109 protein-coding genes, 1 pseudogene and 1 riboswitch (1 of these 111 running past the window's edge) are annotated in these 111,131 nt (G+C 66.1%); of the genes and pseudogenes, 48 read left to right on the top strand and 62 right to left on the bottom strand.

Annotated features, from left to right (window positions below):
* From cbiE to ACFDS3_RS00500, 11 genes are all read left to right on the top strand, one after another.
* A protein-coding gene (cbiE, locus tag ACFDS3_RS00550; protein ID WP_375260374.1) for a precorrin-6y C5,15-methyltransferase (decarboxylating) subunit CbiE crosses the window boundary here: on the top strand, positions 1-974 show its 3' portion. Its footprint begins 202 nt before the window's first position; only the last 974 of its 1,176 coding nucleotides appear in the window; its start codon lies beyond the left edge, outside the window; its stop codon occupies positions 972-974.
* A complete protein-coding gene (locus tag ACFDS3_RS00545) occupies positions 971-1,333 on the top strand; it encodes a cobalamin biosynthesis protein (protein ID WP_375260373.1) in 363 nt (120 codons plus the stop codon). Before cbiE ends, ACFDS3_RS00545 begins: the two co-directional genes overlap by 4 nt.
* The gene (gene cobM, locus ACFDS3_RS00540) at positions 1,330-2,124 is read left to right on the top strand and encodes a precorrin-4 C(11)-methyltransferase (protein ID WP_375260372.1); all 795 of its coding nucleotides are present in this window, start codon (positions 1,330-1,332) and stop codon (positions 2,122-2,124) included. The genes ACFDS3_RS00545 and cobM overlap by 4 nt, the downstream gene beginning before the upstream one ends.
* A 25-nt stretch (positions 2,125-2,149) precedes the next feature.
* The gene (locus tag ACFDS3_RS00535) at positions 2,150-3,457 is read left to right on the top strand and encodes a cobyrinate a,c-diamide synthase (RefSeq protein ID WP_375260371.1); all 1,308 of its coding nucleotides are present in this window, start codon (positions 2,150-2,152) and stop codon (positions 3,455-3,457) included.
* A gap of 255 nt (positions 3,458-3,712) precedes the next feature.
* Positions 3,713-4,432: a uroporphyrinogen-III C-methyltransferase gene (gene cobA, locus ACFDS3_RS00530; RefSeq protein WP_375260370.1), complete on the top strand. Its 720-nt coding sequence runs from the start codon at positions 3,713-3,715 to the stop codon at positions 4,430-4,432.
* A complete protein-coding gene (cobF, locus tag ACFDS3_RS00525) occupies positions 4,425-5,144 on the top strand; it encodes a precorrin-6A synthase (deacetylating) (RefSeq protein WP_375260369.1) in 720 nt (239 codons plus the stop codon). Before cobA ends, cobF begins: the two co-directional genes overlap by 8 nt.
* Entirely contained in the window at positions 5,141-5,452 is a 312-nt protein-coding gene (locus ACFDS3_RS00520; protein ID WP_375260368.1) for a DUF1636 family protein, read from the top strand. The genes cobF and ACFDS3_RS00520 overlap by 4 nt, the downstream gene beginning before the upstream one ends.
* Positions 5,453-5,525: 73 nt before the next feature.
* A complete protein-coding gene (locus ACFDS3_RS00515) occupies positions 5,526-6,935 on the top strand; it encodes a dihydrolipoyl dehydrogenase (RefSeq protein ID WP_375260367.1) in 1,410 nt (469 codons plus the stop codon).
* A gap of 73 nt (positions 6,936-7,008) precedes the next feature.
* The gene (locus tag ACFDS3_RS00510) at positions 7,009-8,226 is read left to right on the top strand and encodes an NAD-dependent epimerase/dehydratase family protein (RefSeq protein WP_375260366.1); all 1,218 of its coding nucleotides are present in this window, start codon (positions 7,009-7,011) and stop codon (positions 8,224-8,226) included.
* Positions 8,223-9,020, top strand: a complete 798-nt coding sequence (locus tag ACFDS3_RS00505; RefSeq protein WP_375260365.1) for a glycosyltransferase — start codon at positions 8,223-8,225, stop codon at positions 9,018-9,020. The genes ACFDS3_RS00510 and ACFDS3_RS00505 overlap by 4 nt, the downstream gene beginning before the upstream one ends.
* Positions 9,017-9,853, top strand: coding sequence for an NAD-dependent epimerase/dehydratase family protein (locus ACFDS3_RS00500; RefSeq protein WP_375260364.1), 837 nt, complete (start codon positions 9,017-9,019; stop codon positions 9,851-9,853). Before ACFDS3_RS00505 ends, ACFDS3_RS00500 begins: the two co-directional genes overlap by 4 nt.
* Here the strand turns inward: ACFDS3_RS00500 and ACFDS3_RS00495 are convergent.
* Positions 9,850-10,782 carry a calcium-binding protein gene (locus tag ACFDS3_RS00495; RefSeq protein ID WP_375260363.1) on the bottom strand — a complete coding sequence of 311 codons (933 nt, stop codon included), beginning with the start codon at positions 10,780-10,782 and terminating at the stop codon, positions 9,850-9,852. The two genes, ACFDS3_RS00500 and ACFDS3_RS00495, sit on opposite strands and share 4 nt — an antisense overlap.
* Before the next feature lie 232 nt (positions 10,783-11,014).
* On the opposite strand from ACFDS3_RS00495, the gene ACFDS3_RS00490 reads away from it, so the two are divergent.
* On the top strand, positions 11,015-13,000 hold the full coding sequence (locus tag ACFDS3_RS00490) for a calcium-binding protein (protein ID WP_375260362.1): 1,986 nt from the start codon (positions 11,015-11,017) through the stop codon (positions 12,998-13,000).
* A 46-nt stretch (positions 13,001-13,046) separates the two neighbouring features.
* Here the strand turns inward: ACFDS3_RS00490 and kdsA are convergent, their stop codons facing one another.
* From kdsA to ACFDS3_RS00440, 10 genes are all read right to left on the bottom strand, one after another.
* Positions 13,047-13,865 (bottom strand): 3-deoxy-8-phosphooctulonate synthase, encoded by an 819-nt coding sequence (gene kdsA, locus ACFDS3_RS00485; protein ID WP_375260361.1) that lies wholly within the window; start codon positions 13,863-13,865, stop codon positions 13,047-13,049.
* A 16-nt stretch (positions 13,866-13,881) separates the two neighbouring features.
* The gene (locus tag ACFDS3_RS00480; protein ID WP_375260360.1) at positions 13,882-14,661 is read right to left on the bottom strand and encodes a 3-deoxy-manno-octulosonate cytidylyltransferase; all 780 of its coding nucleotides are present in this window, start codon (positions 14,659-14,661) and stop codon (positions 13,882-13,884) included.
* 1 nt (position 14,662) lies between these two features.
* On the bottom strand, positions 14,663-15,652 hold the full coding sequence (locus ACFDS3_RS00475) for an SIS domain-containing protein (protein WP_375260359.1): 990 nt from the start codon (positions 15,650-15,652) through the stop codon (positions 14,663-14,665).
* A 68-nt stretch (positions 15,653-15,720) separates the two neighbouring features.
* On the bottom strand, positions 15,721-16,692 hold the full coding sequence (locus tag ACFDS3_RS00470; RefSeq protein ID WP_375260358.1) for a glycosyltransferase: 972 nt from the start codon (positions 16,690-16,692) through the stop codon (positions 15,721-15,723).
* Complete coding sequence (locus tag ACFDS3_RS00465; protein ID WP_375260357.1) at positions 16,689-19,040, bottom strand: alginate lyase family protein; 2,352 nt, start codon at positions 19,038-19,040, stop codon at positions 16,689-16,691. The genes ACFDS3_RS00470 and ACFDS3_RS00465 overlap by 4 nt, the downstream gene beginning before the upstream one ends.
* Entirely contained in the window at positions 19,024-20,826 is a 1,803-nt protein-coding gene (locus tag ACFDS3_RS00460; RefSeq protein WP_375260356.1) for an ABC transporter ATP-binding protein, read from the bottom strand. Before ACFDS3_RS00460 ends, ACFDS3_RS00465 begins: the two co-directional genes overlap by 17 nt.
* Before the next feature lie 154 nt (positions 20,827-20,980).
* Entirely contained in the window at positions 20,981-21,115 is a 135-nt protein-coding gene (locus tag ACFDS3_RS00455) for a hypothetical protein (protein ID WP_375260355.1), read from the bottom strand.
* 101 nt (positions 21,116-21,216) lie between these two features.
* Positions 21,217-21,420, bottom strand: coding sequence for a hypothetical protein (locus tag ACFDS3_RS00450; protein ID WP_375260354.1), 204 nt, complete (start codon positions 21,418-21,420; stop codon positions 21,217-21,219).
* 45 nt (positions 21,421-21,465) lie between these two features.
* The gene (locus tag ACFDS3_RS00445; RefSeq protein WP_375260353.1) at positions 21,466-22,170 is read right to left on the bottom strand and encodes a CbtA family protein; all 705 of its coding nucleotides are present in this window, start codon (positions 22,168-22,170) and stop codon (positions 21,466-21,468) included.
* A gap of 3 nt (positions 22,171-22,173) precedes the next feature.
* Positions 22,174-22,344 (bottom strand): CbtB domain-containing protein, encoded by a 171-nt coding sequence (locus tag ACFDS3_RS00440; RefSeq protein ID WP_375260352.1) that lies wholly within the window; start codon positions 22,342-22,344, stop codon positions 22,174-22,176.
* 31 nt (positions 22,345-22,375) lie between these two features.
* A riboswitch (cobalamin riboswitch) is annotated at positions 22,376-22,569 on the bottom strand.
* A 218-nt stretch (positions 22,570-22,787) separates the two neighbouring features.
* Between ACFDS3_RS00440 and ACFDS3_RS00435 the strand changes: the two genes are divergently transcribed.
* Entirely contained in the window at positions 22,788-23,918 is a 1,131-nt protein-coding gene (locus ACFDS3_RS00435; protein ID WP_375260432.1) for a chromate transporter, read from the top strand.
* Here the strand turns inward: ACFDS3_RS00435 and ACFDS3_RS00430 are convergent.
* From ACFDS3_RS00430 to ACFDS3_RS00415, 4 genes are read right to left on the bottom strand one after another with little or no spacing between them, the layout of a single operon-like run.
* Complete coding sequence (locus tag ACFDS3_RS00430; protein WP_375260351.1) at positions 23,890-24,336, bottom strand: periplasmic heavy metal sensor; 447 nt, start codon at positions 24,334-24,336, stop codon at positions 23,890-23,892. The two genes, ACFDS3_RS00435 and ACFDS3_RS00430, sit on opposite strands and share 29 nt — an antisense overlap.
* Positions 24,333-24,692 carry a hypothetical protein gene (locus tag ACFDS3_RS00425; RefSeq protein WP_375260350.1) on the bottom strand — a complete coding sequence of 120 codons (360 nt, stop codon included), beginning with the start codon at positions 24,690-24,692 and terminating at the stop codon, positions 24,333-24,335. The genes ACFDS3_RS00430 and ACFDS3_RS00425 overlap by 4 nt, the downstream gene beginning before the upstream one ends.
* Positions 24,679-25,293 carry an RNA polymerase sigma factor gene (locus tag ACFDS3_RS00420; protein WP_375260431.1) on the bottom strand — a complete coding sequence of 205 codons (615 nt, stop codon included), beginning with the start codon at positions 25,291-25,293 and terminating at the stop codon, positions 24,679-24,681. The genes ACFDS3_RS00425 and ACFDS3_RS00420 overlap by 14 nt, the downstream gene beginning before the upstream one ends.
* Positions 25,294-25,297: 4 nt before the next feature.
* On the bottom strand, positions 25,298-25,828 hold the full coding sequence (locus tag ACFDS3_RS00415) for an EF-hand domain-containing protein (protein ID WP_375260349.1): 531 nt from the start codon (positions 25,826-25,828) through the stop codon (positions 25,298-25,300).
* A gap of 653 nt (positions 25,829-26,481) precedes the next feature.
* Between ACFDS3_RS00415 and ACFDS3_RS00410 the strand changes: the two genes are divergently transcribed.
* Complete coding sequence (locus tag ACFDS3_RS00410) at positions 26,482-27,042, top strand: L,D-transpeptidase (protein WP_375260348.1); 561 nt, start codon at positions 26,482-26,484, stop codon at positions 27,040-27,042.
* 3 nt (positions 27,043-27,045) lie between these two features.
* Here ACFDS3_RS00410 and ACFDS3_RS00405 read toward each other — a convergent pair whose 3' ends face one another.
* From ACFDS3_RS00405 to pip, 11 genes are all read right to left on the bottom strand, one after another.
* Positions 27,046-27,348, bottom strand: a complete 303-nt coding sequence (locus tag ACFDS3_RS00405; RefSeq protein WP_375260347.1) for a glycine zipper 2TM domain-containing protein — start codon at positions 27,346-27,348, stop codon at positions 27,046-27,048.
* A gap of 265 nt (positions 27,349-27,613) precedes the next feature.
* Positions 27,614-28,711, bottom strand: coding sequence for a flagellar basal body P-ring protein FlgI (locus ACFDS3_RS00400; RefSeq protein WP_375260346.1), 1,098 nt, complete (start codon positions 28,709-28,711; stop codon positions 27,614-27,616).
* Entirely contained in the window at positions 28,708-29,712 is a 1,005-nt protein-coding gene (locus tag ACFDS3_RS00395; protein ID WP_375260345.1) for a hypothetical protein, read from the bottom strand. The genes ACFDS3_RS00400 and ACFDS3_RS00395 overlap by 4 nt, the downstream gene beginning before the upstream one ends.
* Position 29,713: 1 nt before the next feature.
* A complete protein-coding gene (gene flgK, locus ACFDS3_RS00390; RefSeq protein ID WP_375260344.1) occupies positions 29,714-31,159 on the bottom strand; it encodes a flagellar hook-associated protein FlgK in 1,446 nt (481 codons plus the stop codon).
* Positions 31,160-31,167: 8 nt separating this feature from the next.
* Positions 31,168-32,460 (bottom strand): flagellar hook protein FlgE, encoded by a 1,293-nt coding sequence (locus tag ACFDS3_RS00385; RefSeq protein WP_375260343.1) that lies wholly within the window; start codon positions 32,458-32,460, stop codon positions 31,168-31,170.
* 66 nt (positions 32,461-32,526) lie between these two features.
* Entirely contained in the window at positions 32,527-33,294 is a 768-nt protein-coding gene (locus ACFDS3_RS00380; RefSeq protein WP_375260342.1) for a flagellar motor protein MotB, read from the bottom strand.
* 186 nt (positions 33,295-33,480) lie between these two features.
* Positions 33,481-35,976: a translation initiation factor IF-2 gene (infB, locus tag ACFDS3_RS00375; protein WP_375260341.1), complete on the bottom strand. Its 2,496-nt coding sequence runs from the start codon at positions 35,974-35,976 to the stop codon at positions 33,481-33,483.
* Positions 35,969-36,607: an RNA-binding protein gene (locus ACFDS3_RS00370; RefSeq protein WP_375260340.1), complete on the bottom strand. Its 639-nt coding sequence runs from the start codon at positions 36,605-36,607 to the stop codon at positions 35,969-35,971. The genes infB and ACFDS3_RS00370 overlap by 8 nt, the downstream gene beginning before the upstream one ends.
* The gene (gene nusA, locus ACFDS3_RS00365; protein ID WP_375260339.1) at positions 36,608-38,233 is read right to left on the bottom strand and encodes a transcription termination factor NusA; all 1,626 of its coding nucleotides are present in this window, start codon (positions 38,231-38,233) and stop codon (positions 36,608-36,610) included.
* A gap of 6 nt (positions 38,234-38,239) precedes the next feature.
* The gene (gene rimP / locus ACFDS3_RS00360; protein WP_375260338.1) at positions 38,240-38,848 is read right to left on the bottom strand and encodes a ribosome maturation factor RimP; all 609 of its coding nucleotides are present in this window, start codon (positions 38,846-38,848) and stop codon (positions 38,240-38,242) included.
* A gap of 177 nt (positions 38,849-39,025) precedes the next feature.
* Complete coding sequence (pip, locus tag ACFDS3_RS00355; RefSeq protein ID WP_375260337.1) at positions 39,026-39,997, bottom strand: prolyl aminopeptidase; 972 nt, start codon at positions 39,995-39,997, stop codon at positions 39,026-39,028.
* A 68-nt stretch (positions 39,998-40,065) separates the two neighbouring features.
* On the opposite strand from pip, the gene ubiG reads away from it, so the two are divergent.
* On the top strand, positions 40,066-40,797 hold the full coding sequence (gene ubiG, locus ACFDS3_RS00350; RefSeq protein ID WP_375260336.1) for a bifunctional 2-polyprenyl-6-hydroxyphenol methylase/3-demethylubiquinol 3-O-methyltransferase UbiG: 732 nt from the start codon (positions 40,066-40,068) through the stop codon (positions 40,795-40,797).
* Here ubiG and ACFDS3_RS00345 read toward each other — a convergent pair.
* Genes ACFDS3_RS00345 through ACFDS3_RS00335 form a run of 3 tightly spaced genes read right to left on the bottom strand, consistent with a single transcriptional unit; the run spans position 40,787 to position 42,616 of the window.
* Positions 40,787-41,608, bottom strand: a complete 822-nt coding sequence (locus ACFDS3_RS00345) for a carbon-nitrogen hydrolase family protein (RefSeq protein WP_375260335.1) — start codon at positions 41,606-41,608, stop codon at positions 40,787-40,789. The genes ubiG and ACFDS3_RS00345 overlap by 11 nt on opposite strands.
* Complete coding sequence (grxC, locus tag ACFDS3_RS00340) at positions 41,605-41,859, bottom strand: glutaredoxin 3 (protein ID WP_375260334.1); 255 nt, start codon at positions 41,857-41,859, stop codon at positions 41,605-41,607. The genes ACFDS3_RS00345 and grxC overlap by 4 nt, the downstream gene beginning before the upstream one ends.
* A 31-nt stretch (positions 41,860-41,890) precedes the next feature.
* A complete protein-coding gene (locus tag ACFDS3_RS00335; protein ID WP_375260333.1) occupies positions 41,891-42,616 on the bottom strand; it encodes a double zinc ribbon domain-containing protein in 726 nt (241 codons plus the stop codon).
* Between the two features lie 21 nt (positions 42,617-42,637).
* Between ACFDS3_RS00335 and ACFDS3_RS00330 the strand changes: the two genes are divergently transcribed.
* Positions 42,638-43,486: a methyltransferase domain-containing protein gene (locus tag ACFDS3_RS00330; RefSeq protein ID WP_375260332.1), complete on the top strand. Its 849-nt coding sequence runs from the start codon at positions 42,638-42,640 to the stop codon at positions 43,484-43,486.
* 55 nt (positions 43,487-43,541) lie between these two features.
* A complete protein-coding gene (gene hemH, locus ACFDS3_RS00325; protein ID WP_375260331.1) occupies positions 43,542-44,624 on the top strand; it encodes a ferrochelatase in 1,083 nt (360 codons plus the stop codon).
* Positions 44,625-44,699: 75 nt separating this feature from the next.
* Here the strand turns inward: hemH and ACFDS3_RS00320 are convergent, their stop codons facing one another.
* On the bottom strand, positions 44,700-44,888 hold the full coding sequence (locus ACFDS3_RS00320) for a hypothetical protein (RefSeq protein WP_375260330.1): 189 nt from the start codon (positions 44,886-44,888) through the stop codon (positions 44,700-44,702).
* 149 nt (positions 44,889-45,037) lie between these two features.
* Positions 45,038-45,634: a L,D-transpeptidase gene (locus ACFDS3_RS00315; RefSeq protein ID WP_375260329.1), complete on the bottom strand. Its 597-nt coding sequence runs from the start codon at positions 45,632-45,634 to the stop codon at positions 45,038-45,040.
* A gap of 166 nt (positions 45,635-45,800) precedes the next feature.
* Between ACFDS3_RS00315 and ACFDS3_RS00310 the strand changes: the two genes are divergently transcribed.
* On the top strand, positions 45,801-46,376 hold the full coding sequence (locus ACFDS3_RS00310; RefSeq protein ID WP_375260328.1) for a CAP domain-containing protein: 576 nt from the start codon (positions 45,801-45,803) through the stop codon (positions 46,374-46,376).
* Here ACFDS3_RS00310 and ACFDS3_RS00305 read toward each other — a convergent pair.
* From ACFDS3_RS00305 to ACFDS3_RS00275, 7 genes are all read right to left on the bottom strand, one after another.
* The gene (locus tag ACFDS3_RS00305; protein WP_375260327.1) at positions 46,373-47,077 is read right to left on the bottom strand and encodes a murein L,D-transpeptidase family protein; all 705 of its coding nucleotides are present in this window, start codon (positions 47,075-47,077) and stop codon (positions 46,373-46,375) included. The two genes, ACFDS3_RS00310 and ACFDS3_RS00305, sit on opposite strands and share 4 nt — an antisense overlap.
* A 103-nt stretch (positions 47,078-47,180) precedes the next feature.
* Positions 47,181-48,383, bottom strand: a complete 1,203-nt coding sequence (locus ACFDS3_RS00300) for a class I SAM-dependent RNA methyltransferase (RefSeq protein ID WP_375260326.1) — start codon at positions 48,381-48,383, stop codon at positions 47,181-47,183.
* A complete protein-coding gene (locus ACFDS3_RS00295; protein WP_375260325.1) occupies positions 48,384-50,222 on the bottom strand; it encodes an ABC transporter ATP-binding protein in 1,839 nt (612 codons plus the stop codon). It abuts the gene before it with no gap.
* On the bottom strand, positions 50,219-52,060 hold the full coding sequence (locus tag ACFDS3_RS00290) for an ABC transporter ATP-binding protein (protein WP_375260324.1): 1,842 nt from the start codon (positions 52,058-52,060) through the stop codon (positions 50,219-50,221). Before ACFDS3_RS00290 ends, ACFDS3_RS00295 begins: the two co-directional genes overlap by 4 nt.
* 63 nt (positions 52,061-52,123) lie before the next feature.
* A complete protein-coding gene (locus ACFDS3_RS00285) occupies positions 52,124-53,272 on the bottom strand; it encodes a CCA tRNA nucleotidyltransferase (protein WP_375260323.1) in 1,149 nt (382 codons plus the stop codon).
* Entirely contained in the window at positions 53,269-53,817 is a 549-nt protein-coding gene (locus tag ACFDS3_RS00280) for a CoA pyrophosphatase (protein ID WP_375260322.1), read from the bottom strand. Before ACFDS3_RS00280 ends, ACFDS3_RS00285 begins: the two co-directional genes overlap by 4 nt.
* Before the next feature lie 25 nt (positions 53,818-53,842).
* Positions 53,843-54,844, bottom strand: a complete 1,002-nt coding sequence (locus ACFDS3_RS00275; protein WP_375260321.1) for an Hsp33 family molecular chaperone HslO — start codon at positions 54,842-54,844, stop codon at positions 53,843-53,845.
* An 82-nt stretch (positions 54,845-54,926) separates the two neighbouring features.
* Between ACFDS3_RS00275 and ACFDS3_RS00270 the strand changes: the two genes are divergently transcribed.
* Positions 54,927-55,361, top strand: coding sequence for an NUDIX domain-containing protein (locus tag ACFDS3_RS00270; RefSeq protein WP_375260320.1), 435 nt, complete (start codon positions 54,927-54,929; stop codon positions 55,359-55,361).
* On the opposite strand, the gene ACFDS3_RS00265 is transcribed toward ACFDS3_RS00270, so the two are convergent.
* Complete coding sequence (locus ACFDS3_RS00265; RefSeq protein ID WP_375260319.1) at positions 55,358-56,608, bottom strand: PP2C family protein-serine/threonine phosphatase; 1,251 nt, start codon at positions 56,606-56,608, stop codon at positions 55,358-55,360. The two genes, ACFDS3_RS00270 and ACFDS3_RS00265, sit on opposite strands and share 4 nt — an antisense overlap.
* A 153-nt stretch (positions 56,609-56,761) precedes the next feature.
* Between ACFDS3_RS00265 and ACFDS3_RS00260 the strand changes: the two genes are divergently transcribed.
* Positions 56,762-57,091 (top strand): hypothetical protein, encoded by a 330-nt coding sequence (locus tag ACFDS3_RS00260; protein WP_375260318.1) that lies wholly within the window; start codon positions 56,762-56,764, stop codon positions 57,089-57,091.
* Here the strand turns inward: ACFDS3_RS00260 and ilvA are convergent.
* Together ilvA and ACFDS3_RS00250 are read right to left on the bottom strand one after the other, a co-directional pair.
* Positions 57,043-58,290, bottom strand: a complete 1,248-nt coding sequence (gene ilvA, locus ACFDS3_RS00255) for a threonine ammonia-lyase IlvA (RefSeq protein WP_375260317.1) — start codon at positions 58,288-58,290, stop codon at positions 57,043-57,045. The genes ACFDS3_RS00260 and ilvA overlap by 49 nt on opposite strands.
* A 26-nt stretch (positions 58,291-58,316) precedes the next feature.
* Complete coding sequence (locus tag ACFDS3_RS00250; protein ID WP_375260316.1) at positions 58,317-59,042, bottom strand: hypothetical protein; 726 nt, start codon at positions 59,040-59,042, stop codon at positions 58,317-58,319.
* 118 nt (positions 59,043-59,160) lie between these two features.
* On the opposite strand from ACFDS3_RS00250, the gene ACFDS3_RS00245 reads away from it, so the two are divergent.
* Both ACFDS3_RS00245 and ACFDS3_RS00240 read left to right on the top strand, forming a co-directional pair.
* Positions 59,161-60,381 carry an argininosuccinate synthase gene (locus ACFDS3_RS00245; protein ID WP_375260315.1) on the top strand — a complete coding sequence of 407 codons (1,221 nt, stop codon included), beginning with the start codon at positions 59,161-59,163 and terminating at the stop codon, positions 60,379-60,381.
* 57 nt (positions 60,382-60,438) lie between these two features.
* Complete coding sequence (locus ACFDS3_RS00240) at positions 60,439-60,723, top strand: SCP2 sterol-binding domain-containing protein (protein WP_375260314.1); 285 nt, start codon at positions 60,439-60,441, stop codon at positions 60,721-60,723.
* On the opposite strand, the gene htpX is transcribed toward ACFDS3_RS00240, so the two are convergent.
* The 3 genes from htpX to ACFDS3_RS00225 form a co-directional block, all read right to left on the bottom strand.
* Positions 60,724-61,626, bottom strand: a complete 903-nt coding sequence (htpX, locus tag ACFDS3_RS00235) for a zinc metalloprotease HtpX (protein ID WP_375260313.1) — start codon at positions 61,624-61,626, stop codon at positions 60,724-60,726.
* Positions 61,627-61,696: 70 nt separating this feature from the next.
* Entirely contained in the window at positions 61,697-62,398 is a 702-nt protein-coding gene (locus ACFDS3_RS00230; protein WP_375260312.1) for an HAD family hydrolase, read from the bottom strand.
* A 75-nt stretch (positions 62,399-62,473) separates the two neighbouring features.
* On the bottom strand, positions 62,474-63,367 hold the full coding sequence (locus ACFDS3_RS00225) for a D-amino acid aminotransferase (RefSeq protein WP_375260311.1): 894 nt from the start codon (positions 63,365-63,367) through the stop codon (positions 62,474-62,476).
* Between the two features lie 126 nt (positions 63,368-63,493).
* Between ACFDS3_RS00225 and msrA the strand changes: the two genes are divergently transcribed.
* From msrA to ACFDS3_RS00160, 13 genes are all read left to right on the top strand, one after another.
* A complete protein-coding gene (msrA, locus tag ACFDS3_RS00220) occupies positions 63,494-64,117 on the top strand; it encodes a peptide-methionine (S)-S-oxide reductase MsrA (RefSeq protein WP_375260310.1) in 624 nt (207 codons plus the stop codon).
* Between the two features lie 31 nt (positions 64,118-64,148).
* Positions 64,149-65,330 carry an amidohydrolase gene (locus tag ACFDS3_RS00215; protein ID WP_375260309.1) on the top strand — a complete coding sequence of 394 codons (1,182 nt, stop codon included), beginning with the start codon at positions 64,149-64,151 and terminating at the stop codon, positions 65,328-65,330.
* 61 nt (positions 65,331-65,391) lie between these two features.
* The gene (gene mutS, locus ACFDS3_RS00210) at positions 65,392-68,007 is read left to right on the top strand and encodes a DNA mismatch repair protein MutS (protein ID WP_375260430.1); all 2,616 of its coding nucleotides are present in this window, start codon (positions 65,392-65,394) and stop codon (positions 68,005-68,007) included.
* A gap of 122 nt (positions 68,008-68,129) precedes the next feature.
* The gene (locus tag ACFDS3_RS00205) at positions 68,130-70,217 is read left to right on the top strand and encodes a GumC family protein (protein WP_375260308.1); all 2,088 of its coding nucleotides are present in this window, start codon (positions 68,130-68,132) and stop codon (positions 70,215-70,217) included.
* A 3-nt stretch (positions 70,218-70,220) separates the two neighbouring features.
* Positions 70,221-72,107, top strand: a complete 1,887-nt coding sequence (locus ACFDS3_RS00200; protein ID WP_375260307.1) for a polysaccharide biosynthesis protein — start codon at positions 70,221-70,223, stop codon at positions 72,105-72,107.
* Positions 72,104-73,210, top strand: a complete 1,107-nt coding sequence (locus ACFDS3_RS00195) for an SDR family NAD(P)-dependent oxidoreductase (protein WP_375260306.1) — start codon at positions 72,104-72,106, stop codon at positions 73,208-73,210. Before ACFDS3_RS00200 ends, ACFDS3_RS00195 begins: the two co-directional genes overlap by 4 nt.
* Positions 73,211-73,239: 29 nt before the next feature.
* A complete protein-coding gene (locus ACFDS3_RS00190) occupies positions 73,240-73,986 on the top strand; it encodes an FkbM family methyltransferase (RefSeq protein ID WP_375260305.1) in 747 nt (248 codons plus the stop codon).
* Positions 73,986-75,101, top strand: a complete 1,116-nt coding sequence (locus ACFDS3_RS00185; protein ID WP_375260304.1) for an NAD-dependent epimerase/dehydratase family protein — start codon at positions 73,986-73,988, stop codon at positions 75,099-75,101. The genes ACFDS3_RS00190 and ACFDS3_RS00185 overlap by 1 nt, the downstream gene beginning before the upstream one ends.
* Positions 75,098-76,243 (top strand): non-hydrolyzing UDP-N-acetylglucosamine 2-epimerase, encoded by a 1,146-nt coding sequence (wecB, locus tag ACFDS3_RS00180; protein ID WP_375260303.1) that lies wholly within the window; start codon positions 75,098-75,100, stop codon positions 76,241-76,243. Before ACFDS3_RS00185 ends, wecB begins: the two co-directional genes overlap by 4 nt.
* Positions 76,236-77,078 carry a sulfotransferase gene (locus ACFDS3_RS00175; protein ID WP_375260302.1) on the top strand — a complete coding sequence of 281 codons (843 nt, stop codon included), beginning with the start codon at positions 76,236-76,238 and terminating at the stop codon, positions 77,076-77,078. The genes wecB and ACFDS3_RS00175 overlap by 8 nt, the downstream gene beginning before the upstream one ends.
* Positions 77,075-78,223 carry a DegT/DnrJ/EryC1/StrS family aminotransferase gene (locus tag ACFDS3_RS00170; protein ID WP_375260301.1) on the top strand — a complete coding sequence of 383 codons (1,149 nt, stop codon included), beginning with the start codon at positions 77,075-77,077 and terminating at the stop codon, positions 78,221-78,223. The genes ACFDS3_RS00175 and ACFDS3_RS00170 overlap by 4 nt, the downstream gene beginning before the upstream one ends.
* Positions 78,220-78,900, top strand: a complete 681-nt coding sequence (locus ACFDS3_RS00165; protein WP_375260300.1) for a sugar transferase — start codon at positions 78,220-78,222, stop codon at positions 78,898-78,900. Before ACFDS3_RS00170 ends, ACFDS3_RS00165 begins: the two co-directional genes overlap by 4 nt.
* A complete protein-coding gene (locus ACFDS3_RS00160) occupies positions 78,858-80,075 on the top strand; it encodes a glycosyltransferase family 4 protein (RefSeq protein ID WP_375260299.1) in 1,218 nt (405 codons plus the stop codon). Before ACFDS3_RS00165 ends, ACFDS3_RS00160 begins: the two co-directional genes overlap by 43 nt.
* Here ACFDS3_RS00160 and ACFDS3_RS00155 read toward each other — a convergent pair.
* Both ACFDS3_RS00155 and ACFDS3_RS00150 read right to left on the bottom strand, forming a co-directional pair.
* Complete coding sequence (locus tag ACFDS3_RS00155; protein WP_375260298.1) at positions 80,052-81,353, bottom strand: lipid II flippase MurJ; 1,302 nt, start codon at positions 81,351-81,353, stop codon at positions 80,052-80,054. The genes ACFDS3_RS00160 and ACFDS3_RS00155 overlap by 24 nt on opposite strands.
* A complete protein-coding gene (locus ACFDS3_RS00150) occupies positions 81,350-82,633 on the bottom strand; it encodes a hypothetical protein (protein ID WP_375260297.1) in 1,284 nt (427 codons plus the stop codon). Before ACFDS3_RS00150 ends, ACFDS3_RS00155 begins: the two co-directional genes overlap by 4 nt.
* A gap of 172 nt (positions 82,634-82,805) precedes the next feature.
* On the opposite strand from ACFDS3_RS00150, the gene ACFDS3_RS00145 reads away from it, so the two are divergent.
* Positions 82,806-84,038 carry a calcium-binding protein gene (locus ACFDS3_RS00145; protein ID WP_375260296.1) on the top strand — a complete coding sequence of 411 codons (1,233 nt, stop codon included), beginning with the start codon at positions 82,806-82,808 and terminating at the stop codon, positions 84,036-84,038.
* Between the two features lie 51 nt (positions 84,039-84,089).
* On the opposite strand, the gene ACFDS3_RS00140 is transcribed toward ACFDS3_RS00145, so the two are convergent.
* The 3 genes from ACFDS3_RS00140 to hrcA all read right to left on the bottom strand — a co-directional run bounded on the left by ACFDS3_RS00140 (position 84,090) and on the right by hrcA (position 87,039).
* Positions 84,090-85,253: a pyridoxal phosphate-dependent aminotransferase gene (locus tag ACFDS3_RS00140; RefSeq protein WP_375260295.1), complete on the bottom strand. Its 1,164-nt coding sequence runs from the start codon at positions 85,251-85,253 to the stop codon at positions 84,090-84,092.
* Positions 85,254-85,278: 25 nt separating this feature from the next.
* Positions 85,279-85,806, bottom strand: coding sequence for a nucleotide exchange factor GrpE (locus ACFDS3_RS00135; protein WP_375260429.1), 528 nt, complete (start codon positions 85,804-85,806; stop codon positions 85,279-85,281).
* 156 nt (positions 85,807-85,962) lie between these two features.
* A complete protein-coding gene (hrcA, locus tag ACFDS3_RS00130) occupies positions 85,963-87,039 on the bottom strand; it encodes a heat-inducible transcriptional repressor HrcA (protein ID WP_375260294.1) in 1,077 nt (358 codons plus the stop codon).
* Positions 87,040-87,106: 67 nt separating this feature from the next.
* Here hrcA and rph point away from each other — a divergent pair, with 67 nt between their 5' ends.
* Genes rph through hemW form a run of 3 tightly spaced genes read left to right on the top strand, consistent with a single transcriptional unit; the run spans position 87,107 to position 89,536 of the window.
* Complete coding sequence (gene rph / locus ACFDS3_RS00125; protein WP_375260293.1) at positions 87,107-87,817, top strand: ribonuclease PH; 711 nt, start codon at positions 87,107-87,109, stop codon at positions 87,815-87,817.
* Positions 87,814-88,425 carry an RdgB/HAM1 family non-canonical purine NTP pyrophosphatase gene (gene rdgB / locus ACFDS3_RS00120; protein WP_375260292.1) on the top strand — a complete coding sequence of 204 codons (612 nt, stop codon included), beginning with the start codon at positions 87,814-87,816 and terminating at the stop codon, positions 88,423-88,425. The genes rph and rdgB overlap by 4 nt, the downstream gene beginning before the upstream one ends.
* The gene (gene hemW / locus ACFDS3_RS00115) at positions 88,406-89,536 is read left to right on the top strand and encodes a radical SAM family heme chaperone HemW (protein ID WP_375260291.1); all 1,131 of its coding nucleotides are present in this window, start codon (positions 88,406-88,408) and stop codon (positions 89,534-89,536) included. Before rdgB ends, hemW begins: the two co-directional genes overlap by 20 nt.
* Here hemW and ACFDS3_RS00110 read toward each other — a convergent pair whose 3' ends face one another.
* The 7 genes from ACFDS3_RS00110 to ACFDS3_RS00080 all read right to left on the bottom strand — a co-directional run bounded on the left by ACFDS3_RS00110 (position 89,537) and on the right by ACFDS3_RS00080 (position 96,905).
* The gene (locus tag ACFDS3_RS00110) at positions 89,537-90,460 is read right to left on the bottom strand and encodes a ParB/RepB/Spo0J family partition protein (protein WP_375260290.1); all 924 of its coding nucleotides are present in this window, start codon (positions 90,458-90,460) and stop codon (positions 89,537-89,539) included.
* 10 nt (positions 90,461-90,470) lie between these two features.
* Positions 90,471-91,271, bottom strand: coding sequence for a ParA family protein (locus ACFDS3_RS00105; RefSeq protein WP_375260428.1), 801 nt, complete (start codon positions 91,269-91,271; stop codon positions 90,471-90,473).
* Positions 91,255-91,833 carry a 16S rRNA (guanine(527)-N(7))-methyltransferase RsmG gene (gene rsmG / locus ACFDS3_RS00100; protein ID WP_375260289.1) on the bottom strand — a complete coding sequence of 193 codons (579 nt, stop codon included), beginning with the start codon at positions 91,831-91,833 and terminating at the stop codon, positions 91,255-91,257. Before rsmG ends, ACFDS3_RS00105 begins: the two co-directional genes overlap by 17 nt.
* Positions 91,830-93,698 (bottom strand): tRNA uridine-5-carboxymethylaminomethyl(34) synthesis enzyme MnmG, encoded by a 1,869-nt coding sequence (gene mnmG / locus ACFDS3_RS00095; protein ID WP_375260288.1) that lies wholly within the window; start codon positions 93,696-93,698, stop codon positions 91,830-91,832. The genes rsmG and mnmG overlap by 4 nt, the downstream gene beginning before the upstream one ends.
* Before the next feature lie 12 nt (positions 93,699-93,710).
* On the bottom strand, positions 93,711-94,976 hold the full coding sequence (gene mnmE / locus ACFDS3_RS00090; RefSeq protein ID WP_375260287.1) for a tRNA uridine-5-carboxymethylaminomethyl(34) synthesis GTPase MnmE: 1,266 nt from the start codon (positions 94,974-94,976) through the stop codon (positions 93,711-93,713).
* Positions 94,977-94,982: 6 nt separating this feature from the next.
* Complete coding sequence (gene rho, locus ACFDS3_RS00085; protein ID WP_375260286.1) at positions 94,983-96,254, bottom strand: transcription termination factor Rho; 1,272 nt, start codon at positions 96,252-96,254, stop codon at positions 94,983-94,985.
* Positions 96,255-96,455: 201 nt separating this feature from the next.
* Positions 96,456-96,905 carry a CopD family protein gene (locus tag ACFDS3_RS00080; RefSeq protein ID WP_375260285.1) on the bottom strand — a complete coding sequence of 150 codons (450 nt, stop codon included), beginning with the start codon at positions 96,903-96,905 and terminating at the stop codon, positions 96,456-96,458.
* Positions 96,906-97,274: 369 nt separating this feature from the next.
* Here ACFDS3_RS00080 and ACFDS3_RS00075 point away from each other — a divergent pair, with 369 nt between their 5' ends.
* From ACFDS3_RS00075 to dnaQ, 4 genes are read left to right on the top strand one after another with little or no spacing between them, the layout of a single operon-like run.
* Complete coding sequence (locus ACFDS3_RS00075; protein WP_375260284.1) at positions 97,275-97,868, top strand: Maf family protein; 594 nt, start codon at positions 97,275-97,277, stop codon at positions 97,866-97,868.
* Complete coding sequence (locus ACFDS3_RS00070; RefSeq protein ID WP_375260283.1) at positions 97,865-98,695, top strand: shikimate dehydrogenase; 831 nt, start codon at positions 97,865-97,867, stop codon at positions 98,693-98,695. Before ACFDS3_RS00075 ends, ACFDS3_RS00070 begins: the two co-directional genes overlap by 4 nt.
* The gene (gene coaE / locus ACFDS3_RS00065; RefSeq protein ID WP_375260282.1) at positions 98,692-99,279 is read left to right on the top strand and encodes a dephospho-CoA kinase; all 588 of its coding nucleotides are present in this window, start codon (positions 98,692-98,694) and stop codon (positions 99,277-99,279) included. Before ACFDS3_RS00070 ends, coaE begins: the two co-directional genes overlap by 4 nt.
* Positions 99,272-99,958: a DNA polymerase III subunit epsilon gene (gene dnaQ, locus ACFDS3_RS00060; RefSeq protein ID WP_375260281.1), complete on the top strand. Its 687-nt coding sequence runs from the start codon at positions 99,272-99,274 to the stop codon at positions 99,956-99,958. Before coaE ends, dnaQ begins: the two co-directional genes overlap by 8 nt.
* Positions 99,959-99,962: 4 nt before the next feature.
* Here dnaQ and secB read toward each other — a convergent pair whose 3' ends face one another.
* Together secB and ACFDS3_RS00050 are read right to left on the bottom strand one after the other, a co-directional pair.
* Entirely contained in the window at positions 99,963-100,493 is a 531-nt protein-coding gene (gene secB / locus ACFDS3_RS00055; protein WP_375260280.1) for a protein-export chaperone SecB, read from the bottom strand.
* 26 nt (positions 100,494-100,519) lie between these two features.
* Positions 100,520-101,035: an FxsA family protein gene (locus ACFDS3_RS00050; protein WP_375260279.1), complete on the bottom strand. Its 516-nt coding sequence runs from the start codon at positions 101,033-101,035 to the stop codon at positions 100,520-100,522.
* A 104-nt stretch (positions 101,036-101,139) separates the two neighbouring features.
* Here ACFDS3_RS00050 and ACFDS3_RS00045 point away from each other — a divergent pair, with 104 nt between their 5' ends.
* Genes ACFDS3_RS00045 through ACFDS3_RS00035 form a run of 3 tightly spaced genes read left to right on the top strand, consistent with a single transcriptional unit; the run spans position 101,140 to position 103,417 of the window.
* Complete coding sequence (locus ACFDS3_RS00045) at positions 101,140-101,802, top strand: Tim44/TimA family putative adaptor protein (RefSeq protein ID WP_375260278.1); 663 nt, start codon at positions 101,140-101,142, stop codon at positions 101,800-101,802.
* Entirely contained in the window at positions 101,799-102,821 is a 1,023-nt protein-coding gene (locus ACFDS3_RS00040; protein ID WP_375260427.1) for a murein transglycosylase A, read from the top strand. Before ACFDS3_RS00045 ends, ACFDS3_RS00040 begins: the two co-directional genes overlap by 4 nt.
* Positions 102,821-103,417 (top strand): Smr/MutS family protein, encoded by a 597-nt coding sequence (locus tag ACFDS3_RS00035; protein ID WP_375260277.1) that lies wholly within the window; start codon positions 102,821-102,823, stop codon positions 103,415-103,417. The genes ACFDS3_RS00040 and ACFDS3_RS00035 overlap by 1 nt, the downstream gene beginning before the upstream one ends.
* On the opposite strand, the gene ACFDS3_RS00030 is transcribed toward ACFDS3_RS00035, so the two are convergent.
* The 3 genes from ACFDS3_RS00030 to hslV form a co-directional block, all read right to left on the bottom strand.
* The gene (locus ACFDS3_RS00030; RefSeq protein ID WP_375260276.1) at positions 103,382-104,620 is read right to left on the bottom strand and encodes an MFS transporter; all 1,239 of its coding nucleotides are present in this window, start codon (positions 104,618-104,620) and stop codon (positions 103,382-103,384) included. The genes ACFDS3_RS00035 and ACFDS3_RS00030 overlap by 36 nt on opposite strands.
* Positions 104,621-104,689: 69 nt before the next feature.
* The gene (gene hslU / locus ACFDS3_RS00025; protein WP_375260275.1) at positions 104,690-105,997 is read right to left on the bottom strand and encodes an ATP-dependent protease ATPase subunit HslU; all 1,308 of its coding nucleotides are present in this window, start codon (positions 105,995-105,997) and stop codon (positions 104,690-104,692) included.
* Positions 105,998-106,000: 3 nt separating this feature from the next.
* Positions 106,001-106,555, bottom strand: coding sequence for an ATP-dependent protease subunit HslV (hslV, locus tag ACFDS3_RS00020; protein WP_375260426.1), 555 nt, complete (start codon positions 106,553-106,555; stop codon positions 106,001-106,003).
* Positions 106,556-107,253: 698 nt separating this feature from the next.
* On the opposite strand from hslV, the gene ACFDS3_RS00015 reads away from it, so the two are divergent.
* Together ACFDS3_RS00015 and ACFDS3_RS00010 are read left to right on the top strand one after the other, a co-directional pair.
* A complete protein-coding gene (locus tag ACFDS3_RS00015; protein ID WP_375260274.1) occupies positions 107,254-107,427 on the top strand; it encodes a hypothetical protein in 174 nt (57 codons plus the stop codon).
* A gap of 1,602 nt (positions 107,428-109,029) precedes the next feature.
* Positions 109,030-109,215 (top strand): annotated as a pseudogene (locus tag ACFDS3_RS00010) (IS21 family transposase); the annotation flags it as partial.
* A 206-nt stretch (positions 109,216-109,421) separates the two neighbouring features.
* On the opposite strand, the gene ACFDS3_RS00005 reads toward ACFDS3_RS00010, so the two are convergent.
* Entirely contained in the window at positions 109,422-110,423 is a 1,002-nt protein-coding gene (locus ACFDS3_RS00005; protein WP_375260273.1) for an SDR family oxidoreductase, read from the bottom strand.
* Positions 110,424-111,131: the final 708 nt, after the last annotated feature.

Here is a 111,131-nt window from a genome sequence, read left to right as displayed (position 1 = left end):
GGCGCCCTGTGGCGGTGCTGGTCTCGGGCGATCCCTTCTTGTTCGGCGCGGGATCGGTGCTGGTGCGCGATCTGGAAAGGTCAGAGTGGCGGGCCTTCCCGGGCGCCTCGGTGTTCTCGTTGGCCGCCGCCCGGCTCGGCTGGCCGTTGGAGCGGACGATCTGCCTAGGGCTCCACGCCGTGCCCCTGCAGCGCATGCGCCCGCATCTGGCGCCCGGCGCCCGGATCGTGGCCACCCTGCGCGACGGTGCCGCGGTGGCCGAACTGGGCGCGTGGCTGACCCAGATCGGGTTCGGCGGCGCGCGGATCACGGTGCTCGAGGCGCTCGGCGGCCCGCGCGAGCGCATGTCCACCCAGCAGGCCGACGCGCTGACGGCAGATCATACCCATCCCGTCGCAGTCGCCATCGAGCCCACCGGCCCGGCCCTGTCACTGTCGTCCGGGCGCCCCGACACGCTGTTCGACCATGACGGCCAGATCACCAAGCGCCCGATCCGCGCGCTGACCCTGTCGGCCCTCGCCCCCCGCGCGGGCGAGCACCTGTGGGACATCGGCAGCGGCAGCGGTTCCATCGCGATCGAGTGGCTCATGGCACACCCCGCCTGCACCGCAACGGCGGTCGAGCGCCATCCGGACCGGGCCGCCCGCATCCGCGGCAACGCGCTCGCGCTGGGGCAGGATCGGCTGACAGTGGTCGAAGGCACGGCCCCCGACGCGCTTGCCGGCCTCGCCCCTCCCGATGCGATCTTCGTCGGCGGCGGGCTGAGCGAGGCGCTGCTGGACCGGCTGACCGGCCTCGGCGCCCGCCTCGTGATCAATGCCGTAACGCTCGAAACCGAGGCGCTGATCCTCTCCGCCGAGGCCCGCCTGGGCGGCGAGCTGCTGCGCGTCCAGACTGCGCGCCCGAAACCAATCGGCGACTATCGCGGCTGGGACACCGCTTTCCCGCTGCTGCAATGGAGCTGGACCCCATGATCGTCGCAGGCTTCGGCTTCCGGCGCGCGGCGACCCTCGACAGCCTCGCCGACGCGCTCGCCGCTACGGGCGGTGCGCCAGACGCTTTGGCCACCGCCGCCGACAAGGCATCCGCGCTCGCGCCGCTGGGGGCGCGGCTGGGCCTGCCGGTCCATGCCGTTCCGCCCGACGCCCTGTCCGCCTCGGCGACGCAAACCGACAGCACCGCCTCGAAAACCCACCGCGGCACCGGCAGCGTGGCCGAAGCCGCCGCCCTCGCCGCCGCCGGGCGGGGTGCCCGGCTGTTGACCCCCCGCGTCATCTCGGCCGACCGCATGGCCACCTGCGCCCTCGCCGCCAGTTCCGGAGAGATCCCATGACCGTTCACTTCATCGGCGCCGGCCCCGGCGCGCCCGACCTTCTGACGCTGCGCGGCCGCGACCTGATCGCCGCCTGCCCCGTCTGCCTTTACGCGGGCTCGCTGGTCCCCGAGGCGGTGCTGGATCATTGCCCTGAAGGCGCCCATATCGTGAACACCGCGCCGATGGACCTTGACGCCATCATGGCCGAGATCACCGCCGCCAGCGAGCGCGGGCAGGACATCGCGCGCCTGCACTCCGGCGATCTGTCGGTCTGGTCGGCCATGGGCGAGCAGATCCGCCGCCTGGATGCCGCCGGCATCCCCTACACGGTGACCCCCGGCGTCCCGTCCTTCGCCGCCGCAGCCGCCGCGCTCGGCTCGGAACTGACCCTGCCCGGCGTCGCGCAGTCGGTCGTCCTGACCCGCACGCCGGGCCGCGCCTCGTCCATGCCCGAGGGCGAGACGCTGACCAACTTCGCCGCCACCGGCGCAACCCTGGCGATCCACCTGTCGGTCCAGAACCTTGCCACGGTGGTCCAAGACCTCACCCCCGCTTATGGCGCCGACTGCCCCGTGGCGATCGTGTTCCGCGCCAGCTGGCCGGACGAGCAGATCCACCGCGCCACCCTCTCTACCGTCGAGGCGACCTTGCCCGAGGGCATCACCCGCACCGCCCTGATCCTCGTCGGCCAAGCCCTTGGCGCCACCGAATTCACCGAAAGCCGCCTTTACGCCGCCGGCTATGACCGCCGCTACCGCCCCCAATCCGCCGACAGTCCGTGGAGCGGCTGGCAACCCGGCGACGACTGATCCGCATATCTTGAAAGGGTCCGCCATGACGCTTCCCCCCGGCCTCCTCGTCTCGGCCCCGGCCTCGGGCACCGGCAAGACGACCGTCATGCTGGGCCTCCTTCGGGCGCTGGCCGATCGGGGTCTGACCGTGCAGCCCTTCAAGTCCGGCCCCGACTACATCGACCCCGCCTTCCACTTCGCCGCCAGCGGCAGGCCGTCCTTCAACCTTGACAGCTGGGCAATGGACGAGGGGCTGCTCGGTGCGCTGGCCACCCGCGCGGCCGGCGTCGATATCTGCGTGGCCGAAGGCTCCATGGGCCTTTACGACGGGGTCGCCACGAAAGGCCGGGCCGGGTTCGGCACCTCGGCCGAGACGGCGAAGCGCATGGGTTGGCCGGTAATCCTGGTCCTCGACGTCGGCGGGCAGGCACAGTCCGCGGCGGCGACCGCGCTCGGCTTTGCGACCTACACGCCCGACCTGCCCTTTGCCGGCGTCATCCTTAATCGCGTCGCCTCGCCCCGGCACGAGCGGCTGACCCGCATGGGGATGGAGCGTGCCGGCCTGCCTGTCCTCGGCGCCCTGCCCCGGCGCGGAGACCTCGCCCTGCCCGAACGCCATCTTGGCCTGATCCAGGCGGTCGAGCATCCCTACCTCGACGCGGCCATCGCGGGCTACGCGGCCTTCCTGGCCGAGAATATCGATCTCGACACGGTCATCGCCGCCGCCCGCGCCGGTATCGCGCCGACCGCCGGCCCCTTACCGAAACCGCCCGCCCAGCGCATCGCGCTTGCGCAGGACGCGGCGTTCTCGTTCACCTATCCGCACCTTCTGGAAGGCTGGCGGCAGGCGGGGGCTCAGATCTTGCCCTTCTCGCCCCTCGCCAACGATCCCGTCCCCGACGCCGACCTCGTCTGGCTGCCCGGAGGCTACCCCGAGCTTCACGCCGGCCGCCTCGCCGCAGCTTCGACCTTCCGGCGGAGCCTGCAGGACCACGCCCACAGCAAGCCGGTCCACGGCGAATGCGGCGGCTACATGGCCCTCGGCACTGCGCTGATCGACAAGGAGGGGGAGCGGCACGAGATGGCCGGCCTTCTGGGCCTCGTCACCTCGTACGAGCGGCGCAAGTTCCACCTGGGCTATCGCCGCGCCACGCTGGAAAGGCCAATGCCCGGCCACGCGCCCGGCGCGGTGCTGCGCGGGCACGAGTTCCACTATTCCACCGTGCTGGACCAGCCTGACGCGCCGCTGGCCGCCGTCGCGGATGCGGACGGCAACCCGGTGCCCGAAACCGGTGCTCAGCGCGGCAACGTGACGGGCACCTTCTTCCACATGATCTCAGCGGAAGACTGAGAAGCCGGGGATCCGCAGGTTCGGGTAGGACCGGCGGATGATCCACGCTCCGGCCCCGAGGCTTGCGACGATGATGATGGCGGTGACGATGTCGACGAACATGGAAACGGCTCCTTGACCAGTTGGCCGAGGCATACGTCCGAGGCATCTAGGCACCGGTCGGTCACCGGCAATTCGCGGGCGGTTTGCGACTGGACCAACGATTTTGCGCACGAAATTCTTTCCCTCTGCGTCTCACGCGCCTAAAGCGGCAAAATGACCGGTTTCGTCAGCTTCGTCGGCTCGGGCCCCGGTGACCCGGAGCTTCTGACCCTCAAGGCCGTGGATCGCCTGAAGCGGGCGGATGCGGTGCTGTTCGACGACCTGTCGTCGGGGCCGATCCTGTCGCACGCGAGGACCGGCGCCGACCTTGTCGCCGTGGGAAAGCGCGCCGGGCGCCCCTCGCCCCGGCAGGACCATGTCAGCCGCCTGCTGGTGGACTACGCCACCGGGGGCGGCCGGATCGTGCGCCTGAAATCGGGCGATTCCGGCGTGTTCGGGCGGCTTGAGGAAGAACTGACGGCTCTCAAGGCCGCAGGCATCCCCTACGAGATCGTGCCGGGCATCCCATCGGCCATCGCGGCGGCCGCCGCGGCGGGCATCCCCCTGACGCGGCGCCTGACCGCCCGCCGGGTGCAGTTCGTCACCGGCCACGACATAAGCGGCGCGCTGCCCACGGACCTCGACCTTGATGCGCTGGCCGATCCCACAGCCTCGACGGTCGTGTTCATGGGCAAGCGCACCTTCCCCGCGCTGGCCGAGGCGCTGATCGCGCGCGGCCTGCCCCGCCAGCAGCCGGCGATCCTGGCCGAGGCCGTCTCGACGCCCGACCAGATCATCACGCGCAGCACCGTCGCCGAACTGGCCGAGCGCCTCGCCGCCGAGCGGTCCGAGCATGCTGCGCTGATCCTCTACGGACCGCTGGCCGATGGTTGAGATCACGCTGGTCGGCATCGGCACCGGCAACACGGACCACGTCACGCTCGAGGGCCGCCGCGCCATCGCCGAGGCTGCGCTGATCCTGATCCCCCGCAAGGCCGCAAAGGATGACCTCGCCCATCTGCGCGAACGGATCGTGGCAGAGGCCGATAGCCGCGCCCGGATCGTCCATTTCGACTACCCCACCCGCGACGAGCGCCTGCCCTACCAGGAACGCGTCCGCGTCTGGCACGACGAGATTGCCCACCGCTGGCAGGCGGCCATCGGCGACGAGCCCGCCGCCACGCTGCTCGTCTGGGGCGATCCGGGGCTCTACGATTCGACCCTGCGGATCGCTGCGCGCCTGCCGGATGCGCGCACCCGCGTCATCCCCGGCATCACCGCTCTGCAGGCGCTGACTGCCGCGCATGCGATCCCCTTCAATACGGTGAACGGGCCTGTCTCGGTCACAACGGGGCGCCGCCTGCGGGAGCATGGCTGGCCGGACGCAGCCGAGACGGTCGTGGTGATGCTGGACGGCGGATGCAGCTTTTGCACGCTCCCCAGCGATCTGCATATCTGGTGGGGCGCCTACCTGGGAATGCCCGAGCAGATCCTGGACCACGGCCCCCTGTCGGAGGCAACGCCTCGAATCATCGCCGCCCGCGCTGCCGCGCGCGAGCGCCACGGCTGGATCATGGACACCTACCTGCTGCGGCGGCCGGAGTGACCGCGATCCTCCACCTCTGCACGACATGCCGCGCGGGGGTCGACACAGCCGCCTTACGCGAGGCGCTGCCCGAAGGCGCAGAGTTGCGCCTTCATGAATGCCTGAACGCCTGCGGCAAGCCGGTGGCCCTGTCGATGCAGGGACGGGGCACGGGCTACCTTTTCAATGGCGTCGACCCCGTGACCGATGCGCACGATATTGCCGCGACCGCACGGATCTACATGGCAGCGCCGGGCGGCGTGATCGAGGACGCACGCCCCTGCGGGCGCCTGCGCTTCTGTCTGCTCGGGCGACTGCCGGCGGTTTGATGGCGCACGTGCCATAGGCCTTTGGCTTCATCGCCCTAGGTCGCCGCTGCAACAGCGGATGAAGGAGCCCAGCATGACCACGCACACCTGCGACGTCGCGGTGATCGGCGCCGGAACCACCGGACTATCGGCCGTGCAGGCCGCCCGCGACGCTGGCGGAAAGGTCCTGCTGATCGACCCCGATTTCGTCGGAACCATGTGTGCGAACTACGGCTGCATGCCGTCGAAACTGCTACTGGCCTCGGCGAACGCCGCCCATGCGGCGCGCGGCCTCGGCACATTCGGCATCCGCACCGGCTCTGTCGAGGTCGACGGCCCGGCGGTGTTCCAGCGGGTCCGGAAGCTGCGCGACGACTTCGCGGCATCGGCCCGGGAGACGTTCGACAAGCTGCCCACGGGCACCTGCATCGAGGCCCGCGCCCGCTTCACCGGTCCGACGACGCTGTCCCTCGACACCGGCGACACGGTCGAGGCCGGCGCGGTCGTGATCGCCACCGGATCGTCGCCGATGATCCCCCCACCCCTGCAGGGCCTGGGTGAGCTTGCCCTGACAAACCGCACGGTCTTCGACCTCGAGGATCTGCCGCGACGGCTTGCAGTGCTTGGCGGCGGTGCCATCGGGCTGGAGCTGGCGCAGGGCTTCGCGCGGCTGGGGGTCGAGGTGACGCTGCTCGACAAGGCCAATACCCTGGGCGGAGCCAGAGACCCCGACGTCCAGAAAGCCGTGCACGAGGCGATGGCCGAAGAGATGACCCTGAGGCTTGGCGTCTCGGTCGAGGGCGAGCGGCGGGGGGATGAGGTGCACCTTTCATGGGACGGCGAGAGTTCCGGTACGGGCAGTTTCGACCGGGTGCTCGTGGCGACGGGGCGCCCCCCGAACCTCGACGGGCTGGGGCTCGACGCCACCGGCATCGCCTGCGACGACAAGGGCGTCCCGGAGTTCAACCCGCGCACCCTGCAATGCGGCGACGCCCCGATTTTCATCGCGGGAGACGCGAACGCCGACCGGCCGGTCCTGCACGAGGCATCCGAAGAGGGCGCGCTGGCGGGCCGGAACGCGGTGGCCTTTCCCGCCGTCACGGCGGTCAAGCGCGTGCCGCCCTTCACGGTCACCTTCACCGATCCCCCGCTCGTCCAGATCGGCGAGGGGCCGAGCGAGGACGGCTCGTCCGGCACCTCGCGGTTCGAGGATCAGGGCCGCGCCAAGATCGAAAATCGGAATCGCGGCGTGGTTCGCCTGTTCGGAACGCTCGGCGACGGTCGCCTCGTGGGCGCCGAGCTGTTCGCGCCGGGGGCCGAGCACATGTCTCATTTCCTGCTGCTGGCGATCATGAACGGGATGACCGCCTCGTCCGTGGCCGAGGTTCCCTTCTACCACCCCACGCTGGAAGAGGGTCTGTCCGCCGCGCTCAGCCAGATCTGCAGCAACACGCCGATGACGACACCAGGGCGCTGGCAAAACACGCCTCCACCGGGCGCATGATCGCCATGGGGTGTTGAGAAACGGTTACAATCCGTTGATACCGGCGTCACGAATGTGACCTGGAGTGACCCTCATGAAGATCGCGATCCTCGGCGGAGACGGTTTCGTCGGCTGGCCCACCACGCTGCACCTCTCGGACCTTGGCCACGAGGTGCACATCGTCGACAACCTGTCGCGCCGCTGGATCGATACCGAGCTTGGCGTCCAGTCGCTCACGCCGATGGACTCGATCCAGGAGCGCTGCCGCATCTGGCACGAGATCAGCGGCCGCCGCATCCAGTTCCACCTGATCGACCTTGCCAAGGAATACGAGCGGCTGAAGGTCTGGCTGTCCGAGATGAAGCCCGACGCGATCATCCACTTCGCCGAACAGCGCGCCGCGCCCTATTCGATGAAGACCGACCGCCACAAGGTCTACACGGTCAACAACAACGTCAGCGCGACGCATAACCTTTTGGCCGCAATGGTGGAAGCCGGGATCGACGCGCATCTGGTCCATCTGGGGACCATGGGCGTCTACGGCTATTCGTCGGTCGGCGCGCCCATCCCCGAGGGCTATCTGGACATCGAGATCGACACGCCGAACGGCAAGAAGGAGCAGGAGATCCTGTATCCGACCAAGCCCGGCTCGGTCTATCACATGACCAAGTCTCTGGATCAGATCCTGTTTCAGTTCTATGCGCAGAACGATGGCCTGCGGATCACCGACCTGCATCAGGGCATCGTCTGGGGCACACATACCGATCAGACTCGCAAGCACGAGCAGCTGGTGAACCGCTTCGACTATGACGGCGATTACGGCACGGTGCTGAACCGTTTCCTGATCCAGGCGGCGATCGGCTACCCGCTGACCGTCCACGGCACCGGCGGCCAGACCCGCGCCTTCATCCATATCCGCGACTCCGTCCGCTGCATCGAGCTTGCCCTCGGCGACGCGCCGAAGCAGGGCGAGCGGGTGCGCATCTTCAATCAGATGACCGAGACCCACCGCGTCCGCGATCTGGCCGAGATGGTGGCCCGCATGACCGGCGCCAAGATCGCCAACCTGCCGAACCCCCGCAAGGAAGCGCCCGAAAACGACCTGATCGTGAAGAACGACCAGTTCCTGGCGCTCGGCCTCGACCCCACGACGCTCGAGGAAGGGCTGCTGGACGAGGTGGTCGAGGTCGCCCGGAAATACGCCTACCGCATCGACCGCAGCCGCGTGCCGGCCGTGTCGGGCTGGACCAAGGATTTGGGCGCCAAGGTCGAGCGTGACCCCGAGGGCAAGGCGTTGAAGTCGGTTTCGTGAGGCGCGCTTACGTCACCCTCGTCACCAACGCGGATTTCGCGATGGGGGCGGGGGCGCTGCTGAACTCGCTGGCGCTGACAGGCACCACGGCGGACCGGGTGGTGATGCATACGGGCGGCGTTCCGGCGGACGCGCTCGGGCCCCTGACGGCCGCGGGAGCGCGGCTTGTGCCGGTCGAGTTGCTGCCCACCTCGGACGCCTTCAACGCCGCCCACCAGCGCGAGGCGTTGCACGGCGCCGCGCCCTTCACCAAGGGCGAAAAACCGGCGTTTCACACGCCGCTCGACAACTTCGCCAAGCTGCGTTTGTGGCAGCTGGACTATGACCGCGTGGTGTTCCTCGACGCGGACACGCTGGTCCTGCGCGACATCGACAAGCTGTTCGACTACCCCGAGTTCTGCGCCGCACCGAACGTCTACGAGAGCGTCTCCGATTTTCACCGCATGAACTCGGGCGTCTTCACCGCGCACCCCGATCCAGCGACTTATCAGGGGATGCTTGAGCGGCTTGATCAACCCGGCGCGTTCTGGCGGCGCACCGACCAGACCTTCCTGCAGGAGCGGTTCCCCGACTGGCACGGCCTGCCGGTGACCTGCAACATGCTTCAATACGTCTGGTTCAACCTTCCCGGCCTCTGGAATTGGGACGCAATCCGGGTCCTGCATTTCCAATACGAAAAACCCTGGCAGAGGGATCATCCCAAGGCGGCTGCGCTGCGCCCGCTGATCGACCTGTGGCATCGATACGCAGAGGGCGAGGCGCCGGACCTCTCCGTATTGCCAGCGCCCGAATGAGGATCGCGATCACCGGGGCGAGCGGCCTCGTCGGCTGGCCGATCGCGCGGTGGCTCGCCGCAAGGGGGCACGAGGTGACAACCCTCGGGCGCTGCCCCGTGCCCGGCTTTGCGCACCAGCCTTGGCATCTTGGCGAGGCACCGGACCTGTCTGGGCACGACGCCTTGGTCCACGCGGCCTTCGCCCATGTGCCTGGGCGCTACAGGGGCGGCGAGGGCGACGATCCGGACGGTTTCATCCGCGCCAACCTCAAAGGCACGCTCACGCTTTTCGATGCTGCCGCGCGCGCGGCCCTTCGCGTCGTCTTCTTGTCGAGCCGTGCCGTCTATGGCGCCTATCCGCCGGGCACCAGACTGGCCGAGGACCTGCCCCCCCGCCCCGATACGCTCTATGGTGAAGTGAAGCTGAAGGCCGAGCGCGCGTTGTCCGGGCGCGGGACGAGCCTGCGCGCGACCGGGGTCTATGGCCCTCCGGTGCCGGGCCGTGCGCACAAATGGGTGGACCTTTTCACCCGCTTCGCTGCCGGAGAGCGCCCCGTGCCCCGGATCGGCACCGAGGTTCACGCCGAGGATCTTGCCGACGCGGTCGAACGGGTGCTCGCGCTGGAAACGCCGCCCGCGGTGCTGAACGTGTCGGACATCGTGCTGGACCGGCACGACCTGCTCGCCCGCTATGCCCGGATTGCCGGGGTCCCGGGGCACCTGCCCGACCGCACGGATTCAGCCGTGGTAAGCGAGATGGATACCGTCCGCCTGCGCGGCCTGGGCTGGCATCCGCAAGGGGACGCGGGTCTTGATCCGGTGCTGCACGCCATCGCGGCGTTCGAACGCTAGAGCGGCGCCGAGCCGGACAGGACGATCACGAAGGCATCTGCGGGAATATCCGCGTCGGCACCCTCGAACACGAGCGTCTGACCGCTTTTGAGGGTGATCGTGGTGCCGTCTTCCGTGGTCTCTTGCGAAGAGACGTAATCCTCGAAATCAATCGAATCGCCCTCGTCGCCCGGGACGTGCAGCTCGATCACGTCATCCTCGGCCGAGAAGTCCTCGAACACGATGCTCGCAGAGCCACTTCCTGCCTCGCCCGCGTTCAGCGATACCGTATCGCTCCCGCTGCCCAGACGGATGACGTCGCCGGCGCCAGCGAAAACCAGATCGTTACCCGCGCCCGCGTCGATGTCGTCGCCTTCATCATCATCGTCGGCCACGAAGCCGCCCATGTCGTGGATCGTGGCATCCTCGCCGCTGATGATCGTGTCGTCGCCGTCGCCGCCGTCGATCTGGTCCGCGCCCGTACCGCCGACGAGGAAGTCGTCGCCCGCAGAACCCAGAAGAGTGTCCGCACCGGCTTCGCCGCGCCCCTCAAGCACCGGGTCATCCGTTCCACTCTGCGAGAAATCGAGCAGATCGTCCCCATCACCACCTCGCGCGGCCAGGACGCCCTCGGTCCCGTGGATGACGTCATCCCCCTCCTGGCCGTGGATGATGTCGCTGCCGCCAGCTTCGATGGTGTCGCCGCCCGCGCCCGCGGCGACCTGATCCTGCCCGCCAGTGTCTTCGATCACGGTTCCCTCGGGCGCCTCGGTTTCGCCCTCGTCTACGGTGTCGCCCCCCGCGTCGTACAGATCGGTCGCGTCCGTGTCGCCCGACATGTCATCGGCGGGCGACGTCTCTGCGTCTTCGGTGTCAGAATGGTCATCGCTCCCGAAAGGGAGCGCCGACAGGGACACCATGCCTCCAAGCAGTACCAGGAATCCGAGCATCCGCCGCCCTTCCACTAAGTCATCGCACGACTCTCGGGCCACATTCGTGCGCTTCAACGCCGCAAACGTGGCAGCCCCGAGCCGCATGCCGAGCATCCGCTGCGATTTAGCGCGGAATTCACCGAAAATTCGGCGTCCATTCTAGACGCTTGCCACCATACGGCCACCAAGCTTGTCCGGGAAAGGCCGGTTGTGTCGCGAGGCTGCTTTCGTCGCAGCAGGAGATCGCGAGATGGCCGGCGTCGAGACCGAATATTTCTTCAAGCCCGTGTCGGACAAGATGTTCGGCGCGAACGTCCTTTTTCACCGGGATGGCATAGTGGACGGCACCTTCGACGAAGTGGCCGAGAAGGCGAACGTCACGGCCGTACGATATCCCGGCGGAACGGTGTCGGAAAAGTACTTCGACCTGCGCAACCCGGACAAGGCGACGACCATCGATCCGGCCACCGGCAAGACGGTCGAGCTTCTCCCCCTCAGCGAGTTCATGAACTGGGCCGGGGGGGCCGGGCTTGGCGTCAACATCGTCATCCCCACCAGCTTTCTGGCCGTGGGGCAGGTGGGCAGCCAGCGTCCGCATTCGGACACGTACAGCATCGTCTATGACTTCGTGACGCAGCTTCTGGATGGGAAATGGGGCACGGCGCGGATCGACGGGCTGGAAATCGGAAACGAGTACTGGCTCGGGGCCGAGCAGAACCACACGGAATACGCCCGGATCGCCGACATCGTCGCCCGCGCGGCGCAGGACGCCATCGACGTGCACGCCGCGACGGCCGGCCCCGGTTGGGCAGAGCCGGATATCGGCATCCAGGTCGGACAAACCGGCAGGTTCGCCCCCGATCCCGGCTGGCAGCAGAACGACTACATCATGGACAGCCTGTCCGACGCGGCCGCGCGCGCCATCGATTCGGTGATCGTCCACTACTACACGCGCGGCACTTTCGAGGATCTGCCGAGCTTCGAATACTATTTCGACCGGCTCAACACCTGGACGAAGGATCCCCGCTACGCCGGGATCGAGTACCACGTGACCGAGTGGAACACCGATCACCTCCTCTCGAAGGAGACCGGGCTGAAGCAGGCCTCCACCATCGTCTGGATGATGTCCGAGATGATCTCCGAAGACGTGACGAGCGCCTTTGTCTGGCCGCTACAGCAAAACACCCCCAACGACCTAGCCGGCGTGGCAGGATCCGAAGACCTGACCATCGCCGGCGAGACGTTTCGCCTGATGTCGGACCTGCTCGACGGGTCGACCCTCGTGTCGCGCACGACCTATGACGACGGGATGACCTATGTCTATGCGACCGACGACGGCTTCGTCGTCGCTGCCTCGGCGCTGGGTCTCGGGGCTCTGACACTCGACCTGAGCCAGTGGGGATCGGTCCAAAGTGCCATCGTATACGAGATCGACGCAACGGGGGATCGCCTGGGTCCCGGCGCGATCTCGGATATCGGGACCTATGATCTGCTGAGCAGCACACTACGTCTGGCCGATTATCAGACCGTCTTCGTCGAGGTGCGTGGCGCGCTCAATTTCCACCGGCCGGTGGCTGCATCGACGCGCCTTCTGAGCGACGCCGCCGACCACCACGTGGTCAGCAGCTCGAGCGAGACCGACTTCATCCTCGGCGGGTCAGGCAGTGATACGCTCGTGGGCGGTGCCGGGGCAGACCGCTTCGACGGCGGGGCCGGCGCGGACGCGATCACGGGCAATGACGGCAATGACTGGCTTCTTGGCGGACGCGACGACGACCGCCTGTACGGCAACGCGGGTGCCGACATCCTGTCCGGGGATGATGGCAAGGACCTCCTCGACGGTGGCATCGGCAATGACACGATGTCCGGCGGCGCCTGGGATGACACGCTTCTTGGCTGGGCCGGCAGGGATGTCCTGTACGGCGATGGTGGCCGCGACCTGCTGAAGGGCCAGGAGGATGACGACAGGATGTTCGGCGGCGACTGGCACGACACCCTGATCGGCGGGTCGGGGGACGACCTCCTGCACGGCGGACGCGGCGACGACTCGCTGCTTGGGGAGTGGGGTGATGACCTGATCTACGCCGATGAGGGCGCCGATACGATCGACGGGGGCAGCGGTGCGGACACGATCTACGGCTCTCTGCAGGCGAACGTGATTGCGGGCGGCACAGGGCACGATCTGATCTTCGCCGACGAGACCGGGTCCGCCTATCTAGACTACCTCGTCTGGTAGTTCTTTGCCCGGCGAAAACCGCCGTCCAGCACCCGAGCTTCGCGCGCTACCGCCCCTTCATCAGGTCGTCGATCGCGCGCAGCGTCCCGATCAGGTCCTCCATCCGGTCGACGGGGATCATGTTCGGCCCGTCCGACGGCGCGTTGTCGGGATCCTCGTGCGTCTCGATGAACAGCGCCGAAACGCCGACGGCGCAGGCTGCGCGCGCGAGGACGGGGGCGAACTCGCGCTGGCCGCCGCTGGTGGTGCCCTGCCCGCCCGGCTGCTGGACCGAGTGCGTCGCATCGAACACCACCGGGTAGCCCGTCTGCGCCATGATCGGCAGGCCGCGGAAGTCGCTGACCAGCGTGTTGTAGCCAAACGACGTGCCCCGGTCGCAGAGCAGGATGCGCTCGTTCCCGGTCGAAGCGATCTTGGCGGCTACGTTGCCCATGTCCCACGGCGCAAGGAACTGGCCCTTCTTGACGTTGATCGCGGCACCCGTCTCGCCCGCGGCCAACAACAGGTCGGTCTGGCGGCAGAGGAACGCTGGGATCTGGATCACGTCGCAGGCCTCGGCCGCCGGGGCGCAGTGGTCAGGCAGATGAACGTCAGTCAGGGTCGGGCAGCCGAACTCGTCACGGATCTTGGACAGGATCGACAGCCCTTCCTCCATCCCCAGGCCGCGCGCCGTCGACAGCGACGAGCGGTTCGCCTTGTCGTAGCTGGCCTTGAAGATGAAGCGCGTACCGGTGGGTGCACAGGCCTGCGCAATGCGCTCGGCCATCATGCGGGCATGGTCCAGCGACTCCAACTGGCACGGGCCGGAGATCAGGGCGACGGGGGCGTCGCCGCCGATCTCGATGTCGCGGATGGTCACGGTCATGGGGCTGGCCTTCGTGTCAGAGAACGGATTCGATGCGGGCGACGTCGCCGGGGTTGTTCAGCTCCCAGAACACGCGGCCACGGGCGTCCACCTCGACGCAGGTGACGGGCCACCCGTTTTCCAGGAAGCGTAGCTGTTCCAGGCCCTCGAGGCGCTCCAGCGCCCCCTCGGGGAGGGTGCCGTAGGCCGCGAGCGCGTCGCGCGTGTAGGCATAGACGCCGACATGGTGAAAGACCGGGATCGCCGCGGGATCGATCTTGGCCGGGTCGAGCCACGGGATCACTTCCTTCGAGAAGTAGAGCGCGCTGCGGTCGGTCCCGAAGACGGCCGTGGTCCCACCGACGCGGCCCGCCTTCCGGTCCTCGACAAAATGACCGTAGGTCACGGCATCGCAGCGCAGGACCGGCGTCGCGACACGGGCCTTGCCGGCCGACATCTCGGCGATCAGCGCCTCGATGAACCAGGGCGGGGTCAGCGGCGCGTCACCCTGCAGGTTCACGATCACGTCGGCGTCCAGTCCCGCGGCCTCGACCGCCGCCGCGCAACGCTCGGTTCCGTTGCGGCAGCTTTCCGGAGTCATGATGACCTCGGCCCCGAACACCTCGGCCGCCGCGCGGATGCGGTCGTCATCGGTCGCCACGAGAACGCGGTGGTTGCCCTCGACCGCCTGCGCAGCCTCCCACGTCAGGCGGATCAGGCTCTTGCGGGTGCCATCGGGCAGCGTCAGCTCGGCCAGCGGCTTGCCCGGGTAGCGAGCCGAGGCATAGCGGGCGGGGATCAGGATGGCGGTCTTCATCTCAGGCAACTCCGGCGCGCAGAAGGTCATGGATATGCAGCACGCCCACGGGGCGGGCATCTTCGCCGACGACCATGAGGACCGAGATCTTGCGCGCCTGCAGGATCGCCATCGCCTCGGCGGCGAGCATGTCGGGCGCGATGGTCACGGGCTCGGGGTTGGCGACGTCGCCGGCGGTACGTTGCATCAGGTCGGTCATGTTGCGGCGCAGGTCGCCGTCGGTGACGACGCCCACAAGACGCCCCTCGGGGCCCACGACGGCGGCGACTCCATAGCCTTTTGACGTCATTTCGATCAGCGTGTCGCCCATGGGCGTGTCAGCGGCGACGCGGGGCAGCTTGGCGCCCGTGTGCATCAGACTTTCCACGCGGGCGAGCTGCGCACCGAGCTTGCCGCCGGGGTGGAACACGCCGAACCGCTCGGCAGTGAAGCCACGAAGCTCCATCAGCGCAATCGCGATCGCGTCGCCCAGCGCCAGCGTCGCCGTGGTCGAGGTCGTGGGGGCAAGGCCCATCGGGCAGGCCTCGGGCGCGTCGGGCAGAAGGAGCGCATGGGTCGCAGCCAGCATCAGCGTCGACCCCGACCGGCCCGAGATCGCGACGATCGGAATGCCGAACCTCCGGCAATAGGCCGTGAGGTCACCCAGTTCGACCGTCTCGCCCGAATTCGAGATCATCACGCACAGGTCGCCCGTGCCGATCATGCCCAGATCGCCGTGGCTCGCCTCGGTCGGGTGGATGAACAGCGACGGGGTGCCGGTTGAGGATAGCGTCGCCGCGATCTTGCGGCCCACATGCCCCGACTTGCCGACGCCGGCCACGATCACCCGGCCCCTCGCCGCATGGATCGCCCGCACGGCCTCGGCGAAGCCGTCGGGCAGGCGGTCGGCCATCGCCGCAAGCGCCTCGGCCTCGGTCGCAAGCACGCGCTGCGCCGCGTCGAGAAGCTGCGCGTCGGTCACCTGCGGGGCAACGGTGAGGGGTTCGGTCATTATCGCACCATGTCTTTTCCCGCGGATACGCGACTTGGCCTGGCGCGTGAAGGGCGGCTTCGTCGCCCTCAATGCCCCGTGGTTCGCGCGTAAAGCGCCGAGCGGCTGCCAAACAGCGCGCCGATCCGCCCCGCCATCCAGCCGGTCGTGCGCGCAAGGTCAAGCATCGTCCGCCCGTTCGTGGGGATCAGCAGCACCGCCAGCACGATCGCGCTCAGCGCCTTCAGCGGGACCGAGACAAGGACCGTCCACCGCGCCGCGCCGGAGTTGTCGATCTTGCGCCGGAAATTCGTGTTCGATTGGTCGCGGCCACGGGCGAACTGGTAGGCGAAGGTCAGCCGCTCGGACGGGACGATCTCGTAGACATAGGCGTTGGCCACCCAAGCCGTCGGCAGCCCCGCCTTCTTGACCTCGGCCGACAGCTTGGCATCCGTCCCGCCGGTAAAGCGCATCGCTTCGTCGAACCAGATGCCGCGGTCGCGGAAGATACCCGTCTCGGCCAGCCAATTGTTTGTCACGATCGTCACACCGGGCGTGCCCGAAAGGCCGGCACGACGCGCTGCACGCGACTCTTTGCGGGCATAGCGGCGGCGGATGCAGTCGTGCATCCGCTTCTGCGTCCAACTGAGCCCGTCCTGCGGTGGGTAGATGCCCAGCGGCGCACCGATCAGCGCGGCACCGCTTTGCCTGTAGCCCGCGATCAGGTGCACCAGCCAATCCTCGGCCACCACCTCGTCGTCGTCCACGAAGGCCAGCAGATCGTGCCCCGAAGCCAGCGCCTCCTTGGCGGCGCGATTGCGGCCAAAGGGGATGCCCGGCTCGGTTTCGAGCACGTAGTCGAGCGTACCGCCCGGCAGCCGCCCCTGCCGCGCCTCGACGACGTGCCGGCTGTTCGGCGCATCGTCATTCTCGACCACCAGGAACCGCACTTTGCAATCGGGTGGGATCTGCAAGCTGGCAAAGCTGTCGATCAGGCTCGCGAGCATCAGCGGCCTCTGTCGGGTCAGCACGGCGACCGTGATCGTCAGCGGTTCGCTCATTCTGCTGTCCTTTCGGCTCGGACAGTGCCGAGCATCAGCGGCCAGAAGGGCGGGATGCCGTCATGCGGATGAAACCGCGGCCGCGCCTCTGCCAGTGCCAGGTCGTCCTGATCCGGTGCGGGGGCGATGCCAAGATCGGCCGCCGCAAGAGCGATCGGCGCGAAGCGGTCGGTGTCGAACGGCTCGATCTGCTCATAGGGCCACTCCGCCCCCCGCTGATTCAGCAGCCAACCGACGCCAGTCCCGATGCGAGCGATCTCGGGCTGAGCGTCCACGGGAATGCCGCAGCCCCGGTACAGCGTGAGGAGCGTCAGCCAGCCCTGCAGGTTGAACGCGCAATAATGCTGGGTCAGCGTTCGCGTCAGTTCGTGCGGTTGCGCCCCCTGCTCATCGAATTGGCCGCCGATGCGCGACACGCTGTGCATCCAGCTATCCAGCAGAGCATCGATATCGCCGAGGAACGCCGCGACGGCCGCGAATTGCAGGTCGAAGAAGGTGCCGTGATTGTTGCGCGCGCGCCGCTCGGCCACGCCCTGCGGCGAGGTCGCAAGCCAGTCCGCGTAGGGCCGCAACCAGCCGCGCAGGTCCTCGGACAAGGCCGGGTCGTCCAGTAGCCGGACCGCATCGAGGACGAAAGCCAGGTCCTTGAGCTCGATGATCCCGGTCGCGCTGCCCTCGTCGCCATTATGGCCGCGCCGCACCTGGGCAAAGCGCATGTGCGGCGTCATCGCGGTCTCGTCGTCCAGAAACCAGGTCCGCACGAGGTGCCGCGCATGGTCGCGCGCCGCGGCGTCCTTGTCGATCGCCCAATCGAGAGCGCACACCGTGGTGTCGTCGGCCATCATCTGCCAGCGGGTGCGATCGAATTTCTCGCTGCCCTCGCCGTACATCTCGGTGCCCGGCAGGCGATCTCCGTCGCGCTTCACGTAAGGCAGCCCGGTCGAAGTGTTCGGGTTCGGCCACCAGTGGGGCGCCGGGTGGTAGTAGTCGTGCGGGTCGCCGGAAGGCGGAAGCTCGGTCTTCTGCGTGACCGAGTAGGTCCCGCGGCTGCGTGCTTCGGACGCGACCGCAGCGACGGCACGGCCAAGGGGGCGGCCTGCATGCCAGGGAAGGCGGTCGCGATCAAACAGGACGGGCCGGTCGGGGCTATGGCCTCGCGCGGCCAGCACGGCCGCATCCGCACGGCGAAGCGTCGCCACGATGGCGCCGGACCGGGCCAGCCCGCGCTGGTGCAGCACGTTCCGGCTCTGCGCCTCGAGGTCGGCGCGCCCCGACGCGAGGCGCCGCACCATGCCGGCGCGCCCGACGCGGTGCGCGTCGGGACCGACCGGTCCGGCGGGGATGTCCCACGGGTCCATCCGCCACTGGTTCCAAAGCCCCGGCACGCCGAGGCGGGCCAGAAGCTCGACCTTGGGACGCCGTCCGTAGGGATGCGCCTCGTCAAACCGTGCGGGCGCGTCGCGGCGAAACAGGATCTGCGGCTCTTCCTGCGCGTCCTCGGGCGGCATGTCGTCGAAGGCGCGGTCGTTCGAACCGAGCCGCGCCATCGGCACGACGAAATACTGCCTCTCGGGCGCGGCAGTGACATCGGCGCGGATTCGGTCCCAGTCGGCTTCGGTCAGGAAACAGTTGCCGTCGAAGGGCAGCACCCATTTCGCCCGCGCCTGCCCCAGGACCAAAGCCCGGTTTCGGGCGCCGTTATTGTGCATCACGTAAACGTTCTTCAGCCGATAGATCTGCGCCACGACGCGAATCTGCGTCGGTTCGTCGAGCGCGGCGAAGGCGTCGGACTGCAGGACCTGCGGCTCTTGGAAATGCGAGAAATCCAGCGGCACGTCGGCATATTCATCGGCGTCGAAGGGGATCACCTCGTAGGTGGCGCCAGCCTCTTCCAGCCTTGCGATGATGCGGGCCTCTTCGGCCTTGTCCACGATGCGATTGACGATCCACAGCTTTTCGCACGCGTCGAACGGCGACTCGTTCCTGAGCACGAAGTCTAGGTTTTCCCGCGACTGCCCGATCTTGTGGCGCGGCGGAAGGTCATTGCCGATCACGCGGACCAGCGCAAAGAGATTGGGCAGCGCCGCAAGCTGCGCCTCGACCGACGGGTCCGGTGCCACTGCCGGCGGAGGCGTCGACGACATCACGAAACGCGGGCTCGCTAAACGTGGGCTCGCGCCCAGGCCGCGGCGTTTCACCGCCCGCCGGCGCATCCAGAATCCCAGGAATACCGGCACCACCAGGGGCGATGTCACGGCGACTCCCGTCATCCATGCCGCGCGTTCGACGCGGCCAGCCCCCCGGAACCGGGTCTTGGCCCGCCGGAACAGGTCACTCGGCTGCGGCATCGCGGAACCCTTCGAATTGCTGCTCATAGAGCGTCCGGAACGGCCCTTGGCGGGCCAGAAGCTCGTGCACCGAACCGGTTTCGACCACGTGCCCGTCGTCGATCACGTGAACCTGGTCTGCCTGGAGGATCGTCGAAAGCCGGTGCGCGATCACAATTGTCGTCGTATTCTCGGTCAAGCGGGTAAGCGCCTCCTTGACCAGCGCCTCCGAACTGGCGTCGAGAGCGCTCGTCGCCTCGTCCAGCAGCAGGATCTCGGACTGGCGCAGGATCGCGCGGGCGATCGCGATGCGCTGGCGCTGCCCGCCCGAGAGGAAGTTGCCGTTCTCGCCAACCTCGGTGTCGTAGCCGTCGTCCAGCGCCATGATGAAGTCGTGCGCGTTGGCATCGCGGGCGGCGGCCTCGACCTCTTCGTCGGTCGCGCTGGGGCGGCTGTAGCGGATGTTCTCGCGCACCGAGGCCGAGAACAGGAACGTATCCTGCCCCACGAATGAGATCCGATCCCGCAGCGATGCGAAGGTCGACCCGCGGATGTCCTGCCCGTCGATCAGGACCCGCCCCGAGGACGGATCGTAGAGCCGCATCAAAAGGTTCAGGATCGTGGACTTGCCGCCGCCCGAAGGACCGACCAGCGCCGTCGTTTTTCGTGCCGGGAAGTCCAGCGTCAGGCTCTTCAGGACCGTCTTTTTCTGACCGTAGGTGAAGGTCACATCGTCGAGGCGCACATCGCCCGGCCCCGGCTCGAGCGGCACAGCATCGGGCGCTTCGACAAGCTGCTCCTCATAGTCCAGAAGCTCGAACATCATCCGCACGCGGACCATCGCCGTCTCGAGCTTGATACGCACGCGGCTGAGCCTCTTGGCAGGCTCGTAGGCCATCATGAAGGCGGTGATGAACGACATCAGCTCGCCCGCCGTCGTCGGCTCCCCGCCAAAGAGAGAGAACGCGCTGACCGCCACGATCCCAGCGATGGCAAAGCCGGCCAATGTCTCCATCAGGGGGCTTGTCACGGCGCCGATCCGGGCGATGGCATTGCGGCGACGTTCGACGTTGCGCACGGCCGAGCCCATGCGGCCCTGCATCTGATCCTCGAGCGAGAAGACCTTAACGACGTGGATTCCTTTTGAAGTCTCCTGCACGACCTTCATGATTTCGGCGGTCGAGGCTTGCTCGCTGCGCATGATTTCGCGGATCTGGCGTAGCAGTCCACGCAGACCGAATATCGCGGTCGGTCCGACCAGCAGCGCGAAGATCGACAGGAACGGGGCTTGATAGATCATGACGCCCAGAAGCCCCACCAGCATCAGCGCGTCGCGGCTGATCGACGCGACGATCAGCTCGATCACCTGCTGCGCCGCCGCCGCACCCGAGGTCAGGCGCATGAGCAGGTTCGACGATTCCTGCTGATTGAAGAAGGACACGCCGTTCTTCAGCAGCTTGCGGTAAAGCTCTTCCTGCTGGTTTGCGATGATCCGGTTGCCGGCCCGCGACATCGCCACGGACTGCACGTAGTTCGCCGCGCCCTTCAGCGTGAATGTCGCCGCAACCGCCCCCGCGACCAGCAGGACGACGCTCTTGTTGTCGTAGGCCGTCAGCGCCTCGACGATGTATTCCATCAGCAGCGCGGTCGCCGCTGTCGTGCTCGCGACCACGATCATCGCGAGGACCGCCAGCACGTACCATTTGCGTTGCGCGGCCGCCTGTTCGGTCAGCAGCCGGCGCAGAATGTCACTCCGTTCGTCGTCGCCGGCAAAAAGCGCGACGAGCGTGCGCCTCAGGATTTTCATTGCAAAGCCTCGCGGTCTCCGGCGCACAGGCCGTTAATGTAGGACATCGCGTGTCGAAATACGACCGTCGGCCCCCGGCGCCTCGTAATGAGCGGGACCCCGCGACGCCCGTTGCCTAGCGAATGGCCTCTTGCCCCGCAAGCCGGGCCCGGCGCTACTCCAGCCGCAGGCGCGCCTCGACCGGCAGGCCGCCCGAGGTCAACGCCCTGTGATCGTTGGCGTTCAGCGTGATCCGCACGTCGCCACCGCCGGGAATATGCGCCCAATCGCCATAGAGCCGGCCAAGCATGCCCCATCGACATAGACATGCGCGTGCCCCTCGCCCGGCACATGCGCGTGCCCCGCCGCGGCCGGGGCGAAGGCGAACCCCTCGGCGATAAGGTGCAGGTTCTAGCCGCCGACCGGGTCCGGCGTGGCCTCGACCGCCAGCGCGGCGCCGGGAACATCCACCATTTCGGCATGCATCGCGGCGTGAGCCGCGTCGCCGTGATCGTGGCTGGCGTGGTCGTGCCCGTCCAGCGTCAGCCCCTGCCCCGCGGCAAGGACGACGCCAAGGCCGGACTCGAAGAACAGCATCAGAATGGGGCGACCCACGGTGGCCTCCGTCGCAATAGGGCGGCGGGCGAACCCACCGCCGACTCATGCGGGTTGCGAAATCCCCGCCTCACGCATCTCGCGGCTCCACAAGTGGCCCGCCAGCGCGCCGAGGCAGACCCAGACCGCCAGGCCGACGCCAAGCGCCCGCGCGGCGAACTCGCCCGCGAGCTCGGGCGGCGTCGGACCGGTATACACCTCGGGCTGCGGCGCGCCGATCACGTGGGGCAGCAGGAACAGCACGATCGCCGCGCCCCATGCCATCCACGACCGTCCAAACCCAAGAAGCGCACAGGCGGTCCCGGTCGAGACGACCGTGCCGGCCCACCACGCCCGGCGCGCGGCCAGGTCGGCGGCGGCCACGCCCGGAAGCTCGGGCGGCAGGCCGATGGCGGGGCCGAACTGCACGGCGACCCAGCCGGCGATCCCCCACAGGATACCGGTGCGTCCGGTGATTCGCGCCACGCCCCGCTCGGCCGCGACGGCCATCGCGGCGGTCACGATCAGCGCATAGCCGACATAGACGAGGGCCGAGAACAACACGCTCAGCCCGTCGCGCATCAGGTTGAAGCCGCCCAGGTCCTGCTCGACCGGGACGACCGAGTCGCTGCCGAAATGGAGCAGCTCACCGGCCTCGTAGAGTTCCGCGTGAAGCAGGACCGGCTGCACGAAGACAAGCTGAAGGGTCGCCGCGACGAGCCCCGCGGCGAATCCAGCGATCACCGCGCTGGTCAGGATACGTGCAAGCATGGCTCAGTGGCAGGGAAAGCCGGTGGCGTGGCGCACGTCGTGCGCGGCGTCGTGCAGCGCGTCGGCCTGCACGTGGCCCGCCAGGACGATCAGTCCCAGGCCGATGATCGACGCGAAAAGCGCCGGCAGGGCAACGCTTGCGGACGCGGCGCGGGATGCGGTGGTGGTATTCATGTCTCGTCTCCTTGCCCGTCTCCCCGACGGTCTGGTTTCCATCATGCCCGGCAGGTCTCCTGGCTTGCGGGTCCTCGCGCGACGCTCGCCTTCCCCGGACCGACATCCGAGTGGCTTTTTCGAACGCGCGCTCGCCGCTTACAGTCGCGGGGGCGGCTCCGGCATGTCACCGGATTCCCTCTGGGCTCCGCCATTGGGCGGAACACCGGGCACCTCCTGCGTAGCCGACGTGCCCTTCTGTGGAAAGAGCGGATGTGCCCCGTTAACCGGATCGCCCGCCCGCGACACCAAGGCGCCGCAGCCGGGAGAGAGCCGCCATGACCGACAGACCGGGCACCGGCCCTTTCCTGCGGGCCTTCGGCCGTATCGGCGTGCTCAGCTTCGGCGGACCCGCGGCGCAGGTCGCCGTCATGCACCGCATCCTCGTGGACTAGACGAAGTGGCTGTCCGAGCGCACGTTCCTGCGGGCCCTGTCCTTCTGCATGCTGCTGCCCGGCCCCGAGGCGATGCAGCTCGCCACCTATGCCGGCTGGCGTCTGCGCGGGCTCGCGGGTGGGCTCGTGGCCGGCGCGCTGTTAGTGCTGCCCGGCGCGCTGGTGATGCTGGGCCTCGCTCTTGCCTATGCCGCCTACGGCCAGACCCCCGCCGTCGAGCGACTGTTCCTCGGCATCAAGGCCCCGGTCCTCGTCGTCGTCCTTGGCGCGCTGAGAAAGGTCGCCGGCCGCGCGCTTGCCCGCCCGGCGCATTGGGCGCTGGCGGTCGCGGCCTTCGTCGCGCTGTTCTTCCTCGCGCTGCCCTTCCCGCTGGTGATCCTCGCCGCCGCCGGGATCGGTGCGCTTCTGGGCGGCAACGATCAGGCCGAAGCGCCGACCGGCCCCGTGCCATGGCGCACATCTCTCGCCGCGCTGGGGACCGGGGCCGTGATCTGGATGGGACCGCTCGTCCTGCTCGACGGGATCCTGCGCGAGATCGGGATGTTCTTTGCCGGGCTTGCCGTCGTCACCTTCGGCGGCGCCTACGCCGTCCTCGCCTGGATGGCCCAGGACGCGGTGACGACCCTGGGCTGGCTGACCGCGCGCGAGATGATGGACGGCCTGGGTTTTGCCGAAACCACGCCCGGCCCCCTGATCCTCGTGACACAGTTCGTGGGAACTCTGGCCGCCTACGACGCGGGCGGTTGGCAGCTGGCGCTCGCGGGTGCGGCGGTGTCGCTCTGGGCGACCTTCGTGCCGTGCTACCTCTGGATCTTCGCCGGTGCCCCGCATATCGAGCGTATCTCGGCCATGCCGCGCCTCGCCGGCGCGCTCAGCGGCATTACCGCGGCCGTGGTCGGCGTGATCGCAAACCTGTCGATCTGGTTCGCGCTGCATGTGCTCTTCACCGAGGTCACGCGACAGACCGTGGGGCCGCTGGTCCTGTGGATGCCCAGCCCCGCCACGCTCGATCCGCGCGTGCTGGGCCTGTCCATCTTGGCGGGGGTCATGGTGTGGCGCGGTGCGGGGCTGATGGTCACGCTGGCCACCGCCGCCGCGCTCGGCTGGATCGTCACCGCGCTCGGCGCACCAGGGCCCTGAGCCGGTCCGCATAATCCGCCCGCTCCTCGGCGCTCAGCCTGGCAAGCTGCTCGGCCAGGGCGTCTTCCAGCGCCACCAGCCGCGCCGCGCCCAGATCGCGCTGCTCTCGTAGGGCTGCCGTGACGGCCTCGGGTTCGAACGGCTCCGCCCGGATGGCCGAGAGCAGCGCCTCGAATGAGCCGCGCCGCCTGTCGGGTTCAGTGCGGGGCATGCGCTTGAGGTCGGCGAACAGGTCGCGCCGCGCCTCGTTGGGCAAGGACCTGACCAGCGGCGCAATCGGCCCGCTCAGACGCGGGCCGCGATGCGGTCCATGCCGGTCCAGGGCAGAGCCGATGATGACACCCGCGACAGCGACGTTGATCGCCAGGGAGATGAACAGCAGGTAGCGCCACGGGCGCGGGATCGAACGCAGGCTCATTCCACGACCTCCGCCAGTTGGAAGGCATAGACGCCCGAAAGATCCTCGATCGCATAGGCTTCGGGGGCAACCGCAGCCACCACCCCGCCCGGATCGGCAACGCCGACGAGCAGGCCGACGGCACACGCCGCGGCGATCCCGCCCCAGGCCCAGCCCTCGCGTCGGCGGCGGCCTGCGGCGACCGTCCGGGCATCGCTCATCACCCGTGCCATCAGCAGGTCCGACGGCCGGAGCGGTTCCCGGCGCCCCTGCTGAAGCGCGGCATCGGCCAGCACGCGCACCATCAGGTCGTCCGACGCCCGCGGCGCCTTCAGCGCGTCAAGCGCGCGGCTCAGGTCGTCGTCATTCGTCGACATATCCCAACGCCTCCTTCCGTCCGGCCAGGATTCGGCCAAGGGCGAGCTTGCCCCGCGCCGTCAGGCTCTCCACCGCCTCAACGCTGATGCCCATGGCGATCGCGATCTCGGGGTTCGGCAGTTCCTCGATGTGGCGCAGGATCACCGCCAGCCGCTGCCGTTCAGGCAGCCGGGCCAGCGCATTCTCCAGCGCCGCACGACGCTGGTCGTCCTGCATCCGTTCCCGTACGCCGGGCTCCGGCGCCGCAGGGTCGTTCGCCGCGTCCAGCGGCTCGGTCGGGCGGCGGCCGCGCAGCCGGTCGGTGCACAGGTTGGCCGTCACCCGGTAGAGCCAGGTCGAGACCTTGGCCCGCCCCGGTTCCCAGTCCGGGGCGATGCGCCACAGACGCATCAGCGCCTCCTGCGCGACATCCTCGGCCTCGGACGCATCGCCCAGCATCCGCTGCGCCACGGCCAGCACGCGCGGCAGGTGCCGCCGGGCCAAGGGCACCGCGGCTGCCATGTCGCCGGCTGCGTAGATCGCCAGCAGGCTGTCGTCGTCAGGCTCGCTCATCCCGCCCTCGTCCGTCGGGACCGGCCCGTAGCACAGGGCCGGTCCCATGGCATCAACCGCGGTCGTTCTGGCCATGACCCTTGCCATGACCGTCATGGCCCTCCAGCCCGTGAGGGCCGCGCGGCCCCATCGGAGGGATGTCCGCGATCTCATCAGCCGACAGCGTGCCGTCGCCGTTCGCATCGAACCGCCCGAAAAGCTGCTCGACCCGCTCACCGCGGTCGCCGTGGTGGCCACGCGGCTCGGGCAGGTTCTCGACGGCGATCTCGCCGTTGCCATCCTCGTCAAAGCGGTCGAACATCGCGCCAGCCCGCTGCGTCGCACGCGCGGTCGCCCGTTCGACGGCCGCCTGGATCACTTCGTCGCGCGAGACGGTGCCATCGCCATTCGCATCGGCGCGCGCCATCGGGTTCTGCCCCATCGCCTGCGCCTCCTCGCGGCTGATCTGGCCGTCGCCGTTCTGGTCGAGGTGCAGGATTGGGTGGGGACGCTCGTTCCCCCGGACTCCGGGCGCGTTCTGAGCGAAAGTCGCCCCTGCCATGACGGTGCCGGCCATGAGCGCGAAAACAGCGGTGCGGATCATCTGGTTGTCCTTTCGGTTCTCCCATCGCCCTGTCCGGGCGACGCACCTGATACGAGGGTGCGCCTCAACTTCCGTCGCCCGAGCTCGTTCACGGCTTCGTCAGCGCACCGGACCGTCCGGTCTTGGGCTCGTCCGCTGCGTCTCGTGCTCACTGTCTCGAGAACGGCAAACAACGCTCTTGCAGTAGCGCCCAGGCCACTAACCGCGCAATCATCCTTCGGACGAAGGCCTGCTGCACCAAGTCCGTCGAAGTCGAGGCGTCCAATACTGCTTGCCCTTCAGCCGCCACCATGAGCCGGAGAAATCCCTGCCCCTGCCCCACAAGTGCCGCATCCTGTCTCGCGCCGCGTAAGGAATCGGCGGCCGACTACAAGATCGCTTCGCACTCGCCGTCGCCCGACCCATTCCCTCCCACGTTGCCAAGGCCCCACGGACAGTTCTGCCGGAACCGGTTGCAGACGTGACTGACACGGCACCGTTCTTGTCTGACGATCCCGCTCCGCCGCCAGTCCGCGACGACCTTCGCCCACACTCTCGGGGCCTAAATCGGCCGTTACGTCAACTCGACGAACCCTCTGACGTCATTGTGCGTTGCGATGAAGTGGCAGCCGCCACAGAACCGCCCCGCGACCCGCATTGCCAGAGAGCCGCCCATGTTGACCCGACGCCATTTTATCGCCACCGGATTTGCCGCCCTCACGCCCTCGGCCGTTCTGGGACACGCCGGCCTGCCTCACAAGAGCCTCGAGACAATGCGCGCGCGCGACGTGGAGATTCGTGACGATGTCGAAGTCGACACGATCCACGTCTTCCCCGACTACTTCTCGATCTACCATGTCCGTGCGCCTGGCCGGGCACGCGAATACCACGTGGCTGTCGGCGATGACGGACGCAATCTGCGCGGCACAACCGTCATCAAGCGAAAAGAGGAATGGCCTTCCTGGACGCCGACGCAGAACATGATCCGACGCGAGCCACAGACTTACGCCAAATACGCCGATGGGATGCCGGGCGGCCCGGACAACCCGTTGGGTGCGCGCGCAATGTATCTCTATCGCGGCGGACGCGACACCATGTATCGCATCCACGGCACCCCCCAGCCATGGACGATCGGCCAAGCGGTCTCCTCGGGCTGTATCCGATTGACCAATGACGACGTCATCGAGCTCTACCCGAACGTGAAGATCGGGACGAAAGTCATTTCGTACCGCTAGCGCCTACCCCTCAAGACTGGCAAGATGAACCTCGCAGTAATCGCCTGCGACTTCGGGATTGGAATAGCGCCGATAGATCTCCGCGCATGGATGGTCCTGTTGCGCTGGCTGTCCGCTCGTAATGCCGCCAATGGCCGCGCCTGCCACGGCGCCAAGAAGGCTTGCTTCGGTATCACCACCCAGAATTTGCCCGATTAAAGCCCCGCCCGCGGCGCCGGCCAATGCTCGATCGCTCTGTGGATCGCCGGTCGCGGTGCAGGCGGCCAAGGCCAACGCTCCGAAAATGGTGAGGGCGTTTCGCCGCATGTCTCGTCTCCTGCTTATCCGGACTTCAGGATGCGAGCGCATCTCGGCAAAAGATGGGCGCAGAGGCGGAGCAACCGGTACGGAAGCCCCGTATTTGATCAAAGGTCCTCGGCAGCGCCGACCTTCGCGCCCCTCTAGGTGGCCCGCAATGTCTTCTCGAAACCCACGGCGCAGCATTCGGCAGCATGCCTCGCGCCAAGGGAGTCCCCTTAGCACCCCACAGGTCGCAGAGACCAGAACGACATCCTCGGTCTTAAGACTTCATTTACTGCACGATGAATTCAGCGTGCAGCGCACCGGCCGCCTTGATGCTCTTCAGAATGTCGATCATGTCCCGCGGCGCCACACCGAGCGCGTTCAGACCCGCCACGACATCTGACAACGTCGCGCCACCCGGCACTTCTGCGAGCCCGATGCCCGGCTCTTCTTCGATCGCAGCTCCGGTCCGCGGAACGACCACCGTTTCGCCCGGCGCAAAGGGATTGGGCTGAACCACGATCGGAGCTTCCTCTACCCGCAACGTCAAGCCGCCCTGGCTAACGGCCACCCGGCTGATCCGCACGTCCTGTCCCATCACGATCGTGCCGGATCGCTGGTCCACGACGACGCGCGCACGCTGCTCCGGCTCGACCGTGATGTTTTCGATCTCCAGCAGGGCATGAGCAGGCGACGCTGCCTGGGTTGCCGCAATGTCCACGCTGACGGTGCCGGCATCCAGCATGACCGCAACGCTGCGCTTCATCGAGCCGTTGATCGCCTGCTCGATACGTCCAGCGGTGGTGAAATCGGGGGTCCGAAGGGCGAGCCTGACGGTTTCGAGGTCTCCAAAACTGAAGTCGATCTCACGCTCGACCCGCGCCCCCGCCGGAATGCCTCCAGATGTGGGAACACCCTGTGTCACGTTCGCCGCTTCGCCCTCGGCAACCGCGCCCCCGGCGAGAACGGTTCCCTGCGCGACCGCATAGATCTGGCCATCGGCCGCGTTGAGCGGCGTCATCACGAGCGTCCCGCCCAGTAGCGACGAAGCATCCCCGATCGCCGAGACAGTGACGTCGATCCGGCTGCCAGCGCGTGAAAATGCCGGCAATTCGGCAGTCACGAGCACGGCCGCTACGTTCTTCGGGCGAAAGTCCTCACCGCTGACATTGACGCCCAGCCGTTCGAGGATCGTCGACATGATCTCTTCGGTGAAGGGCGAGTTGCGCAATCCATCGCCCGTGCCGTTCAGCCCGACCACGAGGCCATAGCCCACCAGATCGTTTCCGCGAACGCCGTCGAACTCCACCAGATCCTTGATGCGAACGGGCGCGGCGTCGGCCACGGCTGCCCAAAAGGCGAAGAGGATAAACAGAATAGGTTTCATCGCAGGTACGATACCAGGCTAAGCTCGGACAGGCGGGCCGTGAGCGTGTAGATCATAGAGATCTGGTTCTCCGTCTGCTTCAGACGGATTGCGGTGTCGTAGGGATCGGCCGCCAACAGGTCGAGCCTTGCCAGCTCAAACCCATTTCGCTCAGTCCCGATGCGCACTTTCGCGTCGTCGATAGAGGCGGTAGCCAAGCCTACGCCCGCTTCGAGGCCGATGAGCTTGTTCTGGCCCTGCAGAAGGCCGGTGACGCCGCCCGACAGGACGTCCGCCCGCGCTTCGTGGCTTACCGGAAGCCCCTCACCCAGCACGGCAATTCGCGCAACTTCCGCGAGCGCTTCGCGGATTGCCGGGTCGTCCGCGCGAACTCCCACCTCCACTCTCGAACCGTCGCCCAGATCGAAGGGTGCCAGATCAACCGGCACACCTACATAGTCCTTGGTTTGGAACGGCCCGCCATCTGCGAAATAAGCCGTCACGCCATCTTTGATGTCCTTGGCGGAGGTCGCTCCGGCAAGGCTGGACACGAGATCTGCCATGATGTCCTCGGCGCCACGAGTCACCTGCGCATTGCCGGATGCGCCGCCAAAGAGCGGCCGCCCCGCTGTCTGCGTCCCAAGATCCGAAATCATGCCCACGAAGGCTATGCGCGCCGATTTCGCCAGGCCATCGATCTGAAGCGCCGACGTTTCGTGCGTGATGGTCATGGCGCCAAGATCGATACCTTCGATACGTGTCGACATGGCAGACAAGGCGATACCGGTGGCGCCGGCGAAGATGCTCGCCTCCTTGACCGCGGTGCTTTGCGCCTCGAGATGTGTGAGCGCGCGCTCTATGGAGGCAACCGGTCCGGTGTTGCCCCCGACGGCCTTGGCGACGTCCCGCTTCAGCCCGGTCGTCAGCTCGAAATTGAGCGTGCCAAGGTCCCGGTGCAGTCGATTTCCAACTGTGCGCTGCTTGAATGTCTGGGCGAGGTCGCCAATGGTCGTCACGGTCATTTCAGATCTCCAATATGCGATCCAGCATCATCCCGGCAGTCTGGATGACCTTGGCGTTTGCGGCGTAGGCCTGCTCGATCAGGAGGAGCATGCGCATCTCGTCGTCGGTGTTGACGCCCTCCGACAGCTCGGCCTCCTGCAGCGTCGCCAACTTGCCTTCGGAGTAGCCAAGATCGGTCTCGGCGCGGAACGCCGCTCCGGCAGCAGCCCCGACGACCTGGTCGGCCAGCGCCCCGAGCCCAAGGCTCGACTCGCCCAAGGCGGCGCTTTGGGGCACCGCGGGTCGCTGCAACGCGTCTGCAAGAGATTGTAGAACACGAGCGTCGCCTTCGGGACGCGCCGCAGCCATAGGACTAAGGCCGTTTCGCAGCCGGCTCAAGGATCCGGTAGAAGTATCAGGATCGACCGCGCCGTTCACGGCAATTCTTTGCGCCAGCCCGACTGTGGACGCCATCGGTGCAACGGCGTCGTCCACGAACAATCCCGCATCGCCTAATTGCAGGGACGGGTCCGCCGCCTTGTCCTGGAACCGCGTGATGAGCTCTTGAGCGAACCCGTCAAGGCGGGCCTGCGCGGCGGGCAATTCTCCGTCTCTCAACTCGAAGAGTGCCGCGATTTTTCCGCCCGCGATCGGGCCGTCGTCGCGCGTCACGTCAACAGAACGACCGTTGATCGTAAGACCGGACAAGGGCGCGCCTGCCGTCATCCCAGCCGTCATGCCCCCTGCTTTGGAGAAGCCGATCTCGGTTGCCGAGTCCAACATGAGGACCGCTCCGGTCTCGGTGATCAGACCCACGCGTCCGTTATCGCGAGGGAACTCGCGCACGGGGATGAATCCGGCAACTGCATCGATGGCGCTGCGGCGCTGGTCGAGCAAAGTGTTCATGTCGCGCCCAGTTCCGCCCGCCTTGGCGATCTCGGTATTGAGCTGCTCGATGCGTTGAAGCCCCTGATTCAGGGCCTCTACGGCATCGCCGATGGCATGATCCGCTTTAAGACGCTCGGTTTGCACACCGTCGCCCGCATCGTTCAAGTGCTTTGTCAGCGCCTGGGCCGAATCCACCACTGTCCCCAGCCGCTGTTCCGACGAAGGAAGGCTCGCGGCCGATGTCAGGCTTGCCGCCAGGGCAGCCACGCGGCCCGAGAGCGATCCGGCGTTTTCGGCCGAGCCCACGAGGTCCACGACCTTGGACAGCGACTGGCTGCGCGCCTTTTCCCCCGATGTGTCGGCCTCGGCCATACGGCGATCGGTGATCAGGCTTTGCGTTTCACGCCTGGAGATCGCCGCGACACCCACGCCGCCAAAGCGGCCCGATTCGAGCACGACCTCGCGCGGAGCGTAGCCGGGCGTGAGAACATTCGCGACGTTGTCCGAGACGGACTGCGACGCACGCGCGGTCGCAAACAACCCGGACGTTGCCGAGGCGATGGCAGAAGATATGCTCATGGCTCAGATCACCGTTTGAGGTTGGTGGTTTCCTGCAGCATCTCGTCCACCGTCTGAATGACCTTGGCATTCGACGAATAGGCGCGCTGCGTCTGGATCAGGTTCGTCAACTCGGTTGCCACATCGGTGGTCGAGCCTTCGCGGGAATAGCCTTGTGTTTGACCCACAGGTCCCGTCCCCGAGTCCCAGAGGAAAATGCCGCCCGATTCCAGACTGACCTCATAAGTCTGCGAGTCGGAGGCCTTGAGAGCATTCCGGTTTGGCACGTCGATCACCGGGACCTGGAAGATCGGGCGAGTCATGCCGGTATCGTAGATGGCATGCACCACACCGTCGGCCGCGATCTCGACGCCACTCAAGTTACCGGTTGCGGCACCGTTCTTGATGATGTTCGACGGCGCAAAGCTGGAATCGAGCTGCGTGATGCCGGTGGATTGGTTGGGGCCACCGATATTCACGGTCATCTTTTCCCCGCCGATCGGGATCTCGATGGTGCCTGTGAGAGGGTCATATACGTCGCCTGCGCTGCCCAGGACCTTGGTCACGGCATCCAGTTGACCGCCCCCGTCCATCGTGGACTTGAAGTTCAACGTATACTCCCCGACCTCAGATTTGCTCTGGCTGTCGGTGATCGTCATGGTCCATACGTTCGTTGCGGTCGGCTCATAGTTGAACGTGAGCGTTTCGGTCTGACCCATGTTCCCGAAGTACTCGATGGTGAGCTCGTGAGGCCCCCCGAGAGCGGCGGGATCCGCAGAATCGTCCGACGGCAAGTTCAGTGCCAGAGACAGCTTGGTCGTGGGATTGGCTGCGAACTGATTGTGATAGACGTTTACAGGCTTCAGCCCGTCGGTACTGTCTCGCGGAAAATTCGCGAACGAGCCGTCGAGAGAAGCCGGCCAGCCCAGGAGGACCTTCCCCGTTGCGTTGACGAGATTGCCTTCCGCATCCGGGCGGAACGATCCTGTCGTCATCAATGCGAGCTTTGTCGCGCCACCTGCTTTCGTGCCTTCGAGATCCGTCACCGGCAGGAAGCCGCGGCCGTTGATCGAGATGTCCGTGGCGTTGGACGAGTTTTGCAGTTGTCCCTGCTCGTCGACCAACCGCTGCGTCGTCGTCCTCACCCCGCTGCCCGTGCTCTGCTGACCGCCGCCACTGACCACAAGCGAATGGAATTCGGTGATGCTGCGCTTGTAGCCATAGGTTGCGGAGTTCGCGATGTTGTCCGAGATGCTGGACAGCCGCGTGGCGTTCGCGCTCAGGCCACTGACACCGGAAGCGAGTGAGGACGAGATGGACATGAAGACGAGACCCTTTTGCTCCGCTACCTGTTGGTCCCGTCTTACGCCCGCTGACTTAACGCTGTCCTAACGCGAGACATTTCTGAGAAGGATGACCTCGAGCCGGTTGTTGCGAACGTCCATCCGGTCGGGAAGGGCCGGGGCTCTGTCGCCGTGGGCCTCCGTACGGACGAGGCGGGCCTCGCCTGTCCAACCCGACGCGAGCCGGACCCGCACTGCCTCGGCCCGCGCAGCCGAGAGCGGCCACGCGTCATGATCGCGTCGGACCACCGCAGTCGAACGAACGTAGCCTTTGACTGCGACGCGGTTGCGAGTCTCGCGGAACACGTCGTCCACCACCGCAAGAAGGTCGCTCAGCAACAGCGTCGGCGTCGCGGTTTCGGGCTCGAACAGAGGTTCGCCTGGTAGATCGAAGAGATCGACGATCAGGCCCTCGTCGGTGATGCGGGTCTTGATATGCTGAAGAAGCTCGTCCTCGACCGTGCTTTCGCCGGATGTAGCGGTAAGCATGGCCTCGACCGCGCTCAGCACCTCCGATTCGGCCTCGTTGTCGGCCAGCCCTAGTGTTCCCTCTGCCGCGATACTCTGCCCGGACAGCATGGACTGCGAGCCACCCGACTCGGTGGATAGCGGAATCGCCGGGCTGAAATAGTCGGCGAGGCCCTGTTTCTGGTCCTCTGTCGTCGCATTCAAAAGCCACATCATCAAAAAGAACGCCATCATTGCCGTGACAAAGTCGGCATAGGCAACCTTCCACGCGCCGCCGTGATGCCCTTCGGCCGAGACGTTCTTCTTTCTCTTGATGATAATCGGCGCCTGCCCTGTCGCGGCCATAACCGTACCCCCTTCGTTCCCCGCGATGACTTTGCGCAAGAACGAGTGAAGACCACGCTAACAATTAGAATCGTGAGGGCGTTTCACACTTTTGCCCAAGTTCGCCCGGAGGGAGCCAATCCCGCACAGCAAAAAGGCCCGGCCGCATCATGCGACCGGGCCTTTTCGGCTTTCAGAGTGCGTTGGTCAGAGCGAGCGCTCGACCTCTTCACGGGTGAAGATCTCGATGACGTCGCCGGGGCGGATGTCATCGTAGTTCTCGAACGCCATACCGCATTCCTGGCCCGAGATGACCTCGTTCACCTCGTCCTTGAACCGCTTGAGCGTCTTCAGCGTGCCTTCGTGGATCACCACGTTGTCGCGCAGCAGACGCACGCCGGCGGCGCGGCGTGCCACACCTTCGGTCACCAGACAGCCCGCCACGTTGCCGACCTTGGTCACGCGGAAGACTTCGCGGATCTCGGCATAGCCGATGAAGGTCTCGCGCACTTCGGCCGACAGCAGGCCCGAGGCCGCCGCCTTCACGTCGTCCACGAGGTCGTAGATCACGCTGTAATAGCGGATCTCGACACCCTTCTGGTTCGCCGTCTGCCGCGCCGAAGCGTTGGCACGGACGTTGAAGCCCATGATCGGCGCGCCCGAGGCTTCGGCCAGGCCGACATCCGTTTCGGTGATCGCGCCGACACCGTAGTGCAGGACGCGGACGCGGACCTCTTCGTTGCCGATCTTCTCCATCGCCTGGACGATCGCCTCGGCCGAACCTTGCACGTCGGCCTTCACTAGGATCGGCAGCTCGGCCACGTTCTCGTCGGCCTTCGCCTTCGCCATCATCTGCTCGAGCGTGGTGGCAGCACCCGCCGCGGCGCGCTTGTCCTTGGCCGCGTTCTGCCGGTACTCGGCAATCTCGCGGGCCTGCGCCTCGGTCTCGACGACGTTCAGAACGTCGCCCGCCTGCGGCGTGCCGTTGAGGCCCAGGACCTCAACCGGAACGGACGGACCGGCCTCGGTCACGCGCTCGCCTTGGTCGTTCTCCATGGCGCGGACCTTGCCCCACTGCTCGCCGACGACGAAGATGTCGCCCGTCCGCAGGGTGCCGCGCTGCACGAGCACGGTGGCCACGGGACCGCGACCCACGTCGAGCTGCGCCTCGATCACCGCGCCTTCGGCGGGACGATCGGGGTTGGCCTTCAGTTCGAGGAACTCGGCCTGCAGCGCAATCGCTTCGAGCAGTTCATCGAGCCCCTTGCCGTTCTTCGCCGACACCTCGACATCCTGCACGTCGCCGGACAGCTTCTCGACGATCACTTCATGCTGAAGCAGATCCGTGCGGACCTTGTCGGGATTTGCGTCGTGCTTGTCGATCTTGTTGATCGCCACGATCATCGGCACCTTGGCAGCCTTGGCGTGATTGATGGCCTCGATCGTCTGCGGCATGACCGCATCGTCCGCGGCCACCACCAGCACCACGATATCCGTCACCTGCGCACCACGGGCGCGCATCGAGGTGAACGCGGCATGGCCCGGCGTATCGAGGAAGGTCAACGTCGTGCCGCTGTCGGACTGCACCTGGTACGCGCCGATATGCTGCGTGATGCCACCGGCCTCGCCCTGGACGACGCGCGCCTTGCGGATCGCATCGAGGATCGAGGTCTTGCCGTGGTCCACGTGACCCATGATCGTGATGATCGGGGCACGGTTCTGCAGATCCTCGGCCTTGTCCTCGGTCTGCTCGATCACCTGCTCCACGTCCGACGCGCTGACGCGCTGTACCTTGTGGCCGAATTCCTCGATCACGAGTTCCGCCGTGTCCTGGTCGATGGTCTGCGTCTGCGTGACCATCATGCCGTTCTGCATCAGCGCCTTGACCACGTCGGCCACGCGCTCGGACATGCGGTTGGCCAGCTCGGAGACGACGATCGCCTCGGGCAGCTGAACCGTGCGGGTGACCTTCTCGCGATCCTGGCTCTGCCCCATGGCCTTGCGGCGGGCCCGCTCCTGCTGGCGCTTCATGGACGCCATCGAGCGCTGCCGGCCACCTTCGCCGCCAGTCAGGGCCTGGTTCACCGTCAGCTTGCCGGACCGGCGCTTGTCACCACCGCCCTTGGCCGGCTTGGCCTGGCGGTCCTTGTCGCGCGTGTCGCGGTCGGTGCGCACCGGCGTCGCCGTCTTCTGGCCGCGCTGCTCGCGGGCCTGGACCTCGGACGGATCGGGCGCGGCGGGCTTGGGTTCGGCGGCCTTTCGCTTGGCCTCATCTTCCTCGCGCAGACGGCGGGCGTCCTCTTCGGCCTTGGCCTTCAGAGCCTCTTCCCGCTCGCGCTCCTCGCGCTCCTTCGCCTCGATTTCGGCCCGGCGACGCTCACGCTCTTCGGCGCGCTGCCGGTCTTCCTCTTCGCGACGCTGGTTTTCCTCGGCCTCACGCGACTTTGCAGCCGCGAGTGCCTTCATCCGGCGCTCGAGCTCGGCATCCGTGATGCCGGCGGGACGCTTCCTGGGGTCGCCGCCGATCGGCTTCGATGCGCCGCCTTCGGATTTCGCCGTCGAGGGCTTCGGCGTGACCACGCGCTTGCGCTTGGTCTCGACCACGACGTTCTTCGTCCGGCCGTGGCTAAAGCTTTGCTTCACCTGTCCGGGCCGGCCAGGGCCGCGCACGCCGAGAGTCTTCTTGCCGTCGTTCTCACTCATCAGGTCTATTCACCTTTCCGGCGTCTTCTCCGCCAACTTCCCGCTTGCGGACGCCTGAAAGCCGCACGGCATCGTCCCTGAAATCTTCAGCGAGTCTGCCTGCGGCAAGCGCCGCGTGTATCACACGTTCCCGACCGAAGGACAAACCCAATTCATCCGCCGTCAGGATATCGAAGAAACTGCCACGGCCACCGGGCCTGTGCAGCTTCGTCTTGCCTCTTTCCGATCCGTCCGAGGCTTGCAGGAGGATCCTGCATTTGTCCTTGTCGAGCCAGTCCTTGACCTTCTCGAACCCTGCCACCGCCTGACCCGCCTTGCGTGCCAGCGCCAGCCGGTCGACCGAGCGGCGGGCAAGCTGCGCCTCGACCTGGTCCACCAGGTCCTCGGGCACCTTCACCTGCCGTTTCGCCCCTCGCGAGAACAGCCGCTTCGCGACCGCCGTCTCGAGCGCGTCGCGCTCGGACGAGACATACATCCCACGCCCCGGCAACTTGGCCGCGACATCGGGATAGACCATGTCCTCCGGCCCCACCACGAAGCGGATGAGCCCCCGCCTGGGGCTCACCTCGCCCGTGACGAGGCACTTGCGCTCGGGTTCGTCCGGCGCGGGTTTCGGCGTGCCGCGGGTCACTTAGGCGGTCGCCTCCTCTTCACCTTCGGCCGCATCTTCGGCCAGTTCGTCCGCGTCGGGCTCAAGCTCGGCGGGGTCGACCCAGCCCAGCTGGATGCGGGCGGTCATCACCAGGTCCTGCGCCTCTTCGAGAGACACGTCGAAGCTCTCGAGGAGTCCGTCGTCCTTCACGCGCTCGCCGTCGACGGTGGTCCAGCCGCCAGCAAGCTCCCAGTCGGCGCAGGTGGCGAAATCTTCCAGCGTCTTCACGCCATCCTTCGCCAACGCCTGGATCATTTGGGGCGTCAGGCCGTCGAATTCAACCAGCGACTCCTCGACGCCAAGCGCACGCGCCTCGTCCAGCGCCTTGCGGTTCTGGGCGTCGATATAGTCGCGGGCACGGGCCTGCAGCTCTTCGGCGGTGTCCTCGTCGACCCCGTCGATGACCGTCAGTTCGTCCAGCTCCACGTAGGCAACCTCTTCGAGATTGGTGAAGCCCTCGGACACCAGGAGCTGCGCAAAGAACTCGTCCAGGTCCAGGGTGTCGACGAACAGCTGGGTGCGCTCCTCGAATTCCTTCTGGCGACGGGCGCTTTCCTCTTCCTCGGTCAGGATGTCGATGTTCAGACCCGTCAGCTGCGAAGCAAGCCGCACGTTCTGGCCGCGCCGGCCGATGGCAAGCGACAGCTGCTCGTCGGGCACCACGACCTCGATGCGCTCGGCGTCCTCGTCGAAGACCACCTTCGACACTTCGGCCGGCTGCAGCGCGTTGACGAGGAAGGTCGGCATGTCCTCGTTCCACGGAATGATGTCGATCTTCTCGCCCTGCAGCTCGTTCACGACGGCCTGCACGCGGCTGCCGCGCATACCGACGCAGGCGCCCACCGGGTCAATGCCGCTGTCATACGAGATGACACCGATCTTGGCGCGCGAGCCCGGGTCCCGGGCGACGGCCTTGATCTCGATGATGCCCTCGTAGATCTCGGGCACTTCCATCTTGAAAAGCTCGGCCATGAACTCGGGCGCGGTCCGCGACAGGAAGATCTGCGGGCCGCGCGGCTCGCGGCGCACGTCCTTGATGTAGACGCGGATGCGGTCGCCGGGGCGATAAAGCTCGCGGCCGATCTTCTCGTTGCGGCGCAACACGCCCTCGCCGGGGTTCAGGTCGACGACGATGTTGCCGTATTCCTCGCGCTTGACGGCGACGTTGATGATCGTGCCGACGCGGTCCTTGAACTCTTCGTACTGCTTGTCGCGCTCGGCCTCGCGGACCTTCTGCAGGATCACCTGCTTGGCCGACTGCGCCGCGATGCGGCCCATCTCGACCGGCGGGACCTCTTCGACGTAGGTGTCGCCGATCTGCGGGTTCGCCATGTACTGCTTGGCGGTCTCGACCGTCATCTCGGCTTGGTAGTTTTCCAGCTCTTCATCCGGAACGACGGTCCGCACGCGGGTAAAGGTCGCCCGGCCGGTCCGGCGATCGATCGACACGCGGATGTCCATCTCGCTGCCGTAGCGCGACTTGGCGGCACGGGCGAGCGACTCCTCCATGGCCTCGACGACAAGGCCGGGGTCGATCTGCTTTTCGCGCGCGACCGCTTCGGCAGTCTGCAGAAGCTCGAGCTGGTTGGCAGAGGTAATGGCCATGATGCCTTAGTCCTTCTGTTCAGGAAGACGCGCGTCGTCTTCGCTGTCGATGATTGTTTCCACTTCGTCGAACTGGGTTTCGTCGATCTCGCCCTTGTCCTTCCGGTTCTTCAGGACGTCGCGGATCAGGTCGTCGGTCAGGACGAGCTTGGCGTCCGACAGCCAGTCGAATTGCAACCCGATGGTCACGGGCTGGCCGTGTTCCTCGATCTCGATCAGGATCTCGCCGTCCTCGACGCCCTGGAGGGTCCCCTTGAAGCGACGGCGGCCGTCGATGGCCTCGTTCGTCTCGATCTTGGCGACGTAGCCGTCCCACATCTCGAAATCCTTGAGCCGCGTCAGCGGCCGGTCGATCCCGGGCGACGACACCTCAAGGTTGTACGCCTCTTCGATGGGGTCCTCGACGTCCAGGTGCGCCGAAACCGCCGTCGAGATGATGGCGCACTCGTCGACTTCGATCCCGCCATCGGGGCGGTCGGCCATGATCTGGACGGTCGGTGTCCTTCCGCCCTGATAGCGGACGCGGACAAGCTCGAATCCCAGATCCTCGATCACGGGCGTCACCACCTCGGCGAGGCGACGGTCGATGCTGGCCTTTGCGATGAGGTCCGACATGACTCTTACGAAACTCCTACAAGATTCCGACGCGATTCTCACGCAGTTCACACGTTGCGTCCGGGCACAAAAAAACGGGCCCGCGGCCCGTTCGTTAAAGTCCGGTGGGGCCGGGTGTGGACCCCGGCGCGCCGCTGTTGAGGGGCACATAAGGCAAGCCGCAGCCGAATGCAAGGATTACCGGCGCTTCAGGCGATCCATCTCGCGCACCAGCGCCGCGCTGATCCCCGGCTCGCTCAGCGCATGACCGGCGCGCGGGACGAAGACCATCTTGGACAGAGGCCACGCCTTGTGCAGAGCGTAGGCCGAGGACGGCGGGCAGATCATGTCGTAACGCCCCTGCACGATGGTGCCGGGCACGTTCTTCAACCGGCCGATCTCGCCGAGGATCTGACCGTCATAGTCGAGAAACCCGCGATTGGTGAAATAGTGGTTCTCGAGCCTCGCGAAAGCGCGGGCATATTCGGCGGGGCTTTCGCCGGCGGGGCCTTCGTTGTCGATCGAGGCGAGGGTGTTTTCCCACCCTGCCCAGGAACGCGCATACCGTATCTCGGTCATCAGATCGCCCGAGAACAACCTGTTGTGGTAGGCGGCGATCAGGTCGTCGCGCTCGCCCTCGGGGATGAGGTCGACGAACTTCGCCCACAGGTCAGGCCAGAACCGCCCGGCGCCACCGGCGTAGAACCAGTCCAGCTCGGCCTGCGTCATCAGGAAGACGCCCCGCAGCATCAGGTGCGCGACCCGCTCGGGGTGCGCCTCGGCATAGATCAGCGCCAGCGTCGCGCCCCACGAGCCGCCGAACACCACCCAGTGCTCGATGCCGAGCGTCCGTCGGATCAGTTCGATATCCGCAACGAGGTGCCAGGTCGTGTTCTCTTCGACCGACGCGTGGGGCCGCGACCGCCCGCACCCGCGCTGGTCGAACAGGATGATGCGGTAGTGGTCGGGATCGAAATAGCGCCGCATGGAAGGCGAGCAGCCGCCCCCCGGTCCACCGTGAAACACCACGACAGGCGCCCCATCGGGATTCCCGCACTGCTCGACATAGATCGAGTGCCCCTCGCCCACGGCCAGCATCCGCTGGTCGAACGGGTCCAATCGCGGGTACAAGTATGACGCCGCGCTTTTTTGCCCTGCTGCATGATCCATGGGCGCTCTATATAGACGCGGCGACGGCCCCTGCGAGGGGCGCGACCCGGAAAATCAGAAGGCGCCGCATGTCCTCCATAGACCGTTCAGAAGTCGACAAGTTTTCCGCAATGGCGGCAGAGTGGTGGGATCCGAACGGAAAGTTCCGGCCGCTCCACCAGATGAACCCGATCCGGCTGGACTACATCACGCGCCAGATCGCCGCGCAGTTCGGCCGCGACCTGCGCGACGACCGCCCGTTCGAGGGCCTGTCCCTGCTCGACATCGGCTGCGGCGGCGGACTGCTGGCCGAGCCGATGACGCGCCTTGGCGCAAAGGTGACCGGGATCGACGCCTCCGAGCGCAACATCCCCGTCGCCCAGGCCCACGCCGAAGAGCAGGAACTGACGATCGTCTATCGCGCCACCACCGCCGAGGCCCTAGCCGAAGAGGGGACGGCTTACGACGTCGTCCTCGCGATGGAGGTGATCGAGCACGTGGCCAACCCACCCGAGTTCATGACGACCTGCGGCGCACTTCTGAAGCCCGGCGGGATCGTCATCTGCTCGACCCTGAACCGCACCGCCAAGAGCTTTGCGTTGGCCATCGTTGGGGCGGAATGGGTGCTACGCTGGTTGCCGCGCGGCACGCATGACTGGAATCGCTTCGTCACGCCGGAAGAGATGAAGCGGATGATGGATAGCGCCGGAATCGCCTGCGTTGACCGTACCGGCATGGTGTTCGACCCGCTCTCCTGGAAGTGGTCCCTCAGCGCGACCGATCTGTCGGTCAATTACGTGGGGACGGCCGTCAAAGACTGAAGTCGCGGTCGTGATACAGGCTGGGGATGCGCTTCCGCGCGGCCGCGACTTGCTCTAGGTCGATATCGATCACCGCCACGCCCGGCTCGATCCTTTGGTCCAGAAGCACCTCGCCCCACGGCGCGACGACCGTGCCGTGCCCGTAGGTTTCGCGCACGCGGCCCTCGCTGGTGGGGTGCCGCCCTGTCTGTGCGGGGGCAAGGACGAAGCACCCGGTTTCGATCGCGCGGGCGCGCAATAACGGCTCCCAATGTGCGGCACCGGTGACAGGCGAGAAAGCCGACGGCACGGTCAGGATAGAGGCCCCCGCCTTGGCGAGCGCCCGGTAAAGGTAGGGAAAGCGAAGGTCATAGCAGATCGACAGACCGACACCGCCAAAGGAAGTCTGCGCCACGACGGCGCGATCGCCGGGCCTGTAGCCGGCGGATTCCCTGTAGGTTTCACTCTCCGAGACATCGACGTCGAACATGTGGATCTTGTCGTAACGCGCCGCGATCTGGCCACCCGGGCCGATCAGGATGGACCGGTTCGCAAATCTCTCTTCGTCGGTTGCCAGCGCGAGCGAACCGATCAGGACCCAGACGCCTTCCCGCTCTGCCTCGTCCCGGAGCGCGGCGAGGGTTGAGTCGTCCTCTTCCCGACGCAGCACTTGGCGCTGCCGTGTGCGGCTGGCCGAGACGCAGTTCGTGACCTCAGGTGTCAGGACAAACGTCGCGCCTTCACGAGCAGCCTCGCCCACGGCGGCCCGGGCGGCGTCGGTGTTCGCCGCAGGGTCGTCCGAGCCCGTCATCTGGACGAGGCCGACCCTCACGCGAGCATCGGGTCGAGCTTGCCGTCGCGCTCCAGCTTGGCGAGGTCGTCGTACCCGCCGACATGGGTATCCCCGATGAAGATTTGCGGCACCGTCCGGCGCCCGTTGGCCCGCTGCGTCATCTTCGCCCGAAGCTCGGGATCGGCCGAGACATCGGTTTCGGCAAAGCTGACGTTCTTGGATGTCAGCAAGCGCTTCGCGGCGTGGCAGTAACCGCAAAGCGGCGTGGTATAGATTTCGACAATCGCCATGGCGTGTCCTTTTTTCTGTGTTGCCACGAATCTAGGTCTCCTTCAGGACCCGTGCCAGTGCGAGGACCCGCACGTCCTGTGCACCCGCGGCGAAAAGGGCCTCCGTCGACGCCGTCAGAGTGGCCCCGGACGTCATAACGTCATCGATCACAATGACGTTGCGCCCGGCGATGACCCTCCGTTGACCGGAATGCGCCGAGATCACGCCGCTCAGCGTCTCGAAGCGTTCCTCCTGGTTCTTCCCGTCCAGAAGCGTTGTGCGTGACGTGCGGACCAGCGCGCGAGGCGCGACTTCGGCCTTGGTCAGCCGCGCGATCCCCCGCGCCAGCAGAGCCGCTTGGTTGTACCGGCGCTTGGCACGGCGGGTCCAGTGGCAGGGCACCGGGACCAGCAGGGGCGCGTCGGGCCAGATCGCCTGCCCCGCATCGGCCATCCAGCGCGCCGCCGGTGCCACGAGGTCCAGCCGATCGCCATGCTTCAGGCGCAAGACCATCGTCCGCGCGGGACCCGCATAGGCAAGTGCCGAGCGGCCCCGCGACCACGGTCGGCCGATCACGAGGCAGTCGTCGCAGCGCAATCCGGCGGCAACGTCCTCGCCCGGCAGCGGGGCGCCGCACAGGTCGCAGATGCACCCCTTCAGGAACTGGGTGTCGCGCCAGCAGGCACCGCAGAGCCCTCCCGCCGCTTCGGTCTCGGCGTCGCAAAAAGCGCAGCCGGGCGGATAGATCGCATCCACCACCGATTGCCACAGACCCATCGCCGCCTTACCTCCGCTTCCATGACCACCGCACCGCCGCAGCTGACCGACCGGGCCGCCCTTGCCCGCAACCGTGCACGAGCGACACAAGACGCCCTGTTCCTGCACGAGATCGCTGCAGAGCAGCTCGAAGATCGCTTGCAAATGGTTAAGCGGAGCTTTCAGGACGTGGCGATCGTCACCAGCCAACCTGATTTCTGGGCCGCGCGCTTTCCTCATGCGACGGTGGTCGGGGACACCCCGACGCTGGATCTGCAACCTGCCACCCACGATCTCGTGCTCCACGCGATGGCGCTGCACTGGGCCGACGACCCCGTGGGGCAGCTTGCCCAGGCGCGTCGGGCGCTCCGGCCGGACGGGCTCGTCCTGTCGGTCTCCTTCGGAGGCAGAACCCTGTCCGAGCTGCGTGCCGTGCTCGCCGAGGCGGAAAGCCGCATCCTTGGCGGGCTCTCCCCCCGCGTCGCCCCGATGCTCGAGATCCGTGATGCAGGGGCGCTGCTGCAACGCGCCGGTCTCGCCCTGCCCGTCGCCGATACCGAGAAGCTGACCGTCAGCTATGCCGATGCGCTCGCGCTGATGCACGAACTACGGCAGATGGGCGAAGCGAATGCACTTGCTGCGCGTGACCGCCGCATCCCGCCTCGTATGCTGTTCGCCGAGGCGGCGCGGCTTTATCACGACCGTTTCCCGAACGCCGACGATCCGACGCGCATTCACACGACGTTCGAGTTCATTCACCTCTCGGGCTGGGCTCCGGACGAAAGCCAGCCGCAACCGCTGCGTCCCGGCTCGGCCACCACCCGGCTGGCGGATGCGCTTGGCACGACCGAGCATCCCGCCCGCGACATTCCGCTCCGGGACCGAGATTGACAGTTTAGAGCAATTCTATATCCCGACGCCACGCGCGGATGTGAGGACCGACACGATGCTCGACACGAAGAACGCCGAAACGATGTTCACCGCCAAGGATGCAGAGCGTCCGGCCCATGCGGGGCCGGATCATCCGAAGATCCCGACCGCCAAGATCGGCGTCCTTCTGGCCAACCTCGGAACACCGGACGGTTACGACTACTGGTCCATGCGCCGCTACCTGAACGAGTTCCTCTCGGACAAGCGGGTGATCGACTACTCGCCCTTCCTGTGGCAGCCGCTGCTTCAGGGCGTGATCCTGACCAAGCGCCCGTTTTCGTCCGGCGCGGCCTACAAGACGATCTGGAACAACGAGGCCGGCGAAAGCCCCTTGATGACGATCACGAAGGCGCAGACGGCCAAGCTGCGCGAGCGGTTGCAGGACCGGTTCGGCGAGGGCGTCCGGGTGGGGTTCTGCATGCGCTACGGCAATCCGTCGACCTTCGCCAAGGTCGAAGAGATGATCCGCGAAGGATGCCAGAAGATCCTGTTCTTCCCGCTCTACCCGCAATACGCGGGCGCGACGACGGCGACCGCCAACGACCAGTTTTTCCGCGCGCTGATGAAGGCCAAGTGGCAGCCGGCCTCGCGCACGGTGCCGCCGTATTTCGACCGGCCCGACTATATCGATGCTCTCGCGCAGTCGGTCGAGCGGGTGTATGGCTCGCTCGAGACCAAGCCGGAGATGCTGGTCTGCTCGTATCACGGTGTGCCGAAGCGCTACCTGATGGAGGGCGATCCCTACCACTGCCAGTGCCAGAAGACGACGCGCCTGCTGAAAGAGCGGCTCGGCTGGGACGACACGCAAATCACCACCACCTTCCAGAGCCGCTTCGGCCCCGAGGAATGGCTGCAGCCGTACACGGTGGAAGAGGTTGCGCACCTGGCCGAGCGGGGCATCAAGAACATCGCCGTTTGTGCACCGGCCTTCTCGGCCGACTGCATCGAGACACTCGAAGAAATCAATGAAGAGATTCGCGAGAGTTTCGAGCACGCGGGCGGCGAGCGGTTCACCTACATTCCCTGCCTGAACGATGACGCGGCGCATATCGATGCGCTCGAGTCGGTCATCGCCGACAATCTCGCCGGGTGGGTCTGATCGTTTCGGACAAGCCGGCACAGAAAAAGGCGGCCGGAAAACCGACCGCCTTTTCCTGAAACGTTGTGCTGCGGATTAGTCCGAAGCAGCCACGGCAGCCACGACGGCCAGCAGCAGCAGCGGGATCACGATACCAGCCGACGAGGACGACGATTCTTCGACGACCACCGCGGGCTGCATCACGGGCTCGACCGGCGCTATGCCACCGGCGAACGCAGAGGTCGAGGCAACGGAAAGAGCAGCGGCGAGAGCGATTTTCTTCATGTCTTTACTCCAGTTAAGCCTGGTGCCTAGAGTTTAGCGAGGCGGCAGCAGGCACCGATAGACTGTACCTCGACTGAGGTTTAAGCACCATCAGTCACATCACGCAAATGCCACTGCCGCGTGAACGGTTCCCGCCAAACCAGAGTCTGTTAAATTAGCAACACCTGCGTACCCGGCGTGGTGAGGCTGAAGAGTTCCGCGATATGCTCGTTGTACAGGCCGATGCACCCGTTCGATGACCGCCGGCCGATCTTGCGCGTATCCTGTGTGCCGTGGATGCGATAATATTGCCAGCTTAGATACAATGCGTGCGTTCCAAGCGGATTGTCAGGGCCCGGCCCAATGAAATCGGGCCACTCGGGGTTCCGCTTCTTCATATCGGGCGTAGGGGCCCAGCTTGGTCCTTCGACCTTGCGGATCACCTCCGTGCGGCCACGCCGGGTCAGGTCGTCGGTCTCGGGCACCGACGTCGGATAGAGCTTGTAGATAGAGCCATCTTCGTTCCAGAAGTGTAGCGCCCGCGAGGAGATGTCGCAGAGAATCGCGCCATTGTTCAGCGTCTCGAAATAGGGCTGCCATTCGAGCGTCCGAAAGCTCGACGCGTTGCGCCGGGTGTCGCCGGAAACGGGCGCCCGAAATTCGGTCGTGTTGGCCTGCTGCGCGATTGCCGGGGCCGACAGGAGGGTGGCCGCGGCCCCGCCCACGAAGGCACGACGGCTGACGCCACTGAAGAACTTGGTGGTCATGGATACCGCCTCAAAACTCGAAAATGGTGCTGGTGTTGTTTTGAGCATGTCATACAGCGCCCGCAGGTTCGGCGCAATTCACGCCGGCGTCAAACCGCCCAAGCGGAATTGCTATGGCAACGGCATGACGCTAAGGGCAGGGCTTGTTTCCACCCGGAGTTCGTCGATGAAGTTCGCCCCATTCGCGACCGCTGCCCTGTGCCTGACCCTCGCTGCCTGTGCCCCGCCGCCGCCGGCGGTTCAACTCGGTCCGGACGGGCGGCCGCTGCCCCAGCTTTACCGCGTGGCGGAGCAGGGCGAGGACGTGGTCCAACTTCGATTCCTCGACGGGGCGAACGCATTGCGGCAGGCGATCGGTGTGGCGCCCTTGTCGCTGAACTCCGAGCTTACGGCAGCGGCCGCGACGCATTCGCGTGACATGAGCGTACAGAACCGGCCGTGGCATTTCGGGTCGGACGGCTCTTCGCCGCTCGATCGGGCCGCGCGTGTAGGCTACAGCGGCCGCGTCCTGGGTGAGAACATCTCGGAGACCTACGAGACCGAGCTCGAGACTCTCGCCGCATGGATGGAAACGCCCGAGACGCGCCAGATCGTGACCGACCCCGTGGCGCGCGACCTCGGCTTCGCCTGGTATCAGGAAGCCAACGGCAAGATCTGGTGGACGATGATCACCGGCACGCGCGAGCAGGCGGCAATCCGGCAGACCGAAGGCGTGATCGTCGCGCCGCCGACCGGCCGCTAACCGGCGACCGCCGCGCTCGGGATGAGCGGCGGCGGCGCAACGGCGCCCGGCGCCGCGGGCGCCGGTTCGACCACAGTCGTGTCGGCCTTGGCAGGGGTAAGTGCGGTCGTGCCGACGACGGGCGCCGCGGCTGGCGCGTTGCGCGCCTGCCTCGCCTGTCGACGGAGGGCCTTCATCTCGGCCTTCATGTGCGCGCGCGAGGGATAGATCGAGATCGGCGTTCCGTTGCGCACCATGGCGTAGATCGTCTCGATCTCTTCGTCGGTCACCGCAACGCAACCGAAGGTCCAGTCCTCCGGCGCGTCCTGCCAGTAGGTCGGCCCCCGCCCGTGGATGAAGATGTCGCCCCCCGGCGTCTTTCCCAGCGACTGCGCCCGCGCCACATCGACCTCGTTGGGATACGAGATGCCGATGGACAGATGGAAGCGGCTGTTCGGATTGCGGCGATTGATGAAGTAGTGGCCCTCGGGGGTACGGCCGTCGCCTTCGATTTCCTTGTGGCCATCGGGTGCGAAGCCGAGGCCGACAGCGTATTCGCGCAGAACCTCGTCGTCATGCATCAGGAACAGCTTGCGCTCGTCCTTGAACAGAATGAGCCGCGTCACCTCGGTTCCTTCGTATGACTGGAACTTGCTGCGTTCGCCACAGGCCGCCAAGGCGGCCAGGGCCGTCAGGATCAGGAGCGCCCGGATCTTCGTCATTGTCTTTGCTCGCCTCTGGGTCTTTTTTGCCCTTTATCGTTTCTGGCTTACTCGGGGAACCGGGCAGACGAACATCACGAAATTGAGAGGCGGAAACGCGCCGTCAAGAGCATTGAAAAGATGCCGCAAGCTCGACATGCGGGGACCAGCGAAACTGGTCCACGACGCGGATCCAGTCCAGCCGGTGACCGCCCGCCAGCAGAATCCCGGCATCGCGGGCAAAGCTGAGCGGGTTGCAGGACACGACCGCCACGCGCGGGACCGACGACTGTGCCAACTCAAGGCTCTGCGCCTCGGCACCCGCGCGGGGCGGGTCGATCACGACGCCATCGAAGCGCGCAAGCTCCGCTGCGGAGAGCGGCTCGCGGAACAGGTCGCGCGTCTCGGTCGTCAGGGGCCGGTGCCCCTTTGCACGACGCGAGGCGGCCTCTGCGGTCTTAAGCAGTGCCGCGTCGCCCTCGACCGCGTGCACCTCGGCCCGGCGGGACAGGGGCAGCGCGAAGGTGCCGCAGCCTGCGAACAGATCGGCCAGCCTTCCCCCCTCGCCCAAGGCTTTGGATACGCAGGCCAGCAACGCCGCCTCGCCGTGCTGCGTGGCCTGCAGAAAGCCCGCCGGCGGCGGTTCGACCTGCGCCCCCGCGATGGACACGGTGGCCGCACGGGCACGCGCCACGAGTTCGCCATTCACCGTCAGCCGCGCCAGATCAGCCTCGGCAGCAAGTGCGGCGAGATCGGTCAGTTCCGCCTGCCCGACATCCGGCCCGCCACTTATCGCAACGTCCAGCCCGTTTCTGCCCGAAACCACGTGAAGCGTGACATCCGCTCGTTTCGCCCCAGCCGCGCCCGCGATCCGCGCGAGCATCGGCAGAGCGCCCTCGATCTCGGGCACGAGCACCTGGCAGCCCGTCGCGTCCACGACATCATGCGAGCGCCGACGGTGGAACCCTATCGCTCCGCCCTTGGCGGACAAAACCGCGCGCCGTCGTGACCGGGCCGGCGATGTCGCAATGCCCAAAATCGGCGCCGGCAGCCCGCGCGCCTCGAGCGCCTGTCGCACCACGCCGACCTTCCAGCGTGCCACGAAGGCCTCATCCGCATGCATCAGATCGCACCCGCCGCAGGCGTCGTAGTTCGGGCAGATCGGCGTCACCCGGTCCGGCGACGGCTCGATCACGGTCGGAGAGGTCACGCGGTCACCCGTCACCTCGCCCTCGACCAGTTCGCCCGGCAACGTGCGCGGCGCAAAGATCGGGCCGGCGGCGATGCCGTCGCCGCGGTGGCCGAGCCGCTCGATCCTTATCTGCATCTACTCGGCCGCCTCGTCATAGCGAATGAAGCCACCCGATTGCCGCTTCCAGTAGCGCGCATAGATGCCGTCCTGCTTGAGCAGGTCGGGATGCGAGCCCTCTTCCACGATCCGGCCGTCCTCGAGCACGATGATCCGGTCCATGTTGGCCAGCGTGGACAGGCGGTGCGCGATAGCCAGCACCGTCTTGCCCTCCATCACGCGGTCCAGCGCCTCCTGGATCGCGGCCTCGACCTCGGAATCCAGCGCCGAGGTCGCCTCGTCCAGCACGAGGATCGGCGCGTCCTTGAGGATCGCGCGGGCCAACGCGATGCGCTGCCGCTGTCCGCCCGACAGCTTCACGCCACGCTCGCCAAGATTGGCATCGTAGCCCTCGCGCCCCTTGTGGTCCTTGAGCTTGAGGATGAAGTCGTGCGCCTCGGCCTTCTTGGCGGCCTCGATCATCTCGGCCTCGGTTGCATTGGGACGGCCATAGAGGATGTTCTCGCGAGCGGAGCGGTTGAACATGGCCGTCTCTTGCGTGACCATCCCGATCCGCTGCCGCAGCTCGGCCTGCGCCACCTCGCGGACGTCCTTGCCGGCCACGCTGATCCGCCCCGCCTCGGCGTCGTAAAGCCGCAGGAGCAGCGCCACCAGCGTCGACTTGCCCGCACCGGACGCGCCGACGACGCCGACCTTCTCGCCCTCGTGCAGGGTCAACGTCACGTCGCGCAGTCCGCCGACATTACGCCCGTAGGTGAAGGTCACGCCGTCAAAGCGCGCCTCGGCACCGGGAGGAAGCGCATCGGCGTCGCCGGGATCGGTCAGCTGGTGCGGCGGGGTCAGGGTGTTCATCCCGTCCTCGACCTCGCCCACATTGGCGTACATCCCCATCAGCGTGAAACTGACCCAGCCCGTCATCTGCGCGATCCGGATCGAAATCGCGCCCGCCGCGGTGATGTCGCCCGCCGTCGCCGCGTCCAGCGTCCAGAGCCATAGCGTTCCCCCGATCAGCAGGACCGGCAGGACGCCGGCCAGCGTCATCAGCGCAAAGCGGAACCCGGCCGACAGGACCCCGAAATCCACCACCTTCTCGCGGAAGGTCGAGATCGCGTCATGCGCCGCCCGGTCCTCGTGATCGTCATGGGCGAAGAGCTTGACCGTCTTGATGTTGGTGATCGTGTCCACGACCTGTCCCGACACCATCGCCCGCGTCGCGGCGCGCGCTTTCGAGCGGACGCGGATACGGGGCATGAACCAGCGAACCGTGCCCAGGTACACCACCAGCCAGACGGCCAGGCCCACGGCCATCCAGCCGCTGATCGTGCCCATCAGAAGGGCCGCGCCGATGACCGAGGCAAGCGCGAAGCAGACGACGTTGATGAATTCGGACGCGACCTCGGTGATCGCGCGCGAGGTCTGCATCTGCTTTTGGGCGATGCGACCGGCGAAGTCGTCGTCGAAGAACGTGACCGCCTGTCCCAGCGTCCAGCGGTTGAGCCGCATCAGGACCATCGGGTTCACGTTCGGCGCCACCATGATCGCGTTCGACGCCGACGACAGCCCGAACATGATCGGCCTGAAGATCAGGAAGAATGCCAGCGACCCGATCAGAAGCGGCGCGTTCTCCGCAAAGTAGCCGCCCACCGCGTCCGCGCCGGCCGCCGAATCCACGACCCATCCGAGGATCAGCGCGGTGAAGACCTCGGCCGTGCCCGCAAGCGCCGAGAGGGCACCCGCCACGATCATCCAGGGCCATGCGCCTGACAGTGCCCAGAGAAAGAACTTGCCCAGCTGGCGCGGGGGTGCCCCGTCGGCGGGGCGGAAGGCGTCGATGACGTTTGCGATGGAACGAATCATTCGGCCGCCTCCAGATCAAGAAACCCGCCCGATTGACGCGCCCAGAGACGTGCGTAGAGCCCGTCGCGCGCGACGAGGTCGTCATGCGCCCCTTCTTCGACGATATGGCCCTCGTCGATCACCACGATGCGGTCCATCCGGGCGATCGTCGACAGCCGGTGCGCGATGGCGATCACCGTCTTGCCCTCCATTACGCCATAGAGCGTCTCCTGGATTGCACTCTCGACCTCGGAATCCAGCGCCGATGTCGCCTCGTCCAGCACGAGGATCGGGGCGTTCTTCAGGATCACCCGGGCGAGCGTGATCCTCTGCCTCTGTCCGCCCGACAGCTTCACGCCGCGCTCGCCCACATGCGCGTCATAGCCCTTGCGGCCTTCACCATCGGCAAGGCCCAGGATGAACTCGTGTGCCTCGGCCCGGCGAGCCGCCTCGATCACCTCGCCCTCACTGGCCTCGGGTCGGCCATACAGGATGTTGTCGCGAACCGAGCGGTGCATCAGCGCGCTATCCTGGCTGACCATGCCGATCTGGCGACGCAGGCTCGACTGCGTCACGGTCGAAATATCCTGCCCGTCGATCAGGATCTGCCCCCGCTCGGCGTCGTAGAACCGGAGCAGCAACTTGACGAGCGTGGACTTCCCCGCGCCCGAGCGACCCACCAGCCCGACCTTCTCTCCCGGGTGGATGATAAGGTTCAGGTGGTCGAGGCCGCCCTCCTTGCGCCCGTAATGATGGCTCACGTCGTCGAACCGGATTTTCCCGCGATCGAACGTCAGCGCGCGCGCATCCCGGCGGTCGGTCAAGACGATCGGCTGGGCGATCGTCTCCATCCCCTCGGCGACGACGCCGAGGTTGCGGAAGAACGAGCTGACGGCCCACATGACCCAGCCGGTCATGCCCGACAGGCGGATCACCAGGGCACTCGCCGTCGCGACGACGCCGACGGTCGCCGCACCGGAATACCACAGCGCAATAGCCCAGCCGACGACGCCTACCGTCAGCACACCGTTCAGCACCGTCAGCGTCACGTCCATCAACGTGAAGAGGCGCATCTCGACCTGGAACTTCGAGCGCGCGTGCTCGATCGCCTCGCGGCCGTATTCGAGTTCCTGGTCGTGATGTGCGAAGAGCTTCACCGAATGGATGTTCGTGTAGCTGTCGACGACGCGTCCCGTCACGAGGCTGCGCGCATCCGCGGCCGCTTGGCTGGCCGGGCCGACACGCCGGATGACCCAGCGGATCAGGCCGCCGTAAAGCACGCCCCAGATCACCAGCGGGATGACCAGCCGCGGGTCCGCATCGGACAGCAGGATCGCCGCGCCCACCACGTAGCTGACGGCGTAGGTCATCGCGTCGAAGACCTGGAACACGGCCTCTCCGGCCGCGGGGGGCGCCTGCATGATGCGGTTGGCGATGCGGCCGGCGAAGTCGTTCTCGAACCAGCCGACCGACTGGCGCATCACGTGGGAATGGGCGCGCCAGCGGAACATGGTGCCGTAATTCGGCAGGATCGCGTTGTTCAGAAGCAGCACGTTCAGCGACTGGACTGCCGGGCGCACGAACAGGATCGCGAGCGCCACCAGGCTCAGTTCCGTGCCGTGGTCGGCCCAGGTTTGCTCGGGCGTGCCATCCGACAGCAGGTTCACCACTCGGCCAAGATAGGCGATCAGCAGGATCTCGATCGCGGCGACGGCCACCGAGGTGACGCCGGCCCAGGCGAAGATCGCGAAGAAGGGGCGTGAGTAGTCATGCAGGAACGGCCAAAGGCGACGCGGTGGCGCGTCGTTGTCCGAGTGGTGGGCATAGGGGTCCACCAGGTTTTCGAAGAAACGGAACATGAAAGCCTTCCGGGGTGCCCCGCTGACATAGGGACCGGCGCCGAAAAGGAAAAGCGCGGCCGGTCAGTCGAGCAGATCCTCGCGCGACAAGGTGAAGCCCGACGCGATCCAGCGTTGTTCGAGCACCTCAAGCTGACAGCCGATCTCGGGACCCTCGAACCGACCTTTCAGGTCCGCACCCCGCACCGGGAAGATCGCCTCTGCCCCGAGGTCGAGCTTTTCGTTCATATCGGCAGGCAACGGTGCCGAGAAGTGTGCGGCGCGCAAAAGAGCGATGTCTTGCGCCTGGTCCCGTCCGTGACGCCAGGCAAGCTCGGCCAGGCCAGATTCGTCACCAATCCCGCTTTGCAGACGTGCAAGCCGGGCGCTCTGCTTCTTCGATAGGCGCAGGCGGTCAGCCACGTCCTCTCCGCCAACGGCCGCGAGGCGCCGCAGCGCATCTGGGGCAACGCTGACAAGCTCTTCAAGGTGAACGAGCGGCGCAACCATGGCGGTCGAAGCCCCCGGCAAGACGCGGCCAAGGATACCCGCATGTTCCATCGCGGCGGCTGACGGCGCAGGGTCGGCGGCGCCAAGCAGCTTCAGCATCTCCTTCCCGATCCGCTCCGCCGAAAGGCGTTCGATCCCCTCCGCCAGATCGGCGCAGGCCGCGAGGGCCTCGGCGTCGATGCCTTCGGCAGGATCGCCGTACCAGGCGTGGAAGCGGAAATAGCGAAGGATCCGCAGGTAATCCTCGACGATGCGCGCACCGGGATCACCGACGAAACGCACGCGCCGGGCCCGCAGGTCGGGCAGACCGCCCAATGGGTCGACGACCGTGCCGTCCGCCTCGGCATAAAGCGCATTCATCGTGAAATCCCGCCGCGCCGCATCCTCGGCCACGTCGGTCGAGAAGGCGACCGTGGCGTGGCGCCCGTCGGTTTCGATGTCACGGCGGAACGTCGTTACCTCCAGCGGCCGACCCTCGGCGATCACGGTGATTGTCCCGTGCTTGATCCCCGTGGGGACGACCTTGAAGCCGACAGCCTCGGCGATTTCGACAGTGCATTCGGGCGCGGCATCGGTGGCGATGTCGATGTCATCCACCGGAGCGCCAAGGGCCGCATTCCGCACGCAGCCCCCGACGAACAGCCCGCGATGTCCGGCCTCGGACAGGGCGGCAAGGAACCGCTGCACACCGGCGTCTCGGCGCCAGGGACCGTCAATCCTCATGCCATCCGCTCCGCCAGGCCGCGCAGGATCCGTGCGGTCGCGCCCCAGATATAATAGGGGCCGAAGGGGACGGCGTAGTACCGGCGCAGTTCGCCACGCCACAGGCGGTCCTGCACCGTGTAATTCGAGGCTACGGAAAGGTGCGACAGCGGCACATCGAAGATTTCGGCCACCTCTCCGGCTTCGGGGCGCAGCTCCGGGGTGCCGTGGATCAACGCGATCACGGGCGTCATGCGATAGCCGGTGACGGTGACATGGGACGGAAGTGTGCCCAGAACCTCGGCCGCGTCGTATGGCAACGCGATCTCCTCGTGCGCCTCGCGCAGGGCAGCGGCCGTGGCGTCGGCATCCAAGGCGTCGACCTTGCCGCCCGGGAACGCGATCTGCCCGGGATGCTGGCTGAGGTGACTTGCGCGCTTGGTCAGGATGACCCGGCCGTCCGTACGGACCGGGACGAGAACGCCGGCCTCGCGCAGCGTCGGGCGTTTGCACGGGAAGCCGGAGGACAGGTCGAAGTCAGACGAGGGTGCGGATGTCCGCGCCAATGCCGACCTCAACCTGTCGCGCAATTCACTCACCGTCGCTCGGCGCCTCTTCGGCCTCGAACCCGAGCGTCTTGGGATCGAAAACGTAATGCGCGCCGCAGAACTGGCAGTCCGCGGTCACCGTGCCCTCTTCCGTCGTCATGTGCGCGAGGTCGCGCTGCGAGTAGATCGACAGCGATTGCCGGACCCGGTCGGACGAGCATGTGCACCCGAAGCGGACGGGCTGGGCGTCGAATACGCGCGGCGCCTCTTCGTGGAACAGGCGCACCAGAAGCTCGGTCGGGGCGACGCGGGGACCGACGAGCTCGGTCTCTTCCACGGTGTCGAGCAGGGTGTTCGCGCGGGTCCAGTTCTCGGCCTCGTCGCCGTCGAGAATGTCGTCGGCATTCATCAGTCCGTCTTTGCCGCTGGCGTCGGCATCGGCGCGGAGGGGTGAGGCTGCCGGCATGTGCTGCAGCATGATGCCGCCCCCACGCCAGTGCACGCCCTGCCCCGGCTCCTGCGACTGGCCGAAGGTCAGCGCGAAGCGGGTAGGCAGTTGCTCGGATTGGGCGAAATACGTCTCGGCGCAAGCCGACAGCGAACCACCGGCGATAGGCGTGATACCCGAATACGGCTTCATCCCGTCGCCCTGGTCCAAGAGCAGCGCAAAGTAGCCCTTGCCGATCTGGTCGAAGGCGTCCCCGCCGGTCTTCAGGCGGTCGTCGTCATAGCTCGCATAGGCGCGGATGCGGGCGGGGCTGCCGTCCTCGCCGGGCGCGTAGTAGTCGGTCGCGATCAGGCGCACCGGGCCGTCGCCGCGAACCTGCAGCGACAGCTTCCACCGCAACTTGATCGTCTGGCCGATGAGCGCGGTCAGCATGACGGCCTCGGAGACCAGCGCCTCGATCTCGGGCGGGTATGTGTGCTGGCGCAGGACCTCGCCGAGAACACCGTCAAGCCGCGCGACGCGGCCGCGGATATCCGAGCGGTCCAGCTGGAAAGGCAGGACGGTGTCGTCCCAGGCGATGGTTTGTCCCAGGGTCATGGCTTCCTCGGTTGAGCGGATTGTCGCTTTACTGGCCCCATATAGGTAAGGTGACGCGCGCGTGAACCCCGGAGAGGCCGCCATGATCCGCACAGAAGCCGCCCCAGAGGCCGGCGTCCGCTATACGCACCGTCCCGGCGCATATGCCATCCTCATGCTGGACGGGCGTGTCTTGGTGACGTTTCAGAAGCGCCCTCGCGAGGAATTGCAGCTTCCCGGCGGCGGCATCGACCCCGGCGAGGGCGCGGTACGCGCTCTTCACAGGGAAGTGTACGAAGAAACGGGCTATCGCATCAAGTCGCCGCGGCGGCTCGGGGCGCATCGGCGCTTCGTGTGGATGCCGGACTACCGTATGTACGCCGAGAAGGTCTGCCACATCTACCTCGCCCGTCCCACGTTGCGCATCAGCGCGCCGATCGAGCCCGAGCACGAGGCGATCTGGATGGAAGCCGAAGAGGCGGTGCGCCGGCTTTCAATCCCTGGCGATGCGCGGTTCCTGAAGGCGCTGCTTGGCTAGAGCCGCTCGATCAGGATGACAGAGACGTCATCCGGCAATGGCGCTCCGTGAAGCATTGCCACCACCTCTGCACGGATTGCCGACAACAGCGCCGCGCCGTGCGCGCCCGCGTGGCGCTCGATCATGCCGGTCAGGACCGCCTCCTCCATCATCATGCCGTCCGGCCCCGTGCATTCGGTGATCCCGTCCGAATAGATCAGAAGCCTGTCTCCGGGTGCGAGCATGACTTCCCCGCTCTCGTACTGCACGCTGTCCAGCAGCCCGACCGGCGGGCCGCCCTGCCCCGCGAAGCGCATCTCGCCCCCTGCAGTCCGGTGAAGCGGGTGCGGGTGGCCCGCCTGGCAATAGGCGAACCGCCCGGTCGCGGGATCGAGTTCGCCAATCAGGATGGTGAAGTAGTGACTCGTGTCGTGGTCCGCCAGAAAGCGCTCGTTAAGCCGCGCGCAGACCTGATCCGGGGGCAGCATCCTGACCCCGTCGATACCTTTGCACAGCGCGACGTTTTGTTCGGGGCTGCCGCCGGTCAGCCATGACGACAGCCGCATCGTGACCAGCGCCGAGGTGATGCCGTGCCCGGACACGTCGATCGAGTAGAGCCCGATCCGGCCCCCGCCGGCGGGAAAGGTGCCAAGGATATCCCCGCCCACATGGCCCGAAGGCTCAAGGTCGAAGTGGATCGACCAACCCGGAAGCTCGATTGGCCCCTTCGCCGACAGGGACAGCTGAAGACGGCGGGCTTCGGCCAAATCCTGGTCCAACCGCATCTTCATCCGCCTCATCCGGTCGAGCGTGTGCATGACGAGGCGGTTCTTCTGGCGAAGCTGGCGCGTCATGCTGAGGATGCGCTCGCCCGCCGTGATCCGGGCGATCAGTTCTTGGTGGGACAGGGGCTTGCTGACGAAATCGTCCGCACCGAGGCTGAGCGCCAAGGCCAGCTCGTCGGTCCCGGTCTTGGACGTCAGGATGATGAAGTAGATGTAATCGTCCAGAAACTCGGCTCGTAGGGCGGTGCATAGTTCAAGTCCGCTCATTCCCGGCATGATCCAGTCGCTGATCACGATGTCGGGCGGGCTGGTGCGGCAAAGGGCGAGCGCTTCTTCCCCGCTTGCCGCCTCCATGAGGACAAACGGACTGTTTCGGAGCGCCGCTGCAAGGACGCGACGCTGCAGGCTGCTGTCGTCGACCAGAAGGATCGTCGGACGCCGCACGGGTACGGCGCTCGTCGTGTCTAGGTCGAGGTCGGTCACGGCATCGGATACCTTCTGCACAAGCCGAACCATAGACGCCGAGAGCTTAAGCGGCGCTTAAAGGGCCCGGTTACCTGTTTTTAACACGCCTGTGTCACTCTTTCGGTCATGGATGATCTGCCACCCCTGCTGAACATGCAGCGCCTCGCCGAGATGCGCCGCGACCTGGGTGAGGACATATTGCCCGAGCTTCTCGCGCTCTTTGTTTCCGAGGCTGCCGACATGATCCCGCGGATATCGGCGGTCGATCCCGCAGGCAGCGTGCCTCTGTTCCAGACACTGAAGGCATCCGCGCAGACCATAGGCATGTCTTGCCTGACCCTCGCATGCAAAAGGGCCGAAACCGCGGCGCGCAACGGACAGGACATCGACGCGAACGCGATCAGCGTGCTGGTGGAGCGGTCGGCCGAAGCCTTTGGTGCAGAGTGCACCGATCAGATCAGGAATTCCGCCAGGATCGGGTCGCCGGTGATGTCGCGATAGACGAACTCCGCGGCATCGAGCCGCGCGAAGAGCGACTCGAAATTGCAGGCGTGCCGCGTCTCGATTCCGATCAGGACGGACCCGAAGTTGCGGGCGGACTTCTTGAGATACTCGAACCGGGCGATGTCGTCCTCGGGGCCCAGAAGCTCCAGGAAGTCCCTGAGCGCGCCGGGGCGCTGGGGCAGGCGCAGGATGAAGTACTTCTTGATACCCGAAAACCGTTGCGCCCGCTCGCGCACCTCGGGGAGCCGCTCAAAATCAAAGTTGCCGCCAGATGTCACGCAGATGACGCGCTTGCCGCGGACATGCTCGGCCAGGTCGGGCAGCACATCGAGCGACAGCGCGCCGGCCGGTTCCAGCACGATTCCCTCGACGTTCAGCATCTCGAGCATGGTGGCACAGATGCGGTCCTCGGGCGCGAGCAGGACCTGCTCGGGCGGGACCGTCTTGAGGACATCGAAGGGCCGCGCCCCGATCCGGGCGACCGAGGCGCCATCGACAAAGCTGTCCACCCGGCCGAGCGTCTGCGGCGAACCCGCGGCAAGGGCCGCCGTCAGACTCGCCCCGCCCACCGGCTCGACCAGCCACAGGGGCAGGCCCGGCACCGTCGCGTCAAGGTAGCGCTTGATGCCTGAAGACAGGCCGCCGCCGCCCACCGGCAGGACCACCACGTCCGGCGGTGTGTCCAGTTCGTCCAGAATCTCGACCGCGACCGAGGCCTGCCCTTCGATCACGTGCGGATCGTCGAACGGCGCAAGGAAATGACCGCCCTCGGCCGCGCAGAACTCCTGCGCGACGCGCAGGGTCTCGTCAAAATAGTCCCCGATCAGGCGAATCTCGACATCCACACCACCGAAGGCGCGGGTCTTGTCGATCTTCTGCTGCGGCGTCGTGACGGGCATGAAGATCACACCCTTCACACCGAAATGCGCGCAGTTGAAGGCCACGCCCTGCGCGTGATTGCCGGCCGAGGCGGCGACGAACAGCGACTGATCCGGGTTCGCCTCGCGCGCCTTGCGCATCGCGTTGAACGCGCCGCGGATCTTGTAGGATCGAACCGGAGTTAGGTCCTCGCGCTTCAGCCAGATGTCGGCATCGTATTTCTGGCTGAGATACGCGTTGCGCTGCAGCGGCGTTGCCGGAAACAGCGTGCGCAGGCGGGCCGTCAGCGCCAGGGCGGCATCGGTGAAATCATCCATGCCTTCGGAATGCCCCCAAGGTGCGCTCAGGTCAATTCGCGCCCTTCGACATAGTGCCCGTAGATCGTGGTCATCAGGCTCACGGTCAGCAGCGTGAGCAGCCACTGGAACGCCAGGTTCGCAACGGTCGCGATGACCCCAAGGCCGACGAGAAACAGGAACGCGGGTAGGGTCGACAACAGCGACAGCAGAACCGCAGCGACCAGGATCGCCCCCGTCGCGCCCTCGGTCGCTCGCCAAGCTTGCCCCAGGGAAAGCGGCTCGCGCAGGGCCGCCGCCGGAAGGATCGGGCTGAACCGTCCAAGGATCGCGAGCCCCAGCGCCTCGACCGCGGCGCCCAGAAGCACGAGGACCCCCAACGCCATCCCCGTGGCCGCGAGGATGCCGACGGGGATGAAGAGGATGAGGAAGATTGGGATCGCAATCACCGCGAGCAGGGTCGATCGCCCGAGATAGGCGAGGATCGCCTTGCCGTGCCAAGGGGGAATGATGCCCCGCTGGATCTCGCCCGTCAGGACGTAGCGGTGCCACTGGACGGCCAGCCAGAGCGAGGCCGCGAAATACGCGACTGCCGCCACGAGCACTGCCGGAGTAAAGGACATCTCGACCTCGGGATCCACGCTGAAGAAGGCGGGAAAGGCCAAGCTGACGGCGAGGATGATGACGTAAGGCAGGCCGGTCACCCGGAACGCCGCGCCGACGTCGCGCGAGATCATCGCGACGGAGTGTCTGAACAGCTTCCAACCCTTCATCGCGGCCCCCTTCGGCATGCCTCTCGTCGCTTCTGCCCCAGGGTTCGACCTGCGTGCAATCTTGCCGACATGGACGAAACGTCCTATCCGCGCCATGACGCAAAGGAGACACGGGATCATGTCGCAACCGAAGAAAGTGGTGCTGGCCTATTCGGGCGGGCTCGATACGTCGATCATTCTCAAGTGGTTGCAGACCGAATACGGCTGCGAGGTCGTGACCTTCACCGCCGATCTGGGCCAGGGCGAAGAGCTCGAGCCCGCACGCAAAAAGGCCGAGATGATGGGCGCCACCTCGATCCACATCGAGGATCTGCGCGAGGAATTCGTCCGCGACTTCGTCTTCCCGATGTTCCGCGCCAACGCGCTGTATGAAGGGCTCTACCTGCTGGGCACGTCGATCGCCCGGCCGCTGATCTCGAAGCGGTTGGTCGAGATTGCCGCGGCCGAGGGTGCGGACGCCGTGGCCCATGGCGCGACCGGCAAGGGCAACGACCAGGTCCGGTTCGAACTGGCCGCCTATGCGCTGAACCCCGAGATCAAGGTGATCGCGCCCTGGCGCGAGTGGGACCTGACCAGCCGCACCAAGCTGATCGACTTCGCCGAGAAGAACCAGATCCCGATCGCCAAGGACAAGCGCGGCGAGGCGCCCTTCAGCGTGGATGCGAACCTTCTACACACCTCGTCCGAGGGGAAGGTGCTGGAAAACCCGGCCGACGACGCGCCCGACTACGTCTACCAGCGCACCGTGAATCCCGAGGACGCGCCCGATACGCCCGAGTTCATCGAGATCGGGTTCGAGAAGGGCGATGCCGTGTCGTTCAACGGCGAGACGATGTCACCCGCCACGATCCTGACGAAGCTGAACGAACTGGGCGGCAAGCACGGGATCGGCCGGCTCGACCTCGTCGAGGGGCGCTTCGTCGGCATGAAGTCCCGCGGCATCTACGAAACCCCGGGCGGCACGCTTCTTCTGGAGGCGCATCGCGGGATCGAGCAGATCACGCTCGACCGTGGTCAGGCGCATCTGAAGGACGAGCTGATGCCCCGCTATGCCGAGCTGATCTACAACGGCTTCTGGTTCAGCCCCGAGCGCGAGATGCTGCAGGCCGCCGTCGACCACAGCCAGCAGCACGTCACCGGCACGGTCCGGCTGAAGCTTTACAAGGGTCTGGCGCGGACGGTCGGGCGGTGGTCGGACCACTCGCTTTACTCCGAGGCGCATGTCACGTTCGAGGACGACGCCGGCGCCTACGACCAGAAGGACGCGGCGGGCTTCATCCAGCTCAACGCGCTGCGCCTCAAGCTGCTGGCCGCGCGCAAGCGGCGGCTCGGGTCGTAACGTCACGCTTCAGTCACGCCCGTCCTTCATGCAGATCGCGTGCAGGAGGACGGGCAGATGGCACTCACCGACATTCGCGACAGGTTTCAGCGCGGGCTGGACCGAAAGCCGCTGGACGACAGCATCAAGTTCGACTGCGGCGATGACGGCGCGATCACCCTTCAGGGGGCAGAGGCACGACTGGCCGACGATCCGGCCGACTGCACCATCCACATCTCCGAGCCGAACCTCGAAAAGCTTGTCGCGGGCAAGCTGAACCCGATGACGGCCTTCGCCACGGGCAAGATCAAGGTATCAGGCGACATGAAGGTCGCCCTGAAACTCTCGCAGCTTCTCAAGTAGTCAGCCCCAGGGGCCGCGCTGCTCCGCCTTTGGCTGCGGCTTTGACCACGGCTGACCGGAGGCGGGACTGACCGCGCCGACCATCTCGCGGAGCGCGGCGATGCGGTTTTCGGTCGCCGGGTGGGTCGAGAACAGGTTGTCGTGCTTGTGCGCGTGCAGCGGATTGATGATGAACATATGCGCCGTGGCGGGATTGCGCTCGGCCGTGTTGTTGTCGATCCGCGCCGCGCCTTTCGCGATTTTCTCGAGCGCCGAGGCAAGCCACATCGGGTTGCCGCAGATCTCGGCCCCGGCGCGATCGGCCGAGTATTCGCGGGTCCGGCTGATCGCCATCTGCACCAGCGCGGCGGCCAATGGTGCAAGGATCATCATCGCCAGCGTGCCGACTATGCCCATCCGCTCGCGCGAGCCGCCGAAGAACAGCGCGAAGTTCGCCAGCATCGAGATCGCACCGGCGAAGGTCGCCGTGACCGTCATGATCGCCGTGTCGCGGTTCTTGATGTGCGCCAGCTCGTGCGCCACGACGCCGGCCAGTTCTTCGCGGCTGAGGCTGCGCATCAGGCCCGTGGTCACGGCGACGGCGGCGTTCTCAGGGTTGCGGCCGGTGGCGAAGGCGTTCGGCTGCGGCGTGTCGATGATGTAGACGGCGGGCATCGGCAGGTCGGCGTTCCGCGCAAGACCGGCGACCATGTCGCTGAGGCCCGTGCGGTCGTTCGGTCCCACGGGCTGCGCGTTGTGCATCCGCAGGACCATCTTGTCCGAGTTCCACCACGAAAAGGCGTTCATCCCGATGGCAACCGCCAGTGCGATGACCATGCCGCTCGTCCCGCCAAGCAGGTAGCCGACGCCGATGAACAGGGCCGTCATCGCGGCCATCAGCATCGCGGTCTTCACGTATCCCATTTTGGCTCCGAATGGTCGTTCTTGCGCCGGATATGGGGTGGCCGGGGCGTCGCGGAAAGACCCGCCGCGCCTAGCCGGTCGTGATGGCGCGGCGCAGGAGCGTCTCGTAGAACGGCATCGCGGCGTCGGCGAGGCGGGCGGCGTCGTCCTCAAGCACCGGCAGATCGCCCTCGGGCCCGGCGAACCCGGTGGAGCCGTGGACCGCCCCGTACCAGTGCGAAGCCCAGACCCCGTCCGAAGGATGACTGCCGGCCGGCCAGCGCAGCATCGCGTCCTTGAAGGGAAGGCCCAGCGCGTCGCACAGCCGCGACAGCGCGGCGGGCGGATCGGCGCGGATGGTGGCGGAACCGATGACCACGCCGCCGAATTGCTCATACAGGTCAACCTGTTGTGGAAACCCGATGTCGTCCAGGGTCGGCGTGTCCCGCTTAAGGTTGTAGCTTGCGATCACCCGCGCAGGGTGGCGGATCAGGTGGAGGTGCTGCCAGCCTTGCGCCCAGTTGCGGGGCACCCCCTGGATCATGTGGTGGGCCATGAGCTTGAGGTAGGTGTGCGGCTGAGTCTCGGCCATGAAATCCGCCACGACCGTGTCCGGGTTGGTCGGGTGCGCGGCAAGAATCCGGTCGCGCATCGGGTGGTCCAGACCGGTCAGGCCGAGGAAGGGGGCGTAGAACGGCTCGTCCCGGACGGCGCAGTCACCGCGGGCGGCGAAGGCGTACATCATGGCGGTCGACAGATTGCGGGGGCCGGACCAGGCGGCGATTTGGACCATGAGACTTCCGTCGGAGATCGGTGAGAGTTCTTTAGGAGTTTCGTGTGAGACTTGTGAGAGACCGCCGGGTCCCGCTCAGCCGCAGTCGTGTGCGACCAGGTCGGCATACAGTCGGCGAATGCGGCGGGTGACGGGTCCGGCCTCGGTGCCGATGGGGCGGCCGTCGATCTCGCTCACCGGGGTCTGCGCGCCGAAGGTGCCGGTCAGGAACGCTTCGTCGGCGCCGTAGCACTCGACCAGAGAGAAGTTGCGCTCGCGCACCGGGATGTCGTTCGCCCGGCACAGGTCGATGACCTTCGCCCGCGTGATCCCGTTCATGCAGTAGTCCCCGGTCGAGGTCCAAACCTCGCCCTTCCGCACGATGAAAAAGTTGCAGCTGTTCGTCGTGTTCACGAAGCCGTGGATGTCGAGCATCAGCGCCTCGTCCGCGCCGGCCTTCTGGGCGGCGACGCAGGCGAGGATGCAGTTCAGCTTGGAGTGCGAGTTCAGCTTGGGATCCTGCGTCATCGGCAGGCCACGCAGGTGTGGCACGGTCGCCAGCCGGATCGGCGCGGGCAGGGAGGGCACGGAGTGTTCGCAGATGATCACCACCGTCGGCCCTTCGAGCGACAGCGAAGGGTGCTGGAACGGCCGCGCCTTCAGGCCCCGTGTGACCATCAGGCGGGCATGGGCATCGTCCGTCATGCCGTTCGCCGCAGCCGTGGCGTTCAGCGCGTCGGTCAGCTGAGCGCGATCCATGCCGATGTCGAGATCGATCGCCAGCGCACCCTCGAACAGCCGGTCGAGGTGGTCGGACAGGAACGCCCACGTGCCGTTGTGAAGGCGCAGGCCCTCCCAGATGCCGTCGCCCAGCATGAAGCCCGAGTCGTAGACCGAGACGGTCGCCTCGGCGCGGGGTTTCAGCGTGCCGTTCACCCAGATCAGGATGTCGGCGTTGCGCGGGTCCTCGAGGGCGTCATGCGTGCTCATGGGGCGATGCGAACACCGTCGCCGCGCGGTGTGCAAGGGCAAGTGGGCGTGAAACATCGCTCACGGGAAGTTCGATTGAAACGGCGGCGGGTGAGGGCAGGTTCTGTTGCAAAGGAGGACTCGATCATGATGAAAGCCACCATCCTTGCCGCGACCGTTGCGGCGACCGCATTGCCGGCCGGCGCCGCGCCGCAAACGGCCTACCTGTCGGGCGGCTGCTTCTGGTGCGTCGAGGCCGATTTCGAGGAGGTCGAGGGCGTCGGCGACGTGATCTCGGGCTTCACCGGGGGCACCACGGCAGACCCCACCTACGGCAACTCGGGCGACCATATCGAAGCGGCGAAGGTGCCTTTCGACGATAGCGAAGTCAGCTATCGCCAGATCTACGACCTGTTCCTGCGTTCGATCGACCCGTTCGACGAGGGCGGGCAGTTCTGCGACCGGGGGCTGGAATACACCACCGCCATTTTCGTCGAGACCGAGGAGCAACGCCAAGCCGCCGAAGCCGCGATCGCCGCCGCCGAGGAAGAGCTGGGGCAGGAGATCGTGACGCCCGTTCGATCCTTCGACGAGTTCTACCCGGTCGGCGAATACCACCAGGACTACTACAAGTCGGACGACCGGATCGCGTTCTCGTCCGTCGGGCTCGCCGTGCCGAAAGAGGTCGCCTACAAGCGCTACCGCGAGGGCTGCGGCCGGGACGCGCGGGTGCGCGAGGTCTGGGGCGACGACGCGCCGTTCGTGAATTGACGCGCGCGCGGACCCGCGACAGGGTCCGCGCATGCAGATCGAGATTACCGAAGACGACATGACGGCGGCGCGCGACCTGCGCCGCCGTCTTCATGCGCACCCGGAACTGTCCGGGCAGGAATTCACGACCGCCGCCACCATCGCGGCCGAAATGCGCGCCGCCGGGGCCGACGAGGTGATCGAGGGGCTGGGCGGCACGGGCGTTGCCGCCGAGTTCCGCGGCGCCGAGGCGGGCCCGTGCCTGATGATCCGGGCCGAGCTCGACGCGCTGCCGATCATCGAGACGAGCGGCGTGGCCTGGTCCTCGGGTCGGCCGGGCGTGGCGCATCTGTGCGGGCATGACGGGCACATGGCGATCCTCGTGGCGCTTGCACGGGCGCTGGGGCGCGGGCTGCCGCAGGGTCGGGTGGTGCTGCTGTTCCAGCCAGCCGAAGAGGACGGGGCGGGCGCCAAGGCGGTGCTCGCCGATCCGCGGACGGCGGAGCTGGCGCCGGATCTGGTGGTCTCGCTTCACAATCTGCCGGGGCTGCCGCTGGGGCAGGTGGCGCTGGCCGAGGGGCCGATGGGCTGCGCCTCGCGCGGGATGCAGATCCGGCTGACGGGGCGCGAGGCGCACGCGTCGAGCCCCGAGCACGGGATCAGCCCCCGGCGTGCGCTTGCGCAGCTGATAGAGGGGCTGACTGCCTTGGCCGAAGGCGCGTTTCCGTCCGAGAATTTCGCGCTGGTCACGGTCGCGGGCGTGTCGATGGGCGGCACGGCCTTCGGCGTGGCGCCGGGGCGGGGCGAGCTGCGCGCGACGTTGCGGACGCTGACCGACGCGCGGATGGAGCGGCTGATCGCGGAGGCCGAGCGGATGGTGCAGGACGCGGCCGAGGCTGACGGGCTGACGGTCGAGATCGCGTGGCACGAGGTGTTCGAGGCCACGTCGAACGACCCCGAGGCAGTGGCGCTGCTGCGACGGGCGCTCGACGTCGCAGGCGTGGTGCATGGACCCGAGGGGCAGCCCTGGCGGCCGTCCGAGGATTTCGGGCGACTCGGGGCGCTGGCGCCGGCGGCGATGCTGTTCCTGGGTTCGGGCGAGAATCAGCCGCCGCTCCACGACCCGCGGTTCGACTTTCCCGACGACCTGATCGGCGTGGGCGCCCGGACGTTCGCCGCGGCGGTCGAGGTAAGCCAGGGATCGCCTCTTCCGCCCGCGAGCCCGTCGATCTAGGGTCCGCGGACCGATCAGGGACAGGAAGACCGGGGGAGCCGTGGCCGACGCACCGACGCCGATGATGGCGCAATTTCTGGAGATCAAGGCGCGTCACCCGGATGCGCTGCTGTTCTACCGGATGGGCGACTTCTACGAGCTGTTCTTCGACGACGCGGTGGCGGCGGCCGAGGCGCTCGACATCGCCCTGACCAAGCGCGGCAGGCACCTGGGCGACGACATCCCCATGTGCGGCGTCCCCGTTCACGCCGCCGAGGGTTACCTGCTGACCCTGATCCGCAAGGGCTTTCGCGTCGCCGTCTGCGAGCAGATGGAGGACCCCGCCGAGGCCAAGAAGCGCGGCTCGAAATCGGTGGTCAAGCGCGAGGTCGTGCGGCTGGTGACGCCCGGCACGCTGACCGAGGAATCGCTGCTGGACGCACGGCGGCACAACTTCCTTGCCGCCTGGGCCGATGTACGGGGCGAGGGGGCGCTCGCGTGGGTCGACATCTCGACCGGCGAACTGCGCGTGACCTCCTGCCCGCGCGTGCGGCTGGGGCCCGAGCTGGCGCGGCTGGCCCCGCGCGAGGTGCTGCTGAGCGAGGCCTACGAGGCCGAGTTGCAGCCGCTGGTGGCGGAACTTGGTGGCTCGGCCACCGGGTTGTCGCGCGGGTCCTTCGACAGCGTGGCGGGGGAAAAGCGGCTCTGTGCCACGTGGAAGGTCGGGTCGCTCGACGCGTTCGGGACGTTCGCGCGGGCCGAGATCGCGGCGATGGCGGCGATCGTCGATTACCTCGAGATCACGCAGCGGGGAAAGCTGCCGCTCCTGCGTGCGCCGGTCCGCGAGGAACCGCAGGCCGTCATGCAGATAGACGCGGCCACGCGGCGGAACCTCGAGCTGACGCACGCGCTGTCGGGCGGGCGGCAGGGGTCGCTTCTGTGGGCCATCGACCGGACGGTGACGGCGGCGGGCGGGCGGCTCTTGGAGCGGCGGCTGACATCTCCGTCCCGCGACCTCGGCACGATCCGCGCCCGGCAGGCGGGGGTGGCGCGGCTGGTGGACGATGCGCGGCTGGGCGAGACCCTGCGCGACCGGCTGCGGCAGGTGCCGGACATGGACCGGGCGCTGTCGCGGCTGGCGCTGGACCGGGGCGGGCCGCGCGACCTGACGGCCATCCGCGACGGGCTGATCCGCGCGGACGAGCTGCGCGAGGTGCTGGAGGGGGCCCATGACCTGCCCGACGTGCTGACCGAGGCGGCGCAGGCGCTGGGTGGACACGAGGCGCTGATCGACCTTCTGGACGCCGCGCTGGTGGCCGAACCGCCGCTTCTGGCGCGCGACGGCGGCTTCGTCGCGCCGGGGCACGACGCGGATCTCGACGAGGCGCGCAAGCTGCGCGACGAGGGGCGGGGGGTCATCGCCTCGATGCAGGCCGAATACGCCGAGGCGACGGGCATCGGTGCGCTGAAGGTCAAGCACAACAACGTGCTGGGCTACTTCATCGAGGTCACGGCGATCCATGCCGACAAGATGTTCGCCCTGTCAGACCGCTTCATCCATCGCCAGACCACGGCGAACGCGGTCCGGTTCACCACGGTCGATCTGTCGGATCTCGAGACGCGGATCCTGAACGCCGGGGGTAGGGCGCTCGAGATCGAGAAGCGGATCTTCTCGTCCCTGTCGCGGGCTGTCGTGGCCGAGGCCGCGGCGGTGGGCGAGGCGGCGCGTGCGCTGGCCGCGCTCGACGTGGCGGCGGCGCTGGCGCATCTGGCGCAGACCGAGGACTGGGTGCGCCCGGTGGTCGAGGACAGCCGCGTGTTCCACGTGGAACAGGGTCGCCACCCGGTGGTCGAACGCGCGCTGAAGGCGCAAGGCGCGGGGCCCTTCATCGCCAACGACTGCGACCTGTCCGACGGCGAGGGCCCGGCCTGCTGGCTGCTGACGGGCCCCAACATGGCCGGCAAGTCCACCTTCCTGCGGCAGAACGCGGTGATCGCGCTGCTGGCGCAGATGGGGGCGTTCGTGCCGGCGCGCGAGGCGCGGATCGGCATCGTCAGCCAGCTTTTCAGCCGGGTCGGCGCGGCGGACGACCTGGCGCGGGGGCGCTCGACCTTCATGGTCGAGATGGTCGAAACGGCGGCGATCCTGAACCAGGCGGACGCGAATGCGCTGGTGATCCTCGACGAGATCGGGCGCGGAACTGCGACCTATGACGGGCTGTCGATCGCCTGGGCGACGCTGGAGCACCTGCACGACGTGAATGGCTGCCGCGCGTTGTTCGCGACCCATTATCACGAGCTGACGCGGCTGGCCGAAAAGCTGGACGGGGTGCGCAACGCGACCGTGGCCGTGAAGGAGTGGGAGGGCGAGGTGATCTTCCTCCACGAGGTCAGGAAGGGCACCGCCGACCGATCCTACGGGGTGCAGGTGGCCAAGCTGGCGGGGCTGCCGCAGGCCGTGGTCGCACGGGCCGAGGTGGTCCTGCGCGCGCTGGAAGAGGGCGAGGCGGGGGGCCGGCAGGCGACGCTGATCGACGATCTGCCGCTGTTTTCGGCCGCGCCGCCGCCGGCGCCCGCCGCGCGGCCCGAGGTGTCGAAGGTCGAGGAACGGCTGAACGCGCTGCATCCCGATGACCTGAGCCCGCGCGCGGCGCTCGACCTCATCTACGAGCTGCGCAGGCTGGCCGCCACGTCCTGACCTTTGCAGATTTCCGGGAAACCTTCCCGATCCCCCGGCTGACGCTAAGCAAGCATTAACCGTGCGTTCGCTAGGAAGGTCGCAGTCCATCCCTGGCTGTGAGTCGTCCGCCCGTGAACACCATGACGCCCATCGCCCGTTTGATCCCCGAAGAGGACCAGCGGACCGTCAACATCCTGACCCTGATGGGCGCGCTCTGGCGTGGCCGGCGCATCATGGCGCTGAGCCTTATCGCGACGCTGGGCCTGGGGGGGGCCTATACCTTCTACCTGGCCCCGCCGCGCTATGCCGCAACGGCTGCGCTGTCGCTCGAGTCGGACGGCCAGAAGATCATGGACATCGAATCGCTGGTCGGCGGCGGCTCGACCGAAGACGACGCAATGAATACCGAGGTCGAGCTGATCCGCTCGCGCGACATGCTGACCAAGCTCGTCGAGGCGATGGACCTGACGCGCGACCCCGAGTTCAACGAGCATCTGCGCCCGGCCGGCCTTCTGGACCTGGACGCGCTGCTGGCCCGCGCCGGCATCCAGCGCGCCGCCGCCCGGATCCCCCAGGACGAGCTTGAGCTGAACGATACGGTCGAGGCCGTGCGCGGCGCCATCGCCGCCAGCATCCAGCGCAACACCTACGTCATGACCCTGACGGCCCTGAGCGAGGACGAGCTGAAGGCGCGCGCCATCGCGAACACGCTGGCCGAGCTGTACGTGCAGGACCAGATCGACCAGAAGTTCCTAGCGACCGAGACCGCCATCACCTGGCTGACCGAGCGCGCCGCCGAGCTGGAAATCGAGATGCGCCAGCAAGAGCAGACGCTGGGCGAGTTCCGGACGCGCACCGACATCGTCAGCCTCGACGCGATCGAGGCGCTGAATCGCCAGCTTGCCGATGCCCGCAACCGCCTTTCCGCAACCCGGGCCGAGCGGGCCGCCGGCGAAGACAGCCTGTTGCGCGCGCAGGGGCTGATGGCCGCGGGCGATCTGCGGGGCCTTGCCGCACTCCACGAGGACGACCAGCTGAACCGGCTGGTTCGCGCCGGCGACACGGAGGGCGCTCGCGCCCGCACGGTGGCGCTGTCCGATCGTGCGCAGGCCGTGCTGTCGCGGCAGGACGGGCAGGTCCGGACGCTCGCCCAGTCGGTCGAGCGGCTCGAGGCGCAGATTGCCGGCCAGTCGCAGGACCTTGCCGAGCTTCAGCAGTTCGAGCGCGAGATCGAGGCGACCCAGATGCTCTACAAGACGTTCCTCGCGCGGCTGAAGGAGGCGACGGTGCAGCGCGGCCTGCAGCAGCCGGACGCCCGGATCATGTCCCGCGCGATCCCCGGCAACCAGATTGCCCCGCGCCACCCGGTCAACCTGATCCTCGCGGCGATGCTGGGACTTCTGATCGGTGCCGCGGCAGTTCTGTCGCGCCAATTCCTGAACAAGGGCTACCGGACCGGCGACGCGCTGGAAGGCGGTACCGGGCTGCCGCTTCTGGGTCAGATCCCCAAGATGCCGTTCCGGCGGCGCGACCAGCTTCTGACCTATCTCAACGACAAGCCGGCCTCGCCCGCGGCCGAGGCGATCCGCAACCTGCGCACCTCGATCCTGCTGCAGGGGCGGACGCCGCCGCAGATCATCATGTCGACCTCCTCGCTCCCGGGCGAAGGCAAGACCACGCAGTCGATCTCGCTCGCGCACAACTTTGCCGGGCTGGGCAAGAAGGTCATCCTGATCGAGGGCGACGTGCGCCGCCGGACTTTGGACAGCTACTTCAAGGCGCGGGCCGGGAAAGAGGGGCTCGTGACCGCGATGAAGCGGCGCGGCGGCGACATCTCGGATCTCGTGGTGCGCGATCCGCGGCTGAAGGCCGACATCCTTCTGGGCGAGGAATGCCGGATCAACGCCGCCGACCTGTTCTCGTCGAGCAGCTTCAGGGACTTCCTCGAAAGCCTGCGCGACCGATACGACGTCATCATCGTGGATACGCCGCCCGTCCTGGTCGTCCCGGACGCCCGCGTCATCGGCCAGCACGTCGATGCGATCCTCTTCAATGTGGCGTGGGACCGGACGGCGCGGACACAGGTGCGCGAGGCGCTGCGCCAGCTTGAAACCGTGAACCTGAAAGTCAACGGACTGGTCCTGGGCCAGGTCGATCCCTCGGGCGCCAAGCGCTACGGCTATGGGGGCACCTACGGCTCCTACGGTCGCGGCTATTACGAGGCCTGAACGATGAGCCGCCCTCCGCTCTACGACATCCTCATCGGCCTGCCACGGCGCACCAAGTGGGGCCTCGTGCTGGCGCTTGACCTGACGCTGGTGCCGGTCGCGCTGATCCTGGCGATCGTGCTGCGCTTTGGCACGGCGGACGCCGCCGATGCGCTGCGGGCTCATTTCGGCGTGCTCGTCGCGACCTGGGGGCTTGCGGCGGCGGTCCTGCACGGCATCGGCATCCCGCGCATCCGCCTGCACCACACCGAGGCGCGCGCGCTCGCCTCGTTGGCCTTCGGAGCCGCGCTTCTGGCGATCATCGCCGCGGCGTCTGCGCATATGCTGCAGGCCCCGGCGCCGCGATCGCTGCCGCTTATCTTCGGCACGGGGTTCTTCACCCTCGCCGTCGGAGCGCGGCTCGCCATCCTCGGCGCGCTCTTTGCGACGCGAAAGATGAGCGCCGGCCAGACCCCCGTGATCCTGTACGGCGCAGGGACCGAGGGCGTGCAGATCGCCTATGCGCTGCGATCGTCCGGCAACCTGTGCCCCGTGGCCTTCGTCGACGACAACCGCGCGTTCGAGGGGCTGCGCATCGCGGGGCTGAAGGTGCACGGAGCGCGGATGCTGCCCCAATTGGTGACGCGCTTTGGCGTGCAGACCGTGATCCTGGCGCTGTCCTCGGCCTCGGACGAGCGGCGCAACTGGATCGCCGCCGAGATCCGGGCTCTGGGATGCGAGGTGCAGACCCTGCCGTCCTTCGCCGAACTCATCGAGCGTGGCAGCGTCGAGCGTGCCCTGCGTCCCGTGCGCCCCGACGACCTGCTCTGCCGCGACAAGGTCGACCTCGAGGTGCCGGCGGTGGCCCGCACCTATGCCGGGCGGACGGTGATGGTCACCGGCGCCGGCGGCTCCATCGGGTCCGAGCTTTGCCGCCAACTGGTCGACTGCCATCCCGCGCGCATCGTCCTGTTTGAGCACAGCGAATTCGCGCTCTACGAGATCGACGCCGAACTGCGCGCGATGCTGGGCGAGGGCAGCGGGATCGAAGTCCGCGCGCGCTTGGGCTCGGTCACGAACGAGCGCCGCGTGCGCCAGGTGATCGAGAGCGACGGCGTCGACTTCATCCTCCACGCGGCCGCCTACAAGCACGTCCCGATGGTCGAGGACAACGAGCTGGAAGGCGCCGGCAACAACGTCATCGGCACCCGTATCGTCGCCCGCGCCGCCATCGAGGCGGGGGTGGAGCGGTTCATCCTGGTGTCGACCGACAAGGCCGTGCGACCCACCAACGTCATGGGCGCATCCAAGCGCCTGGCCGAGATGGTGGTGCAGGACCTGCAGCGTCGCAGCCAGCGCACGACGCTGGCCATGGTCCGCTTCGGCAACGTGCTGGGTTCGTCCGGGTCGGTGCTGCCGCTGTTCCAGAAGCAGATCGCGCGCGGCGGCCCGCTTACCGTGACCCACCCCGAGGTCACGCGGTACTTCATGACGATCCCCGAGGCGGCGCGGCTGGTGCTGCTGGCCGGGGCGTTCGCGAAAGGCGGCGACGTCTTCGTCCTCGATATGGGCGAGCCGGTACGGATCATGGAGCTTGCCCGTCGGATGATCGAACTGTCCGGCGCCCGCGTCCGGACCGAGAGCGACCTCGACGGGATCGCGATCCACGTGACGGGGCTGCGGCCCGGAGAGAAGCTGTACGAAGAGCTTTTGATCAACGGCGATGCACTGGCCGCCACTCCGCACGACAAGATCCTGCGCGCCAAGGAAGAGCACCTGTCCGAACTCGAGACCCAGGCGATGCTGCGCGACGTGCAGGCGGCGATCGATGCCGGCGATGCGCTGCGCCTGCGCGGATGCATCCAACGATACGTCAGCGGCTACCACATCCCTGCCGCAGACTCCCTATGACCATCGAGATGGAGAACCAGACGATGATGGCAACACCTTTCGGGACGCAGAACGCTCCCACCCAGCGGATCGAACGCGTGCTCATCACGGGCGGCACCGGTTCGTTCGGGAAGACGATGCTGAAGGGCCTGCTGGCAGAAGGCGTGCCGCAGATCCGTATCCTCAGCCGGGATGAGGAAAAGCAGGACGCGCTGCGCACCGAGCTCCGCGACGACCGGGTGCGATACTACATCGGCGACATCCGCGACCCGGACTCGGTCGAGCGGGCGATGGCGGGCGTCGACTCGGTGTTCCATGCCGCGGCGCTCAAGCAGGTGCCGTCCTGCGAGTTCTTTCCCCACGAGGCGGTGCGCACCAACGTGCTCGGGTCCGAGAACGTGATCCGCGCGGCGATCCGCGCCGGAGTGCGCTCGCTCGTGTGCCTGTCGACCGACAAGGCGGTGTTCCCGGTCAACGCCATGGGCCTGTCGAAGGCGCTGATGGAAAAGACCGCGCTGGCCGCCGCGCGCAGCCTTGGCGACACGTCCGACACGACGATCTCGTGCGTGCGCTACGGCAACGTGATGTATTCGCGCGGCTCGGCCATCCCGCTTTTCGTGCGCCAGATCCGCGAGGGCCGGCCGATTACGGTGACCGAGCCCACCATGACGCGCTTCCTGATGCCGCTGCGCGACAGCGTGGCGCTGGTCCGGCACGCCTTCACCCATGCCAACCAGGGCGATCTCTTCATCAAGAAGGCGCCGGCATCGACCATCGCCGACCTTGTCGAGGCACTGAAGCAGCTCTTCGATGCGCCCCGCCACCCGGTCGAGACCATCGGCTGGCGCCATGCCGAGAAGCTCTACGAGACGCTGGCCAGCGCCGAAGAGCTCGCCCGGGCCGAGGACATGGGTGCCTATTGGCGGATCATGCCCGACACAAGGGACCTGAACTACAAGCCGTTCTTCAGCGAGGGCGATCCGCGCACCGCAAAGATCGACGACTACCACTCGCACAACACCGAGCGGCTGGACGTGGCCGGCGTGAAGCGGCTGCTTCTGAGCCTCCCCGAGATCCAGGACGCCCTGAGTGAAACCGGCAGGCCTTTCGCCGCCACCGCCTGACCAAGGCAAGACAGAAAAAGGGAACCAGAATGGCCCAAGTCGTGAACCAGAAGTCCATCGCCCTGCGCGTGAAGGGCGCCATCGGCCACCGCGCCTGGCGTGTGGCCACCCGCCCCGTAGCCTGGAGCCTTCAACGGATGCCACGCCCCGTGCTCTACCGGGCGGGCCTGTGGCTGCGCCGGGGCAGCTGGCCCTATTCCGCAGTGCGCGAGGGCGACGTGGTGGTGCAGATCGGCGCGCCCAGCGACCTGTTGCGCGTCGGCCGGTCGCGCGCTGCATACTTCGCGATGCTGGTGGGTCCGACCGGGCGCCTCTACATCTTCGAACCCGAGCCGAACAGCGCGGCCGCCATGGCCGAGCACCTGCGTCACGCGGGGCTGGCCGACCGGGTAAGTGTGATTGCCAAGGGCTGCTGGTCCGAGAAGCGCACCCTGCGGTTCTGGTCGAACCCCGCCCATCCCGCCTCGAACCTGCTCGAAGACGTCTCCGAATGGACCGAGCCCGAGCTGCGTGCCCGGGGCTACCGTCCGTCGGACGTGCCGGTCACGACGGTGGACGAGGTGCTTGCGAAAGAGCACGCGGTACGCCTCGTCAGTGTCACCACGAACGGGTCCGAGGAGGAAATCCTCGCCGGCGCCACGCAGACCCTGGCGCGCACCGACTACCTGGCGCTGGCGGACACCGGGCCGGGCATCCGCGCCATGTCCGAGCGGTTCGGCTTCCGCAACGTGGCGATGGACGACCGCGGCTTCACGGCGATCCGGGCAGAGGCGTGATGCGCATCGTCGTCACCGGCGCCGGCGGCCTGATCGGTCGCCACGCGCGCGCGCGCCTGCACGCGGCGAACTGCGCTGCCGCGCATCGTGGCGCGCCCGAGCGGTGGCAGATCGTGGCGCTCGACCATGCAGCGTTCCAGGACGACGCGCGGCTTGAGGCCGCGCTACGCGGCGCCGATGCGGTGCTGCATTTCGCGGGCGTGAACCGCGCGCCCGAAGGCGAGGTCGAGGCGGCGAACCCGGCCATCGCCCAGCGCCTCGTCGCCGCCTGCCGCGCAACCGGCAGCGACCCCCATGTCGTGCACGCGAACTCGACCCATTCCGGGCGCGACACCGCCTATGGCCGGTCCAAGGCGCGTGCGGCCGAGGTAATCGCGAACGGCGTCACCCGCATGACCGACCTGATCCTGCCCCACATCTTCGGCGAGGGCGCCCGGCCTTTCTACAACAACGTCACCGCGACGCTGATCCACCAGATCCTTGACGGAACCGAGCCGGAGGTGAACCGGGAGGGGCAGGTCGCCCTTCTGCACGCCGGTGCGGCCGTCGATATGGCGATCGCCGCCGTGGCCGACAGGCTGACGGGGCGGATTGCGCCCGAAGGACGGTCGATGTCGGTGGGGGTCCTCTACCGGCGGCTGCGGATGTTCCACGACTCCTACGGTACGAACGTCATCCCCGACCTGTCGGACCCATTCGACCTGCAGCTCTTCAACACATACCGGGCCGCGATCGCGCCCGCCGTGCGGCCGCTGACCTGCAACACCGACCCGCGCGGCACGCTGTTCGAGGCGGTGAAGGGCGGCGGCGGGGGGCAGACCTTCCTCTCCACCACGAAGCCTGGCGTCACACGCGGCGATCATTTCCACCTCGACAAGGTCGAGCGCTTCCTTGTGCTTCAGGGCGAAGCGGTCATCCGCCTGCGCCACGTGCTGTCCAACGAGGTGCAGGAGTTCCACGTGTCCGGCACCGAGCCGGCGGCGGTCGACATGCCGACGCTGACCACCCACTCGATCGAAAACACCGGCGGGGGCGAACTGCTCACGCTGTTCTGGAGCCACGCGCTCTTCGATCCCGCCGCCCCCGACACCTATGCCGATAGGGTTCTGCCGTGAACAAACTGAAGGTCGCCACCATCCTCGGGACCCGTCCCGAGATCATCCGACTGTCGCGCGTCATGGCGCGGCTCGACGCGCTGACGGACCACACCGTGATCCACACCGGCCAGAATTGGGACCGCGCGCTGAACGAAGTCTTCTTCGAGGATCTGGGCGTTCGCCCGCCCGACCATTTCCTGGGCGCCGGAGGCGGCACGCTGGGCGAGACGCTGGCCGGCATCCTCACCGGGACCGAGCGTGTCCTGACCGAACTTCGCCCCGACGCGGTGCTGATCCTCGGCGACACGAATTCGGCGATCTCGGCCGTCATGGCGCGGCGGCTGAAGATCCCGGTCTACCACATGGAGGCCGGCAACCGCTCTTTCGATCTCAACGTCCCCGAAGAGATCAACCGCCGCCTGGTGGACCACGTCGCCGACTTCAACCTCGTCTATACCGAGCACGCGCGCCGTCACCTTCTGGCCGAGGGCCTGCCGCATCGGCGCATCGCCCTGACCGGCAGCCCGATGCGCGAGGTGCTCGAGCATTACCGCGACCGGATCGAGGCGTCGGACGTGCTGGCGCGGCTGGAGCTGGAGCGTCGCGGCTACTTCGTCGTGTCGCTTCACCGGGAAGAGAACGTCGACAGCCCCGCCCGGCTCTCGTCGCTGGTGGCGGCGCTGAACGCGCTGGCTGCGCGGCATGACAAGCCGGTGATCGTGTCGACCCACCCGCGCACGCGCAAGCGGCTGGACGCGTTGGGGGCCGAGTTCGATCGCCGTGTGACCTGGGCCTCGCCGTTCGGATTCCACGACTATAACCACCTGCAGATGCACGCCTTCTGCGCGATCTCGGACTCGGGCACCATCGCCGAGGAATCCTCGATTCTCGGGTTTCCGGCGATCACCCCGCGCGATGCGATCGAGCGCCCCGAGGCGCTGGACACGGGCAGCATTCTGGTGACCGGCGTGGATGGTGACGCCATCGTCGCAGGAGTCGAAGCCATGACCCGAGGCTTTGCCGCGCGCGAGGCCGCCGGCCTGCCGCATCCGGTGCCGGCCGATTACTGCATCGCCAACACCTCCGAGCGGGTGGTGAACCTGATCCTCGGCACGGCGCGCCTATCGAACGCCTGGGACGGGATCCGGCGCCATGACTGAACCGGCACCCGTCATCCTGATCGGAGCCGCGCGGTCGGGCACGAAGATCCTGCGCGACCTGCTGGCCGCCTCGTCCGGCGTGAAAGCCGTGCCATACGACATCAACTATGTCTGGCGCTACGGCGCCGAGGGCCACGACATGCTCGACCCCGAGGCCCTTACCTGGCGACGGGTCCGGTTCATCCGCGAGACGATTCCGCGTCTCGCCGGCGCGCGACCCAGCGACATCGTGGTCGAAAAGACCGTCTCGAACACCTTGCGCGTGCCGTTCGTGAACCGCGTCTTCCCCGCGGCGCGCTACGTTCACCTGATCCGCGATGGCCGCGACGTGGCCGAAAGCGCGATGCGCCAGTGGCAGGCGCCGCCCGACTGGCGGGCGCTGGCACGCAAGCTGCGCGGGATGCCGCTGGCCAATGCCGGCTACGTCGCCTGGTTCGGCGGCAACATGCTGCGCGGAGCTGTCGCGGGCCGCGGCGGCGGCGGCGTCTGGGGCCCCCGGTATCCGGGCGTGGAACAGGCCGTGGCCGAGGGTCTTGCGACCGCCTGCGCCCGACAGTGGGTGGCGTCGGTCGAGCGGGCGCGCGCGGATCTGGCCGCGCTGCCTGGAGATCGCGTGTTCGAGATTCGCTACGAGGACATGGTGGCCGACCCCGATCGCGTCGGCGATCTCGCCCGGGCGCTCGACCTGCCCGACCCGGGTGCGGTGGCTGCCGCAGCCCTTGCCCGGCTTCGTCCCACACCGCCCGGCGCCTGGCGCGAACTGCCTCCCACGGATCGGTCGGTGTTCGACGCGATTCTTTCCCCCTCTCTCTCGCGGCTCGGATACGCATCATGACCCCCGTTCCCTTTTTCCGTCCCAGCATCGGCGAGGCCGAAATCGCCGCCGTCACCGGGGTCCTGCGCTCGGGCTGGCTGACCACCGCCGGCGAGGCCCGCGCCTTCGAGGCCGAGTTCGCCGAAGCCTTGGGCGGCCGGGTCGAGGCGCTGGCTGTCACCTCTGCCACCGCGGCGCTGCACCTGGGCCTTGAAGCGCTGGGGGTCGGTCCGGGCGATGAGGTCATCCTGCCCACGCTGACCTTCACCGCCACGGCCGAAGTGGTGCGCTACATGGGCGCGACGCCGGTTCTCGTGGACATCGAGCCCGACACGCTTTGCATGTCCACCGCCGCGGTCGAGGCCGCCGTCACGCCCCGAACGCGGACGATCATGCCGGTCCACTTCGCCGGCCGGTCCTGCGACATGACGGGCCTGCGGCACGTGGCCGACCGGCACGGGCTGACAATCCTTGACGATGCGGCGCACGCCCTGCCGACCCGCCACAAGGACCAGCCGATCGGCGGCGCCCATACCGGCGCAGACGTGACGGCGTTCAGCTTCTACGCCAACAAGACGATGACCACGGGCGAGGGCGGCATGCTTGTCACCGCCCGCCCCGAGATCGCCGCCCGCGCCCGCACGATGCGACTGCACGGTATCGACCGCGACGTGTTCGACCGCTTTACCTCGGTCCGCGCGGGATGGAGCTATGACGTCGTCGCCCCAGGCTTCAAGTACAACATGACGGACATCGCGGCGGCCATGGGGCGGGTCCAGCTGTCCCGGACCCACGCGTTCCACGCTGCCCGGAGCCGGATCGCGGCGAACTATGACGCGGCCTTCGCCGATCTTCCCCTGACGCTGCCGCCCAAGGCGGCGGCGGGCGACACCCACGCCTGGCACCTTTACGTGGTCGAGCTGAACGACGGCGCGCCGATGGATCGCGACACGTTCCTCGAGCGGACCAAGGAGGCAGGGATCGGCACCTCGGTCCATTACCGACCGCTGCACCAGATGAGCTACTGGCGAGAGGCCGCTCCGGCCGGTCTTTTCCCCGCTGCGGACGCCTACTTCGAACGCTGCGCAACGCTGCCGCTTTTCATGGACATGCGCCCCGAGGAAGAAGCCCGTGTCATCGACGTGGTTCGGGGGCTCTTGGGATGAGGCGCCGGTTCGACATTGCCACGGCGCTCACGATCCTGCTGCTGACCGCGCCCTTCTTGGCCATCGTCGCCGTGGGCATTCGACTGAGTTCGCCCGGGCCGGTGTTCCACCGCGCGCGTCGGGTCGGAAAGGACGGCATGATCTTCCAGATGCTGAAGTTCCGCTCGATGCATGTCGGGCGTCCGGGTGCCGTCATAACCGCCGAACGCGACCCGCGCGTCTTTGCGTTCGGCCGCTTCATTCGGGCCGCGAAGCTCGACGAGCTGCCGCAGATGCTGAACGTCCTGCGCGGGGACATGGCCATCGTCGGCCCCCGCCCCGAGGATCCGGCGATCGTGAAACGCGCCTATCGGGGCTGGATGCGCGAAACGCTTGCGGTGCGGCCGGGCGTCACGGGCCCAGGCTCGATCTTCTACTACGGGTGGGGCGAGGCGCTGATCGATCCCGCCGATCCCGAGGCAAGCTACATCGCCCGGCTTTTGCCTGCCAAACTCGCGCTCGAACGGGCGTACATGGACCGCGCGACGTGGCAAAGCGACGTCGCGACCGTATTGCGCACCGGATTAGCGATCCTAGGCGTGGCGACGGGACGCCCTGTCTCACCCGACCCACGCGATATGGAGGCCGCCGCGAAATGGACGACCGTGACCCTGCGCGTGAGAGGCCAAGCCGCGTGAAGATCCTGCTGACGCACCGCTACTTCTGGCCCGATACGCCCCCCTACGCGTCGATCCTGCATTCCATCGGAGCGCGCCTCGCGGAGGCGGGGCATGACGTCGAGGTCTTCTCGACCATGCCCTCGTACCGTGACGCCGCGCACGCACCGCGTCGGGAACGCGACGCGGGCATGGACATTACCCGCATGCGCAGTTTCGTTGAAAAGTCCGGCGGTCCGTTGAAGCGGGCGGCGAACGCGGGCCTCTATTGCTGTGGCCTCTTCGTCCACGTCCTGCGGACAAAACCGCAGGTCGTCATGGCGTCGACCTTTCCGCCGGTTATCGCGGCATGGACAGCGAGCTTGGCCGCCCGATTGGTCGGCGCCCGGTTCGTCTACCACATGCAGGACGTCCATCCCGAGGTCTCGTTCTATAGCGGCGGTGCCCTTGGCAGGTGGCCGTTCCTTCAGGTGCTGCGCGCGATGGACAACGCCAGCCTGAGACGTGCGTCTGCCATCGTCGTGCTTTCGCAGGATATGGCAGGGACGTTGGCCCTGCGGGGTCTGGGCGATCTTCCGGTCCACGTGATCAACAACTTCGCGCTCGAGACACACGACCAGGTCGGTGCCGTTCCGGAAGATCTGAAAAAGGCGCCGGGGCGCCGCCGCGCGATCTTTGCCGGCAATCTCGGTCGCTTTCAGAACTTGCCTCTTCTGGCAGAAGGCATCGCGCGCTGCTTCGAGGCCCGCCCCGACCTGGAACTCATGTTTCTTGGAGACGGCGCGGCCGAGCCCGAGCTGCGGCGGCTTTGGGGCGATCATCCGCAGGTCCGCTTTGCACCGTTCCTTCCTTATGCTGCGGCGCGCGAATTGATTGCCGACGCGGATATCGGCCTGGTCTCGCTGAACCGGGACATCTACCGCGTGTCCTATCCATCGAAGCTTGCCACTTATCTGGGCTTGGGCGTACCCGTGCTGGTCTTGGTGGAACCCGATAGCGATCTGGCTAATTCGGTCGCATCGGAGGGGCTTGGCGCCATTCCGACAGCACCGACGCCCGAGGCCATTAGTGTCGCGCTCGACCGGCTCTTGTCGCAGGACACCCACGCGACGGCGATTGCGGAGTGGCAGCAAGCAAACGGGCGCAAGAGCCTGCTGGATCGGTGGCGCAGTCTAATGAGCGGGTTGGGCGCCTAACGGCACCCGCCCGCGCAGGATGTAGGCGAGCATCATCAGGGCGGCCAAGCTTTCCGAAAGGATGAGGCTAGTCGCCAGCGCATCCCGGCCCATGCCTGCCGCCATCAACGCCATCAACGCGACGAGCTTGATTACCAGCTTTCCGGCTGCGATCCCCAGGATCACGCGGTGACCTCCGAGCACCAGCACGAACTGCATGAGAATCAACGCCGCCACGACCGGCATGAGCCCAAGGGCGTGAAGCCGGAAGAAGCCGACCGTCTCGGCGACAGCCTCGGCGCCGAACGTGCCATACCCGAAAACCGCGCTCACCAGAGGCGTCGCGCCAGCGGCAAGGACAAGCCCCACCGCGAGCGTCCCGATGAGACCGATCGCAACCCGGTACAGCATCACGGGGGGAACGCCGCGTCCCGCCCGCAGCGCGTTCGTCACATGAGGAGCGACGAATAGGCTGGCTGTCGTCCCGAACAAAGCCGCACACGCCATCAATAGGCCGTAGGAGAACTCCAACGCAGCTACGGCCCCTTGATCGAAGCTGCTTGCAACCGCCCGGTCGATCAGGCGCCCCCCGGAGAGAAGGATCTGGGACAGGAGAACGCTGACGACCGCCGCCGCGAACCCCGCATCCAGACCGGACCCGCCACTGACCTCGCTCTGGATCATGCGGACACCGCGAAGACGAACGGCCACTACATGAACGAGAAGCGTCACGCAGCCCGCTCCGACGGCTCCGAGTGCGAGTGACCACAGCGGACCAGCGCCGATAAGCAGCGCGAGAAGAAGGGCGGCGACGAACCCGGTGGACCGCATCAGCTGCAGGGCCGCACCCGGCCAAACCGCTCCTCCTGCGCTCATCAGACCGCGCAGAGGTAGCGACAGGATGACGGCTAGCGACGAAATCCAGCAGATGCGTCCGATGAGAACAAGATCGGCGCGTGCCTCTCCGACGAAGCCCGGGGCCAGAAGTCGAGCCTGCAACGGCATCGTCAGAACGCCCGCCACTACCACGCCAACCCCGGCCACGAGCATCGTACGCTTGAGCGACGTGTAGCGCTGTGCGTCGACTCCACGAGGCCCTGCTACGAGACGAGGGACCATCAGCGACACGAGCGACACGGCCGCACTGTCGGCAAGCACGCTGGGAAGACCGAAGGCGATCCGGAAGATCTCGAGCTCGATCGATGTACCGAAGAGGCCCGCGGCTACGATCTCGCGACTGAAGCCGGCTATCAAGCCAAGGAAGCTCAGGATCAGGACGGTGGCTGCCTGGCGTTTCATTGTATGATTCGCCGCGTGGCCGTGCCGTTGTCGATACGTCCCCCGACAAGCGCGTACCCGGCGAGACCGGTGCCCAACAACGCGAGGTCCAGAACGATACGATTGATCGACGACGAAAAATCAGAGTTCAGGGTCAGAAAGTAGAGTTTGGAGAGCACGACCACGAGGACGAGCTGCATGATCGGGTTTCCCGTGGCACGTCCACAGCGCTCGAACCAGATGACGATGGCCGTCAGCGCAGCCGTGACCGGCACAATCGAAATTGGGCCGCCGTAGATGATCATCTCGCCGAGCACCGAGGGCGGGACGCCGCTCGCGACGCCGAAAACCTGCTCACCCAGGAAGTGGTGAGTCGCATAATCCGGACGGATCCCGTTCGAGCCAGCAACAAGGATGCCGAGGCTGTCGAAACGATAAAGTGGGTCCGACACGAAGTATTCGATCAGGGCCGCGATCTTTTCGAGATCAAAGAAATAACGGCGGTAGATCATGTCGGACCAGTACATCGCTTGCGCCGTATCGAGCGCCCGCGCGCTGAGGATCGCGATATTCAGCGCCACGAAGCTGCCTGCGAGAATCAGGTAATGTCGCGGCTTCATGATACCGGCGATCTGGAACACCAAAGCGATCTCGAGCGCGAGGACGAGGATCCCGGAACGCTGGCTGGAGACGACATAGACCAGCACCGATAGAGCCCCCAGAAAGAGCACGTGGCGGTTGTACCGTCCGTCACGTACGGTGAGGGTCGCCAGAAGGGCCAGGTAAAGCCCCGCCTTCACGACCTGCGCGATCTTCTGCAGAGCCCATGCAACCGTTCGATCTCCGTCGAGGATGAGCTCGCGCTTGGCGAAAAGGTTGTCGAAAGAGACCTGGGCAGCGATCCAATATGCACAAAAGGACAAGCCGAAGATCGGGACGAACAGCCAGATCCCGATGCTCGCCGCCTGATCGGGATCCAGCGGCCGGTTCATCGTGACCCTGGCCGGCCCCTCGGGCAAGACAATGACAGCAGTGAAATAGCAGACGAGAATCGTGGCCATAAAGGCCGTGATGCAGACCACCGCCGCGTTCGCCGTGTTCTGCGAAAGTACCGCTGTTCCCGGTAGGAACACGTCGTCGCCGGTCAGCAGGTAGGCCCCGAATTTTGGCAGGATATAGACGAGGAAGACTGCGGCGGAGAGCCAGAAAAAGCTAATGCCGACGCGCCCGTGCAGCAGCGTGTATGCGCCGAAGGCACAGAGGTAGAGTACCACCAGCGTGATAACGGATCCATCGAACATCGGGCCTGCTCTGCAAGGTCTCGTCCCGCGTATCGCTGCGATCCCTTAAGGAAGCGTTGAGAACTCACTCTCGCTGCATTCGATGAAAATCGATTGCATCCCCGGATGCACTCCTGAACCGTTCGTAAATGTTTCCTCGAATAACTGGCCGCGACGCATCCCGGAGCGACCAATGCTTTACAGGACCAGGACAAACGCTGCCGTGATGTCGGCGGGCGACATACTGAGCGGCGGGGACGGCAACGACACCCTCGTCGGCAGCAGTGGTCCCGACCTTCTGCAGGGCGATGCCGGGGACGATGCGCTCGTCGGAGGGGACGGGCTGGACACGCTGAACGGTGGAATCGGGAACGACCTGCTCCTCGGCGGGGCCGGCGCCGATACGCTCGACGGCGGAGCCGACAGGGATACGGTCTCTTACGCCGACCATTCCGCGAGGGTGATCATCGACCTGGCCGCTGGCGTCGAACGAACGACGGGCGATACGCTGATCTCGATCGAAGATGTCCGCGGAACCGATCTTGGCGATGAGATCTACGCCGACGACGGGCAAAATCATCTCTACGGCGCCGGCGGCAACGATACGATCATGGGGCGCGGCGGCAACGATGTGCTCGTCGGCGGCACCGGCAATGATTCGCTGTTCGGACAGGATGGAGCGGACACGCTGGAAGGCCAGGACGGCGATGACGTCCTGTCGGGCGGAAACGGCGTCGACTGGCTGACGGGGGCCGGCGGCAACGACCTCATCTTCGGCGGGGCGGACGACGACGCCGCTCTTCTCGGCGGCGATGGGGACGACACGCTGTCCGGCGGCGGCGGAAACGACGCGCTCATCAGTGGCGGAAACGGCTTCGACTTTCTTTACGGTGGAGCCGGTCACGACACGTTGCACGGCGGCACGAATAACGACACGTTGTGCGGCGGTAACGGCAACGATTTCCTCGATGGCGACGTCTGGAGCGACGAGTTGTTCGGCGCCGCAGGGTCCGACACGCTGTACGGTGGCCTCGGCAATGACGTACTCGCCGGCGGCACAGAAAACGACCTGCTCTCCGACGGAGACGGGAACGACACGGTGACAGGGGCGAGCGGTGACGATCGCTTCGTGGTGGGAGCGGGGAACGATCTCTTGTCAGGCGGAGCCGGCGCGGATTCGTTCGAGTTCATGGCCGGCCTCGGTGCGGACACCGTCACCGGCTTCGATACCGCATATGATACCCTCTGCTTCGACGCCTCACTCTTCGCCGGGTCAGAGACAGCGGCCTCGGTCGTGAGTAGCTACGCCACGCGGCTGTCACCCGGTATGGTCGAATTCAATTTCGATGATGGGGAATACCTGCTGCTTTCGAATGGCGGCGGGATCGACCTTGGCCATCTCGAAAACGCAATCATTCTGATCTGAGCCGCACCCAACGCTGCCCATCGGCGCTGTCTCACCTGCCATCCCGGGACTTCAGGAGACCAGGCGGCCAAACCTGTCGATGGCTGTCTCTATGCGCTCAAGACTGTTGGCATAGGACACACGGATAAAGCCTTCACCCGCCCGTCCGAAACTGGTGCCGGCAACCGTGGCGACCCCCGCTTCGATGAGAAGGCGATCCTGGACCGTTCGCGCATCTACCCCGGTGCCGGTTATGTTCGGGAATGCATAGAAAGCCCCCCCGGCATCTGCGCATCTGACCCCGGATAACCCGTTCAGTCCCGAGACGACAACCTGCCGGCGCCGGTCGAACTCGGCCACCATCTCGGCTACCGGCTCCTGCGGCCCCTCGAGCGCCGCAATGCCGGCGTACTGAGCCGCCGCGTTGACGCACGAGTGGTCGTTTATGCACAGGCGGGTGATCGGCTCCACAAGGCGCTCGGGCCAGACGGCGTAGCCCAGCCGCCAACCGGTCATGGCGTAGGTCTTGGACCAGCCGTCGAGGACGATTAGGCGGTCCCGGATCTCGGGGTAGTTCAGCAGAGAGACGTGCCTGCGCCCGCCGTAGAGCATCTGCGAGTAGATCTCGTCGGACAGGATCGCCACGTCCGGGTGATCGGCGAGGCCGGCGACCAGCTTGTCGACCTCTTCCTTCGGGGTAACCGCGCCAGTGGGATTGGCAGGCGAGTTGATGATGATCAGGCGCGTACGGTCGGTGATCTTCGACAGCACGGCCTCGGCCTGGAACGCAAAACCGTTCTCTTCCCGCAACTCGATCGGCACCGGCGTAGCGCCCGAAAAGGCGATGACGGATTGGTAGATCGGGAAGCCCGGGTCGGGGAACATGATCTCGGCACCCGGTTCGCCGAATGCGAGCGCGGCGTAGAACATCGTGGGCTTGCCGCCCGGCTGCACGATGATGCGGTCGGGATGCACCTCGGCGCCGTGACGCCGGTGCAGGTCGGCGGCCACGGCCTCGCGCAGCGCGGGCAGGCCATTGGCCGGCGTATAACCGTGGGCGCCGTCGCGCAGCGCCTTCACGGCGGCCTCGACGATATGCTCAGGAGTCGGGAAGTCCGGCTGGCCGATGCCGAGATTGATGATGTCGCGCCCCTCGGCCGCGAGCTTCGAGGCCCGGGCCAGGACCTCGAAGGCGCTTTCAGTGCCAAGTCGCGAGAGGGCGGCGGACAGTTTCACGGCATGACCTCCCGCGACGTTCTCGTTACTTCGGTGTCGAGCTGACGCCGACCTGCGCCGCACGCAGAAGGCGGTCGTGGAGCATGAAGCCCACAGTCATCACCTGGATGATGTCGCCCCGCTGCGTGTCCGGGACGGGCGCCTCGAACATCGCCTCGTGCATCTTGGGATCGAAACGATCGCCGACCTGTGGCTCTACAATGGTCACGCCGTGCTTGGCAAAGACGTTCTGAAGCTCGCGCAGGGTCAGCTCCACGCCTTCGATCAGCGCGGCGTTCGTCTCGCGGTTCTCTTCGGGGATGGCCTGAACCGCACGCTGCAGGTTGTCGTAAACCGGCAGCATGTCGCGGGCCATCTTGGAGCCGCCGTAGTTCTCGGCCTCGCGCCGCTCGCGGTCGGCTCGCTTGCGGGCGTTTTCCGCATCGGCGAGGGCGCGCACGAAGCGATCCTTCAGCTCGGCGTTCTCGGCCCGCAGTTCTTCGACTTCGGCGGCGATGCCGTCGGTCTCTTCGACCACGGGGGGCTCTTCGCCGGCGAGGGCGTCAAGGTCCATCGGCTCGTCCGAGCTGCTCCTGCGCGCAGCCTTGCGCTTGACTTTGTCCGCCTCGGAGGGACCGTCGGTGCCTTCGGTCTCGCGCTTGAGCATCTCGTCGATGGCGGCCTGGATATCCCGTTCGTTGTCGTCAGCCATGCGCTTTTCTTCTGCCTCTCAGCTTCGGCCCGACAGCAGCTTTCCCACCACCTGGGCCGTGTAATCCACGATGGGCACGATTCGCCCGTAGTTCAGGCGGGTGGGTCCGATGACTCCGACCGCGCCGATGATCTTTCGATCCGCGTTCATATAAGGAGAGACGACGAGAGATGAACCCGAAAGTGAGAAGAGTTTGTTCTCGGACCCGATGAAGATCCTCACGCCCTGGCCTTCGTCGGTAAGTTCGAGGAACTCGGCGATATCGCGCTTGCGCTCGAGGTCGTCGAAGAGCTGCCGTGCGCGCTCAAGGTCCGCCTCGCTTTCGCCCAGCAGATTTGCGCGGCCGCGGACGATCAGCCGCTCGTAGGGCTCGCCCTCGTGTTCCCAGACGGCAAGGCCGGTATCCACCATGGCCTGCGCGAGGGTGTCGAGCTCGCGCCTGTGGCGGTCGATCTCGGCCGTCACGGTGATCCTAAGCTCTCCCAGTGTGCGGCCCTCGGCCATCGCGTTGAGGAAGTTTGCCGCCTCGCGCATGGACGACGGTGTCTGGCCCGGGGGCGGGGCGAAGACGCGGTTTTCCACATGACCGTCGGCGAAGACCAGCACGACCAGCGCGCGGTCGGCGGCGAGCGAGACGAAATCGATGTGGCGGATCGGTGCCTCGTGCTTGGGCGCAAGGACCAGGGACGCTCCGGCGGTCGCCCCCGACAGGGCCGCCCCGACGCGATCCAGGATCGTGCCGGTGTCACGCTCGTTCGAGCCAAGGGTCTGGTCGATCTTCTGGCGATCATCCTCGCCCAGTTCGCCAACCTCGAGCAGACCGTCGACGAACATCCTCAGGCCCAGCTGCGTCGGCACCCGCCCGGCACTGACATGCGGCGCGTTCAGCAATCCCAGGAACTCGAGGTCCGACATGACGTTGCGGATCGTCGCGGCCGAGACCTTCTCGCTCATGCTGCGGGTCAGGGTGCGCGAGCCGACCGGATCGCCGGTTTCGAGATAGCTTTCGACCACGCGGCGGAAAACTTCCCGTGTTCGGTCGTTCATTTCGGCCGTTAGGCCATGTCTATCCAGGTTTTGCGTCATCTCGGCCATGGGTGCGGGGGTTGCGCGGGCATACGGTCGAGGAATATCTGGGCAACAAATCTTTAGGAGTGAATTCATGCGTCCGTCCGGCAGAGACTTAAGCGAAATGCGTCCGATTTCAATCGAAACGGGCGTCACGCGCCACGCCGAGGGGTCATGCATGATCCGCTGCGGTGACACCCACGTGCTGTGCACGGCAACGCTGGAAGAACGGGTGCCACCCTTCCTGAAAGGCTCCGGGCAGGGTTGGGTCACGGCCGAATACGGCATGTTGCCCCGCGCGACCCACACGCGCGGCCGGCGCGAAGCGAAGAACGGCCAGTCGGGGCGCACGCAGGAGATCCAGCGCCTGATCGGGCGGTCCCTGCGGGCCGCGGTGGACCGGAACGCGCTTGGCGAGCGGCAGATTACCGTCGATTGCGATGTGATCCAAGCCGATGGCGGGACGCGCTGCGCCGCCATCACCGGCGGGTGGGTTGCGCTGAAGCTCGCCATCAACAAACTGATCAAAGCCGGCAGCATCGTGACGGACCCGATCACGGAACACGTCGCGGCGGTGTCCTGCGGCCTCTACGCGGGGCAGGTGGTGCTGGACCTGGACTATCCCGAGGATAGCGAGGCGGGCGTCGACGGAAACTTCATCCTGACAGGCACCAAACGGCTGATCGAGGTGCAGATGTCGGGCGAAAGCACGACCTTTTCGCGCCAGCAGATGGACGGCCTGCTCGACCTTGCCGAAAAGGGTGTCGACGAGCTTGTTGCAGCTCAGAAAGCGGCGCTGGCATGAGCCGCCGGATCGAAGGCGACCGGCTGATCGTCGCCACGCACAACGCCGGGAAGCTGGCCGAGATCCGCGATCTGCTGTCGCCCTACGGGCTCGAGATCACGTCGAACGCGGACCACGGGCTGCCCGAGCCGATCGAGGACGGCGACACCTTCGTCGAGAACGCGCGCATCAAGGCGCATGCTGCCGCGAAGGCCACAGGGATGCCTGCGCTGGCGGATGATTCCGGGATCGAAATCGACGCGCTGAACGGCGCGCCGGGCGTGCACACGGCAGACTGGGCCGAAACTCCGCGCGGGCGTGACTTTGTGATGGCAATGAAGCGCGTCCACAACGCACTGGTCGAGACAGGAGCCGAGGAACCTTGGCGGGCGCGGTTCTGCTGTACGCTCGTCCTGGCCTGGCCTGATGGCGAGGACATGGTCTTTCCGGGCAAGATGGAGGGCCGGATCGTCTGGCCGATGCGCGGCGAGCAGGGCCACGGCTATGACCCGATCTTCCTGCCCGAAGGCTATGAGCAGACCTTCGGCGAGATGGATCGCTGGGAAAAGAACCGCATCTCGCACCGCGCGGACGCTTTTGCCAAGCTGATTGCGGGGGCCTTTGAATAGGGTCGGGCTGTATATCCACTGGCCCTTTTGCCAGGCGAAGTGCCCGTATTGCGACTTCAACTCGCATGTCGTTTCGCGGATCGACCAGGCCCGCTGGCGTGCGGCGTTCGCCACCGAGATTTCGCGCTATAAGGAAGAGCGTCCCGACATCGAGATCGGGTCCATTTTCTTCGGAGGTGGGACACCCAGCTTGATGGAGGTCGAGACTGTCGCGTCCATCATCGATCAGGCGCAGCGTGCCTGGCGGTTTGCGAACGATGTAGAGATCACGCTCGAGGCGAACCCAACCTCCGTCGAAGCTGAGCGTTTCCGAGGGTATCATGCGGCCGGCGTCAACAGGATCTCGATCGGAGTTCAGGCGCTGAACGACCGTGACCTGCGCATGCTCGGACGGCTGCACAGCGTGGCCGAGGCCGAAGCGGCCTTCGGCACCGCGCGTGAGATATTCCCGCGCGTGAGTTTCGATTTGATCTATGCCCGCCAAGATCAATCCCTGGCGGAATGGGAGGCCGAACTTGGCCGCGCCCTCGGGCTCGCAGCGGATCATTTGTCACTATATCAGCTGACGATCGAACCCGGCACAGCATTCGGCGACCGTTTTGCCCGCGGACGACTCGCTGGCTTACCGGATGAAGACCTTTCGGCCGACATGTTCGAGCTTACGCAGGACATGACGACGGCCGCAGGACTTCCGGCTTACGAAGTTTCGAACCATGCGGCTCCGGATGCAGAGTCCCGCCACAACATGATCTATTGGACGGGCGGCGACTACTTGGGGATCGGGCCGGGGGCACACGGTCGGCTTGCCACTCCGGGCGGTCGGATCGCGACCGAGGCCCTGTCGGCGCCCGGGGCATGGCTGAACGGCACGGAGACGGGCAAAGACCACGAAGCGCGCACGCCGATCTCGGCCCGCGAGATGGCGGAAGAACGCATCATGATGGGACTGCGCCTGAAGCAAGGTCTGGATATCTCCGAGATCGAAACCGAACTCGGAGATACAGGGCATCTGGAAAACCTTGGACTTTTGGTGCGCAGCGGAAGCAGGATGGCGCTGACGCCTGCGGGGCGCCCTCTGCTGAACGCAATTTTGCGAGAGCTTCTGGTCTAGCTAGCCGAGGCCCCGCGACAGCAACTGGCAAATTTCATCAAGCTGTTCCAAGGACTTATAGCTGATCGAGATCTTGCCGCTTTGATCGTCCTGCTTATGATCTATCGACACTGACAGCCCAAGCGCCCCGGACAGGTCCTGCTCGAGCGCGCGCGTATCCGCATCCTTATCGGCTTCCGGCGTACGGCGCCGGTAAACCTTTCCCTCCTTCGGCTTACGAACGAGCGCCTCCGTCTCGCGCACCGAGAGGTTCTTGGCGATGATCTTTTTGGCGAGGTCGCTGGCGTTCTCGTTCGCAACAAGGGCGCGTGCGTGCCCGGCAGTCAGCCGACCTTCTCCCAGCCAGGACAGCACGTCTTCGGGCAGGTTCAGCAGGCGGAGAGAATTGGCAATATGCGAACGGCTTTTGCCCAAGGCTTCTGCCATCTGCTCTTGCGTGTGGCCGAAACGGTCCATCAACTGGCGGTAGCCTGCTGCCTCATCCACCGGATTCAGGTCAGCGCGCTGGATGTTCTCGATGATCGCGACTTCAAGCATCTCGGTATCGTCAAACGCCCTGACGACCACCGGTAGCTCGTGCACTTTCGCCATCTGCGCGGCGCGCCACCGGCGCTCCCCCGCAACAATCTGATAATGCTCGTCTTTCTCAGGATGCGGCCGGACGATGAGCGGCTGAATGACTCCTCGGTGAGCGATCGAATTTGCCAGCTCCTCAAGCGGCTCGCCGTCAAAGGTTCGGCGCGGCTGATCGGGATTGGGCTCGATCCGGTCGATGGGAACAAGCATGTCGGGCCGCCGGGGCGCGTCCTCGGCAGCCGGTGCATCATCTGAACCTGTCGGCCCGGATTCGACCGTCTCAAGATCCGCCATCAAGGCTGACAACCCGCGCCCCAAGCCACGTCGCTTTTCCTTTTTTTCCACCATTGAACTATCCTCAGACTTGATCCCGGGCGACAAATTCATGAGCCAAAGCCTTGTAGGCCAGACTGCCCTTCGACGTAGGATCGTAATCGAGTACCGGAAGCGCGTAAGAGGGCGCCTCGCTGACGCGAACGTTGCGGGGGATGATCGTCTCGAACACAAGCTCCCCCAGCGTTTCCTTTGCATCGGCGAGCACGCCCTGGGCTAGCTTGTTGCGGCCATCAAACATGGTCAGAACGACACCCTCGATGGCGAGTTCGGGATTTGCGCTGGCGCGCACTTCCCGAATGGTCAGCATGAGCTGCGACAATCCCTCCAGCGCAAAAAACTCGCTTTGCAGCGGCACGAGAACCGAATGCGCCGCGACCATTGCATTCACTGTAAGAAGCGATAGGGACGGAGGACAGTCGATGAAGATAAAGTCGAGTCCCTCGATTGCCGAGCCGCGAAGCGCCGTCTTGAGCAACGTCGTCCGCTGCCCCTTCGACACCATCTCGATGTCCGCAGAAGACAGGTCCGAAGTGGCGGGTACGATCCTGAGGTTCTCGATATCACAATCTTGCAAGACGTCCGTCAGCGGGCTGCTTTCAAGGAGAAGATCGTAGGTCGACAACTCTCGCCGATCTATGTCAATCCCGAGACCCGTGCTCGCGTTCCCCTGAGGATCCAGGTCAATGATGGCCACGCGCTTGCCCTGGCCCGCGAGAGCCGCACCAAGATTGATGGCGGTCGTGGTCTTTCCGACGCCGCCTTTCTGATTGACGATAGCGACGATTTTCGCGCCGCGCGACCGCGTCTCAGGCACGTTCGATATTCTCCATGACGAGGATGACGGCTTCCTTGTCGGTCTTACTGGGCTGAACGTCAATGTCGAACCGCCAGTTCTTGCGCGCGGCTTCGATCTCTTCCCGATATCTTGCGCCCTTTGGGAAAACATAGCGTGTGTCGGCGCGACCATGCGGGACCGCGAGAGCTAGAAGTCTATCAAGTGGCGCCAGCGCCCGCGCAGATATGGCATCCGGCAGAAGGGGAGGAACCTCCTCGATGCGTGACGCCCGAACTGCGACGTTCAGACCAAGTTCGCTTGAGGCACGTCGCAGAAATACTGCTTTCCTTTGATCTGACTCGACGAGGGTGACTTGTGCATCTGGTTTGCAGATGGAAACCACGAGTCCCGGAAAACCGCCGCCTGAACCCAAGTCAACCCACGTTCGGACATCGGAGACAGAACTGGCAACGGCTAGGCTGTCGGCAATGTGGCGTGTTTCGAGGTCCTCCAGTGAAGACTTGGAAACGAGGTTTATGCGGGGATTCCAACGGCGAACTAGCGCCGCAAGGCGGGCACAACGGGCTTCTGTTTCACGTGAAACACTCACAGCGCAGTTCGCGCAATATCGTTATTCTCCAGCCTGATCGAATAGATCAATGCGTTCAGCGCCGCCGGTGTCATTCCTTCAATTCGTGAGGCAGCGCCTATGTTGCCAGGGCGAATCCTGTGCAGTTTATCCCTAAGTTCCGACGAGATACCGTGAACGGAACGGAGGTCCAGCTCCTGCGGAATCGCAAGAGCTTCGTTGCGTCGAATGCGCTCCGCATCCCGCTCCTGCCGCTCGAGATAATTTGCGTAGATCGCTTCACGTCCGACTTGAACGACAGCATGCCGTGCACAAGAGGCGAGCTCCGGCATCAGTTTCGAAACATCTGCTTCATCCACGTTCGGCATACTCAGAAGCTGGAAGCCCGTCCGCCGGGCTCCATCGGCAGAAAGCTCGATTCCTGCCGTCCGGCATTCGTTTGGGGAGAAGGCCTTGCTGTTCAGTACGCGTCGAACCTCGTCCAACTCACGGATCTTTCGGTCAAACTTGTCTTTCCGGATATCATCAATGACACCAAGCTCAATCCCGCGCGGCGTGAGTCGTTGATCTGCATTATCCGCTCGGATAGAAAGGCGGAATTCTGCGCGCGAGGTAAACATCCGGTAAGGCTCGGTGACGCCTCGAGTGATAAGATCGTCGATCATTACACCCAGATATGCCTCGGTCCGTGAGAACGTGATGGGCGGCCGGCCTTGGCACGCGGCAGCAGCGTTCAGTCCGGCAACGAGGCCCTGAGCGCCCGCTTCCTCGTAGCCCGTTGTGCCATTGATCTGACCCGCCAAGTACAGGCGCTCAAGATCTTTCAACTGCAAGGTGTTATCCAGTGCCTGCGGATCGACGTAGTCGTACTCGATCGCGTAGCCAGGCTTCAGGATTTCAACATTCTGCAGTCCTTCGATCGACCTTACGTAGTCGAGCTGGACATCCGCGGGCAGAGAGGTCGAAATGCCGTTCGGGTAGACCGTCGAATCTTCCAGCCCCTCTGGCTCAAGAAATATCTGGTGGGACGACTTATCCGAGAAGCGGGAAACCTTGTCTTCGATCGAAGGGCAATAGCGGGGCCCTTGGCCGGTGATATTCCCGGAGTACATCGCCGACCGCTTGATGTTGCGCCGAATGATCTCGTGGGTGCGCCCGTTGGTATGCGTGATGTGGCAGGGGACTTGGCGAGCTGCCGTTGCGTCGCTGATAAATGACAGGAGCACAGGATCCGCGTCCCCGGGCTGCATCTCCAGGGCGTCCCAGTCAATTGTCCGACCGTCGAGTCTCGGCGGGGTGCCGGTCTTCAATCTTCCCATCGGAAGGCCCAAGCCATAGAGGCGCTGGGAAAGATCGATGGCAGCATTTTCGCCCATGCGACCGCCGGATCGCTGCTCATCACCGATGTGAAGGATCCCGTTCAGGAACGTGCCGGTCGTGAGGACGACGGCTCTCGCTTGGATATCGCCGGCCACGTCTGTTCGCAAACCCGCAACCCGACCTGCCGAAACGATCAGATCGGTCGCTTGGGCTTCAACGATCTCGACGCCGAGTTCCGCGACGAGTTCCTGGACCGCTTCCCGATACAGGGCGCGGTCCATCTGGGCTCGCGGACCCTGAACAGCTGGCCCCTTCGAGCGGTTGAGCAGGCGGTATTGGATGCCGGCGCGATCCGCGGCGACGCCCATAATGCCGCCCAAAGCGTCAATTTCTCGCACCAGATGGCCTTTGCCGAGCCCGCCGATGGCCGGGTTGCAGGACATCGCGCCAATTTGTGCAGCATTCAGCGTCACGAGGATAACATGGGCGCCGAGGCGCCGCGCAGCACTTGCCGCCTCAACACCCGCGTGGCCGCCGCCTACAACCACCACATCCGTATGTTTCACGTGAAACACTCCCTACTTCCCGATGCAGAAGCGCCCGAAAATCTCGCCGAGTAAATCTTCGACATCGATACCACCTACGATCTCTGCGAGGCAACTGGACGCGTCCCGCAGTTGTTCCGCCACGAGCTCTGGCACCAGTCCATGCTCTAGTCCATCACTGGCGATCTGTAAAAGCCGAGCGGCTCTTGTCATCGCACTCCGGTGACGCTCACGAATAGCCAACCGGCTCTGCGGTACACGCTCGGCCAGAACGCTGCCAATCTGGTCGAGCAAGGCGCTCACTCCGTGTCCCGTCTTGCCAGAGATACCGCCAAGTGATCCCTTATCATCCTGCGCACGCAGGACGATATCGACATCATCGGGGGGGCTTGCGCCGTCCAGATCAAGCCACACGCGAAGATCAGCCTGACGTGCGCGCGACCGGGCCAGTTCGATCCCCGCGCTCTCAAGGACATCCTGTGTCTCGCGGATACCGGCCGTGTCGAGCAGGGTGACCGGCAGTCCGTCCAAGTCAATTCGCACCTCAAGAACGTCTCGCGTCGTTCCCGCAATCTCCGATGTCAACGCAACAGGACGTTTCGCTATGGCGTTCAACAGGGTGCTCTTCCCGGCGTTCGGAGGACCCATGATGGCCACTTCGAACCCGTCCCGGACACGTTCGGCAGCAGCAAAACCAGCAATTTCTGACTCAAGGGAGGTTTTGACCGCGCGAATGCGCGCTGCAACCTCCGGCTTCACGTCAACGGGAACCTCTTCATCGGCAAAGTCGAGCGTAACCTCCAGCAGGGCACTCGCCTCGATCAGGTTATTCCGCCATTCCCCAACTTTTTCCGATAGCGCCCCGGCAAGGACTGCCTGCGCTTGAAGCCGTTGCGCCTCTGTCTCGGCCTCGATCAGGTCCGCCAGGCCTTCCACCTGAACCAGGTCGAGGCGCTGATTCCCGAGGGCGCGTCGTGTGAACTCACCCGCGTCGGCGGGACGAAATGCTGGAATCCGATCCAGGGCACGCAAAACAGCCTGCACGATGGCGATCGACCCATGCAACTGTAGCTCGACAACCGGCTCTCCGGTGAAACTTGAACCCTCGGGGAAGACGAGGACAAGCCCCTCGTCCAGAATGCCACCATTACCGTCGTAGATCTTGCGCAGCGCGGCGCGGCGCGCCTCCGGCAACGCACATAGCGTTCCGACACCGGCGACCGCATCCGGCCCCGAAACGCGTACGACCGCCACCCCGGACTTTCCGCGAGCGGTCGCCTGGGCAAAGATCGTATCCATGGCGCCTTACGTGTTCATCGAGTCGAAGAATTCCGAGTTCGTCTTGGTCTGCTTCAGCTTGCCCAGGAGGAACTCGATCGCGTCCGTCGTGCCCATCGGGTTCAGGATCCGGCGCAGGACGTAGGTCTTCTGCAGGTCACCCTTGTCGACAAGCAGTTCCTCTTTCCGCGTGCCGGACTTGAGGATGTCCATAGCCGGATAGACTCGCTTATCGGCGACCTTGCGATCCAGAACGATCTCGGAGTTGCCGGTACCCTTGAACTCTTCAAAGATCACCTCGTCCATCCGGCTACCCGTGTCGATCAAGGCCGTCGCGATGATCGTCAGCGATCCGCCTTCCTCGATGTTCCGGGCGGCGCCGAAGAAACGCTTTGGCCGCTGCAGTGCGTTCGCGTCAACACCACCGGTCAACACCTTGCCGGAGGAGGGGACCGTCGTGTTGAAGGCCCGGCCGAGGCGGGTGATCGAGTCGAGCAGGATCACGACGTCTCGCTTGTGTTCGACAAGGCGTTTCGCCTTCTCGATGACCATGTCGCTGACCGCAACGTGACGCGTGGCGGGCTCGTCAAAGGTCGAAGAAACGACTTCGCCCTTCACGGACCGCTGCATGTCTGTAACTTCCTCCGGTCGCTCATCGATCAGCAGCACGATCAGGTAGCACTCGGGGTGGTTCTTTTCGATCGAGTGGGCGATGTTCTGCAGCAGAACCGTCTTGCCGGTCCGCGGCGGCGCGACGATCAGTGAACGCTGGCCTTTGCCGATGGGCGCAACCAAATCGATGATACGCGCGGAGCGGTCCTTGATCGTCGGATCCTCGATTTCCATCTTCAGCCGCTCGTCGGGATAGAGCGGCGTCAGGTTGTCGAACGCCACCTTGTGGCGAGCCTTCGCGGGATCCTCGAAATTGATGGTCTCGGCTTCGACGAGGGCGAAGTAGCGCTCGTTCTCGTCCGGGCCGCGGATCACGCCTGAAACCGTGTCTCCGGTCCGAAGCGAGTAGCGGCGGATCATGTCGGGGCTGACATAGATGTCATCGGGGCCGGGCAGGTAGTTCGCTTCGGGCGAGCGCAGGAAACCGAACCCGTCCTGGAGCACCTCGAGAACGCCGTCGCCACCGATCGTCCAGTCCTCGTCGGCGCGTTCCTTGAGGATCGAGAACATCATCTCGCCCTTGCGCATGGTCGAGGCGTTTTCGATCTCGAGCTCTTCGGCCAGTGCCAGAAGATCCTTCGGGCTCTGTGCCTTGAGATCGGACAGGTTAACGCGATCATCGCTCATGAAATGGGCTCCGGGGCCCGTGATCGGGCCAATGCAAGTGTCGTAAGGGAAAGCGCACGACCGGACGGCCGTCTTGGCGCAATTAGGCAGCCACCGCAGACATGTCAATCTGCCAGCGCGGGATTTACGCAGCTTAACGCCGCCTTAACGCTTTCTCGGCCAGTTAGGGATCCAGAAACCATGTCCTGAGGGCGAGAAAGATTAGAACGGCTTCAGGATGACAGAGAACACGATCAGCACGAGCAATAGCGTCGGGACCTCGTTCATCATCCGGTACTGGCGCCCGGGGACATCGACATGCCCGGCGGCGAGCGCCTTGCGCTGCCGGGCGCACCACATGTGAAACCACGTCATCCCGATTACGCCTGCGGCTTTCGTCCAGGGCCACAAGGACGACCAGTCGACCACGCCGGTCCCGATCAGAAGCAGACCGAAAATCCAGGTCGAAATCATCGCTGGGTTCATGATCGCCCGGAGAAGCCGCCGCTCCATCGTCTGGAACAGCTCCTCCCGTCCGGGATCACCGGCGGCGGCCTCGACATGATAGACGAACAACCTGGGCAGGTAAAACACGCCAGCCATCCACGCGACGAATGACAGGATGTGCAGGCTGAGAAGCGATGGGTAGGCGGGGCTCAGAAGGTCACTCATCCTTCTCTCATAACTAAAATGACTCTTAAGAGAAGGGATGTTGTCGTTTGTGGGTCCTGTGAAGACGCGAAGAACCTGCGATTCTCGGACAGTTCTTCTATCCTGTGCACCTCGGGACAAGAATAGCAGAAAGACAAACGAAGAACATCAAATAAAAGTAGTACTTTCAGTGCCTTGCCTGTTTCACAAGATCAGGAGAACGGTGGGAGAAGCGTGGGGATAAGTTTCGATTGACGCGACTCTATCCCAAGCTGTGGGGAAACCGCCCAGGCCAGTGGACAAGTCCTGTGGAATTTCCGACAAATGGCCCTGTTCTCCCGAGGCCTCTCGTTTGGCCGAATTCGCTGACAGTTTGTCCACAGGGTTTTCATGGCACTTGTCCTCGCGTCCCGCTCCCAGACGCGGCGCGCTCTGTTCGCCGCGGCCCGCGTTCCGGTCGAGATCGAGGATGCGAAGGTTGACGAAGCCTCCATCCGCGACGCGCTGATGGCCGAAGGCGTTTCTCCGCGCGACATCGCGGATGCGCTTGCCGAGGCGAAGGCGCGCAAGGTCGCGGGAAAACGGCCGGGCGATCTGGTGCTCGGCTGCGATCAGGTGCTCGACCTAGACGGGGAGATCCTGTCCAAACCGACCGATCCCGACGATGCGATCACGCAGATCGCTGCGCTGTCGGGGCGGCGCCACATGCTGCACAGCGCGGTCGTCGCCTATGAAGACGGTGCGCCCGTCTGGCGCCATGTCGGGACCGTGCGCCTAGTGATGCGACAGCTCACGCCAAACTACATCGAGGACTATGTCGGGCGGAACTGGGACGACATCCGCCACGCCGTCGGCGGCTATCAGGTTGAGGCCGAGGGAATGCGTCTTTTTGCCGCGATCGAGGGCGATTTCTTCACGGTGCAGGGGCTGCCGATGCTGCCCCTCTTGTCGTGGCTGACGCTCAGGGGCATCGTTCCCGCATGACCGATCGTATCCCCCTGGCAGCCGTCATCGGCCATCCCGTTGCACATAGCCGCTCGCCCAAGGTCCACGGACATTGGCTGCGCCGGCATGGCGTGCGCGGCTACTACATTCCAATGGACGTGGGCGCGGCGGACCTTGCCGAGGTGCTGCGCACGATGCCGAAGATGGGCTTCGTCGGCTGCAACGTCACGATCCCCCATAAGGAGACCGTCCTGCGCATCGCCCAGTCCGTGACCGATCGCGCGGCGCTGATCGGGGCGGCGAACACCATCACCTTCCGCGACGACGGGTCCATGCAAGCCGACAATACCGACGGCTTCGGATTCCTCGAGAACATCCGCCAGGCGGCCCCGGGTTGGAGCCCGCGCAACGGCCCGGCCGCGGTCTTCGGGGCAGGGGGCGCGGCACGAGCGGTGATTGTGTCGCTCCTTGACGCGGGCGTGCCGCAGATCCGGCTGACCAACCGCAGCCGCGGCCGGGCCGAGGCGCTCCGGCAGGAGTTCGGCGCCAAGGTCGTGGTCCATGACTGGGTGCGCGCCGGCAATATCGTGGACGATGCGGTGACGGTGGTGAACACGACCTCGCTGGGGATGGAAGGCAAGCCCGCCTTCCGCGTCCCGCTGGACGGGTTGATGCCGGGAGCGGTGGTCAGCGACCTCGTCTACACTCCGCTCGAAACCGACTTCCTGAAGGCAGCGCGGTCGGCCGGATGTATCGCCGTCGACGGTCTTGGAATGCTGCTGCACCAAGCCGCACCGGGGTTTGAGCGGTGGTTCGGTCCGCGCCCCGAGGTGGATGACGACCTGCGCGCAGCCACCCTCGCATGAACAAGCCACACGTGATCGGCCTGACCGGCTCGATCGGGACGGGAAAATCGACTGCTGCAAATCTGTTCCGCGAAGCGGGCGTGCCGGTCTGGGACGCCGACGCGGCGGTCCATGCGCTGTATTCCGCCGGCGGCGCCGCGGTCGAGCCCGTGCGAGCCCTTTGTCCCGAGGCGGTCGGGCCGAATGGCGTGGACCGCGCCGCGCTGAATGACTGGATTGCACGCGAGTCCGACGCTCTGGGGCAGATCGAGGCTGTCGTGCACCCGCTCGTCGCCGCCGACCGCGCGGCCTTCATCGCCGCTGCCGATAGCGACATCGTGGTGCTCGACATCCCCTTGCTGTTCGAGGTCGGCGCCGCTGCCGAGGTCGACACCATCGTCGTCGTCTCTGCCCCGGCCGAAATCCAGCGCAAGCGGGTCCTGGCCCGCCCCGGCATGACCGAAGAACGGTTCGCGCGCATCCTTGCCAAGCAGATGCCGGACGCCGAAAAGCGCACCCAGGCCGACGTGGTTGTGCCGTCGGTCACGATCGACGAAACACGGGTCCATATCGACCGCCTGATCCGGAGCCTCAGAAATGCGTGAGATCGTCCTCGATACGGAAACCACCGGCTTCGAACCCGAACAGGGCGACCGCATCGTCGAAATCGGCGCGGTGGAACTGATGGGCCACGTTCCCACCGGCCGCACGTTCCACGTCTATATCAACCCCGAACGCTCGATGCCGCAGGAGGCGTTCCAGGTGCACGGCCTCGGCGACGATTTCCTGCGCGACAAGCCCAAGTTCGCGGAGATTGCGCAGGATTTCCTGGATTTCGTGGGCGATGCCAGGCTGGTGATCCACAACGCCACGTTCGACATGAAATTCCTGAACGCCGAACTGCGGTGGCTCAATCTGCGTCAGCTTCCGAGCGATCAGGCTCTCGACACCCTGATGATGGCGCGGCAGCGGTTCCCGGGCTCGCCCGCGACGCTGGATGCGCTCTGCCGCAGGTTCGGAATCGACAACTCGAACCGGACGCTGCACGGCGCGCTTCTGGACTCTGAAATCCTGGCCGAGGTCTACCTGGAGCTGGTCGGCGGGCGGCAGCCTGATTTCGGTCTCTCGACCTCGACAGAAACGACGGGCCCGATCGAAACGGCGTGGCGCCCCCGTCCGCGTTCGCAGCCGCTGCCCTCACGCATCACGGCCGAGGAAGCCGCCGCCCATGCCGCTTTCGTGAACAAGCTGGGCGACGACGCTTTGTGGAAGAAGCTCGCCTAGGCAATCACGCGGTGCCGGCCGGCTGGCCCTGCTGTGCCTGCGCCCGCTGCGCAAGGCCCTGACGGTAGAGCTTCACGAAATCGATCGGCTCGAGGTTGAGCGGCGGGAAGCCGCCGTCATGCGTCACGTCGGACACGATCCGGCGCACGTAGGGAAACATCAGCCGCGGCGCTTCGATCAGAAGGAACGGGTGCAGCTGCTGGTCCGTCACGTTCGACACGTGGAAGATCCCGCCATATTCCAGCTCGAGCAGGAACAGGATGTCCTCGCTGTCCTTGTTCTTGGAGCGGACGGTGAACTTGCCGGTCACCTCGTACTGACCTTCCTGGCCCTCGCGCTTCTTGGCGTCGAGCGCGACCTGAACGCTGACCTCGGGCTGCGCCTGACCGGTCAGGCCACGCTGCGCCAAGGCGTTCTCGAAGGACATGTCCTTGATGTACTGCGCCAGCGGCCGGATCTGCGGCATCGCCGGCGCTTCGCCGTTCGCCTGGGTCGCCGATTGTTGCGGCTGGGTGTCGTTTTCGGTCTCGGCCATCTGGTTCGCTCCGGAATTCAGGTCATTCAGTTGCGTCCGGACCTACCACCCGGCGGAGTGCGGGTCCAGCCGGAGGGGCGGCGGTTCGGATCGGGCTCGGTGATCTCGATCTCTTCGGCGTTGCCGTCGATGACCGTGCCGCGCCCGTGGCTCGGCCGCGGTCGGACGCCGGGGTTGCCGTAGTGAACGGTCTCCACTTTCACCCGCTTCTTCACCTCCAGAAAGATCCGCTTGCGGATGCCGGGCACCAGCAGCGCAAAACCGCAGGCATCGGTGAAGAACCCCGGGGTCAGCAACAACGCGCCCGCGAACAGGATCATCGCCCCGTCAGCCAGCGGCTCGGACGGATCGCGCAACTCGTTGAACGAGCTCTTCAGCCGCCGGATCGCCAGCGCCCCCTGCGACCGGACCAGGCTGGTGCCAAGGATCGCGGTCACGACCACGATCAACAGGGTCGGCCAGAGGCCGATCGCGCCGCCCACCTGGATGAACAGGGCGATCTCGATCAGCGGAACGGCGATGAACGCCAGCAAAAGCCACATGGGGCGCACCTCTTTGTCAGGGTCGTGGCGGTGGACGCGGGCCCACACGATCCCTAGATAGGAACGGATCGTGCACGATGCCACCAAATGCCTTTCGAGGGTCCATGAGTAATTCTGTCATCCAGTTGCTGGTCCTTCTTGGGATCGCGATATTTCTCATCCTGCGTCTGAAGAACGTGCTCGGGACCCGCGACGGATTCGAGAAACCGCCCGTCGAGGCGAAGCCTCAGGGCGGAAAGCGCCAGCGCCCCGAGTTCGAGGTGATCGAGGGCGGCCCGGACCGCGACATCACCGACCATGTCGAAGAGGGGTCAGAAAGCGCAAAGGCCCTCGCGGCAATGAAGATGGCCGAACCCAGCTTCAACGTGGGCGAGTTCCTGTCAGGCGCGCGCCAGGCCTACGAGATGATCTTCATTGCCTTCGAACGCGGCGACATTTCGGATGTGCGCGATTTCCTCGATCCCGAGGTCGCGGCGGCCTTCGACGAGGTCATTGCCGAGCGTCAGGCCCAGGGCCTCAAGATCGAAAGCGAGATCGTCGGCGTGCGCGACGTCGAACTCTATCGAGCCACCTTCGACCAAGCCACCCGGCGCGGCGAGATCACCGTCCGCTTCCTGGCCGAGTTGACGACCGTCGTCCGCAACGCCGAGCGCGAGGTCGTCGAGGGCAGCCCGACCGAGATCAAGCGCCAGCGCGACACCTGGACCTTCGCGCGCGAGATGGGCGCCGACGATCCCAACTGGCAGCTCGTCGCAACGGGGGCCTGATGCGAGCGCTCGCGGCCTGCCTTTCCGCCGCGGCCCTCGCGGCCGCGCCGGCAGGTGCCGCGAGTTACTCGGTCCTCGAATTTTCCGATCTTGTGGGCTGGGCCGAGGATGACCACGCCGAAGTGCTCGACGTCTTCCTCGAGACCTGCCGCGACCTGCGCGATCCCGACTGGACCACGCTGTGTCAAACGGCGGCTGACTGGACCGACGCCAGGCTTTTCTTCGAGCTGCACTTTAGCCCCGTCCTGATCGAGGATGGCACCCCCATGCTCTTCACCGGCTATTACGAGCCCGAGCTTCTGGGCTCGCGCTACAGGGGCGGGGCCTACCAGTACCCGATCTACTCCACTCCGCCCGAAGCCGAAGCCGGTCCGTGGCTGACCCGCGCCCAGATCGAAGACGGGGATGCGCTGCAAGGTCGTGGACTTGAAATTGCGTATCTCACCGATCCGGTGGACGTGTATTTCCTGCAGGTGCAGGGCTCGGGCCGTATCCGCCTGGACGACGGCACGGCGATCCGCGTGGGCTTTGGCGGCAAGAACGGCCATCCTTACCGCTCCATCGGAAAAGAGCTGATCCGCCGGGGCGAGATGGACGAGCACTCGGTCAACATCGATCGCATCCGCGACTGGGTCCGCGAAAAGGGCGAAGAAGGGATCTCGCTTCTTCACCACAACCCGTCCTACGTCTTCTTTCGCGAAGTCAGCCACGTGCCCGCCGACCGCGGCCCGCTGGGGGCGATGAACCGCTCGATCACGGCCCTGCGCTCGATCGCGGTCGACCCGCGCTACACGCCGCTCGGCGCGCCCGTCTGGATCGAGACGGACGGCGCGCAGGATCTCCACCGTCTGACGATCGCCCACGACACCGGCGCGGCGGTCAAGGGCCCGCAACGGGCCGACATCTTCTTCGGCTCTGGCAACGCGGCGGGCGAACTCGCCGGCACGGTGAAGGAGGGCGGCCGGATGATCGTCCTTCTGCCGATCCAGAGGGCCTACGCCACCGCCGAGGGCATCTGATGGCCCGTCGTCGTCGCGATCTGCGCCCGGAAGAGCGTGAGCTCTGGCAGCGCATCGAACGGACCGCTCATCCCCTGCACCCGGCGCGCAATCCGCCCCCCGCGCCCAAGCCAAAGCCCGAGCCGCCGAAACCCGTGGCCGAAACGCCGCCGGTCGATCTGTCGGGCTTCAGCCTCGGTGGGAAGGCGCCCGCGAAGGCGGCCGATCACCGCCTGCAGCCCAAGCTGGCCGAGCGCCTGTCCTCGCAGCCGGTGCGGATGGACGCCAAGACCCACCGCCGGATGACCCGCGGAAGGATGGAGGTCGAGGGCCGCATCGACCTCCACGGCCTGACCCTGGCCGAGGCGCATCCCCGGCTGATGTCCTTTGTCTTCTCGGCTCACACCTCGGGAAAGCGGCTGATCCTCGTCATCACCGGCAAGGGCCGCGACCGCGATGACGGTGGCCCGATCCCCGAGCGTCGCGGAATCCTGCGCCATCAGGTGCCGCACTGGCTGAACGGGGGCGCGCTGCGGCCCGTCGTCATGCAGGTCACGACGGCGCACCAGCGCCACGGCGGATCAGGCGCGTTCTACGTCTACCTGCGTCGGAAGTGACGTCCGCGCCCGGGCGACACCCACGGCCACGAGCGCCGCTGCGGCGAAGAAATAGAGGCCGATCCAGATCATCTGCTGCGGGAACGCCACGCCAAGGTCAATCAGCGCGCCCGTCAGCGCCGGCCCCACGGCCGTGCCGAACACCATGAAGGCCGCCGCCAGCGCCTTGATTCCGCCGATGTGCCGCGTCCCGTAGAACTCGGCCCAGAAGGCCGGCGGCACCGTGTTGTTCAGCCCCTGCGTCAGCCCCATCAGCGCGATGAAGATCATCGCCGTCGCAAGGCTGGGCGCAAAGGCGAACCCGGCAAAGCCAAGCCCCATGGGCAGGATCACCAGGGGCATCAGCCGTGCCGTGCCCACCCGGTCGATGATGGGTCCCGAGGCGAACAACGCGATGACACCGGTGGCGGTGAAGATCGGGAAGGTCGACACGAGGCCGAGGTGGCTCCACCCTTTTACCTCGGCGAGGTGGACCTGGTGAAAGAAGAACGCCGTCGAAAATGCCGCCGGCGCGATCAGCATCGGCGCGATCAGCCAGAACAGCGGGTGGCCCAGCATCTTGCCGCGCGTCCAGTGGGCTCCGTTCATCCCGGCGGATTGGTCGTCCTTGGCGATGCTCTGCGGCGTCCGTTCAAGGCGAAGAAGGGGCCACAGCAGCGGCAGCAGCGCCACGACGATACCCGCCGCGATCAACCACAGCGTCCGCCAGTCCAGCACGCCAAGCGCGGCGACGAAGATCATCGGCAGGAACGCCTCGCCCAACGAGATCCCCACGCGGCTGACCGACAGCGCCTTGCCGCGGTTCGCAACGAACCAGCGCGCCATCGCCACGGTCGCCACCAGCGTTGCCATGCCCTGTCCACAGAAGCGCAGTGCGAAGATGGTGAAGACCAGCGCCCACCAACCCGAGACGGTCGCCATCAGCACGCAGGCAGCCGCCAGCAGCGCCAGGACGATCGGTCCCAGGACGCGCACCCGGAACGTGTCGGTCAGGATGCCGGTCCAGACCATCACCGCGGCCGATGCCGTGGTCCCGACGGAATAGAGGAACCCCCAGTCGCCGTTCGACAGGTCGAACTCAGACCGGATGTCGCCGGCGAAGACAGAGATGAAGAACGTCTGTCCGAAGGAAGAACAGAAGGTGAGAAGAACGCCGACCGCCAGGAAGGGGGCGTTCTCGCGCAGGAAGCTCAGGAACGGCATGCGCGTGAATTGCGCCGTTCAGCGGGAAAGGGAAGGGGCGGCGTCCGGGAAAGACGCCGCCCCCCGGGATCACAGCACGTAGCGGCTGATATCGACCGAGCGGGACAGCTCGCCCAGGTGCGTCTCGACGAAGTCGGCGTTCACCGTCACGGCCTCGCCCGCCTTGTCGGGTGCCTCGAACGACAGTTCCTCGAAGACCCGCTCCATCACGGTATAGAGCCGCCGCGCGCCGATATTCTCGACCGACTGGTTCACCTCGGCCGCGATCCGCGCCAAGGCGGCGATGCCGTCCTCGGTGAAGTCGACCGTCACCTCCTCGGTGCCCAAAAGGGCGGTGTACTGGCGCGTCAGGGCGTTGTCGGTCTCGGTCAGGATGCGAACGAAATCCTCTTCGGTCAGCGCGCGCAGCTCGACCCGGATCGGCAGGCGGCCCTGAAGCTCGGGCAAGAGATCCGAGGGCTTTGCAACGTGGAAGGCTCCGCTCGCGACGAACAGGATGTGGTCCGTCTTGACCTGCCCGTATTTCGTCGCGACCACGGTGCCTTCGATCAGGGGCAGCAGGTCGCGCTGCACCCCCTCGCGGCTGACCTCACCGCCGCGGGCATCCTGCCGCGCACAGACCTTGTCGATCTCGTCAAGGAAGACGATCCCGTTTTCTTCCACCGCGGTGACCGCCGCCTTCTGCACCGACTCGTCGTCCAGCAGCTTGTCGGCCTCTTCGGCAAGCAGAACGCCGTAGCTTTCGGAGACCGTCATCGTCTTGCGCACCGTCCGGCCCTTCATGGCCTTGCCGAAGATGTCACCCAGGTTCATACCGCCCATCTGGCCGGGCTGCATCCCCGGCATCTCCATCCCGCCGAACGGGTTCGAGCTGTCCTGCAGTTCCAGCGTGATTTCGGTGGCATCGAGCTCGCCCGCGCGCAGCTTCTTGCGGAACATCTCGCGCGTGCCCTCGCGTGCGTTTTCGCCGGCGATGGCCTCGATCACGCGCTCTTCCGCATTGGCCTCGGCGCGGGCTTTCACGTCCTCGCGCATGTGCTCGCGGGTCATCGTGATCGCCTGTTCGACGAGATCGCGGATGATCTGCTCGACGTCCCGGCCGACATAGCCGACCTCGGTGAACTTCGTCGCCTCGACCTTGAGGAACGGGGCACGGGCGAGCTTGGCCAGGCGGCGCGAGATCTCGGTCTTGCCGACGCCGGTGGGGCCGATCATCAGGATGTTCTTGGGATAGACCTCCTCCTGCATCTCGGGGGCCAGTTGCTTGCGGCGCCAGCGATTGCGCAGCGCCACGGCGACGGCGCGCTTGGCGTCCTTCTGCCCGATGATGAAGCGGTCAAGCTCCGAAACGATCTCGCGCGGGGTCATGTCGCTCATGTCTCAGGCCTCCAGCGTTTCGACGGTAAGATTGCCGTTGGTGTACACGCAGATGTCGCTGGCGATCTCCATCGCGCGGCGCGCGATCGCTTCGGCGTCATCCATGTGCTCGTAGAGGCCCCGCGCGGCCGCGAGGGCGTAGTTCCCGCCCGAGCCGATGGCGGCAACGTCATGCTCGGGCTCCAGCACGTCACCGGCGCCGGTTACGACGTAAAGGTCGCGCCCGTCCGACACGATCAGCATCGCCTCGAGCTTTTGCAGGTACTTGTCCGTCCGCCAGTCCTTCGCCAGCTCGACCGCCGCTCGCTGAAGCTGACCGGGCGTCGCCTCGAGCTTTGCCTCCAGCCGTTCGAGCAGCGCGAAAGCGTCCGCGGTCGATCCGGCGAAACCTGCGATGACATCATGCCCGCCGGGCTTCAGGCGCCGCACCTTGCGCGCCGTCCCCTTGATCACCGTGTCGCCCAGCGAGACCTGGCCGTCGCCCGCGATCACCACGCGCCCGCCCTTGCGGACCCCGATGATCGTCGTCCCGTGCCAGCCTGGAAAATTCTCGGCCATCGCCGTCTCCTCTCGTAGAACGTCCTCCATATGGACGTCCGACGGGGCAATGCAAACCATGCCTTCCCCGACGAAGAGCCAGATCAGCCAGCCTGACGAGTTTGGCCTGACCCGCCCACCGGGAGTGGGCATCTGAGCCTTCCTGACCTCGAACAGCAGGCGATGCGGGAAAGCGCGTTGCTGCAGGAGCGGCTTGAAAGCCAGTGCGGCCTTTGATCAGGGGCGAGCATTGGGACGGATGGCTTGAGCGGTGGGATGTTGCGGAGGCTCGCAACTTCTTCGACCAGAGCCTCGGGGAGCACCGAAGGCGGATTCAGGACCACTTTGATCAGGCCATGCAGGCGGGAGATGACGATATCCAGCGCGTCAATCCGGAAACACCAGTTCCAGATGGATGACAAACCGGGTAAGAGCGCAGATGCATGACGCTCTGGAGCAGGAACGGGCGCTGTGGGCCGCGGTCCCGAAGGAGGCCGCGCCCAGTATCCGGAGCGCGACGGTAGCCCAGAGGTGAGCTGACGAGCCTGGTCGGGCTGGGGCGGATGATCCCACCGCGAAGGGCGTCCCTTCCTGCTAGAGTAAGGCGGCTTCGCGGAGCCCGCCACGGCGCGGGGAGACATGTATCGGCTCTCCTCTTCCGTTGGGAGACTGGCCGGAACGTCGGGGCCGAATTGAACCAGCGGAAGACGACGGCGGCGATGATCGACGAGATTGCAGAAGCCATCCTCAAGGATTTCGGTGCGGGTGGACGGCTTCACGGAGGTCGGCGGACGATCAACGAGATGCAGACCTCCAGCCGAGCGCTGCACGAGACCTTCGACCATGGTGCCGTAGGAGCAGCCTCAGGAGGAACAGCGACGGCGACGAGGTGATGACGCCGGAGGTGAATGTGGGGCGCAGAGGCTGCAGCGGCGCAGACACATAACGTGCCGCTCCTGACGCCACCCGGGACCCATCTCCGTAGACGGTTTCCGCATGGGGCCGTATCGGCCTCTGGCAGCTTCACGCCTGCGAAGGCACGCACTTGATTGCGCATGAATCGAGAGCTTCTGACACAGCACCCCGAGTTGCGGGTCGAGCCATTGCAGGTCGCGAAGTTGGGGCAGTGATAAACAGCTTACCCAACAGGACAGTGGAGACAGGCGTGCGAATCGCTGCGGCTACTAGGCATCGCGGTTCAATGCGCGGCGGATTCGATGGGTGGAATTCTGCAACCCGCGAGGATCGCCACGGAGTGCGCCCAAGGCATGCTGCGCAACCTGACGAACGACAGGCCGCGCAAGATCCTATCGGTCGCCATGGAGGATCCGGAGGTGTTTGGGACCCTTGCAATGCAGCCCGAGGCATGGGCGCCTTCCCAGAGGGCCGACCCGCGTTTCGGACCTTACCCTCGCGCCCGAGAACGCCGTCGATCAGGAGGAAGAGGGGGCCCTGCGGGTAGAATCGACGCGCCGGCCGAGCATCCGGGAGGGGTGGCTCAGTGACACGTAAGAAGAACGGCAAAACGTACACCGAGAAGAACGGCAAGGCCGGCCCACGGCAACCTTTGCAGACCCAAGGGAGCACGCGAGCAGAATCAGCTCCGTAAACGCGCTCAGCGGCTCAGCACATCGTCTCGTCGAACATTGCCTGCTCATGCTTTTGGGCAGAACTACAAGCTCTCTCGCAACCGCAGATTTCAGCGGAGAGAACGGCTCCTGGTTCGTTCGCCTTTCCGATTGGAGCCGGTTCGCGGGGGGGGGCACGAGAGCCCGGTTTTCGCTGCCCTGGAAACCCCATAAAGGCTCGCAGGACGGATCAGGCCGCTTCTATGAGATCCTCCAGGGCTCTCGTACGAACAGGGTTCGCCGTTGGCGCGGTATAGGATTGTGCAAGGGCTTCTTGCGGCACAACCAGGCCCATTTTTGATGCAACATCGCAGGCTGCTGAACTGGGTCGCCCGCGCGCGATCCCCATTTCTTTCACCGACTTCGGCCTCGTCGTTCAAAAGAGCCGAGACGAGAAAGACGATGTGGCGCGTAATTTGCGTCAGCTCATTCAAAGCGGCCAAGTCAAGGCCGGAGTCCTTCACGCGCTAACGCGTTTGCCTGCGATATGACCGAATTCCGCATCATTGGCCACGATCGCAACATCGGCAATTTTCTCTGCGAGACCCGCCGAGACCGTTCCCGGATTGGATACGGCTAGCGGCCTCTGGTTCCGATCCGCCGATGGTCGCGCCGTCAACGAAAGGGCTCTGGCAAGGCACTTCAAAGCCCTCGCTGAAAAACTCGACCTCGTCTGGGACAGCCAAGACTGGTCATTCGAAGCTCGGGATGGAGGCTGGCTCGACCAGCAGTCCTTTGCCGCAGCCCTTAGGGCAGGCGCGCCGTGCACTTGTTCAGTCGATCGCCCGTATCGGGATCGGCGTCCGAAAGTCACCCCCTGATATTTGTGTCCATGATGCTTCCGTGTGCAATGGGAGCTGGTTGAGCATGTCGGTCTTGGAGACGATTGCGAAGATCCGTCGGGCGTATTTTCAGGACAGGAAGCCGATCAAGCTGATCGGTCGCGAGCTTCGGGTTTCCGGAACACCGGCGGGCGCGACCGAAGTGACCTACAAACGCAGCGTTCAGCCGCAGCCAGGGATCGGGTCTTGCCGGGAGGAGTTCGAGCGGATGCAGCAGGATACGTTTGCCCCGCGTTCGACTGAAATCTCTGTACGCGAAGGTCTAGGCACTCTCTTCGAAGATGAGCGTTACCGCAACACGAGCATTTTCCACGGATAGATCACAGGTCTTGCTGGTGCGAGCGCGAGACCGAATCCCGCTCCGGTCTCGCACCTTGAATATGCGGCTCCGCGTGTCGCCGAATAGCATGAACGCGCTCAGATCGCGGGCTGTGGACTGCCACCCGTCGCGCCGAAGACCTGACCGGTCGAGTAGCTGAACGCCGGATCTGCAAGCGCGACGTAGAGCGGTGCCAGTTCTACCGGCTGTCCGGCCCGCCCGACCGGGGTGCTTGCGCCGAAATGAACGATATTCTCGGGCTTCTGTCCGCCCGCGACCTGCAGTGGCGTCCAGATCGGTCCCGGCGTGACGGCATTCACCCGAATTCCGCGCGAGGCGAGCTGCTTGGCCATCGTGTCGGTGAAAGACAGGATCGCGGACTTCGTCATCGAGTAGTCGATCAGAATCTCGGGCGCATCTGCCGCCACCGTGCTCGACGTGTTGATGATCGCGGCACCGGGTTCGAGATGCGGCAGGGCTGCCTTGGTCAGCCAGAACATGGCGTAGAGATTGGTCCTCATTGTCTGATCGAACTGCTCGTCCGACAGTTCCTCGAGCCCCGGCACCCACTGCTGATAGCCGGCGTTGTTCACCAGGATGTCGAGCCCGCCGAGTTCCTCGACCACCTGCTCCGGAAGGCCGGTGGTGTAGCTCTTGTCTCGCAGGTCGCCGGGGAAAGCGGCAAAGGTGCGACCCTCGCGCTCGACCACGCGCTTGACGTCCTGGGCATCCGGCTCTTCCTCGGGCAGGTAGGCGATCGCGACGTCCGCGCCCTCTTTCGCAAAGGCGATGGCCGCGGCGCGCCCGATGCCGCTGTCGCCCCCGGTGATGAGCGCCCGCTTGCCGCGCAGCCGGCCGGTGCCTTGGTAGGATTCCTCGCCGTGATCGGGCCGCGGGTTCATCTCCTGTGCCAGACCGGGCCAGGGCTGCTTTTGCTTGGGATAGGGCGGCTCGGGGAAATCGGCGGCCTGCCGTGTCAGCGGGGCACCTTCGCCGTTCGACTGGTTGCTTTGGGCGAAGGCCGAGCCGGTGGCAGTGGCGGCCCCGGTCACGGCAGCACCTGCCATCAGGGCGCGGCGAGTCGGGTCGAATTCGGTCATTCTCGTCTCTCCTTACTGAGGCGACCGGCTACGCCCATCCATCCTGGGGAGGGTCGTGAAGGCGGGCCGGAAGGATCGGAGTTCGCGTCTCGAACGCTTCGCCTGCCGACCGGACAGTGGTAGCGGACAGCCGGTGTCGGGGTGGCAATCGTTCAACTGCGGCAATGTTCCACGGTAATACGAACTGAGTACACACACGGCATAAACCGGAGCGTTTCTCGAGCGGCTGCTCTCGCCGCCGAAAAGGAGAAACGCAAGACGTGGGGCCGGTGTCTCACGCGCGTTGGCTGACTGCGTACGCCGTTTCTGGCGCACGGCTGCATCTCCTCGCGTACGTGTACGGTGGCGCCCCTCGCAGCGGCCGACGACCTGTTTTCCTTTCTTGAGAGAGTTCGGAATATCTGCGCGTTGACCTGCTCGGACTTTGATCCGTGGCACCCGATCCCCGTCACCCATGCATCGTCACAGGCCCGACGATCAGGTGATGCTCGGCCTCGACGACAGTTCGCGTTTTTGAAGCACGACCTCTCCTGCTCCAAGTGGCGGACACCTTGCGGAAGATGCGTTTCATACGGAAGGTCTCCACCGAAGGCGGAAGACTGGACGAGGATCTTCTTCCGGTCGATACTGTTCAGGCAGTCGAGGAACGTGGCGCCCCAGTCGAAGATGTCGGTATCGTGGACGACCTGCAGCAGTGCAGCGTGGCGC

It is taken from the genome of Palleronia sp. (assembly GCF_042089775.1).
Classification (GTDB): Bacteria; Pseudomonadota; Alphaproteobacteria; order Rhodobacterales; family Rhodobacteraceae; genus Palleronia.
Note: the sequence above shows the minus strand (reverse complement) of the source record. Positions and strands in the feature narration are given on the sequence as shown.

Excerpts from the sequence above, each read along its gene's own strand:
- ACFDS3_RS00545 (WP_375260373.1), top strand. The coding sequence starts at position 971 with ATGATCGTCGCAGGCTTCGGCTTCCGGCGCGCGGCGACCCTCGACAGC.
- cobM (WP_375260372.1), top strand. The coding sequence starts at position 1,330 with ATGACCGTTCACTTCATCGGCGCCGGCCCCGGCGCGCCCGACCTTCTG.
- ACFDS3_RS00535 (WP_375260371.1), top strand. The coding sequence starts at position 2,150 with ATGACGCTTCCCCCCGGCCTCCTCGTCTCGGCCCCGGCCTCGGGCACC.
- cobA (WP_375260370.1), top strand. The coding sequence starts at position 3,713 with ATGACCGGTTTCGTCAGCTTCGTCGGCTCGGGCCCCGGTGACCCGGAG.
- cobF (WP_375260369.1), top strand. The coding sequence starts at position 4,425 with ATGGTTGAGATCACGCTGGTCGGCATCGGCACCGGCAACACGGACCAC.
- ACFDS3_RS00515 (WP_375260367.1), top strand. The coding sequence starts at position 5,526 with ATGACCACGCACACCTGCGACGTCGCGGTGATCGGCGCCGGAACCACC.
- ACFDS3_RS00510 (WP_375260366.1), top strand. The coding sequence starts at position 7,009 with ATGAAGATCGCGATCCTCGGCGGAGACGGTTTCGTCGGCTGGCCCACC.
- ACFDS3_RS00500 (WP_375260364.1), top strand. The coding sequence starts at position 9,017 with ATGAGGATCGCGATCACCGGGGCGAGCGGCCTCGTCGGCTGGCCGATC.
- ACFDS3_RS00495 (WP_375260363.1), bottom strand. The coding sequence starts at position 10,782 with ATGCTCGGATTCCTGGTACTGCTTGGAGGCATGGTGTCCCTGTCGGCG.
- ACFDS3_RS00490 (WP_375260362.1), top strand. The coding sequence starts at position 11,015 with ATGGCCGGCGTCGAGACCGAATATTTCTTCAAGCCCGTGTCGGACAAG.
- kdsA (WP_375260361.1), bottom strand. The coding sequence starts at position 13,865 with ATGACCGTGACCATCCGCGACATCGAGATCGGCGGCGACGCCCCCGTC.
- ACFDS3_RS00480 (WP_375260360.1), bottom strand. The coding sequence starts at position 14,661 with ATGAAGACCGCCATCCTGATCCCCGCCCGCTATGCCTCGGCTCGCTAC.
- ACFDS3_RS00475 (WP_375260359.1), bottom strand. The coding sequence starts at position 15,652 with ATGACCGAACCCCTCACCGTTGCCCCGCAGGTGACCGACGCGCAGCTT.
- ACFDS3_RS00470 (WP_375260358.1), bottom strand. The coding sequence starts at position 16,692 with ATGAGCGAACCGCTGACGATCACGGTCGCCGTGCTGACCCGACAGAGG.
- ACFDS3_RS00465 (WP_375260357.1), bottom strand. The coding sequence starts at position 19,040 with ATGCCGCAGCCGAGTGACCTGTTCCGGCGGGCCAAGACCCGGTTCCGG.
- ACFDS3_RS00460 (WP_375260356.1), bottom strand. The coding sequence starts at position 20,826 with ATGAAAATCCTGAGGCGCACGCTCGTCGCGCTTTTTGCCGGCGACGAC.
- ACFDS3_RS00455 (WP_375260355.1), bottom strand. The coding sequence starts at position 21,115 with ATGCTTGGCCGGCTCTATGGCGATTGGGCGCATATTCCCGGCGGTGGC.
- ACFDS3_RS00445 (WP_375260353.1), bottom strand. The coding sequence starts at position 22,170 with ATGCTTGCACGTATCCTGACCAGCGCGGTGATCGCTGGATTCGCCGCG.
- ACFDS3_RS00440 (WP_375260352.1), bottom strand. The coding sequence starts at position 22,344 with ATGAATACCACCACCGCATCCCGCGCCGCGTCCGCAAGCGTTGCCCTG.
- ACFDS3_RS00430 (WP_375260351.1), bottom strand. The coding sequence starts at position 24,336 with ATGAGCCTGCGTTCGATCCCGCGCCCGTGGCGCTACCTGCTGTTCATC.
- ACFDS3_RS00425 (WP_375260350.1), bottom strand. The coding sequence starts at position 24,692 with ATGTCGACGAATGACGACGACCTGAGCCGCGCGCTTGACGCGCTGAAG.
- ACFDS3_RS00420 (WP_375260431.1), bottom strand. The coding sequence starts at position 25,293 with ATGGGACCGGCCCTGTGCTACGGGCCGGTCCCGACGGACGAGGGCGGG.
- ACFDS3_RS00415 (WP_375260349.1), bottom strand. The coding sequence starts at position 25,828 with ATGATCCGCACCGCTGTTTTCGCGCTCATGGCCGGCACCGTCATGGCA.
- ACFDS3_RS00410 (WP_375260348.1), top strand. The coding sequence starts at position 26,482 with ATGTTGACCCGACGCCATTTTATCGCCACCGGATTTGCCGCCCTCACG.
- ACFDS3_RS00405 (WP_375260347.1), bottom strand. The coding sequence starts at position 27,348 with ATGCGGCGAAACGCCCTCACCATTTTCGGAGCGTTGGCCTTGGCCGCC.
- ACFDS3_RS00400 (WP_375260346.1), bottom strand. The coding sequence starts at position 28,711 with ATGAAACCTATTCTGTTTATCCTCTTCGCCTTTTGGGCAGCCGTGGCC.
- ACFDS3_RS00395 (WP_375260345.1), bottom strand. The coding sequence starts at position 29,712 with ATGACCGTGACGACCATTGGCGACCTCGCCCAGACATTCAAGCAGCGC.
- flgK (WP_375260344.1), bottom strand. The coding sequence starts at position 31,159 with ATGAGCATATCTTCTGCCATCGCCTCGGCAACGTCCGGGTTGTTTGCG.
- ACFDS3_RS00385 (WP_375260343.1), bottom strand. The coding sequence starts at position 32,460 with ATGTCCATCTCGTCCTCACTCGCTTCCGGTGTCAGTGGCCTGAGCGCG.
- ACFDS3_RS00380 (WP_375260342.1), bottom strand. The coding sequence starts at position 33,294 with ATGGCCGCGACAGGGCAGGCGCCGATTATCATCAAGAGAAAGAAGAAC.
- infB (WP_375260341.1), bottom strand. The coding sequence starts at position 35,976 with ATGAGTGAGAACGACGGCAAGAAGACTCTCGGCGTGCGCGGCCCTGGC.
- nusA (WP_375260339.1), bottom strand. The coding sequence starts at position 38,233 with ATGGCCATTACCTCTGCCAACCAGCTCGAGCTTCTGCAGACTGCCGAA.
- rimP (WP_375260338.1), bottom strand. The coding sequence starts at position 38,848 with ATGTCGGACCTCATCGCAAAGGCCAGCATCGACCGTCGCCTCGCCGAG.
- pip (WP_375260337.1), bottom strand. The coding sequence starts at position 39,997 with ATGGATCATGCAGCAGGGCAAAAAAGCGCGGCGTCATACTTGTACCCG.
- ubiG (WP_375260336.1), top strand. The coding sequence starts at position 40,066 with ATGTCCTCCATAGACCGTTCAGAAGTCGACAAGTTTTCCGCAATGGCG.
- grxC (WP_375260334.1), bottom strand. The coding sequence starts at position 41,859 with ATGGCGATTGTCGAAATCTATACCACGCCGCTTTGCGGTTACTGCCAC.
- ACFDS3_RS00335 (WP_375260333.1), bottom strand. The coding sequence starts at position 42,616 with ATGGGTCTGTGGCAATCGGTGGTGGATGCGATCTATCCGCCCGGCTGC.
- ACFDS3_RS00330 (WP_375260332.1), top strand. The coding sequence starts at position 42,638 with ATGACCACCGCACCGCCGCAGCTGACCGACCGGGCCGCCCTTGCCCGC.
- hemH (WP_375260331.1), top strand. The coding sequence starts at position 43,542 with ATGCTCGACACGAAGAACGCCGAAACGATGTTCACCGCCAAGGATGCA.
- ACFDS3_RS00320 (WP_375260330.1), bottom strand. The coding sequence starts at position 44,888 with ATGAAGAAAATCGCTCTCGCCGCTGCTCTTTCCGTTGCCTCGACCTCT.
- ACFDS3_RS00315 (WP_375260329.1), bottom strand. The coding sequence starts at position 45,634 with ATGACCACCAAGTTCTTCAGTGGCGTCAGCCGTCGTGCCTTCGTGGGC.
- ACFDS3_RS00310 (WP_375260328.1), top strand. The coding sequence starts at position 45,801 with ATGAAGTTCGCCCCATTCGCGACCGCTGCCCTGTGCCTGACCCTCGCT.
- ACFDS3_RS00305 (WP_375260327.1), bottom strand. The coding sequence starts at position 47,077 with ATGACGAAGATCCGGGCGCTCCTGATCCTGACGGCCCTGGCCGCCTTG.
- ACFDS3_RS00300 (WP_375260326.1), bottom strand. The coding sequence starts at position 48,383 with ATGCAGATAAGGATCGAGCGGCTCGGCCACCGCGGCGACGGCATCGCC.
- ACFDS3_RS00295 (WP_375260325.1), bottom strand. The coding sequence starts at position 50,222 with ATGATTCGTTCCATCGCAAACGTCATCGACGCCTTCCGCCCCGCCGAC.
- ACFDS3_RS00290 (WP_375260324.1), bottom strand. The coding sequence starts at position 52,060 with ATGTTCCGTTTCTTCGAAAACCTGGTGGACCCCTATGCCCACCACTCG.
- ACFDS3_RS00285 (WP_375260323.1), bottom strand. The coding sequence starts at position 53,272 with ATGAGGATTGACGGTCCCTGGCGCCGAGACGCCGGTGTGCAGCGGTTC.
- ACFDS3_RS00275 (WP_375260321.1), bottom strand. The coding sequence starts at position 54,844 with ATGACCCTGGGACAAACCATCGCCTGGGACGACACCGTCCTGCCTTTC.
- ACFDS3_RS00270 (WP_375260320.1), top strand. The coding sequence starts at position 54,927 with ATGATCCGCACAGAAGCCGCCCCAGAGGCCGGCGTCCGCTATACGCAC.
- ACFDS3_RS00260 (WP_375260318.1), top strand. The coding sequence starts at position 56,762 with ATGCGCCGCGACCTGGGTGAGGACATATTGCCCGAGCTTCTCGCGCTC.
- ilvA (WP_375260317.1), bottom strand. The coding sequence starts at position 58,290 with ATGGATGATTTCACCGATGCCGCCCTGGCGCTGACGGCCCGCCTGCGC.
- ACFDS3_RS00250 (WP_375260316.1), bottom strand. The coding sequence starts at position 59,042 with ATGAAGGGTTGGAAGCTGTTCAGACACTCCGTCGCGATGATCTCGCGC.
- ACFDS3_RS00245 (WP_375260315.1), top strand. The coding sequence starts at position 59,161 with ATGTCGCAACCGAAGAAAGTGGTGCTGGCCTATTCGGGCGGGCTCGAT.
- ACFDS3_RS00240 (WP_375260314.1), top strand. The coding sequence starts at position 60,439 with ATGGCACTCACCGACATTCGCGACAGGTTTCAGCGCGGGCTGGACCGA.
- htpX (WP_375260313.1), bottom strand. The coding sequence starts at position 61,626 with ATGGGATACGTGAAGACCGCGATGCTGATGGCCGCGATGACGGCCCTG.
- ACFDS3_RS00230 (WP_375260312.1), bottom strand. The coding sequence starts at position 62,398 with ATGGTCCAAATCGCCGCCTGGTCCGGCCCCCGCAATCTGTCGACCGCC.
- ACFDS3_RS00225 (WP_375260311.1), bottom strand. The coding sequence starts at position 63,367 with ATGAGCACGCATGACGCCCTCGAGGACCCGCGCAACGCCGACATCCTG.
- msrA (WP_375260310.1), top strand. The coding sequence starts at position 63,494 with ATGATGAAAGCCACCATCCTTGCCGCGACCGTTGCGGCGACCGCATTG.
- ACFDS3_RS00215 (WP_375260309.1), top strand. The coding sequence starts at position 64,149 with ATGCAGATCGAGATTACCGAAGACGACATGACGGCGGCGCGCGACCTG.
- mutS (WP_375260430.1), top strand. The coding sequence starts at position 65,392 with ATGATGGCGCAATTTCTGGAGATCAAGGCGCGTCACCCGGATGCGCTG.
- ACFDS3_RS00205 (WP_375260308.1), top strand. The coding sequence starts at position 68,130 with ATGACGCCCATCGCCCGTTTGATCCCCGAAGAGGACCAGCGGACCGTC.
- ACFDS3_RS00200 (WP_375260307.1), top strand. The coding sequence starts at position 70,221 with ATGAGCCGCCCTCCGCTCTACGACATCCTCATCGGCCTGCCACGGCGC.
- ACFDS3_RS00195 (WP_375260306.1), top strand. The coding sequence starts at position 72,104 with ATGACCATCGAGATGGAGAACCAGACGATGATGGCAACACCTTTCGGG.
- ACFDS3_RS00190 (WP_375260305.1), top strand. The coding sequence starts at position 73,240 with ATGGCCCAAGTCGTGAACCAGAAGTCCATCGCCCTGCGCGTGAAGGGC.
- ACFDS3_RS00185 (WP_375260304.1), top strand. The coding sequence starts at position 73,986 with ATGCGCATCGTCGTCACCGGCGCCGGCGGCCTGATCGGTCGCCACGCG.
- ACFDS3_RS00175 (WP_375260302.1), top strand. The coding sequence starts at position 76,236 with ATGACTGAACCGGCACCCGTCATCCTGATCGGAGCCGCGCGGTCGGGC.
- ACFDS3_RS00170 (WP_375260301.1), top strand. The coding sequence starts at position 77,075 with ATGACCCCCGTTCCCTTTTTCCGTCCCAGCATCGGCGAGGCCGAAATC.
- ACFDS3_RS00165 (WP_375260300.1), top strand. The coding sequence starts at position 78,220 with ATGAGGCGCCGGTTCGACATTGCCACGGCGCTCACGATCCTGCTGCTG.
- ACFDS3_RS00160 (WP_375260299.1), top strand. The coding sequence starts at position 78,858 with ATGGACGACCGTGACCCTGCGCGTGAGAGGCCAAGCCGCGTGAAGATC.
- ACFDS3_RS00155 (WP_375260298.1), bottom strand. The coding sequence starts at position 81,353 with ATGAAACGCCAGGCAGCCACCGTCCTGATCCTGAGCTTCCTTGGCTTG.
- ACFDS3_RS00150 (WP_375260297.1), bottom strand. The coding sequence starts at position 82,633 with ATGTTCGATGGATCCGTTATCACGCTGGTGGTACTCTACCTCTGTGCC.
- ACFDS3_RS00145 (WP_375260296.1), top strand. The coding sequence starts at position 82,806 with ATGCTTTACAGGACCAGGACAAACGCTGCCGTGATGTCGGCGGGCGAC.
- ACFDS3_RS00135 (WP_375260429.1), bottom strand. The coding sequence starts at position 85,806 with ATGGACCTTGACGCCCTCGCCGGCGAAGAGCCCCCCGTGGTCGAAGAG.
- hrcA (WP_375260294.1), bottom strand. The coding sequence starts at position 87,039 with ATGGCCGAGATGACGCAAAACCTGGATAGACATGGCCTAACGGCCGAA.
- rph (WP_375260293.1), top strand. The coding sequence starts at position 87,107 with ATGCGTCCGTCCGGCAGAGACTTAAGCGAAATGCGTCCGATTTCAATC.
- rdgB (WP_375260292.1), top strand. The coding sequence starts at position 87,814 with ATGAGCCGCCGGATCGAAGGCGACCGGCTGATCGTCGCCACGCACAAC.
- ACFDS3_RS00110 (WP_375260290.1), bottom strand. The coding sequence starts at position 90,460 with ATGGTGGAAAAAAAGGAAAAGCGACGTGGCTTGGGGCGCGGGTTGTCA.
- mnmE (WP_375260287.1), bottom strand. The coding sequence starts at position 94,976 with ATGGATACGATCTTTGCCCAGGCGACCGCTCGCGGAAAGTCCGGGGTG.
- rho (WP_375260286.1), bottom strand. The coding sequence starts at position 96,254 with ATGAGCGATGATCGCGTTAACCTGTCCGATCTCAAGGCACAGAGCCCG.
- ACFDS3_RS00080 (WP_375260285.1), bottom strand. The coding sequence starts at position 96,905 with ATGAGTGACCTTCTGAGCCCCGCCTACCCATCGCTTCTCAGCCTGCAC.
- ACFDS3_RS00075 (WP_375260284.1), top strand. The coding sequence starts at position 97,275 with ATGGCACTTGTCCTCGCGTCCCGCTCCCAGACGCGGCGCGCTCTGTTC.
- ACFDS3_RS00070 (WP_375260283.1), top strand. The coding sequence starts at position 97,865 with ATGACCGATCGTATCCCCCTGGCAGCCGTCATCGGCCATCCCGTTGCA.
- coaE (WP_375260282.1), top strand. The coding sequence starts at position 98,692 with ATGAACAAGCCACACGTGATCGGCCTGACCGGCTCGATCGGGACGGGA.
- dnaQ (WP_375260281.1), top strand. The coding sequence starts at position 99,272 with ATGCGTGAGATCGTCCTCGATACGGAAACCACCGGCTTCGAACCCGAA.
- secB (WP_375260280.1), bottom strand. The coding sequence starts at position 100,493 with ATGGCCGAGACCGAAAACGACACCCAGCCGCAACAATCGGCGACCCAG.
- ACFDS3_RS00050 (WP_375260279.1), bottom strand. The coding sequence starts at position 101,035 with ATGTGGCTTTTGCTGGCGTTCATCGCCGTTCCGCTGATCGAGATCGCC.
- ACFDS3_RS00045 (WP_375260278.1), top strand. The coding sequence starts at position 101,140 with ATGAGTAATTCTGTCATCCAGTTGCTGGTCCTTCTTGGGATCGCGATA.
- ACFDS3_RS00035 (WP_375260277.1), top strand. The coding sequence starts at position 102,821 with ATGGCCCGTCGTCGTCGCGATCTGCGCCCGGAAGAGCGTGAGCTCTGG.
- ACFDS3_RS00030 (WP_375260276.1), bottom strand. The coding sequence starts at position 104,620 with ATGCCGTTCCTGAGCTTCCTGCGCGAGAACGCCCCCTTCCTGGCGGTC.
- hslU (WP_375260275.1), bottom strand. The coding sequence starts at position 105,997 with ATGAGCGACATGACCCCGCGCGAGATCGTTTCGGAGCTTGACCGCTTC.
- hslV (WP_375260426.1), bottom strand. The coding sequence starts at position 106,555 with ATGGCCGAGAATTTTCCAGGCTGGCACGGGACGACGATCATCGGGGTC.
- ACFDS3_RS00015 (WP_375260274.1), top strand. The coding sequence starts at position 107,254 with ATGATCGACGAGATTGCAGAAGCCATCCTCAAGGATTTCGGTGCGGGT.
- ACFDS3_RS00005 (WP_375260273.1), bottom strand. The coding sequence starts at position 110,423 with ATGACCGAATTCGACCCGACTCGCCGCGCCCTGATGGCAGGTGCTGCC.